The 115,343-nt window shown below is 41.3% G+C and carries 96 protein-coding genes, 3 tRNA genes and 1 pseudogene (2 of these 100 cut by a window edge); 56 read left to right on the top strand and 44 right to left on the bottom strand.

The features are described from left to right. On the bottom strand, positions 1-460 hold the 5' portion of the coding sequence (locus tag OQ279_RS03085) for a DUF1853 family protein (protein WP_266068324.1). It extends 365 nt beyond the left edge of the window; the window shows 460 of its 825 coding nt (coding positions 1-460); it begins with the start codon at positions 458-460; the stop codon falls past the left edge of the window. Then, positions 461-1,540 carry an AI-2E family transporter gene (locus tag OQ279_RS03080; RefSeq protein ID WP_266068323.1) on the bottom strand — a complete coding sequence of 360 codons (1,080 nt, stop codon included), beginning with the start codon at positions 1,538-1,540 and terminating at the stop codon, positions 461-463. 125 nt (positions 1,541-1,665) lie between these two features. Here OQ279_RS03080 and OQ279_RS03075 point away from each other — a divergent pair, with 125 nt between their 5' ends. Next, on the top strand, positions 1,666-2,451 hold the full coding sequence (locus OQ279_RS03075) for a tRNA pseudouridine synthase A (protein ID WP_266068322.1): 786 nt from the start codon (positions 1,666-1,668) through the stop codon (positions 2,449-2,451). A gap of 130 nt (positions 2,452-2,581) precedes the next feature. On the opposite strand, the gene recQ is transcribed toward OQ279_RS03075, so the two are convergent. Further along, positions 2,582-4,684, bottom strand: a complete 2,103-nt coding sequence (gene recQ / locus OQ279_RS03070) for a DNA helicase RecQ (protein WP_266068327.1) — start codon at positions 4,682-4,684, stop codon at positions 2,582-2,584. Positions 4,685-4,799: 115 nt separating this feature from the next. Here recQ and corA point away from each other — a divergent pair, with 115 nt between their 5' ends. Beyond that, positions 4,800-5,882 carry a magnesium/cobalt transporter CorA gene (gene corA, locus OQ279_RS03065; RefSeq protein ID WP_266068321.1) on the top strand — a complete coding sequence of 361 codons (1,083 nt, stop codon included), beginning with the start codon at positions 4,800-4,802 and terminating at the stop codon, positions 5,880-5,882. Between the two features lie 11 nt (positions 5,883-5,893). On the opposite strand, the gene OQ279_RS03060 is transcribed toward corA, so the two are convergent. After that, on the bottom strand, positions 5,894-6,361 hold the full coding sequence (locus OQ279_RS03060) for a hemerythrin domain-containing protein (protein ID WP_266068320.1): 468 nt from the start codon (positions 6,359-6,361) through the stop codon (positions 5,894-5,896). 192 nt (positions 6,362-6,553) lie between these two features. On the opposite strand from OQ279_RS03060, the gene OQ279_RS03055 reads away from it, so the two are divergent. From OQ279_RS03055 to OQ279_RS03020, 8 genes are read left to right on the top strand one after another with little or no spacing between them, the layout of a single operon-like run. After that, positions 6,554-7,519 (top strand): TIGR03885 family FMN-dependent LLM class oxidoreductase, encoded by a 966-nt coding sequence (locus OQ279_RS03055; protein ID WP_266068319.1) that lies wholly within the window; start codon positions 6,554-6,556, stop codon positions 7,517-7,519. Between the two features lie 8 nt (positions 7,520-7,527). Next, entirely contained in the window at positions 7,528-9,168 is a 1,641-nt protein-coding gene (locus tag OQ279_RS03050; protein ID WP_266068318.1) for an alpha-amylase family protein, read from the top strand. Next, on the top strand, positions 9,165-10,760 hold the full coding sequence (locus tag OQ279_RS03045; protein ID WP_266068317.1) for an alpha-amylase family glycosyl hydrolase: 1,596 nt from the start codon (positions 9,165-9,167) through the stop codon (positions 10,758-10,760). The genes OQ279_RS03050 and OQ279_RS03045 overlap by 4 nt, the downstream gene beginning before the upstream one ends. 1 nt (position 10,761) lies before the next feature. Further along, positions 10,762-11,133: a sensory rhodopsin transducer gene (locus tag OQ279_RS03040; protein WP_266068316.1), complete on the top strand. Its 372-nt coding sequence runs from the start codon at positions 10,762-10,764 to the stop codon at positions 11,131-11,133. Further along, a complete protein-coding gene (locus tag OQ279_RS03035; RefSeq protein ID WP_266068314.1) occupies positions 11,134-12,318 on the top strand; it encodes a D-arabinono-1,4-lactone oxidase in 1,185 nt (394 codons plus the stop codon). Next, positions 12,318-12,698 (top strand): sensory rhodopsin transducer, encoded by a 381-nt coding sequence (locus OQ279_RS03030; RefSeq protein ID WP_266068313.1) that lies wholly within the window; start codon positions 12,318-12,320, stop codon positions 12,696-12,698. Before OQ279_RS03035 ends, OQ279_RS03030 begins: the two co-directional genes overlap by 1 nt. A gap of 4 nt (positions 12,699-12,702) precedes the next feature. Next, positions 12,703-13,569, top strand: coding sequence for an EamA family transporter (locus OQ279_RS03025; RefSeq protein WP_266068312.1), 867 nt, complete (start codon positions 12,703-12,705; stop codon positions 13,567-13,569). Positions 13,570-13,619: 50 nt separating this feature from the next. After that, on the top strand, positions 13,620-14,792 hold the full coding sequence (locus OQ279_RS03020) for a lactonase family protein (protein ID WP_266068311.1): 1,173 nt from the start codon (positions 13,620-13,622) through the stop codon (positions 14,790-14,792). Positions 14,793-14,864: 72 nt separating this feature from the next. On the opposite strand, the gene OQ279_RS03015 is transcribed toward OQ279_RS03020, so the two are convergent. From OQ279_RS03015 to OQ279_RS03000, 3 genes are all read right to left on the bottom strand, one after another. Then, a complete protein-coding gene (locus tag OQ279_RS03015) occupies positions 14,865-15,761 on the bottom strand; it encodes a M14 family metallopeptidase (RefSeq protein WP_266068310.1) in 897 nt (298 codons plus the stop codon). Positions 15,762-15,775: 14 nt separating this feature from the next. After that, complete coding sequence (locus OQ279_RS03010; RefSeq protein WP_266068309.1) at positions 15,776-16,825, bottom strand: glutathione synthetase; 1,050 nt, start codon at positions 16,823-16,825, stop codon at positions 15,776-15,778. 281 nt (positions 16,826-17,106) lie between these two features. Further along, the gene (locus tag OQ279_RS03000) at positions 17,107-18,993 is read right to left on the bottom strand and encodes a peptidase MATCAP family protein (protein WP_266068307.1); all 1,887 of its coding nucleotides are present in this window, start codon (positions 18,991-18,993) and stop codon (positions 17,107-17,109) included. A 343-nt stretch (positions 18,994-19,336) separates the two neighbouring features. Here OQ279_RS03000 and OQ279_RS02995 point away from each other — a divergent pair. After that, positions 19,337-19,410 (top strand) — tRNA-Arg (locus OQ279_RS02995). Positions 19,411-19,592: 182 nt separating this feature from the next. After that, positions 19,593-20,225, top strand: a complete 633-nt coding sequence (locus tag OQ279_RS02990; protein WP_266068306.1) for a CatA-like O-acetyltransferase — start codon at positions 19,593-19,595, stop codon at positions 20,223-20,225. Between the two features lie 327 nt (positions 20,226-20,552). Here the strand turns inward: OQ279_RS02990 and OQ279_RS02985 are convergent, their stop codons facing one another. Genes OQ279_RS02985 through OQ279_RS02980 form a run of 3 tightly spaced genes read right to left on the bottom strand, consistent with a single transcriptional unit; the run spans position 20,553 to position 22,145 of the window. Then, positions 20,553-21,410: an alpha/beta hydrolase gene (locus OQ279_RS02985; RefSeq protein ID WP_266068305.1), complete on the bottom strand. Its 858-nt coding sequence runs from the start codon at positions 21,408-21,410 to the stop codon at positions 20,553-20,555. Between the two features lie 58 nt (positions 21,411-21,468). Next, complete coding sequence (locus OQ279_RS17925; RefSeq protein WP_370866490.1) at positions 21,469-21,618, bottom strand: hypothetical protein; 150 nt, start codon at positions 21,616-21,618, stop codon at positions 21,469-21,471. 29 nt (positions 21,619-21,647) lie between these two features. Next, the gene (locus tag OQ279_RS02980; protein ID WP_266068304.1) at positions 21,648-22,145 is read right to left on the bottom strand and encodes a nuclear transport factor 2 family protein; all 498 of its coding nucleotides are present in this window, start codon (positions 22,143-22,145) and stop codon (positions 21,648-21,650) included. Positions 22,146-22,514: 369 nt separating this feature from the next. Between OQ279_RS02980 and OQ279_RS02975 the strand changes: the two are divergent. The 3 genes and pseudogenes from OQ279_RS02975 to OQ279_RS02965 all read left to right on the top strand — a co-directional run. Continuing rightward, positions 22,515-22,802, top strand: a pseudogene (locus OQ279_RS02975) (GIY-YIG nuclease family protein); the annotation flags it as partial. A gap of 209 nt (positions 22,803-23,011) precedes the next feature. After that, complete coding sequence (locus tag OQ279_RS02970; protein ID WP_266068303.1) at positions 23,012-23,845, top strand: SDR family NAD(P)-dependent oxidoreductase; 834 nt, start codon at positions 23,012-23,014, stop codon at positions 23,843-23,845. 45 nt (positions 23,846-23,890) lie between these two features. Then, positions 23,891-24,784, top strand: coding sequence for a helix-turn-helix domain-containing protein (locus OQ279_RS02965; protein WP_266068302.1), 894 nt, complete (start codon positions 23,891-23,893; stop codon positions 24,782-24,784). A gap of 291 nt (positions 24,785-25,075) precedes the next feature. Here OQ279_RS02965 and OQ279_RS02960 read toward each other — a convergent pair whose 3' ends face one another. The 4 genes from OQ279_RS02960 to OQ279_RS02945 form a co-directional block, all read right to left on the bottom strand. Beyond that, a complete protein-coding gene (locus tag OQ279_RS02960) occupies positions 25,076-27,718 on the bottom strand; it encodes a peptidase associated/transthyretin-like domain-containing protein (RefSeq protein WP_266068301.1) in 2,643 nt (880 codons plus the stop codon). A gap of 32 nt (positions 27,719-27,750) precedes the next feature. Continuing rightward, positions 27,751-28,578 (bottom strand): GLPGLI family protein, encoded by an 828-nt coding sequence (locus OQ279_RS02955; protein WP_266068300.1) that lies wholly within the window; start codon positions 28,576-28,578, stop codon positions 27,751-27,753. Between the two features lie 459 nt (positions 28,579-29,037). Further along, a tRNA-Pro gene (locus tag OQ279_RS02950) sits at positions 29,038-29,112 on the bottom strand. 40 nt (positions 29,113-29,152) lie between these two features. Then, positions 29,153-29,237: transfer RNA gene (locus OQ279_RS02945), tRNA-Ser, on the bottom strand. 310 nt (positions 29,238-29,547) lie between these two features. Between OQ279_RS02945 and OQ279_RS02940 the strand changes: the two genes are divergently transcribed. Together OQ279_RS02940 and OQ279_RS02935 are read left to right on the top strand one after the other, a co-directional pair. Continuing rightward, complete coding sequence (locus tag OQ279_RS02940) at positions 29,548-31,194, top strand: ABC1 kinase family protein (RefSeq protein ID WP_266068299.1); 1,647 nt, start codon at positions 29,548-29,550, stop codon at positions 31,192-31,194. Positions 31,195-31,508: 314 nt separating this feature from the next. Continuing rightward, a complete protein-coding gene (locus OQ279_RS02935) occupies positions 31,509-32,330 on the top strand; it encodes a glycosyltransferase family 2 protein (protein ID WP_266068298.1) in 822 nt (273 codons plus the stop codon). 9 nt (positions 32,331-32,339) lie between these two features. Here OQ279_RS02935 and OQ279_RS02930 read toward each other — a convergent pair whose 3' ends face one another. From OQ279_RS02930 to tsaD, 6 genes are all read right to left on the bottom strand, one after another. Beyond that, positions 32,340-33,443: a THUMP-like domain-containing protein gene (locus tag OQ279_RS02930; RefSeq protein ID WP_266068297.1), complete on the bottom strand. Its 1,104-nt coding sequence runs from the start codon at positions 33,441-33,443 to the stop codon at positions 32,340-32,342. A 72-nt stretch (positions 33,444-33,515) separates the two neighbouring features. Beyond that, entirely contained in the window at positions 33,516-34,604 is a 1,089-nt protein-coding gene (locus OQ279_RS02925) for an AI-2E family transporter (RefSeq protein WP_266068296.1), read from the bottom strand. A gap of 19 nt (positions 34,605-34,623) precedes the next feature. Then, positions 34,624-35,136: a TrmH family RNA methyltransferase gene (locus OQ279_RS02920; RefSeq protein ID WP_266068295.1), complete on the bottom strand. Its 513-nt coding sequence runs from the start codon at positions 35,134-35,136 to the stop codon at positions 34,624-34,626. Further along, positions 35,136-35,780, bottom strand: coding sequence for a DUF4159 domain-containing protein (locus OQ279_RS02915; RefSeq protein ID WP_266068294.1), 645 nt, complete (start codon positions 35,778-35,780; stop codon positions 35,136-35,138). Before OQ279_RS02915 ends, OQ279_RS02920 begins: the two co-directional genes overlap by 1 nt. A 25-nt stretch (positions 35,781-35,805) precedes the next feature. After that, on the bottom strand, positions 35,806-36,519 hold the full coding sequence (locus OQ279_RS02910; protein ID WP_266068293.1) for a 16S rRNA (uracil(1498)-N(3))-methyltransferase: 714 nt from the start codon (positions 36,517-36,519) through the stop codon (positions 35,806-35,808). A 3-nt stretch (positions 36,520-36,522) separates the two neighbouring features. Next, a complete protein-coding gene (gene tsaD, locus OQ279_RS02905) occupies positions 36,523-37,545 on the bottom strand; it encodes a tRNA (adenosine(37)-N6)-threonylcarbamoyltransferase complex transferase subunit TsaD (protein WP_266068292.1) in 1,023 nt (340 codons plus the stop codon). A gap of 126 nt (positions 37,546-37,671) precedes the next feature. On the opposite strand from tsaD, the gene OQ279_RS02900 reads away from it, so the two are divergent. Next, a complete protein-coding gene (locus tag OQ279_RS02900) occupies positions 37,672-42,051 on the top strand; it encodes a translocation/assembly module TamB domain-containing protein (protein WP_266068291.1) in 4,380 nt (1,459 codons plus the stop codon). Between the two features lie 62 nt (positions 42,052-42,113). On the opposite strand, the gene OQ279_RS02895 is transcribed toward OQ279_RS02900, so the two are convergent. Both OQ279_RS02895 and OQ279_RS02890 read right to left on the bottom strand, forming a co-directional pair. Beyond that, entirely contained in the window at positions 42,114-42,494 is a 381-nt protein-coding gene (locus OQ279_RS02895) for a Rid family detoxifying hydrolase (protein WP_266068290.1), read from the bottom strand. A 17-nt stretch (positions 42,495-42,511) separates the two neighbouring features. Then, the gene (locus OQ279_RS02890; protein WP_266068289.1) at positions 42,512-45,214 is read right to left on the bottom strand and encodes a putative LPS assembly protein LptD; all 2,703 of its coding nucleotides are present in this window, start codon (positions 45,212-45,214) and stop codon (positions 42,512-42,514) included. A 125-nt stretch (positions 45,215-45,339) separates the two neighbouring features. Between OQ279_RS02890 and OQ279_RS02885 the strand changes: the two genes are divergently transcribed. From OQ279_RS02885 to OQ279_RS02870, 4 genes are read left to right on the top strand one after another with little or no spacing between them, the layout of a single operon-like run. Further along, the gene (locus tag OQ279_RS02885) at positions 45,340-46,458 is read left to right on the top strand and encodes an N-acetylmuramoyl-L-alanine amidase family protein (protein WP_266068288.1); all 1,119 of its coding nucleotides are present in this window, start codon (positions 45,340-45,342) and stop codon (positions 46,456-46,458) included. Positions 46,459-46,513: 55 nt separating this feature from the next. Further along, positions 46,514-47,464 carry an MlaD family protein gene (locus OQ279_RS02880; RefSeq protein ID WP_266068287.1) on the top strand — a complete coding sequence of 317 codons (951 nt, stop codon included), beginning with the start codon at positions 46,514-46,516 and terminating at the stop codon, positions 47,462-47,464. Between the two features lie 6 nt (positions 47,465-47,470). Then, positions 47,471-48,820, top strand: a complete 1,350-nt coding sequence (locus OQ279_RS02875; protein WP_266068286.1) for a 4Fe-4S dicluster domain-containing protein — start codon at positions 47,471-47,473, stop codon at positions 48,818-48,820. Between the two features lie 42 nt (positions 48,821-48,862). Further along, positions 48,863-49,654 (top strand): (Fe-S)-binding protein, encoded by a 792-nt coding sequence (locus OQ279_RS02870; protein WP_266068285.1) that lies wholly within the window; start codon positions 48,863-48,865, stop codon positions 49,652-49,654. Positions 49,655-49,711: 57 nt separating this feature from the next. Here OQ279_RS02870 and OQ279_RS02865 read toward each other — a convergent pair whose 3' ends face one another. After that, positions 49,712-50,245, bottom strand: coding sequence for a hypothetical protein (locus OQ279_RS02865; protein ID WP_266068283.1), 534 nt, complete (start codon positions 50,243-50,245; stop codon positions 49,712-49,714). A 180-nt stretch (positions 50,246-50,425) separates the two neighbouring features. On the opposite strand from OQ279_RS02865, the gene OQ279_RS02860 reads away from it, so the two are divergent. From OQ279_RS02860 to bshA, 3 genes are read left to right on the top strand one after another with little or no spacing between them, the layout of a single operon-like run. Next, positions 50,426-50,911: an ABC transporter ATPase gene (locus tag OQ279_RS02860; RefSeq protein ID WP_266068282.1), complete on the top strand. Its 486-nt coding sequence runs from the start codon at positions 50,426-50,428 to the stop codon at positions 50,909-50,911. Further along, the gene (locus tag OQ279_RS02855) at positions 50,911-53,838 is read left to right on the top strand and encodes a serine hydrolase domain-containing protein (protein ID WP_266068281.1); all 2,928 of its coding nucleotides are present in this window, start codon (positions 50,911-50,913) and stop codon (positions 53,836-53,838) included. Before OQ279_RS02860 ends, OQ279_RS02855 begins: the two co-directional genes overlap by 1 nt. Before the next feature lie 3 nt (positions 53,839-53,841). After that, positions 53,842-54,993 (top strand): N-acetyl-alpha-D-glucosaminyl L-malate synthase BshA, encoded by a 1,152-nt coding sequence (gene bshA / locus OQ279_RS02850; protein ID WP_266068280.1) that lies wholly within the window; start codon positions 53,842-53,844, stop codon positions 54,991-54,993. Positions 54,994-55,026: 33 nt separating this feature from the next. Here the strand turns inward: bshA and OQ279_RS02845 are convergent, their stop codons facing one another. Then, positions 55,027-55,494: a hypothetical protein gene (locus tag OQ279_RS02845; RefSeq protein WP_266068279.1), complete on the bottom strand. Its 468-nt coding sequence runs from the start codon at positions 55,492-55,494 to the stop codon at positions 55,027-55,029. 132 nt (positions 55,495-55,626) lie between these two features. Between OQ279_RS02845 and OQ279_RS02840 the strand changes: the two genes are divergently transcribed. The 4 genes from OQ279_RS02840 (at position 55,627) to OQ279_RS02825 (ending at position 62,261) form a co-directional block, all read left to right on the top strand. Beyond that, positions 55,627-58,536 (top strand): FAD-binding and (Fe-S)-binding domain-containing protein, encoded by a 2,910-nt coding sequence (locus OQ279_RS02840; protein ID WP_266068278.1) that lies wholly within the window; start codon positions 55,627-55,629, stop codon positions 58,534-58,536. A 51-nt stretch (positions 58,537-58,587) separates the two neighbouring features. Then, positions 58,588-59,652 (top strand): chorismate synthase, encoded by a 1,065-nt coding sequence (gene aroC / locus OQ279_RS02835; RefSeq protein WP_266068276.1) that lies wholly within the window; start codon positions 58,588-58,590, stop codon positions 59,650-59,652. An 18-nt stretch (positions 59,653-59,670) separates the two neighbouring features. Next, entirely contained in the window at positions 59,671-60,996 is a 1,326-nt protein-coding gene (locus OQ279_RS02830; protein WP_266068275.1) for a dicarboxylate/amino acid:cation symporter, read from the top strand. A 110-nt stretch (positions 60,997-61,106) separates the two neighbouring features. Further along, positions 61,107-62,261 carry a peptidase MATCAP family protein gene (locus OQ279_RS02825; RefSeq protein ID WP_266068274.1) on the top strand — a complete coding sequence of 385 codons (1,155 nt, stop codon included), beginning with the start codon at positions 61,107-61,109 and terminating at the stop codon, positions 62,259-62,261. Between the two features lie 172 nt (positions 62,262-62,433). Here the strand turns inward: OQ279_RS02825 and OQ279_RS02820 are convergent, their stop codons facing one another. Both OQ279_RS02820 and OQ279_RS02815 read right to left on the bottom strand, forming a co-directional pair. After that, positions 62,434-62,847, bottom strand: coding sequence for a thiol-disulfide oxidoreductase DCC family protein (locus tag OQ279_RS02820; protein WP_266068273.1), 414 nt, complete (start codon positions 62,845-62,847; stop codon positions 62,434-62,436). A 13-nt stretch (positions 62,848-62,860) separates the two neighbouring features. Further along, positions 62,861-65,032 carry an endonuclease MutS2 gene (locus tag OQ279_RS02815; RefSeq protein WP_266068272.1) on the bottom strand — a complete coding sequence of 724 codons (2,172 nt, stop codon included), beginning with the start codon at positions 65,030-65,032 and terminating at the stop codon, positions 62,861-62,863. Positions 65,033-65,076: 44 nt separating this feature from the next. Here OQ279_RS02815 and OQ279_RS02810 point away from each other — a divergent pair, with 44 nt between their 5' ends. Then, positions 65,077-65,742, top strand: coding sequence for a uracil-DNA glycosylase (locus OQ279_RS02810; protein ID WP_266068271.1), 666 nt, complete (start codon positions 65,077-65,079; stop codon positions 65,740-65,742). On the opposite strand, the gene OQ279_RS02805 is transcribed toward OQ279_RS02810, so the two are convergent. The 7 genes from OQ279_RS02805 to OQ279_RS02775 all read right to left on the bottom strand — a co-directional run bounded on the left by OQ279_RS02805 (position 65,743) and on the right by OQ279_RS02775 (position 72,485). Then, positions 65,743-66,387: a hypothetical protein gene (locus tag OQ279_RS02805; protein WP_266068270.1), complete on the bottom strand. Its 645-nt coding sequence runs from the start codon at positions 66,385-66,387 to the stop codon at positions 65,743-65,745. 5 nt (positions 66,388-66,392) lie between these two features. After that, on the bottom strand, positions 66,393-67,241 hold the full coding sequence (locus OQ279_RS02800; RefSeq protein WP_266068269.1) for a substrate-binding domain-containing protein: 849 nt from the start codon (positions 67,239-67,241) through the stop codon (positions 66,393-66,395). Next, complete coding sequence (gene ppk1, locus OQ279_RS02795) at positions 67,238-69,289, bottom strand: polyphosphate kinase 1 (protein WP_266068268.1); 2,052 nt, start codon at positions 69,287-69,289, stop codon at positions 67,238-67,240. The genes OQ279_RS02800 and ppk1 overlap by 4 nt, the downstream gene beginning before the upstream one ends. Before the next feature lie 66 nt (positions 69,290-69,355). After that, a complete protein-coding gene (locus tag OQ279_RS02790; protein WP_266068267.1) occupies positions 69,356-70,231 on the bottom strand; it encodes a nucleoside phosphorylase in 876 nt (291 codons plus the stop codon). Between the two features lies 1 nt (position 70,232). Then, on the bottom strand, positions 70,233-71,168 hold the full coding sequence (locus tag OQ279_RS02785) for a DUF1835 domain-containing protein (RefSeq protein ID WP_266068266.1): 936 nt from the start codon (positions 71,166-71,168) through the stop codon (positions 70,233-70,235). A gap of 9 nt (positions 71,169-71,177) precedes the next feature. After that, positions 71,178-71,531: a translation initiation factor gene (locus OQ279_RS02780; protein ID WP_266068265.1), complete on the bottom strand. Its 354-nt coding sequence runs from the start codon at positions 71,529-71,531 to the stop codon at positions 71,178-71,180. Positions 71,532-71,537: 6 nt separating this feature from the next. Then, positions 71,538-72,485, bottom strand: a complete 948-nt coding sequence (locus tag OQ279_RS02775; RefSeq protein ID WP_266068264.1) for an isopenicillin N synthase family dioxygenase — start codon at positions 72,483-72,485, stop codon at positions 71,538-71,540. A gap of 127 nt (positions 72,486-72,612) precedes the next feature. Between OQ279_RS02775 and OQ279_RS02770 the strand changes: the two genes are divergently transcribed. The 14 genes from OQ279_RS02770 (at position 72,613) to OQ279_RS02705 (ending at position 85,876) form a co-directional block, all read left to right on the top strand. Further along, positions 72,613-74,622, top strand: coding sequence for an alpha-ketoacid dehydrogenase subunit alpha/beta (locus OQ279_RS02770; protein WP_266068263.1), 2,010 nt, complete (start codon positions 72,613-72,615; stop codon positions 74,620-74,622). A gap of 130 nt (positions 74,623-74,752) precedes the next feature. Continuing rightward, positions 74,753-74,914, top strand: coding sequence for a DUF1328 family protein (locus tag OQ279_RS02765; protein WP_029033028.1), 162 nt, complete (start codon positions 74,753-74,755; stop codon positions 74,912-74,914). A gap of 80 nt (positions 74,915-74,994) precedes the next feature. Beyond that, complete coding sequence (locus tag OQ279_RS02760) at positions 74,995-75,471, top strand: lipocalin family protein (RefSeq protein ID WP_266068262.1); 477 nt, start codon at positions 74,995-74,997, stop codon at positions 75,469-75,471. An 11-nt stretch (positions 75,472-75,482) separates the two neighbouring features. Beyond that, the gene (locus OQ279_RS02755) at positions 75,483-76,178 is read left to right on the top strand and encodes a YiaD family glycine zipper/OmpA-like lipoprotein (protein WP_266068261.1); all 696 of its coding nucleotides are present in this window, start codon (positions 75,483-75,485) and stop codon (positions 76,176-76,178) included. Between the two features lie 68 nt (positions 76,179-76,246). Continuing rightward, the gene (locus tag OQ279_RS02750; RefSeq protein ID WP_266068260.1) at positions 76,247-77,362 is read left to right on the top strand and encodes an NAD(P)/FAD-dependent oxidoreductase; all 1,116 of its coding nucleotides are present in this window, start codon (positions 76,247-76,249) and stop codon (positions 77,360-77,362) included. Beyond that, the gene (locus tag OQ279_RS02745; RefSeq protein WP_266068259.1) at positions 77,362-78,069 is read left to right on the top strand and encodes a methyltransferase domain-containing protein; all 708 of its coding nucleotides are present in this window, start codon (positions 77,362-77,364) and stop codon (positions 78,067-78,069) included. Before OQ279_RS02750 ends, OQ279_RS02745 begins: the two co-directional genes overlap by 1 nt. 9 nt (positions 78,070-78,078) lie before the next feature. Beyond that, entirely contained in the window at positions 78,079-79,131 is a 1,053-nt protein-coding gene (locus OQ279_RS02740) for a type III polyketide synthase (RefSeq protein ID WP_266068258.1), read from the top strand. Beyond that, complete coding sequence (locus OQ279_RS02735) at positions 79,125-79,919, top strand: enoyl-ACP reductase FabI (RefSeq protein ID WP_266068257.1); 795 nt, start codon at positions 79,125-79,127, stop codon at positions 79,917-79,919. The genes OQ279_RS02740 and OQ279_RS02735 overlap by 7 nt, the downstream gene beginning before the upstream one ends. A 110-nt stretch (positions 79,920-80,029) precedes the next feature. Continuing rightward, positions 80,030-80,464, top strand: coding sequence for a 3-hydroxyacyl-ACP dehydratase FabZ family protein (locus OQ279_RS02730; RefSeq protein ID WP_266068256.1), 435 nt, complete (start codon positions 80,030-80,032; stop codon positions 80,462-80,464). Beyond that, positions 80,461-81,732, top strand: a complete 1,272-nt coding sequence (locus OQ279_RS02725) for a beta-ketoacyl-[acyl-carrier-protein] synthase family protein (RefSeq protein ID WP_266068255.1) — start codon at positions 80,461-80,463, stop codon at positions 81,730-81,732. Before OQ279_RS02730 ends, OQ279_RS02725 begins: the two co-directional genes overlap by 4 nt. Positions 81,733-81,912: 180 nt before the next feature. Then, the gene (locus OQ279_RS02720; RefSeq protein WP_266068254.1) at positions 81,913-82,167 is read left to right on the top strand and encodes an acyl carrier protein; all 255 of its coding nucleotides are present in this window, start codon (positions 81,913-81,915) and stop codon (positions 82,165-82,167) included. Beyond that, positions 82,164-82,766 (top strand): 4'-phosphopantetheinyl transferase family protein, encoded by a 603-nt coding sequence (locus OQ279_RS02715; protein WP_266068253.1) that lies wholly within the window; start codon positions 82,164-82,166, stop codon positions 82,764-82,766. The genes OQ279_RS02720 and OQ279_RS02715 overlap by 4 nt, the downstream gene beginning before the upstream one ends. A 60-nt stretch (positions 82,767-82,826) precedes the next feature. Continuing rightward, positions 82,827-83,558 carry a hypothetical protein gene (locus tag OQ279_RS02710; protein ID WP_266068252.1) on the top strand — a complete coding sequence of 244 codons (732 nt, stop codon included), beginning with the start codon at positions 82,827-82,829 and terminating at the stop codon, positions 83,556-83,558. Positions 83,559-83,845: 287 nt separating this feature from the next. Beyond that, entirely contained in the window at positions 83,846-85,876 is a 2,031-nt protein-coding gene (locus tag OQ279_RS02705) for an aconitate hydratase (protein WP_266068251.1), read from the top strand. A 54-nt stretch (positions 85,877-85,930) separates the two neighbouring features. On the opposite strand, the gene OQ279_RS02700 is transcribed toward OQ279_RS02705, so the two are convergent. Continuing rightward, positions 85,931-86,497, bottom strand: coding sequence for a 3-hydroxyacyl-CoA dehydrogenase NAD-binding domain-containing protein (locus OQ279_RS02700; protein WP_266068250.1), 567 nt, complete (start codon positions 86,495-86,497; stop codon positions 85,931-85,933). Between the two features lie 201 nt (positions 86,498-86,698). Between OQ279_RS02700 and OQ279_RS02695 the strand changes: the two genes are divergently transcribed. Beyond that, positions 86,699-87,193, top strand: a complete 495-nt coding sequence (locus OQ279_RS02695) for a DUF4251 domain-containing protein (protein WP_266068249.1) — start codon at positions 86,699-86,701, stop codon at positions 87,191-87,193. 255 nt (positions 87,194-87,448) lie between these two features. Here OQ279_RS02695 and OQ279_RS02690 read toward each other — a convergent pair whose 3' ends face one another. Continuing rightward, positions 87,449-87,889 carry a DUF6265 family protein gene (locus OQ279_RS02690; protein ID WP_503167753.1) on the bottom strand — a complete coding sequence of 147 codons (441 nt, stop codon included), beginning with the start codon at positions 87,887-87,889 and terminating at the stop codon, positions 87,449-87,451. Positions 87,890-87,959: 70 nt separating this feature from the next. Next, positions 87,960-90,092, bottom strand: coding sequence for a LytS/YhcK type 5TM receptor domain-containing protein (locus tag OQ279_RS02685; RefSeq protein ID WP_266068246.1), 2,133 nt, complete (start codon positions 90,090-90,092; stop codon positions 87,960-87,962). 455 nt (positions 90,093-90,547) lie between these two features. Between OQ279_RS02685 and OQ279_RS02680 the strand changes: the two genes are divergently transcribed. Continuing rightward, positions 90,548-92,824, top strand: coding sequence for a S9 family peptidase (locus OQ279_RS02680; RefSeq protein ID WP_266068245.1), 2,277 nt, complete (start codon positions 90,548-90,550; stop codon positions 92,822-92,824). Between the two features lie 86 nt (positions 92,825-92,910). Here the strand turns inward: OQ279_RS02680 and OQ279_RS02675 are convergent, their stop codons facing one another. Both OQ279_RS02675 and OQ279_RS02670 read right to left on the bottom strand, forming a co-directional pair. Continuing rightward, a complete protein-coding gene (locus tag OQ279_RS02675; protein WP_266068244.1) occupies positions 92,911-93,384 on the bottom strand; it encodes a DUF1569 domain-containing protein in 474 nt (157 codons plus the stop codon). A gap of 241 nt (positions 93,385-93,625) precedes the next feature. Next, positions 93,626-95,740 (bottom strand): elongation factor G, encoded by a 2,115-nt coding sequence (locus tag OQ279_RS02670; RefSeq protein ID WP_266068243.1) that lies wholly within the window; start codon positions 95,738-95,740, stop codon positions 93,626-93,628. Positions 95,741-96,041: 301 nt separating this feature from the next. On the opposite strand from OQ279_RS02670, the gene OQ279_RS02665 reads away from it, so the two are divergent. Next, the gene (locus OQ279_RS02665) at positions 96,042-97,910 is read left to right on the top strand and encodes a M61 family metallopeptidase (protein WP_266068242.1); all 1,869 of its coding nucleotides are present in this window, start codon (positions 96,042-96,044) and stop codon (positions 97,908-97,910) included. A gap of 64 nt (positions 97,911-97,974) precedes the next feature. Here the strand turns inward: OQ279_RS02665 and OQ279_RS02660 are convergent, their stop codons facing one another. Together OQ279_RS02660 and OQ279_RS02655 are read right to left on the bottom strand one after the other, a co-directional pair. After that, positions 97,975-98,418, bottom strand: coding sequence for a cold-shock protein (locus OQ279_RS02660; protein ID WP_266068241.1), 444 nt, complete (start codon positions 98,416-98,418; stop codon positions 97,975-97,977). A 177-nt stretch (positions 98,419-98,595) separates the two neighbouring features. Next, on the bottom strand, positions 98,596-99,063 hold the full coding sequence (locus OQ279_RS02655) for a universal stress protein (RefSeq protein ID WP_266068240.1): 468 nt from the start codon (positions 99,061-99,063) through the stop codon (positions 98,596-98,598). Positions 99,064-99,252: 189 nt separating this feature from the next. Here OQ279_RS02655 and OQ279_RS02650 point away from each other — a divergent pair, with 189 nt between their 5' ends. Then, positions 99,253-100,494: an APC family permease gene (locus tag OQ279_RS02650; RefSeq protein ID WP_266068239.1), complete on the top strand. Its 1,242-nt coding sequence runs from the start codon at positions 99,253-99,255 to the stop codon at positions 100,492-100,494. A 6-nt stretch (positions 100,495-100,500) separates the two neighbouring features. Here OQ279_RS02650 and OQ279_RS02645 read toward each other — a convergent pair whose 3' ends face one another. Beyond that, positions 100,501-101,166, bottom strand: coding sequence for a hypothetical protein (locus OQ279_RS02645; protein ID WP_266068238.1), 666 nt, complete (start codon positions 101,164-101,166; stop codon positions 100,501-100,503). Positions 101,167-101,324: 158 nt separating this feature from the next. Between OQ279_RS02645 and OQ279_RS02640 the strand changes: the two genes are divergently transcribed. After that, the gene (locus OQ279_RS02640) at positions 101,325-101,708 is read left to right on the top strand and encodes a hypothetical protein (RefSeq protein WP_266068237.1); all 384 of its coding nucleotides are present in this window, start codon (positions 101,325-101,327) and stop codon (positions 101,706-101,708) included. Positions 101,709-101,845: 137 nt separating this feature from the next. Here OQ279_RS02640 and OQ279_RS02635 read toward each other — a convergent pair whose 3' ends face one another. Further along, on the bottom strand, positions 101,846-102,235 hold the full coding sequence (locus OQ279_RS02635; protein ID WP_266068236.1) for a nuclear transport factor 2 family protein: 390 nt from the start codon (positions 102,233-102,235) through the stop codon (positions 101,846-101,848). A 252-nt stretch (positions 102,236-102,487) separates the two neighbouring features. Between OQ279_RS02635 and upp the strand changes: the two genes are divergently transcribed. Further along, positions 102,488-103,147: a uracil phosphoribosyltransferase gene (upp, locus tag OQ279_RS02630; RefSeq protein ID WP_266068326.1), complete on the top strand. Its 660-nt coding sequence runs from the start codon at positions 102,488-102,490 to the stop codon at positions 103,145-103,147. Here upp and tamL read toward each other — a convergent pair. Both tamL and OQ279_RS02620 read right to left on the bottom strand, forming a co-directional pair. Continuing rightward, on the bottom strand, positions 103,144-105,456 hold the full coding sequence (tamL, locus tag OQ279_RS02625) for a translocation and assembly module lipoprotein TamL (RefSeq protein ID WP_266068235.1): 2,313 nt from the start codon (positions 105,454-105,456) through the stop codon (positions 103,144-103,146). The two genes, upp and tamL, sit on opposite strands and share 4 nt — an antisense overlap. A gap of 56 nt (positions 105,457-105,512) precedes the next feature. After that, on the bottom strand, positions 105,513-110,558 hold the full coding sequence (locus tag OQ279_RS02620; RefSeq protein WP_266068234.1) for a translocation/assembly module TamB domain-containing protein: 5,046 nt from the start codon (positions 110,556-110,558) through the stop codon (positions 105,513-105,515). Positions 110,559-110,881: 323 nt separating this feature from the next. Between OQ279_RS02620 and OQ279_RS02615 the strand changes: the two genes are divergently transcribed. The 6 genes from OQ279_RS02615 to OQ279_RS02590 form a co-directional block, all read left to right on the top strand. Next, positions 110,882-111,742, top strand: coding sequence for an OmpA/MotB family protein (locus tag OQ279_RS02615; RefSeq protein WP_266068233.1), 861 nt, complete (start codon positions 110,882-110,884; stop codon positions 111,740-111,742). A gap of 569 nt (positions 111,743-112,311) precedes the next feature. Then, positions 112,312-112,809 (top strand): DUF4402 domain-containing protein, encoded by a 498-nt coding sequence (locus OQ279_RS02610; protein ID WP_266068232.1) that lies wholly within the window; start codon positions 112,312-112,314, stop codon positions 112,807-112,809. 207 nt (positions 112,810-113,016) lie between these two features. Next, on the top strand, positions 113,017-113,202 hold the full coding sequence (locus OQ279_RS02605) for a hypothetical protein (protein ID WP_266068231.1): 186 nt from the start codon (positions 113,017-113,019) through the stop codon (positions 113,200-113,202). A 284-nt stretch (positions 113,203-113,486) separates the two neighbouring features. Beyond that, positions 113,487-113,978: a DUF4402 domain-containing protein gene (locus tag OQ279_RS02600; RefSeq protein WP_266068230.1), complete on the top strand. Its 492-nt coding sequence runs from the start codon at positions 113,487-113,489 to the stop codon at positions 113,976-113,978. Between the two features lie 101 nt (positions 113,979-114,079). Next, positions 114,080-114,574 carry a DUF4402 domain-containing protein gene (locus OQ279_RS02595; RefSeq protein ID WP_266068229.1) on the top strand — a complete coding sequence of 165 codons (495 nt, stop codon included), beginning with the start codon at positions 114,080-114,082 and terminating at the stop codon, positions 114,572-114,574. An 80-nt stretch (positions 114,575-114,654) separates the two neighbouring features. Further along, on the top strand, positions 114,655-115,343 hold the 5' portion of the coding sequence (locus OQ279_RS02590; protein WP_266068228.1) for a fimbrial biogenesis chaperone. 127 nt of this gene lie beyond the right edge of the window; the window shows 689 of its 816 coding nt (coding positions 1-689); it begins with the start codon at positions 114,655-114,657; its stop codon lies beyond the right edge, outside the window.

The following is a 115,343-nucleotide window of genomic DNA, read 5'->3' as shown; positions in this document are numbered from 1 at the left end:
TAGCTTCCTTAAACAGCAACGGGAATTGCCTTTTTTGAAGCCTTTCCAGCTTTCGGTTAAGGCTGTCGCGCTTATTAGGGCCTATTAAATGGTCTTTTTCTGAAAAACCAGTGTCGGGATCGTAGATATAGAACTTAAAGATTAGTTCTACGTGAAAAATTTCTTCTGAAGTAGTTTCCTTCAGCAAAAAATCTATTTCTCCAAGCGTTTCTTTCTCCTGAATGATCTGCTGATTTTGAAGTACAACATCTTCCGAAGTAAAATGAGCAACATAACAGGCAAAAAAGTGCTCCATCCGCTTTCCCAGTACTGTTGCCGTGGGTGCAGGGACAGCAGGAAGATTTTTGCCCGCAGTAAAACCGGTGGTGCGGTAGAGCGGGTAGTCAAAAATGGCATTTTCAGTAAAGATTTCAGAAGTACTTAAAAATCCTTCAAATTGTTGGGCTGTAGTGAATTCCATTTAATCTTTATCATCGTCTTTACTCAGCAGGAAACCAAAGGGTTTTAGAGGAGAAATACTACTAAACACCACATTAATGATAGCGAGTATGGGTATAGATAACACCATACCCGGGATGCCCCACACCATACTGCCAATGATTACTGCCAGTATAACAAAGAAAGGGTGAAGATCTACCTGGTCGCCTACCACATAAGGCTCCAAAATGTAACTTTCTACAAATTGTGCCACTGCAAATGTGATCATAATCCCAATAAGAACGCCTGTTTCTCCAGATACAAGATACCCAAAGATCAGGGCCAACCCAAACCCTACAATGTTACCAATGTAAGGAAGAAGGCTAAGCACAGCCGCCAGGATACTAATTAGAATAAAATTATTAACGCCCGAAATTCCGAGGCCTACGGCGTATAAAACTGCTAAAAATCCGATGAGAATAAGTTTCCCCACGAGATATTTTCGGGTGACTTTGGCCGAATTTTCAATAATATCTTTTACCTCATGCCTTCGGGAGTCGGGGAAGAGTAGTAACAAAAAACGCTTAAACCGGTGCCTGTAGTTTAGCAGAAAGAAGATATATATAAAGGTGATAAGATAGTCACCAAAAAAACTGATGGTATTATTGAGAAAAGAAGCAGCTTTTTTACCTGCATTGGAGGTTTCGCTCATATAAGGAACGGGGCTGCCTTTTTCAGAACTTTCAATATCCTGCTGCTCCAGCGGGGTGTGCTCCAGTAAAAAAGCCTTCACCTGTTCGATTTTTGGGGCCATTGTTTCCTTGATCTTTGGCCAGTCGTCTACCACCGTTTTCACCTGCATTGATATAATGGCGAAAAAACCTACGGAAGCCAGGAAAATAATGAAAGTGCTTACCAGGGAAGAGGACATCCGATTCATAAATGATTTTTCCATCTTCCTACACAGCGGTATCATGAGAAGAGAAAGAATCACGGCTGTGGTCAACGGAATGAGAAAACCACTTGCATCTGCAAGCCCCTGAAACAGGAAGTATAAAGCGAGTATGGTTAATGTTCCATAAAGAAGTATTTGTTTCCCCTTAGAGTTGCGTAATTGTTCCATAAAAGTGAAGGTACAAAATCAGCAGCCCAATCTATTCTAAGTAAAAGTTAAAGACTTTTGGAACAAAGCTTTTGTTCATGGGGCTCATGCGGAGTTTTTGCTTTAAATTCGTACAAACAAAAATTGTGAAGCAACAGCGTTACTACTACCTAATTAAAATACAGTATTTGGGGTACAGGCTGCATGGGTGGCAAAGACAGCCGGGTTTAAAAACTGTGGAAGGCCTCGTTAAAAAGACCCTCAAATTTGTTTTGGGGGAGCTCCACTTCAAAATCCTGGGCTCTAGCCGAACCGATGCCATGGTCTCTGCACATGAGTCGGCTTTTGAATTATTCATAGACCACGAACCTTTAGAGAATATGGCCGATTTCCTGGTGCTTTTCAATCAAAATCTGCCTCCGGATATTCGGGCATTAAGTATTAAAGAAGTTGATGCCGCTTTCAATATCATCCAACACCCAAAGAAAAAGGAATACCTGTACCTGTTTTCCTTCGGAAGAAAGAGCCATCCTTTTGCAGCACCTTTTATGGCCACTTTTCCTGAAAATCTCGATGTTGACCTCATGATGCAGGGAGCCCGTCTTTTTGAAGGGAAACATTCGTTTCATAATTACTGCACCAAACCCACCCCGCATACTGTAGTAGAACGTGAGATTGATACCTGCGAAATTTTGCTGAACACAAAGATCACCGCCAATTTCTTTCCCGATAAATCTTACCTGCTAAAAGTTACCGGAACGGGATTTTTGCGCAACCAGATAAGGTTAATAATGGGAGCCATGGTACAATTGGGAAGAGGGGAATTTTCGATTACCGACATAGAAAGAAGCCTGACACCTGAAGTAAAAATGCCCATGAACTACATCGCCCCCGGCAGCGGACTCATCTTAAACAAAGTGGATTTTGAATGAAGTTGCGGGTTGCGGGTTGCGGGTTGCGAAATTGGGTTGCAGGTTGCGAGTTGTAAAATTTGGGTTACGAGTTGCGGGTTACGCGGTATAATTCTTCTAATTTCGCACTTCTAACTTCGTACTTTTAAGTTCAGTTTTCTTTATTCAATATTGTCAATGCTACCCGAATAGTTCCGTAGTCCATTTCTTCTTTAAAATGTTCGAAGTAGGGTTTTAGGGCATCAGGATCATCAAGCTCTTTTTGTGCCTTGCGAACTGCTTCAAGATCTGCTTCTGAAATATATTTTTTGAGATCTACATCCTCACCGCTTTCATAAAGTTTAGAAAGGTGGGAAAAAATGGTGGTGGCAGCCAGGTTTCTTGCCTGCGCCATTTCTTCAATACTCATTCCTTCCTGGTACAACCTGAGTGTTTCTTTGTAAGTATTGCCTTTTTTGCGGGTTTTCTTCTCCCGTTTTTCTTTGCTGTGGGCAATGATCTCCTTGATGAACCGGTACCCGTAATTCTGCATTTTTTGGCGACCTACCCCACTTATCTGCATAAAATCTTCATCGGTCATTGGGCGTTCTTTCTCCATTTCCTTTAGGGTGGCATCATTGAATATGAGGTATGCCGGGATGTCTTCTTCCCTGGATAGCTCGAGCCTCAGCTTTCTTAACCTCTCAAAAAGGGTATTTTCTGAAGTCTTTTCGGCAACAACGGGTTGTTTCTTGAGTTCGGCCTGGGTGACATCGGCCAGGGAAACTTTTTCCTGCTCAAAAAGCACATTTTTGGCAAGGCTTGTGAGCCTGATCTTGTTCTGATCGTGAAATGCAATCTCCAGGTAACCCTGATTGATCAATTGGATAATATATTGCTGCCAGTCTCGCCAGGACACATCGCTGGCGATGCCATAAGTTGAGAGGCCCTGATAACCTTTTTCGAGCACCTGTGCGTTTTGGGCTCCCCGCAGCACATCTATGACCATAGAAATTGGCTCCTGTTCTTTCAGCCGGTAAACTGTAGAAAGGGCTTTTTGGGCAAGTATGGTACCGTCAAAGAATTCGGGCGGATTCTTACACACGTCGCAGTTGCCACAATCTTCAGAAATAATTTCTCCAAAGTAGCTTAACAAAATCCTTCGGCGGCAACTAAGAGCTTCAGAATATTGTTTCATGCGTTCCAGTTTCGCCAACTGGATCTCGGCATTCCCCGATCCTTCAGCAAACTTCTGTAGCTGCACCACATCGGCATAACTGTGGAAGAGCAGGGTAGAAGAAGGTAATCCGTCACGCCCGGCACGACCAATCTCCTGATAGTAACCTTCAAGGTTCTTTGGCATATTATAATGTATCACCCAGCGCACGTTAGACTTGTCTATACCCATCCCAAAAGCGATGGTAGCGCAAATGATGTCATTGCTGTCATTGATGAAATCTTCCTGAATCTGTATCCTCTCATTATGTGATAATCCTGCGTGGTAAGCTTCGGCCTTGTAACCTTTTTCTTGGAGTTTGGTTGCGAGTTCTTCAGTATTTTTCCGGCTTAAGCAGTAAATGATACCACTTTCAGATTTTCTACCTTTCAAAAATGCCAGAATCTGCTCAAATTTTTTGGTGCCGGGACGCACTTCCAGGCTCAGGTTTTTTCTGTCAAAAGAAGAGAGGTGATGCGTGGCGTGCGGGATATTGAGTTGATCGCAAATATCCTGGCGCGTGGCTTTATCGGCTGTGGCAGTGAGAGCGATCACAGGAGTTTCTGGATGGCGGTTTTTAAGATATCCCAACTGAGTATATGCCGGCCTGAAATCGTGCCCCCAACTGGAGATACAATGGGCTTCATCAATAGCAATAAGGCTGATATTGCCCGCAGAAAAAACAGCGTCTACATATTGAAGACTTTCGGGTGCTACATAAAGAAGTTTGATCTCATTTTTCTCAATCTTCCGGAAGATCTCCTGCTGCTCCTGTTCTTTCTGACTGCTATTGAGGAATGCTGCTGAAATTCCATTAGCGGTAAGCCCATCTACCTGATCTTTCATAAGGGCGATAAGCGGAGAGATCACAATAGTAATACCCGGAAGCAAAATGGCAGGAAGCTGAAAACAAATAGATTTTCCGCCACCTGTGGGCATGATCACCAGGTTATCACGACCTTCAAAAACAGCCTTGATGATTTCCCGTTGCTGTGGCCTGAAACTGTCATAACCAAAATATTCCTTTAATGTGCCTATTAATTTTGCCTCTTCAACCATGATGCAAATAAAATGAAAGCAAGCCAATGCCCAATGACTTGAACTTGTTAAATACAACATTTTTTCAAAGCCTACAGGTACGCGGAAATTCTTACATTTAAAAAAATATTCTTCTATGGTTAAAAGAACCCGCTACCTTTCTAAAAGGCCAAAATCGAACCAGGCACTTCACCAGGCCCCCGGGACCGTTACTTATGTGGGGCGTAAAGAGCAGGTGGAGACGTTACTCGAAGTAATAGATTACAATGCCGACAATTATGAAAGGTTTACTTCAAAAAACCCCGAAGATGCTTTTCAATTTGAGGAAGAAGACCGTACTACCTGGATCAATATCGACGGACTAAGCAATACAAAAGAGATTGAAAAGATTGGTAAGTATTACGACTTGCATCCTTTGATCATTGAAGATATTGTGAATACCAACCAGCGCCCTAAAATAGATGAATACAAAGATTACTTCTTCATAGTAGCAAAAATGCTATACTTTCGGGAAGATGGGCGGCTGGAAAACGAACATATAAGCATGGTTCTGGGAAAGAATTATGTGCTCACTTTCCAGGAAGCCGGGGGAGATGTATTTAATGGGGTGCGGGAGAGACTTTCTCAGGCGAAAGGCCGTATAAGGAGCAGGGGTGCAGACTATCTTGTTTTTGCCCTTTTAGACGCTATTGTAGACCACTATTTTATAGTTGTAGACGATATGAGCGATAAAATAGAAGCCATGGAAGAACGGGTTTTTGATGCACAACCTAAAGATGACACCATACTTGAGATCCAGGAATTAAAACGCACCATGTTAAGGATAAGGCGTGCCGTAAACCCTTTGCGGGAGGTGGTAAGCCGTATTGAAAAAGTAGATCATGACCTTATACAGGAGCAAACCCTCAATTACATACGCGATCTATATGATCACATGCTGCAGGTCTCAGAAAATATTGAGATCTATCGGGAAATGACCTGGGGCCTCATGGATATGTATATGACCACCATAAGCAATAAAATGAACGAAGTCATGAAAGTGCTTACCATTATGGCTTCTATCTTTATTCCCCTTACTTTTCTTGCCGGGATCTATGGGATGAACTTCGAATACATGCCCGAACTCGGATACAAATACAGTTATCCTGTTTTATTGATTGCGATGTTCTTTTTAATAATAGGGATGCTCTTTTATTTTAGACGAAAGCGGTGGCTTTAAGATTTTAAAATTTACTGCCAAAACTTATCGCTCCAGTCATCGGGATCGGGGGTGATGATTTCTTCCTCTTTATTTGCTATTTTCTGAAGCTTTTCTTCAGAAACGGTTTCCTGCAACTCCCTGAACAGCTCCCGCTCTTCAAACCTGATGTGCCGGTTCAGTTCTTTTTCTATGGAATGGAACATCTCTTCACTGGCTTCCTCTTTAAACAAAAATTCCAGCCGGGAGTGCTCATTAATAGCTCTTGTGCCCATAGAATGACCATCTCCTAAAAGAGGAAATATTTCCGATTCTTCAAACCTAAAGTGCGGCCTTAGTTGAGAAGTAAAGAAAAAGTCAGTATACTTTTTTATCCGGTCTAATTCGATCTTTCTCTTTAATCCTTCTCTAATCTTCCAGCACAACAACAATCCGTGGTGATGGTCTCTGCTAAGCGGTTTTAAAGCATCGTGCCTCTTAATTGGTGTTGGTTTGTCCATGATCTTTAGAATTAGGATGCAAAGCTAACCTTATGATACCCGGAAGAGTATGACCAAAGTCATATTCTTTTAGATGATGTTAATGAAAGATGACATTTTATCTTTTTTTTAATAACTAAATTCCTGTTTATCCTGTAAACCTTTATAATTTAGGAGGAAGCAGTAATTCTTTTTTAAATAAACCCTGATTTTATGAAAATTGGTTTTCACGCTTCCCACGAACAATTTACACCCCGACACTTACTCAAGCTCGTACAAAAAGCTGAAGATGCAGGCTTTAAAGCAGTATTGTCTTCAGATCATTTTCATCCGTGGAGTGATACCCAGGGCGAAAGCGGCTTTGCCTGGAGCTGGCTGGGAGCAGCTATGCAATCTACCAGTCTTGAATTCGGAATTGTAAATGCTCCCGGCCAAAGATACCATCCCGCTATTATTGCCCAGGCCGTGGCAACCCTCGATCAAATGTTTCCGGGTAGGTTCTTCCTGTGTTCAGGGAGCGGGCAGTTGCTCAATGAGAATATTACTGGTGAAAAATGGCCTGCAAAAAGAGACAGGAACCAAAGGCTTCGCGAATCGGTAGAGGTAATGCAGCGCCTGTGGCAGGAGGATGATTACCTCAATCACAAAGGCATGTTCACCGTTGAACGGGCTAAACTATTTACAAAACCTACTCAAATTCCCACAGTTTTTGGTGCCGCCATAACCGAGAAAACTGCCGCCTGGCTTTCTTCGTGGGCAGACGGTATGATTACAATCTCTAAACCTAAAGAGGAACTTAAAAAAATGATAGCAGCTTTTAGAGGCACAGGAGGTGAAAATAAACCTATGGCTTTAAAGGTGCAAATCTCCTATGCCGCCACCCGTGAGGAAGCACTTGATGGTGCCTGGCAACAATGGAAGAACAATATTTACCCCAGCAAGGTCATTGCGGATATAGACAGCCCCGAAAAATTTGATGCCATGGGGCAGAATACGAGGAAAGAAGATGTGGAGAAACATGTGATTGTAGGGAATGATGCAGATACTTTTATCGAGAAGATCAGGGAGTATGAAGCACTGGAGTTCGAAAAGATCGTGATTCACAACGTCAATACCCAACAGGAAGATTATATCGACTTTTTCAAGAAAGAAGTACTCCCTAATTTTCAACAGCAATAGTCTTAACTATGAATAAATTCTGGTATAAAAATGCGGTGATCTATTCTCTGGATGTTGAAACATTTAAAGATTCTAATGGAGATGGGACCGGAGATTTTGAAGGCTTAAAGAATTCCCTTCCTTATCTGTCAAGTCTTGGGGTGACCTGCCTTTGGCTCCTGCCAATTTTTGATACGCCAAACCGCGACAATGGTTATGATGTCAAAGATTACTACAAGATAGATCCGCGCCTGGGTGACCTCGGTCATTTTGCTCAGTTGATTGATGCCGCTGAAGAAGTTGGCATTAGGGTATTGATAGATCTGGCTGTAAACCACACTTCAAGTGAGCATTTCTGGTTTCAGGAATCCCGTAAAAGTAAAAGTTCAAAATACCGGGACTACTACATTTGGGTAGATGAAAAGCCCGAAGATCCTGCGCCCAATATGATGGCCGAAGAGGGTGAAAAGAGCACGAGCTGGAAGTACGACCGCACTGCAAAAGCTTATTATTTCCATTCCTTCTATCCGCATCAGCCAGACCTCAATATTGCTAATCCGCAGGTACAAAAAGAGATTTTCAGGATCATGCACTTCTGGTTAAAAATGGGAGTTTCGGGCTTCAGGATTGACGCTGCACCTCACATGTTCAAGGAAAAGGGCAGGATGGATTTTGAAGGAGATCCGCACGAGATCTTCCGTAACTTCAGGGAATTTGTAGAAACCCAGAAACCTGATGCCATTTTACTGGCTGAAGTTGACCTTGATCCAAACCAGTACAATAAATATCTGGGGAACGAAGACCAGATGCATATGCTCTTCAATTTTTATGTCAACAACTTCACGTACCTGGCTTTTGCCCGGGAAGAGGCAACACCGCTTGCCAGGGCCTTACAACGCATGCCGAAGGAAATTACAGAAAAAGAGCAGCTGGCCACTTTTCTTCGGAATCATGATGAACTCAATCTTGACAAGCTAAGCAGGAACGAAAGAGAAGAAGTATTTAAAGCTTTTGCGCCCCAGGAGAACATGCGGATCTTTGGCCGCGGAATTAGAAGGAGATTAGCTCCAATATTGGATAACAATCGTCAAAAAATGGAGCTGGCGCACAGCCTTCTCTTCACATTACCCGGCACTCCGGTATTGCGATATGGCGAAGAGATAGGAATGGGAGAGGACCTTTCTATGGAAGGCCGCTCAAGCGTTCGCACTGTAATGCAGTGGGCCAACGAGCAAAACGGCGGGTTCTCTAATGCACCTACAGAAAACCTTATTAGAAATGTCATTTCTGGAGGGGAATTCGGGTACGAAAAAGTTAATGTTAGTGATCAATTAAGAGATCCCGATTCCTTTCTTACCTGGATCTCTAAAGCTATAGATTATCGGAAGGAATTTCCTGAATTTGGTTGGGGTCGCAGTCATATTATTGATACCGGAGATCCTCACGTGCTGGGATATTATTCAAAGTCTGATAAAGGAATGGGGATAGCATTTCATAATTTTTCAGGAAAAGAAATAACAATAAAACTTGAGGTAGACGAAGAAGAATTTAAAAATGTTGTTGATGTCTTCGGAAATATTAGATATGAAAAATTTGATCCAAAAAATCAGAAGGTGAAGTTAACACCTTACGGGTACAGATGGATGCACAAGAAACATAACTACTTATGAAATACAACGATTATTTGTGGTGGCATAAAGGAGTAATTTATCAGGTATATCCGCGATCTTATAAAGATAGCGACCAGGATGGGGTAGGAGACCTGCGCGGAATCATAGAGAAGCTCGATTACCTGAAAGAGCTTGGAGTTGATGGGGTATGGGTTTCTCCTATTTATCCTTCTCCCATGGCCGATTTTGGTTATGATGTAAGCGATTACACCGGGATTCACCCGCTCTTCGGAAATATGGGAGATTTTGATGATCTTTTAAAGGAAGTCCATGAACGGGAAATGAAACTTATCCTTGACCTGGTTCCCAATCATTCCTCCAATGAACATCCATGGTTCAGGGAATCCAGAAGTTCAAAAGATAACCCGAAACGGGACTGGTATATCTGGAAAGACCCCGCTCCCGACGGTGGCCCTCCCAATAACTGGCTGAGTGTTTTTGGCGGCCCGGGCTGGGAATATGATGAAGCTACGGGGCAATACTACTACCACGCCTTTCTAAAGGAACAGCCCGATCTTAACTGGCGCAATCCTGAAGTACAAAAAGCCATGCTAGACGTGATGAGATTTTGGTTGGAAAAAGGTGTAGATGGTTTTAGAGTAGATGTGATGTGGCATATGGTAAAAGATGATCAGTTTAGAGATGATCCTCCTAACCCCGATTATAATGATAAGATGAACTCCTACAGCAGGAAAATTCCGGCTTTTTCAACAGATCAGGACGAGGTTCATGACATTGTACATAAGATGCGCAGGGTATTAGATGATTATGATGAAAGATTGCTAATTGGAGAAATTTACCTGCCCATTAGTAAGCTGGTTCGTTACTATGGCGAAGATAATCGCGGGGCACATTTGCCTTTCAATTTTCAGCTTTTGCAGTTGCCGTGGGATGCTGCAAAAATTGAAGCTGCGATAAGTGAATACGAAGGTGCGCTGCCCGAACATGGTTGGCCCAACTGGGTGTTGGGAAATCATGACAATTCCCGAATTGCAAGCCGGGTAGGGAAGGAGCAGGCGAGGGTTGCAGCCATGCTTTTATTGAGCCTTCGGGGAACGCCTACCATTTACTACGGAGATGAATTGGGAATGGAAGATGTTGAAATTCCGAAGGAAAAGATACAGGACCCGCAGGCACTTAATGAACCCGGAGTGGGACGCAGCCGTGATCCGGAACGCACGCCTATGCAGTGGGATGATTCTAAAAATGCAGGCTTTACAACAGGAGAGCCATGGCTTCCGCTTATGGAAAATTACCGGGAGCTAAATGTAGAAAAACAATGGAGCAAAGAGGGTTCTATGCTGCAGCTTCACAGGAAACTTCTTGAGCTGAGGGCAAAGGAACCGGCACTACACATCGGGAAATATAATCCGGTGCCTTCAAATGGAAATCTTTTGGCGTACCTCAGGGAATACGAACAGGAAAAATTTCTCATTGTGCTGAACCTTGGAGCTTCCGAAGAAATATTTGAGCCTGAGTTTCAATGCCAGGGCACAGTAAAGATTGCCACGCATACAGAACTTGAAGGAGAAAAATTGAAACAAAAAATAACCATAGCCGCAAACCAGGGGCTTTTAATAAAATTAGATTAAGATGATAACACTGGGAAAAAAGACGTGGGTTATTGCCGAAGGTTATATCCCCGAATATGGTACAGGTAAGGAACCGGAATTCACAAGCCATGAAACAGCCTGTATCTTAAATACTTCTAATGAAAATGCAGAGGTTGAGCTCACTATCTTCTTTGCTGATAAAGATCCTATAGGGCCTTATAAAGTGACTGTAGAAGCTCAGCGCACCAAACATTTACGGTTTAATGATCTCAAAGAACCTGAACCCGTACCCCTGGGGACAGATTATGCTTGTGTGATCGAATCTTCAATTCCTGTTGTGGTACAGCACACCAGGCTCGATTCAAGACAGGCCGAAAATGCTCTTTTGACGACAATTGCATATTCAGAATAAATGGAAATCTTTAAGAACTGGAGTGGAAGTATGGTTTTTAGCCCGGGAGAAATTATTACTCCCGAGAGTGAAGAACAGGTTTGCAAACTGGTCAAAAAAACAACTTCGGAAGGGAAAAAAGTGAGAGTTGTAGGTGCCGGCCACTCTTCATCACCCCTGGTGCAGACAGAAGATTACCTGCTTTCGCTGAAGCACTTTAGAGGCGTTGAAGACCCCGATATGAAAACCCACCGGGCCACTGTACCGGGGGGTATGACGGTAAAGGAAGCCGGCAAAGACCTTTTTAGATACGGGCTGGCCATGCACAATACCGGGGATGTAGATGTGCAAACCCTTGCCGGGGCTATAGGCACTGGCACTCACGGCACAGGGAAAGAACTTCCCAACCTTTCGGCAATGCTTTACGGTGTGAGAATGGTTAATGGCGAGGGAGAGATTGTGGAAGTAAATCGCGATACCGATGCCGGGACCATGCGGGCACTGCAGGTTTCAATGGGGTCCTGCGGAATATTCCTTAAAATGAGACTTCAGCTGGAGCCCGCTTACCAGCTTTACAGGAAAGAATATTGTGTCTCTTTTAAAGATTGCATGAACAATTTTGAGGAGCTCAAAAAAAACAGGAATTTCGACTTTTACTGGTACCCCAGAACAGATCTCTGTAAAATCAGGATCATGAATACCGAAAAAGAAAAGATGCCGGAAATCTCCTATGGCAGCCTGGAGCTGGAGAGAGAAGGGCCCAGCCATGAGATCCTGCCACGGGCGCGCCACCTGAAATTCGATGAAATGGAATATGTACTTCCGCAGGAAAAAGCGATGGAGTGTTTTATTGAAGTGAGAAAGCAGGTAAAAGAAAAATGGAGACGTACTGTCGCCTGGAGGCTCCTTATTCGCACCATAAAAAAGGATGACGCACTTATAAGCCCCATGAGTGAGAGGGAATCTGTTACTATTTCGCTTCATCACAATGCCGGCCTCAGGTTTTGGGAATATTTTCAGGCTATAGAACCCATTTTTCTGAAGTACGGCGGGCGCCCACACTGGGGCAAGAAGCACACTTTAAAGGCAGAGCAGCTTAAGGAGCTTTATCCTCACTGGAATCGATTTCAGGAAACCAGGAAAAAATTTGATCCTGAAAGCACCTTTTTGACACCTTATATGAATAAACTCTTTAACTTTGAATAATGAGGAAAATCGGGAAACTTAACTGGGCTTTTTCCGGCGGAAGAATTCCGTTTGATTCTACGGGAGAAGAACCTGTGTTCAATAGCCATGATAAAATTTCGGTACTTAATACTTCCGAAGAAGAAGCAAATATTGAGATCTTTATATTTTACGGCAATCAGGCGCCTGTGGGCACTTATGAAGTAAAAATAAAGCCGCAACGCCTTCGAAAGATCAGGATCAACGACCTAATAGACCCCGAAGCAGTGGCGCTGGAGAGAAATTATGGCTGCTATGTTCGTTCAAACATCCCTGTGGTAGTGCAATTCAGCAGAATAGACACCGGCCAAAACGCAAATGCGATCATGGGAACTATGGCTTTCCCGGCCGACAAAAAATGACAGCATGCTAGGATTTTTACTGGCTTTTGGAACTGCTATTTCTGAAGCTTTAAAGGATATTACCAGTAAGCACAACCTTCATCACATTGATGAATACACGGCGGCTTTTTCTATGCACCTGGTACAAAGCCTTCTTTTGATCCCGGTGGTTTTTTACTTCGGGTTTGAATCTATTTCCACACGCTATTTGTGGGCGCTACTTGGCTGTTCTTTGCTGCAGCTAATGGTGATTTTACTGTATTTTAAAGCTATCAAGAGGTCCGAAATTTCGGTGACGCTTCCGCTTATTACTTTAACGCCGCTGTTCATGCTCATCACTTCTCCCATAATGGTGGGCGAATTTCCTAATGCATTGGGATTGATAGGGATTCTTCTCATTGTGGTGGGGACTTATATTTCCAATTTGAGTGAGGATCCAAAAAAGGTATTTGCGCCCTTCGTTTCCCTGCTGAAGAATCAGGGAGCAAGATATATGTTTGGCGTAGCTTTCATCTGGAGTATTACGGCCAACTTGGATAAAATAGGAGTGGAGGAGACTTCGCCTGTTTTCTGGGCGTTCACGAAAGATTTTACGATCCTGATGTACCTGGTTCCCATTTTGTTGTGGAAGTCAAAGAAGCCCTGGCTACAAATCAGGAACCGCAAAGGTCCGCTGTTTATGGTCGGTTTTTTCAGGACCACCAGTGTGCTGGCCCACATGTTTGCACTTCAGCTTATCCTGGTGTCCTACGTGGTTACGATTAAAAGGTCGAGCGCCGTTTTTATTATTCTCTATGCCTTTTTCTTTCTGAATGAAAAGAAGAACTTCAGGAACAGGATAATAGGGATTAGCATTATTCTTACCGGACTTTTCATTATTGCCATTTCCTAAATAATCCCGAAGATTCTCACAAAAAGTTTTACTTTTAAACAAACCTTATTATGAGAATTTCAACCATCAAATTTCTGGCAGCTGGTCTTGTTGCTAGCCTCGCCTCCTGCAACCAGGGGAAAAACCAATCCCAAAATGACTTTACTCCCGACGATCCAAAAGCTGAAACTATGAATACAATCTTTGTGGGTTCATACACTAAAAAAGAGGGCCATGTAGACGGTAAGGCCAAAGGTATTTATACGCTTTACCAAAACAGCCAGACAGGCGAACTCAACGAGGGTGAAACCGTTGCTGAAGTGATAAATCCTTCATTTGTAAAGGCTTCAAAAGATGGAAAACTGCTATTTGCAGTGAGCGAATTAGGCCCCGGAGATGCTGAATCGGGTTTTATTTATTCCTACAAGATCAATGAAAACGACTCTTTAGAAGAACTCTCCAAACTTTCTACGGAAAGCTTTGCACCGGCTCATGTGACGACTGATGAATCTGGTAAATATGTTTTTGTAGCGAATTATTCTGGGGGTGTAGTAATGCTGTTCAAAGTGGATGAAAATGGCATTCTGAAGAAACAACAGAGAATAGATCTTGAAAATCCGGAAGGATCTCATGCTCATTCGGTCACTGTTTCGGCTGATAATAAGCACGCATACGTTGCCGATTTGGGCAATAATAAAATCTGGATCTATGATTTTGATGAAAACGAAGGCAAATTAGTCCCGGGAGAGCAGGCTTTTGTAGCCCTGGATGAAGGTGCGGGCCCCAGGCATTTTACACTTTCCAAAAATGGCAGTTTTGCTTATTCAATTAATGAACTCAACAGCAGTGTAAGCGCTTTTAAGGTGCTGGAAAATGGCGGACTTGAACTTATTCAGAATATTTCTTCCCTTCCCGAAGATTTTTCAGAAAACAATTCGGGTGCTGATATTCATTTGCATCCTTCAGGGAAATTCCTTTACGCTTCTAATCGCGGGCACAACAGCATTGTTTCTTATGAGGTAGATGCTGCTTCAGGAGCACTGAGCAATCCAAATTTCACCTCTACACTCGGTAAAACCCCCCGAAATTTTGCCATTTCCCCTGATGGAGCCTTTTTATATGCCGCCAATCAGGATTCAGGAGATATTTCAGTATTTAAAATTGAAGAGGATGGATCTTTAGAACAAAAAGGAGAGCCTGTAGCTTCAAAAACCCCGGTTTCATTAGAATTTTTGATCCGCTAAAGGCTTTTATTCCTTAAATATTTAATCTTTTTAATCCCCTGTCAAAAATGGCATTTTTGACAGGGAATTTTTTTATACTTCTTCAATAATAAAGAATCCGTCGTTGCCCTGAGATTGATACAGGGGCATAAAGATGTAGGCGTCCCACTCGCTCTTTATCTCGCCGCCATTACTTGTGGCGAGCAATTGTCCTTTCTTAATCTTCTGAAAATTCTTGAATCCGGGTTCCATTTTAAAGCTGTCGCCTTTTTTGATCTCGTGCCGGTAAACAATTTCAAAGGTTTTTTGTGAAGGAGCATTCTTTTCGGTGAATCGCTCTACACATTCGGGATAGCAGGAAACCTGTTCCACATCAAGTCCGTTAGCATGTTTTAGAGCCAGCCAGATCATTCCCTCGTGATTTTCTACGGAAGCTTCATTCGTGTGCTGCCCGGCTTCAAAGACAAAGCCTGTTAAGCCGGTGCGGCTCATATAATGATCTATAGCGCCATAAACGATATCGCTGAAGCCTTTCACGATGTAAGTGGGAAACTTTTGAGACCACTTAACATTGTCATGCACATCCTGTACCGATATGTAGGGCAGGCTGTCTGATGACGTAGTGTGACAGTCAAGGAAATAGCGTTTGGAGTACTGACTTTCGGGGTGGCCCTCCAAAACGTTGATGATCTCGTGCATTTCCCGCTGTTCCTGGGTTTCGGGATCCTGGTTTGTCACATTGTCTTCGGTCCAGGTGCGGTTAAGGTCTTCATCGATGTATCGCTGGTCTTTTTCAAGCGCTGCTTTATTACCCATAACGCCAACAATTGTTCCTTTAATTTGAGGTTTTGTTTTTTCAAGTTCAGAAAATACCTTTTTTAAAGCCTTTACTCCACTGGGTTCATTACCATGAACCCCGGCAGTTACAAACAGCAAAGGTCCTTCTTTATTACTGGTGTATTCTCCTATGATTCGGGTTTTCTCTTTCATTTTTTGCATTTTTATTACGCCATTGTTGCCAATACCTGATTGGATATCTGACCCTTATACATTTTTTTGTATTCTACTTTCTTTTCGATCGCATCTATGACCACATCAGAAAAATCGGGAAGACCAATTTCTTCAAAATGATCCATTCCTCCTGGACTAAGCACATTGATCTCGATGAGCTTATCTTTAACAATATCAAGGCCTACAAAGAATAATCCGTCCCTAATCAATTTAGGAGCAGTAATCTCAATAATGCGCTTCATTTCGTCTGTAAGCGGACTTTTATCACCTGTACCCCCCTGATTAAAGTTACTACGGAATTCTCCTTCTCCGGTGACCCTTTTGATGATTCCGTATTTTCCATCCTTTTCCATGACCCGGCCATTCAGAAGTAAAACTCTCACGTCACCTTCTTTTGCTGCGGGCAGGTATTCCTGTGCGATGATGTAGCCCTGGTTAGAGAGGTTTTCTATGATTTGATTCAGGTTCTTTTCGTTCTTATCGATCAAATACACATCTCTTCCTCCCGAGCCTTCTAAAGGTTTGAGCACCATTTTTTTCTTGTGGTTCTCAAAAAACTCCAATACATCTTCTTTTTTCCGGGTGATGATAGAGTAGGGTTTGATGCTTGCCGGAAGCTCCTCAAAATATAATTTATCAATAAAAGCATTAGACAGGGCATAGGCATCATTGAGTACCAGTACGCCTTCCTGTTGTACCATGCGGCCAAAAGCAACCCCGGCCTGCTCGGCCCATTGACGGGAAGAACCTTCTTCGGTAGGATTGTTCCTTATAAAAAGCACATCAAGATCTGTAGCTGTGATTCTCTCTTTTTTGGCTTTATCGCTTTGCAACAGTTCAAGGTATTCTTTAGGAGTTTTTGCTTCAATCTTTTTGGGCAGGTAAGTAGATTCTATACAAAGTTCTTTGTCCTGTTCGAAGAAAAAATCTCCCACGCCCATGGCATAAACATCATGTTTACGTTTTCGGGCTTCCTGCATAAGGTACACTGTGGTACCACAGGTCTCAGTCTCAACACTATTGATTACAAAACATATTTTCATTAATGATTTCTTTTAGGGGATCGCTCCCGGTTAAATTGATAAATTTTTAAAATATTCTATTCCATTGTTGCAAGTTCGCGGTTGGAAATTCCGGTGCCATAATGCTTCTTATATTCAATTTTTCTCTCGATGGACTCAATGATGACATCCGAGAAATTTTCAACCTCAATTTTGTACTCCCATTAAGTAAACGTCATGATTCCTTTTCCAGGCTTCATGCATCATGTAAACCGTGGTGCCGGCACCTTCAGATTCCACACTATTTACTACAAAACATATTTTCATGCGTTGATCAATTGTGAAAGAGGAATCCCCTTTCTAATTTGCTGAAGTTTCTCTTTAGTCTCTTCTGAATGTAAATAACGTGGAGTAAGCTTTTGAGGAGACAGCACTCTTCTATCCTGCAATTCTTTGATTATCTGCATGTGCTCAAGCGAAAATTTTCCTGTAAGAAGAGGGCTTAATTCGCCACCTTCTTCAAGATGTTTCTTGAGTTGTACCAGCCCCTTGAGGTAGGAAATATCTTTTGTAAAGCCACCTCCCTGCATAATTCGTGAGGTGATATTAAATGCCCTTTGCGCTGTAAAATTATAATCGTTATAAAGCAGACGGAATATCTCCTGAAAATCGGCCCCGTGCATTCTTGCTGAAGCAGCCACAACCCGGCCAGCTAAAGTTCTCATCCTGTTAGCAGTTAACCCGCCTACGAGGTACTCAGATAACACTGCCAGGCCTTCCTGAAGCGTGTCATAGTCGGTAAGGCCAATTGAAAGTAGTCTTAGGGGCTGTTTATTTCCGTTGTAGTAAGTAAGCACATGTGTGCCTATTTCGTGCTGTATCAAAGCTTTAGTTTCATTTGCATTGAGCTTGTAATCACTTGGTAAATAAAGTTCTCCACGAGAGACCATAAGAATATTGACATCATCGCGTACATGTACTTTACTGGAAAAATTCTCATCCTGACCCCGGAAGTACTCAAACTCCTTGTGAGCAAGAACCTCAAAATCTTCAGCTTTAAGTATACTCTCAAAATCCTGTTGTTCCTGTTCGGGAACTTCTTTTAGAATTGTCTCGGCCTCCCTTTGAAGTTCTCTACTAATTTTTCCATAGAGCATCATACTGTTATAGAAAAAACTATCAAGACCTCTTTCGGTAAGCATGCTTATCTGGAGATCGAGTTCTTCTCGTTTTTCCCGAAAAATGTAAGAAAGTGCAGGGTCATCTACTTCCTCGATCTTTAAGTTATAAAGTTTTCTTTTGAGAACATCGGGGTCAAATGGTAAAAGCCTGTAGTGATAGTTAAGAACCTTTTCATAGTTACTTTTGAAAAAAGTCTCTTTTATAGTTCGAATATTGGCAGGGGAAACCAACCATAGAAATTGGTAGGAAGATTCAATTTCGGCCAACTCCCGGTCAATTTCCAATACCTTTTCCTGAAGGTTCTTTTGCCCCAGGGCTCTGTAACTCTTCACTCCGCTGGAAGTTTGAATCCTTATAAAGTCGTAAATCGTCTTATGTAGGGCAACCACAAAATTATCTTTGAAGCTTCTAAAGAAAACGGGGTATTCTTCTCCATCCTGGCTGCGGTAAACGGGTGGTACCTGAAGGCCAATGAGTAGACATCCGGCGTCTTTTAATTGTTCCAGGCTTAAAAGAGGTGGTTGTCCCGGGGGTTGACGTTCCAGGGAATCCTCTATTTCGGTATCAGTAAAATTTAAGGCGCTGTAGCCGGCATTCATCTCATCCAGTTCCTCCTTAAACACATTAATTGTAGTTGAGAGCTTTTGTGCAGGCCCCTTGATCTTAAATCCGCGGCTGCCTGACTCTCCTGCAAAAACTTCGAGCAGAAGAAATGATTTAAATTTTGAAGACATGGCTTCACTCAGGCTGAACATAAGCCGCTGGTAGCCTTCAAAATCTTTATCTCCAATAATTAGAAAAGAGGCTTCACTTAAAATAAGGCGTACAGTTGCCCGGTCTTTTTCTTCATCCTCCTTATCTTTAAGATCTCTGTAGATCACTAAATAAGGAAGTTCATCGCTCATATGCAGATAGCCACCTCCCGGCAGGTGCTTCTCTATTTCGCACTTTTCCTGAAGTTCCTCTATAAGTTTTTGAATGGAGTTTTCATCAAATGGTTGTGTTTCTTTAGATGTGCTTACTTCCATAATAGGTTTTGCTTTTTTTGGGAGGATGAAATTAGTTTTAGCTTGTGCTCCCAGTAAAAATGCCTTACAGGTAAATTTAACCGATTCGTAAGTTTTTGAAGAATAAACACCCCTGTATTAGCTGAAGTTTAGCAAAGATTTAGTAGTACTTTTAGATATTCTGAGAAGGAGCTACAGGGTTAAAACAGATACTTTCAAAAGAATAATGGGCGAAGTGCTGAAGAAATGAAAATACCTGCATGAATAAGATGCTGAAGCTCTTTTACTTAAATAAAAAGGAAGAATTAAATAATATTTTTGCTTGTGTTTTTTAAAAAGCTCATTATATTTGCACCACTTTAATGGTCGCGTAGCTCAGTTGGATAGAGCATCTGCCTTCTAAGCAGACGGTCAGAGGTTCGAATCCTCTCGCGATCACAACTTGAAACCCCTAGTTTTACTAGGGGTTTCGTTGTTTTAAGACTCTTCTGAAAAAAACCGAATTTATTTAAGATCGACAGCTATTGAAACACGGTAAGCAGGCTTTCTACTCAAAGAATAGACCTGAACCCGATCCCGGATTAATGACCTAACTTAGCAGCTCCAAATTAAAGTAGAGAGTGAGAGTTATTGACATCGACAAATGGAACAGGAGGGAACATTATGAATTCTTCTCAAAAATGGCCAATCCAATGTTTGGCATAGTAACAGAGGTTGAATGTACCGGGGCTTATAAATTTTCAGTAGATGCCGGTATTTCCTTCTTCGCCTATTATCTACATAAATCAATGATTGCGGTAAATTCAGTAACCGAGCTAAAATATCGGATAATCAATGAAGAGGTAGTAGCTTTTGATACTATACATGCAGGAACCACAATTGGCAGAGAAGATGGCACCTTTGGTTTTGCATTTATACCTTTCAGCGAAAGCTTTGAGATATTTAATGAAGACCTGCAAAAGGAAATAGCAGCTGTTAAATCTACAACAGGATTGAGGCTGAACAATGATGATATCACGAAAGACCTTATCCGTCATTCTACCTTTCCCTGGCATTCTTTCACAGGACTTTTGCATCCGAGTAACCATGACAAAAAAGAATCTGTGCCTAAAATCACTTTCGGAAAATTTGCTGTTCGTGATAACAAAAAATATCTTCCTGTATCAATAGAGGCTCATCATGGGCTTGTTGATGGGCTGCATTTGGGAAAGTATCTGGAAAATTTTCAGGAACAACTTAATAAAAAAGCATAGGTGCCTATTGCCCAAAAAGGACCGATAGGAGCTGGTCACCAGACCACCATAGAAAAAATCAAATCTGAAACCTCCAGGGGAATTAAGACGAACAAAATTATCGAAGTGGCTACCGGCGCTAAAAAAAATTTAAAAATTAAGCCTCCATCGGCCAGTCCCTGTACTGTTCCTCTTAGTGTTTAATAATTTCCTTCAGTAAAAATTCCAGTGCCAAAAATGGTACTTTGCTGCGTAATTCTTTTTGATCGCTAACCGAATGGCGGCTCTGGCGTCTTCTTTCTTGGTCTAGTCGAGCTGGAGGTTTTTCTTCCCAAACCTTAAACCAGCCTAACGCAGAAATCCGGTTGAAACGAAAGGCAGGGCACGATAAAGCGCAGAATGCCAGTATTCCCAGTCATGGCCGCCATCTCTTACCCTTAGTTCGGAAGGGATCTCAGCCTTCTGCATCGCGCGGTAATAATCGAGGTTGATTGAAAGTAAGAAGTCATCGTCCCCACAATCTATAAACCACCTGATATCCTTTAGTTCTTTCTGTGTTTCTGCATCAGCATTGGAGACAAATTCTACCGCATGGTTTTCGAGGACGGTCCTGTTCAATTCTTTGCCTTTTTCATCTGCATCCTGGATTCCGCCGCCGGGTTCGATTCCTAGCCAGGCGCTCATGGCATAGACCGAGGAGAACATATCCGGGTGTTTCTGTGCGTAAACGACAGATCCACCGCCGCCCATGGAGAGTCCGGCAATCGCGCGGTGCTTTTTATCGGGAATTGTTCTGTAGGTCTTTTCTATATGTGGGATCAACTCCTTAAAGAAGTAATCTTCATAGGCCCACCCATTCATGTTGAAATAACCATACCAGTCTGTTCCTGCATCTGGCATTACTATGATCATTTCTACCGCTTCTTCAGCATTGATGAGCCGGTTGGCTACGTCCTTTACATGTCCTCGTTCTACCCAGTCTGTGTTGCTGCCGTACAAGCCGTGCAGGAGGTAGAGGACAGGATATTTTCTTTCTGTATCTGTGCTATAGCTTTTGGGAAGGTAGATCGAATAACTTCTTTCGGTATTGAGGATCTTGCTGCTCATGGTCTTAAATTCCGACACGCCCTGCGGCGGATTATAATTTTGAGAGTAGCCGACAAAAGTGCTGCCGATCAACAGGAATAATGTAAAAATTCTTTTCATGAGTTTAGGTATAGTGGTATTATATGACGTTTTTTCAATCTTATGTAATTGTTTAATTTTAAGCCTCCATCGGCCAGTCCCTGTAATGCCTCTCTGCCTGCTCAATTACTTCCCTCAGTAAATTATCGAGTTCAGAAAATTGCACTTTGCCACGTAATTCTTTTTTTACTGCTAACCGAATGGCGGCGCGGGCGTCTTCTTTTTGGATCCAGTTGAGCTGGAATATTCTGAGAAAATTTAGGTGGCATCCTCTTCCAGAGATTGCATTTTTTGAAGGTAGCGGGAGAGCATCTTACTGGATTCCTGTTGGACCTTAAGTTTCATCGATTTGGTCCATCCTAACAAAAAACCTTTAAAACCAAGAGCCTGCCGGGACCAATGCCAAAGGTCAAAATGATCTGTATGTTGCAGGATCTTCCCGTTCTGAATGTAAAATGTTCCAATCCCTTTATTTGTCACCTTGCGTTTTTGCGGCCCGAAATAATAGCTGGCGCTCCATTTGGCACTTGCGTAATGATCATTGGTCTGTATATCGCTAAAGCTTACCTTTAGATCACCCCTGCTTTTTTCCAGAAGCATATACCACATGGCTCTCACCCGGTCTCCCTTTATATGTCCAAAAGCAGGATCATAAAAGACTATGTATTTATGGTAACAGGCGTTCATAGCTTTTGGATCCCCGTTTTGGAAGGCCTGGTAAAAATCCATAATAAGCTTTTCATTTGGATGCTGCATAGCCTAAAGATACTTTAAAAGTGCTGAATATAAGATGTACATAATTTTGAACTTGAGATTGCCTCATAGTAGTTTGTTATATTACGCCCTTTTTGTGAATATGGCCTCATTTAAGGGATGGGGAATTTTTAATTTCTGTCTTCTACACGTCAGTTCGAGTGATTTTCACCGGGCATGAGCGAGGGGGAAATAGTATCGAGAACAGAGGCCTACCCATATTCCCTTGTTCTCGATACAAAATTGAACTTGCTATCGCCGTTCAATTTCACTCGAACTGACGGGTATTCAAGTGATTTTTTCTCGAACGCAAGTGAGAGGAAAAATTGTATCGAGAACAGGGGCAATGAATTAAATATGTAAATTTCTCTAATGAAACTTAGCTATGTTTACATCCTGCTTTGTGCAGATGACATCTATTACACCGGCGTCACCTCAAACCTTGATAAGCGTTTAACAAAACATCTCTCTGCAAAATATCCCGAAAGTTACACGGCGAAACGTCTTCCGGTTGACCTGATGTTCTATACTGAGTTCACAGATATTAATTTTGCAATTGCCACAGAAAAACAAATCAAGAACTGGTCGAGAGCAAAAAAGGAAGCTATAATCGCAGGTGAATTCGAAGCCTTACCTAATCTGGCGAAAAAGAAGTTTAAGAAGTTCGCCGTCAGTTCGAGTGATTTTTTCTTGCTGAAAAGCCATCCTGAAACAGGAGAAATTCCGTGGTAGTTTAAAGGTAGGTAACACACAGAAGTTTCCGGCGCAATTTGAAGTAATCAGTAATCGCACTACAACCCTCAGTAATACGGATACTATTCAGTAGCAAATCATTTTCAACTTTGTATTCAGAAATAAAACATAATCTTATGAATACAGAAAATCAAAAAGTATGGCTCATTACAGGAACATCTAAAGGAATAGGTCTTGATCTAACAAAACTAGTACTCTCATTAGGGCATACAGTAATAGCAGCCAGTAGAAACATCAATGCTCTTGAAAAAGAAATTAACCAAAATAAGGAAAACCTGTATCCGGTACAATTAGATATCACTTCCGATAAAGAGGTGAAAATGACAATTGACAGACTTGTTAAAAAACTGGGTAAAATTGACGTTGTGGTGAACAATGCCGGTTACAGCCTTGTGGGAAGTATGGAAGAAATGACCGATGAAGAATTTAGGGCTACCATGGATGTCAATCTCTTTGGAGCGGTGAATATCATTCGAAATGTGATGCCATATCTCCGCAAACAAAAAAGTGGTCATATTATTAATATTTCATCTAATGCCGGTTATGTTGGTTTTGAAAAAGCCGCAAGTTATAATGCGGCCAAGTTTGGAATGATCGGTATTTCAGAAGCTTTGGCGCAGGAAGTAAATAACTTTGGTATTAAAGTGACGGTGGTAGCACCAGGGCAATTTAGAACCCAATTTATGGATTCCATCAATTATGTGAAAAATAGAATAGACGTATATGGAGTAGATGAAGCAGAAAAAATGTGGAGCAAGCATAGCGGCCAACAACCGGGAGATCCGGAAAAACTGGTGAAGATTTTGGTGAAAATTTCAGAGATGCCCAAACCACCGCTTCATTTACTGTTAGGACCAGATACTTACAAACTGGTGACACAAAAGAGAAAAGAAGAAGATGCCGAATTTGAAACCTGGAAATCACTTACCTTATCGACAGATTTTGATTAAATTGTTATTGGCTTTTCAATTTCCTAATCAATAAATTTGACAGCGATGAAACCCTATACCATTCGCTCTATCCATGAGCTTCACCAACTTTTGGAATTGCCAAAGCCAAAGCATCCGTTGATTAGCTTAATCGATTTTTCGAAGATTAAATGCTACGATGATAAAAAACTGGAAGCCGTGACTTATGGCTTTTATTGCATTGCCATCAAAAAGAATTTTAAAGGTAAAATGCGGTATGGGCAACAACATTTTGATTTTGATGAAGGCATTATGACCTTTTATGCCCCCAACCAGGTAATCATCACCGAAATTAGGGATGACTGGGAACTGGAAGGCTATTGGCTAACAATACATCCAGATTTTTTACAGGGATTTTCGTTGAGCAGGGAAATTCAAGAATATGGTTTTTTCTCCTACAATCTTAACGAAGCTTTACATTTATCTATAGAAGAAGAAAACACCATCAACCAATTGTTACTTGATATTTCTAAAGAAAGTCAATTTTCTATCGACACATTTTCGCACTCCATCATCATCAAACAAATTGAATTGCTGCTTACTTATTCCAATAGATTTTATAAACGTCAATTCCTTACCCGTAAGCAGGCAAATAGCTCCTTACTTTCAAATTTCGAAACACTTTTAAATTCCTATTTTGAAGAATCAGAAGGAATTCCCAGTGTGGGGTATTTTGCCGAAAGAATGAATATATCCAGGAATTATCTAAGCGATATGCTTCGCAGTACCACCGGTCAAAGTGCTCAACAACACATCCAACAAAAATTAATAGAAAAGGCCAAAATCTTACTCAGCACTTCTAACCTGAATGTTTCGGAAATTGCCTTTAAGTTAGGTTTTGAATACCCACAATCCTTTCATAAACTTTTTAAAAGTAAGACAGATTTATCTCCTTTAGAGTATAGAGCGAGTATTGGGTGAGAAACGCAATTACACTCTTTATTAATCTCACAAAAGATGAATCGGAAGGGACTTCAACCGGCCGATTTAATATTGATTTTGATGAAAAAATGCAGGAAGAATATATTGAATTGCAACCAGTTTAAAGCAGTTAAAGGCAGCAAAAAATATTGTAATGTGACTTGTGAAACTCACCATTCTTATTTAAGGACGGAACTTGTAAAACAAAATATTAATAAATTTTAATGTAATTGATCTTAAAAGTTTAACCCTGCTAATCCGATAGGACAATTTTTGGTGAAATTAATCATTTTATAGGGTAAATTTTAAGGTGGCTAACACCTGCGATGGCCGTAACCTATAACTACTTTCTACGTAATAATACTGATTATTATAAGCATTAATAAATTCATCGATATTCAAAACATTTCGCCAACTAATATTCAAATCCATTTTAGATTTTGGAAAAGTAAACTGATAGTCCAGGTTCACGAAATAATTATCACCCTTTTCAGATAATGAATTGTCGTAATATTCGCCACTGACACTTATATATTGATTATCCTTAGGATAAAAATATAGATCGAGCATATGTTGCTGGTTTTCTATTTGTTGGAAATTGTTAGCCTCAAAACCCGAAGTGTACGTTGAAAAATTACCTGAATAACTCGCAATTAGCCAACTCAAAATTTCGGCTTCCACACTTCCTCGTAGGTTAAAACTTTGCGTATTCACCTCGGCCAGCGTGTTATTTAAAAGCTGTTGCCGCTTTGATAAATTATATGAAGCATTCAACTTAAGTGTTGTTTTTAGTTTCCTAAAGTATTTACTTCCGCCGGCTCTAAAGCTATGATTATCGAAACTATTATTGCGAGCCACAGCTTCTAAAATTGTCGTTCCGTTTTCCCCAATATTAGAACTGTACAACAAGTTATTTTCAGAATACGCATACGAGTAAGAGGCATTTAAAAACAATTGCTTTAACGGATTCCGATAGTTAAGGCCTCCGCTATAATTTTGCTGTATTTCTTCGGAAATTGGGGCGTTGTACCGATTTAAATTTCGATAGCCATAGAGTAAAAAACCATAATATAATTGCTGAAGTTCTCCAAAATTATAACGCAATCCTGCTGAAGCATTTGCCTCCCAAAAGGCTGAGATTTTCTTTTTTACAAAAAAATTAGGTTCAAAAACCAAACGATCCAGATTTCTGCTATCCTCAAAATTATCATCTTCAAGGTGAAAACTTTTAAATTCAAGCGGTGTACTCAAACGCAAATTCCAGGTTTCATCCTTACTTTTAAATCTGAAAGAGTTTTTCAAATACACCGAAGTTTGTACAAATTCGTTTCTGTTTTTAAAATCGGCTTCTAAAACCTCTTCTCCTTCTATCAAGATATCGGTATCTAATTGCTGATTCTGGATCGAAAATCCAAATTTTGGCGACATGGTAAATTTGCCGAGTGCTTTGGTGAATCCCGCCGAATTATCGGTATATATTTTTCTTGAAGAAACCAGTTGCTGAATTTTCCCGTATGGATCACCCTCATTAAAAATAGCTTCAAATTGTCCTGGCTGTACCAGTAGATCCTGATTATTTTCGGTAAATCCTGTATTTGAATTAAAAGTAATTAGCTGTTTTCCTAAAGTCCGAAGCAGGCGTAGATCGTTTTTAATTCCGAAGAAAGGATTTTCCAGCTGCTGCTTTATTTGTGTATCGGTACGATCGATCAAACCGCGATTGGCATTCCAGGACCCATTAAATTCTAATTGATTTTTCAGGTAATTTTTATTGGCATTGTTCTCTAAGGTGAGTAGTCCCTCTAACTTGCTTAAAAAAATATCATTATTGGTGTTTTCTACCACGTCAATCGTATCTGTAGGTGTAAAATATCGAGTTTGCGTAACTCCATCCTGCTGTTGGTAATCATTGAGATAAGAAATATTCAGCTTTAGATCGATATCTTCCTTAATACGATGTAAAATGTTTGCTGAACCTAGATGTACATTATTATCCAGCCAGCGTTCCGTAGAAAATGGAGGCGCTGAAACATTCTCGATCGAAAGCCAATCATTATTATCGATATCAAAGTTTTCCCCGGCATATTTGATCGAAAAATTGCGAATTTCGCCCGAGACGTCGCTCCCGGTATTATTACTTTGATAGGTAACGATCGCCTGTTGTTTTTTGGTGAAGATCATCGGCGTTACCTTTGTTTGCCACAGCAAAGGCGCTGCACCAATCCCGGCGGTGGCTGTTCCGCTAAAAGTAACATCTTTTTTAAGCTTGATATTTAGCGAAGCACGCTCGGAAAACACCAAACTATCCAACACTTTAACCGGCTGATGATTTTCCAGGATCTCGACTCTGGAAACCGCCTCGGCAGAAAGGTTATTATTCGCCACATTATAACGCCCTTCTAATAGATCTAAACCTTCAATATAATATTTCTGGATAGGCTCATCCTGGTAAAAGATCTGTCCGTTTGGCCGAATATCGATACCCGGTAATTTTCTCAAAACATCAGCGATTACCCGGTCATTTTTACCTTTATAGGCAGCTATTGAAAAACTAAGCGTATCGCCATGTTGCCGCAAAATTTCAGATTTCACGATCACCTCTTTTAAAGATTCTGAAGAAGGTGAAAGCTTAACTTCCAGTGTCTGGGCTTTATTCTGAATTGTTTTTTTAAAAGTGCCAAAACCCATGTGCGAGACCTTTAAAAATAAGGAATTACTCCCATTTTTGACGGCTATTTTGAATTTTCCATTCGCATCTGAAATACCATAAGCTAAGATTGAAGAAACAGAATCTTTACTGACCATTACCATTGCCCCACTAAGTTTTTCATCCTGATCGCCAAAAACCTGTCCCGAAATTTCAGTTTGAGAACAGCTTATAGAAGTGATGAATATTGATATCAGGAAAAAGAAAATCTTTCTAAAATGATCCAATCGCTTGATTGTTTTTGATTGATGATAATTTATTATGGCTGCAGCTCGATTGGATTATTGCGCTTTTTATATTTTTCGCTTAGTGCTTTCCTTGTTTTAGCTTCATCCTCTTTGTTTCTAAAACCGAATCTGACTCCTACATTTTTGTATGCGGCAAGTGGGTCACGGTTATGATCATCTCGAAATTGATCTAGTTCTTCTTGAGATAGAACTTTATAACTATTCAGATCCAATATTTTATCTACCGGATTTGCCAATTCCTCAAATCCCGTTAAGCTAAAATGATAATGATTTTCCAGGTCTGAAATCTCTAAAATTAGTCCCGACAAACCGCTGAATTTATAGGGCCCGTCTGAAAATGGTAATTGTGGCGCAAACCATGCGACGTAGTTTCTACCGGCAAAAGAGCCTGTAGCCCTTTGAACGCTAAACCCTAAAATGTCTTTATTCTCTGGCTGAATTTTCCAATCGATCGTATTTAGGTCCTGTATATATTTATATCTCCATTTATCTACCGTTATAATTTCAGCTAAAATAAGTTCATTATCCTGAAAATTTTTAAAGATCTTGTAGTGAAATTCCGTTTCTGGAGCTTGGTTTAAAATTTCAAAGGATTCGGAACTACTTATATTCGAAGCTTCTATATATGCTTCTAAAGAATCTTTTACTGCCTTACCCAGGCTGGAATATCGCGAGTGGCCTTTTCCTAAATAAAGCACAACGGTTTCAGATTTTATAGAACTTTGATCAGTGGAATCTTCCTGATATTCTAAATTGTAAGTAGCTTTATAAGAATAGGATTTTTGCGCCTGTAAATTTCCTAAATTAAGGAAAAACAAAGCGATCAAAAGTTTTCTCATTTCTGTAATTTCTATAGGTTTATTCTTTTGTCAATTCTGCTCGATATTTTCTTAGATAATTTAAGATCAAAATTATGAAGTTATTAACAATATATAATATTTTATCCTAATAACTATACAGAAGCACAAAAGACTATTCAACAGTTTTTAAACGATGTGGTGCAGGTTTTATTAAAGCTTGTAGAGATAGAAATTATCAGTTGCTTTGGCTTTCAATATCAGGGAAAATATAAAGCACAATTTACTTGTAGCCATTTAATGTAAAGAAGTATTCACCGAATCATTCAACAAACAGAGTGAATTCATTTGATATTAAAAAAACACTGAAAATCAATAGATTGAAAGTGTGTTATATCTGCTTTTTATGTTCGTCGGGAATGGCATTCCTATAAGTATCGGGGGACCCTGCGGTGATTCCATAAAAAAACCCGCACTTTCGTGCAGGTTTTTTTAACTAAGTCGGGGTGGCAGGATTCGAACCTGCGGCCTCCTGCTCCCAAAGCAGGCGCGATAACCGGGCTACGCTACACCCCGAAAAATTCAATTTTCAATTAAGAATCTTGAATTCTTACAGCGGAGAGTGTGAGATTCGAACTCACGCGACAATTGCTCGTCGACAGTTTAGCAAACTGCTCCATTAACCACTCTGGCAACTCTCCTAATTTTGTATATGAACTTGCAAATATTTTGCGGTTGCAAATGTATGTTTTCAGATACTTGTGTGCAAACCTTTTTTTACTTTTTTACTCGCTTTAAAAAGGAAATTTCTTAATTGATTTTCTGCCAGCCTGTTGTGATCCCATAAAAATTCACCCTCCTCAACTTTTTTTCAAATCTTTCCACCATCTTACTTACACAGGGGGCTGTCACAGTTAAAATATTATAAAAGCCTCCTTAAGCGATTTTTAATATCCTATTTTTAGGAAGAATTAAATTAATCACCATAGTTTTTGTAATTAATTCGCTTTTATGTCTATTCTCCCCGAAAATCTTGAGCGTTATCAAAAGTTTTTAAGCTTCATGTTGAAGTATTGGAACAGCGATCTTTTAAATGAGACTGCTTCAAACGCAATGGAAGAAGAAACGGCCCGCACTTTTAAAGATTATGAGCAATCTCCCGAAGAGCTGGTCGAGGATCTTAAACAAATGGGACCAACCTACGTTAAGTTTGGGCAGTTGCTCTCTACACGTCCCGATCTTTTGCCCGACAGGTATTTAGAAGCTCTTGCTTCCCTCCAGGATGATCTTCCCACTATTCCTTTTGAAGAGGTTAGGGAAATTGTAGAAGGGGAGCTGGGTAACAAGATTTCAAAAGCCTTTAATTTTTTCGAGGAAGAGCCGCTGGCAAGCGCTTCCATAGGTCAGGTGCATAGGGCTGAACTCAGGTCGGGGAAAACCGTCGCTGTGAAAGTCCAGAGGCCCGGGATCAGGAAAAAGTTCATGGAAGACCTCAATACGCTCGAAGAAATGGCAGGTTTGGCTGTAAAGCATACCGAGGTGGGCAAAAAATACGGTTTTAGTGATGTCCTGGGAGAATTGAGACGTATCATGCTGCATGAACTCGATTATTTGAGAGAAGCAAACAACCTGGTTACCCTCGGCATAAATCTCAAAGAGTACAGAAGGTTAATAGTACCTCAGCCTATTCCCGATTATACCACCTCTCGTGTTCTCACAATGGAGTACGTGAAAGGGAAGAAGATCACCAGCATTTCTCCCCTTAAAAAAACTGAAAACGATTATACGGCCCTGGTCGACGAATTTATTGAAGCTTACCTAAAGCAAATAGTGTCAGACGGCTTTGTACATGCAGATCCTCACCCCGGCAATGTGCATCTTTTGGAAAATGAAAAGATCGCCCTAATAGATCTGGGCATGGTGGCGCAGTTCAGTAAGAAGATGAAAGATTACCTGCTTCGGCTGCTCCTGGGCCTCAGTAAGAATGACGGGGAAGAGATTGCCGATAATCTTCTTAACATGAGTGAAATTACCGAGCATGCCACACAAAAAGAATTCAGGAGGCACATAAGCATCATGGTGCAGGAAAGTAGTCATAGCACTGCACAGGATATGCAAACCGGGAAATTGTTGATCCAAATGAACCGAAGCGCTGCCATGAATGGCATTCATCTTCCGGTAGAGGTCAATATCCTCGGAAAGATCCTCCTCAACATGGATCAGATTATCGCATTTTTGGCACCCGAGTATGACCTCAGAGAGGCAGTAAGGCGTTATATGAATAAGCTGCTTCAGGATAAAATGCTCAACGAGCTTAAGCCTGAAGAAATCTTTTCGGTCTTGCTCGATTCTAAAAAGCTGGTAGAAAATCTGCCCGATCGGTTTGATAAAATTACTGATAACCTGGCCAAAAATGAATTCCGCATCAAGATCGATGCGATTGATGAAAAGCGACTGACCGATGGCTTCCAAAAAGTGGCAAATAGGATCACTCTGGGGCTTATTATTGCAGCAATGATTGTAGGCGCCGCAATGTTAATGCAGGTGCCGTCATCTTTTATGATCTTTGGGTATCCGGGATTTGCCATCCTGTTCTTCCTGCTGGCCGCAATTGTGGGAATCTATCTCAGCTATACCATTCTGTTCAAAGATGAGTGAGTGCTGCTAATAATTGCTTATAAAGCCTCAACCTCAGCCGTTTTACAATTTTATTAATGTTATTTCCGTAGATTAATGCTGAAATAAAAAATAACTAAAGTTCTCTGCCTGAAAAATTTCGGTTTAAGATATTTTCAACAGCAGCCGAAGGAAATATTACCTCTCAAAAATGCCGTTTTTGAAGGGCGATAGAGGGTTTCCGAAGTTTTCCAGGAAGCTAGTTTTTAATACAGTAAAACCCGCAGGTTTTGCTATTTTTGCCCCCCTGTAAAATACAGTCTTTAAGTTTTTTAACTTTGTAACAAACTCATTTTTTGATCAATCCGCCTTTATACCAATCCAGATTTGATACGCTTCAGTGTTGCGTGCTCATACCCACGTACAACAACCACAAAACCCTGCAAAGGGTAATTAATGACGTGCACACATACACCAATAATATCATCGTGATCAATGATGGCTCTACCGACGGTACTTCTCAAATCTTGGAGAATTTTACTTTTCTCAGGGTGGTTCATGTTCCGGTGAATAAAGGCAAGGGGAACGCCCTTAAAAAGGGTTTTAAAGAGGCTTCCCGGCTTGGCTATGAATACGCTATTTCCATGGATTCAGACGGGCAGCATTTCCCAAATGATCTTCATGTTTTTCTTGATGCCCTGGAAGAACACCTCCCTAAAAAACCGGAGCTGCTGGTTATTGGTTCCCGTAAGATGGATGATCCCTCGGTGCCCGATAAAAGCAGCATTGGTAACCGTTTTTCCAGCTTTTGGTATTGGGTTGAGACGGGTATAAAATTGACAGATACACAGTGCGGTTACAGGTTGTACCCTCTTAAAGCCGTCAATTCCCTAAGCCTTTACACTTCCCGTTTTGAACTGGAAATAGAAGTCATTGTAAAAGCTGCCTGGGATGGTGTGAAGGTGATCAATTTGCCGGTAAAAGTGCTTTATGATCCTAATGAGCGTGTGACTCACTTTAGGCCATGGCAGGACGTGGCACGAATAACCCTCCTGAATATTGGTTTCGTGTTTATGAAGATTTTTTATATTGCCCCGCGCAATTTTCTACGGAAGTTGAAATCAAAAAAAGTCCAGAGTTCTAAAGGAGCAGTTTCCAACAAGATGCCCCTGGAATAGCCGAAGTTTTTAGCTTTTTTGACACACCAGCACCACCTTTTCTTCGTTTTGCAGCGTGGTAAAGAACAAATAAGCATCTCCGCCTTCCTTTATTTTTAAGATCTTCCGAAGTTCTGCAACACTTTCAGGAAAATTACGGGTAGTGATATTCGCTTTTTTTAACTGAAGATCCTTTTTCAACTGTTTCTTCCTGAAAGGCAATATTTGTGTAATCTTAAATCGTCTTCCGGGGAAATCTACAGGTTCTTTAGAGGTGTAGAGTTGGGTGTTGGGATGAAGTTTTTCGAGCCTTAGCGCATTTCCCAGGGCCCCAAAAAGGCCACTTTTCATGATCGCTGCATTGGGCTCATAAAGATAAGCTTCGGGCATGCTGTAAACTTCAGGCAGGTCATTGTCAAAAGTACTGGTAAATACCTGTTTCTCTTTCTTCTGAAAATTCACAGTTTTGATCGTGATGCTTTCCGAAGTATTCTGCTTCAGGATCCAGAGCAGCTCTTTTACGTCATTTTCTACCGCTACAATATGAATTTCCTGGACATTTTGGAGTTCATTGAGCCCTGCCTGCAAATCGAGCAGGGGAGAGGTCTTAATGAGTATACTTCCGGCTCTTTCCTGAAGTAATTCGAGGTTTTCGGGCACGTTGGGTAAACAATCGGATAGAAAAAATACTCTTCCGCCAGCTTCATCCCGTCGGGAAGGATCAATGTAGAGCCAGTCGAATTTTTCCGAAGTATTTTTCAGGAAATCCAGAGAATCACGGGCTTCAGAAATGACATTTTTGGCACCTAATATTTCAAAGTTATGTGCAGCGATTTTCTGAAGTTCAAGATTCAGCTCAAAATGCCGCACTTTATCTATTTTTTCTGAAAAGTAATAACTGTCTATCCCAAAACCGCCGGTAAGATCGGCCAGACTCGTTCCTGCCACCAGGGAAGCTTTATGTTGTGCTGTAACTTCAGAAGATGTCTGCTCTAAATTGAGATTTGGAGGGTAAATGATGCCGCGGGTTTTGAACCACAGCGGTAATTTTTTCTCAGCTCTTTTCTTGCCCGAAAGTTGCACCAGCAGCTCCTGAGTGGAAATGCCTTCAAAAGGGCTGCCCCGAAATGCCATTTTTGACACCTCAGTCTTGTATTGCTCTTCAAGAAACTCCTGAACCTCGCTATTTAGAAGCGCCCGATTCAATTAAAGATCTCGCGTTAGCCGTTTTACGATCTTGTACTCGCTTAAAGATTCTTTGGCAATAACCTTAATAGCGGTGTAAAATGGTACTGCGACCACCATTCCCAGAATCCCGGAAGTAAGCCCCGCAATGAGGATCACCAAAAATATTTCAAGAGGATGGGAACGCACGCTGGCACCAAATATAAGCGGCTGATTGATAAAATTGTCTATTAACTGGCACACCATATAACCCGACATCACGTAAATGAGCTGTGGCAGGATGATGGTTTGAAAATCGGCTCCCAGGTTGCTTGAAATCACAAATAATGAAACTAAAATTCCGGCAATAATGGGCCCCAGGTAAGGTACTATATTTAAAAAAGCACAAATGAATGCTATGGCGATTGGGTTGTTGATCTCAAACAGTGAGAGCAGGATGCTGTATAAAATAAACAGCACGGTAATTTGCATGGTGAGCCCAACAAAATAGCGGGATAATAATACTTTGATCTTGTTAAAGACCCTTTGGAATTTGTCTTCATGCCCTCTGTTGGCAAACACCAAAATACTGTTGAGCATAAGCCGACTGTCTTTCAGGAAAAAGAAGGATATAAAAATGATGGAAAAGACAGCAATAATACCGGCTCCCAATATTCCGAAGAAACTATTGAGATAACGAGGAATGGTAGCCAGGTCAAAATTCCTTACAAATTCTGTTTGTTTAATACCTTCAATGATATTGATCTCTTCTACGCCAAAATAATTATTGATCTGGTTGTTGAGTTCGTTCAAATCACGGGTAAAGGCATCCATATCTATTTGCCCCAGGTTCTTACTTTGCTCTACCACAATAGGAATAAAGATGGTAATCAAGCCAATAAAACTCAGTAGCACCAAAAGTAGAACAATGACCACGGCGAGCTTGTTGGGCAGCTTGAGATGGTTTTTAAGGAACAGCACCACCGGCCGTCCTACAAGCGAGATGACACCCGCAATAGCGATATATACCAGTACCGATTGTATGAGGTACAGGAAATAAAGTAGAAAAGCCACTCCCAAAATAATGGCAATGGCACGAAGTATACCGTAGGAAAGCTCTTTTTCGTTCACGTGGTAAATATATTATTTCTCATGGAACTGGCTGCAGCCTTTTTGTGATTTCAAAAAGTGCAATGGCACCGGCATGGGTCACGTTCATGCTGCTGTTCTCGCCAAACATGTCAATATGCAAGATGGTATCGGCCAAATCAAGGATCTCTTTTCTAACTCCCAAACGTTCATTTCCCAGCACCAGTGCAATTTTATCTTCGGCTTCAAAATGGCATTTTTGGAGGGCAATACTTCTTGATGTTACTTCAATAGCCACAATTTTATATCCTGCTTCTTTTAATTGTTTGCAAGCTGCTTCAGAATCTTCCTGTTCCTCAAAATCTACATTTTTAACTGTGGCTCTTGCGGTTCTTTTCAACCTGTTGCTTTGAAGATCTACCGTGCTCTCGCAAATGAGAAGTTTCTCAATACCAAAAGCGTCGGCTAACCTGAAAAAGCTGCCAATGTTCGCCGGACTTGATATTCCGTCCAGCACAAGGATCACCGGAAATTGTTTTTTCTTAAAAGGAGTGGAGTGGTGGGTTGCCTGCATTAATATGAAAAAGCGAATTTAACAATATTGGCGCCCATTTGGAGTGCCTTTAGCCGCACTTCCTGCGGATCGTTATGTACTTGTTGATCTTCCCAGCCATCGCCCAGGTCGCTTTCAAAGGTGAAAATGCAAAGCAGCCGGTCGTTTTCAAAAATTCCGAAAGCCTGTGGGCGGAGTCCGTCGTGTTCATGGATCTTTGGCAAGCCGTTGGGGAAGTCGAATGCTGTAGAAAATATAGGATGAGAAGCCGGGAGTTCTTCCAGTTCTTTGTCGGGAAATACCTTTTTAAGTTCCCTGCGAACAAATTCATTCATGCCGTAGTTGTCGTCAATGTGCAAAAACCCTCCTCCCAGGAGATATTTCCGAAGGTTCTGCGCATCTTCGGGAGTAAAGTACACATTGCCATGCCCTGTCATGTGAATAAACGGATACTGAAAGATATCTGTACTTCCGGGTTCTACGGGCTGTGGCGCAGACTCAATGGAAGTATTGATGTTTTGATTGCAAAACTCAATGAGATTGGGAAGCGCTGTGGGATTTCCGTACCAGTCACCCCCGCCGCCGTATTTTAAAACTGCCACCTGTTGCGCTTGCAGCACATGGCCGGTGGTAAAAAGCATAAAAAATAGCAGCAGTTTCTTCATGTCTCTAAAGTAGCAAAAAAGAAGCTTATTCTTCTTCGTTGATCAAAGCAGCAGTGTGGCAGGCAACTACTGCGGCAGTTTCGGTTCTCAACCTGTTGTTGCCAAGGCTTACAGGCTGCCATCCGACTTTTAATGCGCTGCTGATCTCTTCTTCTGAAAAATCTCCTTCGGGCCCAATAAGAATCGTTGCTGAAATGCCATTTTTGAGACTTTTAGAGAGTAACTTCCTGGGTTGTGAGTCTTCGCAATGCGCTATGAACTTTGCGCCTGAATGTTCTTTTTCTAAAAACTCTTTAAAACTCATGGGTTCATGCAGCACAGGGAACCTGGTGTGTAAAGACTGTTTTAAGGCACTCTGTATCACTCTTTGATAGCGTTCATGTTTTACAACTTTTCGCTCACTGTGGTCACATATTACAGGAGTGATCTCCTGGATACCAATTTCTGTTGCCTTTTCTAAAAACCACTCGTACCTATCGTTCATCTTGGTAGGGGCAACGGCAAGGTGCAAATGATAGGCAGGCGGGGCTTCTTTTTCACTTTGTAAAATGCGGGCAGAACAATTGTTTGCTTCTGCGAGTGTAATTTCGGTTTCAAAGATCCAGCCTTTGCCATTGGTGAGGTGCAGGCGATCTCCTTCGCGCTTTCGCAGCACCTTTATAATATGCCGGCTCTCCTCTTTGGAAAAGCGAACTTCCTTATCATTTTCTGATACTTCGGGCTGAAAAAATAGCTGCATGGTTTACATTTTTATTCTTGCTTTAGCGGTAATCCCCATGTGGGCAAAATCTTCAGAAATAAATTTATAATGCCCCGCAATGGCGATCATCGCTGCATTGTCTGTGGTATATTCAAACTTCGGAATATAAGTTTTCCAGCCATATTTTGCCTGCGCCTCATGAAGGGTCTTTCTTATGCCGCTGTTTGCTGAAACTCCTCCGGCAATGGCGATTTCTTTTATTCCTGTCTGTTTTACGGCTTTCTTGAGCTTGTCCATTAAAATACCGATGATGGTATGCTGAATGGAAGCACAAATATCTTCAAGATTTTTCTCAATGAACTGTGGATCTTCTTTGAGTTGTTTCTGAATAAAATACAAGATAGATGTTTTTAAACCACTGAAGCTGAAGTTTAACCCATCAACTTTTGGTTTAGGGAAAGGGAAAGCTTTTGGGTTACCCATTTGTGCCTTTTTATCTACCAGTGGCCCGCCGGGATAGGGGAGGCCAAGGATCTTAGCGCTCTTGTCAAAGGCTTCACCCACTGCATCGTCTAAAGTTTCTCCAATCACTTCCATTTCAAAATAATCGCTCACTTTCACAATTTGAGTATGGCCTCCACTTATAGTCAAGGCCAGAAAAGGAAACTGTGGCTTTTGGAATTCTTCCTCATCGATAAAATGGGCAAGAATGTGCGCCTGCATATGGTTAACATCAAGAAGCGGAATGCCCAGCCCCAGTGATAAGGACTTTGCAAAGGAGGTGCCCACCAGGAGGGAGCCCATCAAACCGGGACCACGGGTAAAGGCAACAGCCGATAGGTCTTCTTTGGTAACACCGGCCCTCGAAAGGGCTTCGTGAATAACCGGAACAATGTTTTGCTGGTGGGCACGTGAAGCAAGTTCTGGCACCACGCCGCCGTATTTTTGATGAACTTCCTGGGTGGCTACAACATTGGAAAGGATTTTTCCGTTGTGTAATACGGCCGCAGCAGTGTCGTCACAGGAAGATTCAATGCCGAGTATATAAATATTTTGTGTTGTCATCCTTAGCATTTAGGCCCGAAAATTGTTAATATTGCTCGCAAAGTTATAACTAAAAATCCTATCAGAAAATTCTGGAAAATACTGGGTAAAACGCTGCTCTCGCTGCTGCTGCTTTTCATCATTTTGTTGATCGTATTTTCTATTCCCTCGGTACAAACTTTTGTTGCCCGTAAGATCACAACTTCCCTCAAGGAGTCTAAAGATGTGGATATTAGCATAGGTCGGGTGGGGATTACCTACAGCGGTAAGCTTAAGTTGCAGGATGTGCTTATTCTTGACCATCACCAGGACACACTCATTTATTCTGAAAAAATAAAAACTTCGGCAACCAGCCTAAGAAGTATTTACAACAACAATCCTACTCTGGGAGCTACCATGGCTAATGAACTGGTGATGGATATGAAAGTCTATGAAGGGGAAGAGCGGGATAACCTGAATATTTTTCTGAAAAAGCTTAAAAGTCAGAAAAAGAAGAAAAGCTCTCCCTTTGTACTGGCAATCAATCAGCTTGAAGTTGTTGACGGAAGATTCAGCTACATCAATGAAAACCTGAATTATCCTGAAGTAATAGAAATTGACCAACTAAATATTTTAGCCAGCGATCTCCTGGTTGAAAATTCTGATGTTTATGTAGAGATCGAGCGGCTTTCAGGGATTGAAAACCGCGGAATTCGCATTGATCATTTAAGCACAAACTTCAGCTATACTTCCGAAGAAATGGCCCTTGAGGCCCTGCATATAGAGACTCCGTATTCAGAAATTGATTCAGATATTCGTTTTGATATTACCAATGGTTTTGCGGGTTTTATAAATAAGGTTCCGGTTAAGGCTGTGTTTAGACCATCAACAATATCTACAAATGACCTTCAGCCTTTTTACGATAAGTTTGGCAGCGATCAAAAAATCAATTTCTCTACCGTTCTTGATGGTATCTTAAACGATTTTATCCTCTCGGACCTTAAAATGACCGGACTCGACCGAACCAGGCTTGAGGGGGAACTGGAAATAAGAAATTCATTATCGGCTAAAGAAAATGAGTTTTCCCTTGACGGGGAGTTGACCAATCTTTCTACCAATTATTACGATCTTATTCATCTTTTGCCCGGCCTATTGCAGGATAAATTGCCTGTAGCACTGCGGGAATTAGGCAATGTACAGCTGGAGGGGGATATATTTGTTTCTGAAGACGCTTTAACTACAAAAGCAAATTTGTTCTCGCAGTTAGGTACAGCTGTTGTAGATCTTGAAATGAGGGGTTTCCAGGATGCGGGGCTTATTTCTTATGAGGGGCAGCTAATTGCTAAGAGATTTGACGTTGGGCGCCTGGCCAATTTAAAAGACCTTGGAACCACCTCTCTAAATGTCACTTTTGACGGGCGGGGTTTTACCACCGAAACACTTAATACGCAGATTCAGGGCAGTATTTCCAGACTTGTCTACAAGGGTTACACCTATAAAGACCTCAAGCTTAGAGGGACATTAAAAGCACCGCTGTTTAACGGAAATCTCATTTCGCGAGATCCCAATCTTCTAATGGAGTTTAACGGGCTGGCAGATTTCTCGGCCGGGACTAACATCTATGACTTTGAAGCTTCTGTTGGTTATGCCAACCTTGCAGCCATGAACCTGGTGAAAAGAGACAGTGTTTCGGTTTTTAAAGGAGATGTGATCATGAACATGGAAGGAACAAACCTCAATAATTTTGAGGGGGAGATCTATCTTCTTAATACTTCCTACCGAAATGAGAATGACACCTACATGTTTAAAGATTTAAACATTGCTTCGAGTTTTGACGGGCCGGTAAGGACGATTGAAATACATTCTCCCGATGTGATCAATGGAACCATAGAAGGTATTTTTGATGTCACCGAAGTACCGGCAATGGTAGAAAATGCGGTGGGTAGCCTTTATACCAATTATCGCCCTAACAAGATCACCACCAATCAATACCTCAATTTCGACTTTGATATTTATAACAAGATAGTAGAGGTTTTTTATCCTGAAATTACTTTAGCTCCCAATACTTTCATCCGTGGAAGTGTGGAGTCTGATGAATCTGAATTTCGTTTAGCGTTTCGCTCTCCCAGGATTGAAGCTTTTGATAACCTTTTTGACAAGGTGAATGTGCAGGTAGACAATTCCAACCCGCTTTTCAATACATTTATTGAGGTAGATAGCGTCGCTACCAGTTTTTACAACATCAAGGATTTTAACCTTATTAATGTTACGCTAAATGATACGCTGTATATGCGATCTGAATTTAAAGGCGGGCCAAGGAGCAATGATGAGTTTAATATCAACCTGTATCACACCATCAATGAGAATAATAATTCGGTGGTTGGGCTGCAGCGCTCTGATGTTAAGTTTAAGGAAAGCGTGTGGCATCTCAACGAAGAGGGAAATAAATCTAACAGGGTCATCTTTTCTAACGGTTTTAATAATGTGAGGATAGATTCTTTGGTGCTAAGCCATGAAAATGAAGAAATTCGGCTTTCCGGTCAAATGCGGGATACTACGTACAAAGATTTTCAGCTGGAGTTTGATCAGGTAGATCTCCATAAGATCACCCCCGAAATCAATAATCTGGAAATGGGAGGGATCGTCAACGGTTCTTTGAACGTATTGCAGCAGGATGGAGCGTATTATCCTAATACTTCCCTTACCATTAAAGACCTTTCAATAAATGATCAAATGCTGGGCGTGCTCAACCTTGACGTTATGGGGAACAGGGATTTGAGTTTTTACAACATCAATACCACGCTACGTAATGAGGGGCTGGAATCTTTATCGGCTATTGGGGAGATTGTGGTAGAAGGAAATTCCCCTGAAATTGACCTGGAAGTAGCTCTAAAGAATTTCGACCTGGCAGCTTTTAGTCCTTTAGGGAAAGATGTGATAAGTAATATTAGAGGTAAGGTGTCGGGAGATGCCGATGTGACCGGAAGTTATAAGAATCCGGATATTGATGGTAGGTTATACCTCAATCAAGCCGGGCTGTCAATTCCTTACCTGGAGGTAGACTATGCTTTTGAAGAAGGTGCTGTTGTAAACCTGAGCGAGCAACAATTCGATTTTGATGAGATAACCATTACCGATACCAGGTTTGATACCAAAGGTGTTCTTGACGGCACCATCTCTCATACCAACTTTAGCAACTGGATCTTGGGGCTGAATATTTCTACAGACCGTCTTTTGGTACTCGATACCGAATATGATGAAGAAGCCCTTTATTACGGTACAGGATTCATTGGTGGCAATGCATCTATTTACGGCCCAACTTCAGAGCTTACCATTGATGTGGTGGGGGCTACACGTAGAGGAACAGTCTTTAAAATCCCCATAAGTGATTCAGAAAGCACTGGCGACAATTCTTTTATACACTTTTTAAGTCCCGAGGAAAAAGCGGCAAGATTGGCAGGGGAAGAGCTCGAATTTCAGGAAGTGAAAGGGCTGGAACTCAATTTTGATCTCGATGTTACCAATGATGCCCTGGTAGAACTCGATATCGACGGAAGTATCTTGCGTGGAAGAGGAGCCGGAACTTTGCTGATAGAGATCAATACCCTCGGAAAATTCAATATGTGGGGTGACTTTATTGCCAATACGGGGGAATATATCTTTAACTACGGGGCGCTTCAGAAAAGGTTCCAGGTGCGGCCGGGGGGAAGCATTAACTGGAACGGCAACCCTGCTCTGGCCGATCTTAATATCAGTGCAGTTTATGAAGCCCACGCCAACCCTGCAATTGTTCTGGATAATCCAGGTATAAGCCGAAGGATTCCTGTAGATGTGGTGATCAATCTTGAAGGGGAGCTTTTACAACCAGACATCTCCTTTGATCTTGAATATCCAAACGTGGCTTCGGCAGTGCGCTCAGAGCTTGAATATAAAATCGAAACCAGTACCAATACCGAAATTCAGGCGTTTTCATTAATCACGCTCGGACAGTTTTATACTGAAAATGTTCTTGCCGGGAGTCCGGGAAGCCTTTGGGCAGGAAACCTTTTTGAGAGCGCTTCCGGTTTCTTCAACAATTTGCTTTCTGATGAATCAGGAACTTTCCAGGTAGGCCTTAACTACGAGCAGGGCGTTCGCACCCCCGAACAATCTATGGCCGACAGGTTTGGGGTGACACTTTCAACCCAAATTAGTGAAAGAGTGCTTATCAATGGGCAGGTTGGGGTGCCGGTAGGCGGCGTTACAGAGACCGTTATTGTTGGAAACCTGGAGATAGAATTCCTTCTAAATGAAGAAGGAAACCTGCGGGCAAAGATCTTTAACCGGGAAAACAACATTCAGTACCTGGGAGAAGAACTTGGTTTTACCCAGGGAGTAGGGCTGTCTTACCAGGTAGATTTTGATACTTTTAAAGAATTGCTTCGGAAAATAGTAGATACCGAATTATCAACTTCCGGACTCAAGGAAGAAGAGGTGGAAGGGCCTGTAGAGGAACAAAAAAGTCTGGCGCCCGATTACATCAAATTCCCGGGAGCCGATGACCTCTAAAAAAACAGGCGTCAAAAATGTCATTTTTGACGCCTGTTTTTTGAGTTGTTACAACTGTTGTTCTACTTTGTTGCGATCATACTAATTTCTACATTCACAAACTTCGGAAGGTTCGCAACCTCTACAGTTTCGCGGGCCGGGGCTGTTTCTTCATTAAAATATTTGGTGTAAACGGCATTGATGCGGCCAAAGTTATTCATGTCACTTATAAAGATCGAGCTCTTTAATACATTCTCAAAATCCATTTCGGCTGCAGTCAGGATGGCTTTAAGGTTGCGCATTACCTGTTCTGTTTCCTCTTCAATAGTCTCCTGCTGTAGTTCACCGTTTACAGGGTTTATTGCAATTTGGCCCGATATGTACAGCGTATTTCCGCTTAAAACGGCCTGGTTGTAAGCTCCAATGGGTGCGGGAGCATCTTTGGTCTTGATAATTGTTTTCATAAGTTAAAGATAAGAAATTATAATCTTCTGTCTCTTTCCCTTCTCTTTTCGTACTTGATATCTCTCAACAGAGAAGACTTGATTCCGATGAAAAAGTTCCACTGCTTGTAGACCCCGAAAGGTGTCCAGCTAAAGGTCATTCTCCAGCTCTCCAGGTCCCTCGCAAATCTCAACTGCGTATGCGTGAAGCCGGTGTTTACAAAATCATAACCCGAGGAGGCTCCTACCGTCCATTTAGGGGAAAGTTCAACGTCTCCCGAGAACATGAGGGAATGAGAAGAAATATCATTCTGCCTGGCACTGTTACTGTAATTAAGGGTATAAGCAAGGCGCAGGTCCCAGGGAATATTGAAATTGTACCAGCTGTTCTCACTTTCTACTTCCTCTTCTTCTTCAGCCATATCGGCTTCATGTTCGTCGTAAAAAGAACCATCTATGTCCATATCCTTTCCAAAAAGGTCATCTGGACGCCCGCCATTTCTGAAGGTCTGATTTTCGAGTCGGTTTACGTTCTCTTTTCCTCCTGAAAAATCGCGGCTGGAGAAGGAATATCCGAAGCTCATATTAGCATTGGTAAGCCTGAAGAGACTTCCGCCGTTTTGAATGTTCAGCTTATCAATACGCCGGTTCTCATTATTCAGCGCATAAACATCCAGGTTCGCTCCAAAGTTTATGTCCAGTTTGTTTTGAATCACCGGAAGACTTCCGCGTACGCTAATAGGAGAGAGTTTTAGTGAATCTCCTGCTAAATTATATGAAGTGCTAATGTTCAGGTTATTAAGCAGCTTTACTTTTCTGGGTTCGGCATCGGCCGAATCTTTTACCTTCGCCTCGAAAGTGTTGCTCAAAGAGAAGCCAATAGAGCTGGAAAACAGTTTTCCCGGAGGGCCGTATAAAGAACCCTGGAACCTTGAATATTCTACCACACGTTCTTCCCGGCCTTCAGATTCCGGAATGATATATTCGTCGTAATAATGCTCAAACCCAGGATTTATATTATAGCTTATCGAAGGGCGCATAACGTGCCGAATTGCCTGATATTTCCCCTTTCCGCTAAAATTCTTTGTTCCGTAGATCGTGGTACCTATACTGGTGTTGAAGTTATAGGTGCGAAATGAATCAAAGCCCCTCACGGTATCAACAATTTCTCTTCGGGCTTCTTCATCATATGAACGGTCATATGTTCTGAAAACCCATGATTCAGTATAATTTGTTCCGGCACTAACACTTAAATAGTTGAACAATTTAAAGTTTGTGGTAAGCGGAATGGAATGCTGGGCCCCTAAAATGGCATCTTCGAACATCTCTGGTTTGAAGAAAAGGGAATCGGTGGTTTGAAACCTGTTTTCTCCTCTAAAGTTATACTGAAAATTTATGTTCTCAATAATGCCTTTTTTGGCACCTACCTTTGGCTCGAAAGGGTAGACCCGGGCCATGCTCGCCTGCACTGTTGGCAGGGTCATGTTTATTTTTTCAGTATTGGTGTTCTGGCTGTGCGTGGCGGCAATACTCAGGTTGATTTGTGGCTGAATATTAAAGGTCTTTGAATAGGAGACCGAAGAACTCAGGGTATTGGTTAGCCTGTTTCCCGTGTTCATTTGATTGGTTGAAGCCTGGTAGTAATCGCTGCTTCCAAGGTTTACAGATGCCGAGAACCTCGAAGAAGGATTAGCCTTTGAATCCTGGGAGTGGTTCCACCGAAGGTTGTAAATGGTTGATTCAGAAAAATCGGGGAAGCCTCTTTCACTGTTTATCAGCTTTTCATATCTAAAGCTAAGGTTTCCTCTAAACCTGTATCGCACGGCATAAGAAGACTCCATTCTTAACCCGTAACTCCCGTTGGTATAGTAATCACCCAGCACGGTTAGATCGACGTAATCGCTTATGGCAAAGTAATACCCACCATTTTGCAGGTAAAATCCGCGGTTGTTATCGTCCCCGAAAGATGGTATTATAAATCCGGAAGTCTGCTCGTCGGTCATAGGGAAATACCCAAAAGGTAAACCAAGTGGTGTGGGTACATCTGCGATGTACATGTTCACAAGTCCCGAAACGATTTTTTTATCAGGAACTAACTTTATCCTTCTGGCGTAGAAATAGTAATCGGGATTTTCTTCATTAGGGGAGGTGGTGAATTTTACATTTTTCATGTAGTACACCGAGTCATTCTCCCGTTTTGTGATCTCTCCCAGCACTTTAAATTCTCCCTGTTCGGTTCGGGAATTAAAGACGAGAGCTTTTTCCGAATCAAAGTTGAACCTGATAGAATCTGGTCGCACTACGCTCTGTGCCTGGGTAAATACCGGTTTTTGCGTGTAAACTCCTGCGGTATCAATTATTCCGTAGGCATAGACCTCGTTGGTCTCATTGTCGAGTACAATCCTTCCGGCGGTTATATTGATGTCGCCATAAGTTATTTCGGCATTATTATATAGGTATATCCTGTTTTCCCTCGGGCTAAGGCGCATGTAATCTTCGGCAGTGTAAGTCACTCTGTCTGCCAGGATTTCTTTTTTAGGTTTAATGCTGTCCTTAGGGGTAAGCGTGATGACGGGAACAGGTGCTTCAATCCTCACAGAATCCATTATAGGCTGCACAGGTTCACGTTCAGCGGGAATGCGGATACCTTCATTCGTCTTGATTTCCTGTGCTGCAGATTTCGTGGCTAAAGAAAGCGTGAAAATACAGCAGGAAAGTATGTAAAGTATCTTTGTTCGCAATGGTACTTATGCTATTTTTGTATGGTGTGGCTCGTTTTTTGAAGTCTCAAAATTACATATATTTTTTAAGGTACCTTTTGAGTTCTCGAAAAATAATAACCATCCCAATGAACCGTTATTTCCATATGAAAACGAATTTCTTTATCATTTTAATATTTCTTAGTGTCATTAATCCTGTTTTAGCTGCTTCGGAAGAAGTTGATCCTCCGCGGGAAAAGTTTGTGGTGGTTATAGATGCAGGCCATGGGGGTCATGATCCCGGTAACTCCTGGAATGGCTTCAAAGAAAAAGGGATTGCTTTGAATATAGCACTTAAAGTGGGTGCTGAACTTGAAAAAATACCCGATATCAAAGTGATCTACACCCGAAAATCGGATGTTTTTGTGACTCTTGCCGGAAGGGCACAGATAGCAAATAAAGCTGAAGCCGACCTATTTATCTCTATACATATGAATGGTCACAAATCTCAGGCCCAGGGTACCGAGACTTTTGTGCTTGGGCTTCACCGTAACCAGGATAACCTTGAAGTGGCCATGAGAGAGAACCAGGTAATCTTCCTGGAAGAAGATTACGAAATGACCTATGATGGCTTCAACCCTAATTCTCCCGAGTCTTATATTGGCCTTACCTTAATGCAGGAAGAATATCTGGACCAAAGTATTCTTCTGGCCGATTTGGTACAAAAGAATTTCACCAACATCAATAAGAGGGTGAACAGAGGTGTAAAACAGGCAGGTTTCCTTGTGTTAAGGGAGACCTATATGCCAAGCGTTCTTATTGAAGCAGGTTTCCTGAGTAATAAAAGTGAGGGTACTTACCTAAATAGCGCTTCGGGCCAGGCAGCTATTGCCGAATCTATTGTGCGTGCGGTAAAAGATTATAAGAGCTCCATGAATCTCGAAATGCTGGACCATCTGGAAGCTAACCCTCCCGTAGAACTTACCCAGGAACCCGAAAAAGCGCCCTCAGATGTTTTTGATGGTATTACCTTTCGCGTACAACTGGCAGCTACCGGTAAAAAGCTGGATCCCAGCCCCAGAAACTTCAAAGGTTTGGTAGAGATCTTGAGAAACAAAGAAGGGAAATTGTTTAAATATTATTATGGAGGCACGTCAAGTTATTCACAGGTACAGGACCTGCATGCGAAGGCTAAACGCGCGGGATATCCAGATAGTTATATAGTTGCCTTTCGGGGAGATGAAAAGATCAGCGTTAATGAGGCGTTAAAAACAAAAATGAAATAGACCTTCTTTACTATATAAATTTTATATTTGTCTCTCATCAAATAGGACAATCTTTGTGAAATATACTAAAGAGGTAAAAACCGCTCTTTTGGCTATTGTAGCCATTCTTCTATTCATTTTTGGGTATAGTTTTTTAAAAGGCAAAAACTGGTTTGATTCCAGCAGGACTTTTTATGCTGTATACAACGACGTAGAGGGACTTTCGCCTTCATCTCCTGTAACCATCAATGGGCTTAAAGTAGGAAATGTGACCAATATTGGTTTCCTGGATACTTCAGGTAAACTTGTAGTTACTTTTCTGGTAGATAATTCTTTTCCTTTTTCAGAAAACAGTGTAGCCGAAATTTATGGGGGAGGACTCATAGGAGGTAAGTCTTTGGCCATTATCCCAAAATATGAAGAAGGTGAAATGGCGCAATCTGGTGACACGTTGCAAAGTGCGATAGAAGAAGGTCTACTGGAATTGGTAAATGAAAGGCTCACGCCGCTTCAGGAAAAGATTGAAAAGGTAATTGTGAGCACAGATTCTTTAGTGAATTCTTTTAATGAAGTCATGAATCCCACAACCCGGGAAAATCTAAAGAACAGTATCACAAACCTTAATGCTACTATTGCTTCGCTTAATAATTCGGCCCAGAGTGTAGAAGGTATCTTAAATACCAACTCTCCCAAGTTAGATCGCACCTTCACGAACTTAGACCATATGTCTACAAACCTGAGTAATTTTTCTGATACTCTTGTGGCATTTGACTTTAATAAAGTAACAGATGATATTGAATCTGCCGTGAGTAATTTCGAAACTGTTACCCATAAATTGAATTCGGGTGAAGGTACTGCCGGGAAGTTAATTAATGATCCTGCGGTCTTTAATAATCTTGAAAGAGCGACCAACCAATTAGATGAATTGATACAAGACGTGAAATTGAATCCTAAACGTTACGTACATTTTTCTATCTTTGGTAAAAACCCCGGTCCTTATTCGCCGCCGGAAGACTCATTAAAATAACTAACCATGCAGATCCTTGCACAAGTCGCCTTTATCCTTGCTCTGGCAATAGGGATAGGTATTTTTATTCGCAATATCCGGAGGATGATTCGGAATATCAAAGTAGGTCGGGAGATCGACAGGACAGATAACCCTTCCAAAAGGTGGGGGAAAATGGCCAAAATTGCCCTGGGGCAATACAAAATGGTGCGCAGGCCGGTGTCGGGGATCGTTCACGTGATCGTGTATGTAGGTTTTATTATTATCAATATCGAAGTCCTTGAAATTATCATTGACGGGATCTTCGGGACTCACAGGATCTTTTCTTTTGCTGGTACGCCGTACAGGTTTCTTATAGGAGCTTTTGAAATTCTTGCCTTACTGGTACTGGTAGGGGTGATTATTTTCTGGATAAGAAGAAATGTCCTGAATATCTACAGGTTCAAAGCTAGGGAGCTTACTAAATGGCCAAAGAATGACGCTAACTACATTCTCTATTTTGAAATGGTACTCATGTCGCTCTTTCTGATCATGAATGCGGCCGATTATCAATTGCAGTTAAATCTGGCGCCTCATTACGCTATGGCAAACGGGGAGATTGCAGGGGCATTTCCCGTTAGTGGCTTTTTACTGCCGCTCCTTGATGGTTTTAGTGATTCCACCCTTGTTTTGATCGAGAGAACAGCCTGGTGGTTGCATATACTTGGTATTCTTTTCTTCCTTAATTACTTATACTACTCTAAGCACCTTCATATTTTATTGGCTTTTCCAAACGTCTACTATTCTAAAATTAAGCCGAAAGCTGAATTTGACAATATAGATGCGGTTACTAAAGAAGTGCAACTTATGATGGATCCTGATGCCGATCCTTTTGCTGCACCCGCAGAACCGGAAGGGGAAGAAGCAGGAGAACCCGAAAAATTTGGAGCATCAGATGTTTTTGACCTTAACAGGGTACAATTGCTGAATGCCTATACCTGTACCGAATGCGGCCGATGTACAGATCAATGTCCCGCTAATAATACAGGTAAATTGCTTTCTCCAAGAAAGATTATGATGGATACCCGCGATCGTTTGGAAGCAGTAGGGGAGAACATCAATAAGAATGGAAAATTTGTAGATGACGGGAAACAGCTTCTTGACGATCATATTCAAAGGGAAGAGATCTGGGCCTGTACTACGTGCCAAATGTGTATAGAGGCCTGCCCCGTAGGGATTGATCCACTTTCTATCATTGTTGAAATGAGAAGGTACCTTATGATGGAACAGAGTGCCGGACCTGCAGATTTAAATAATGCCCTTGGAAACATTGAAAATAACGGAGCGCCCTGGCCTTACAACCAAATGGACCGCTTAAACTGGGCAACAGAAAATTAAGTAATAAAATGGCCTTTTTTTGAGGCTGTAACAAAAAATATAATGGCAGAAAATATCAAAGTGCCAACCATGGCAGAGTATATGGCCGAAGGAAAACAACCCGAAGTCCTTTTTTGGGTAGGTTGCTCCGGAAGCTTCGATGATAGAGCTAAGAAAATCACCAAAGCTTTTGTAAGACTTCTGAATAAAGCAAATGTAGATTTTGCTGTTTTAGGAACTGAAGAAAGTTGTACTGGAGACCCTGCGAAACGTGCCGGAAATGAATTCCTTTACCAAATGCAGGCTGCCGGAAATATTGAAGTTTTGAACGGGTATGAGATCAAGAAGATCGTAACCACCTGTCCTCACTGCTTCAATATTATAAAAAACGAATATCCCGGCCTTGGCGGTAATTATGAAGTAATGCACCATACCACCTTTTTAAAGTCTTTGCTTGAAGAAGGACGGCTAACTGTTGAAGGTGGGAAATTTAAAGGCAAAAGAATCACTTTTCACGACCCGTGTTACCTGGGGCGTGGAAATGACATCTACGAAGCCCCGAGAGATTTATTGAGAAAGCTTGAGGTGGAGCTGGTAGAGATGAAAAGATGTAAAAAAGACGCCATGTGCTGTGGTGCCGGGGGTGCACAAATGTTTAAGGAGCCCGAACCCGGTAAGGAAGATGTGAATGTAGCCCGTACCGAGCAGGCCATAGATGTAAAACCCGAAGTTATTGCTGCAGGATGTCCTTTCTGTAATACAATGATGACCGACGGCGTTAAGGCCAAGAATAGGGAGGATAATATCGCAGTTATGGATATTGCTGAAATGATTGCCTCTGCAGAAGATCTGTAGGGCAACGAAGTTTTAAAAATAAGGTGCTAAAAATGTCATTTTTAGCACCTTATTTTTTTATATATCTTTTTCAAGGCGCAGCTGTATTTCCTCAGGGCGCATATTCTTCACTAGAATGAGAATGTCATCTTCCGTTAATCCTTCTTCAATATAATCACCCTGTTTGCCCTGTAAATAAGCGTATTTTTCAAGATTGGTCCGGTATTTTGGGGTAGGAAGTTGCTTGTCCTTGTCTCCGTAGCCTTTTAGATAGGCAATCACCGCCTCGTCATCAGGTATTTTTACATCTTTTTGAAGGTTGTATTGCTGCAAAAGAGAGACAGCTTCAGTGAGTCCTCTAAAAAGCATTTCGTCGTATGTTTTTCCTCCCGATGTATAGATTGGTTGCGTGTAGTAGATATCTATAGGGGCAGTAATGGTAAAGACATAAGATTCAACACAGTTAGTAAGCTCATCCCAAATGGCACCAACTTCCACATGTATTTGCTTTTCTTCGCGAAGCCATGCTGCCAGCTCGTGAAGCTGATATGCTTCCGAAGAAAACCCCAGGGTTCTGGCTACCGTAAAAAGTTCTTTCTCCCTTATTTCCATCTTACAAAATTAAGAGAGTAAGCATGTAGAAATTATGATTAAAATCAGCTCACCACCTTAGAGTTAGTTCGTTGCGAAATGATTCCTTTAAATACCTGGTAATAGGAGAATTTTAACCTTCTCAAATTGGATTCCCCACTCCAAATCTCTTATTTTTGTTTCTCTAAAAATTTCCAAATAATGTTTGTCCCATTTGATACCCTACCTGAAAGTTCCCGAGTTTGGATCTATCAGGCAAATCGCTCTTTTACAGAGGAAGAGCAAGCTGAAATTAAAGAAAAGCTTCAACAATTTATAGAGCAGTGGACTGCCCACGGTGCCAACCTGCAAGCTTCTTTTGAAATGCGTTACAGGCGATTCATCATCCTGGCGCTCGATCAAAAAATGAATGCAGCGACCGGATGCTCCATAGATGATTCGGTACGGTTCATTCAGCAGCTGGAGAAAGATTACAATGTAGATCTTCTTGACAAGATGAATGTCTCTTATAAGCAGGGAGATTTCGTGGCTTATAAAACTTTGACCGATTTCAGGAAAATGGCAAAAGACAAAGCTGTTTCTCCAAAAACGATCGTTTTTAATAACCTGGTAAATAACAAAGCCGAATACCTTTCAGATTGGGAAGTGCCTGCATCTGAGAGCTGGCACAAGCGCTTTCTTAATTAATGAGTTTTTGCAAGCCCAAACTTTCAGGCCTGTTTTTGGCCTTTATCCTTATTACCCAAATTTCCTATTCTCAAAGCCGGCCTTTAATTGCTGAAGATGTAGAGCAGCAGCGGCAATGGGTAGACAGCATTTATGATGCAATGTCGCTACAGGAAAAAGTGGGGCAGCTTTTCATGATCGATGTTTTTTCTTCAGACCCTGCATCAAAAATTGAAAAAGCAAAAGAACTGGTGGCCCAGCAGCATGTGGGTGGGGTAATCTTTTCAAAAGGAGGTCCAAAAACGCAGGTAAAGGTTCACAATGAACTTCAGGAGCTTTCCAAAATTCCGCTGCTTATAGGTATGGACGCCGAGTGGGGCCTGGCAATGCGTCTTGATTCTACCTATGCCTTTCCGTGGAATATGACTTTGGGAGCAATAAGAGATGAAAATTTAATTACCGAAGTGGGTGCGAGTATTGCAAAACACTCCAAAAGACTGGGCGTACATATGAATTTTGCCCCGGTAGTGGATATTAATACCAACCCCAATAATCCTATTATTGGCAACAGGTCTTTTGGGGAAAATAAAAATAATGTTGCCAGTAAATCCATTGCTTTCATTAAAGGCATGCAAAGGGAAGGGGTGCTTGGCAGCGCCAAACATTTCCCCGGACATGGAGATACAGAACGGGATTCTCATAAAACTTTACCCACCATTGATTTTTCCCGAGACAGGATATTCAGGGAGGAACTGTTTCCTTATAGAAAGATGATTTCTGAAGGGCTTGGAAGTATCATGGTTGCTCACCTTAATGTTCCCAGCCTGGAAGAACGCGCTCAATTTCCTTCCAGTTTATCGCACAAAATAGTCACGGGAATTCTAAAAGAGGAACTGGATTTTAACGGACTCATTATTACTGATGCGCTCAATATGAAAGGAGTTGCCGATTTTGATGAACCCGGTGAGATAGAACTGGCGGCTTTTTTAGCAGGAAACGATATTTTACTTTTTTCTGAAGATGTACCTAAAGCTTCAGAAATGATTATAGAAGCTTTTAATAAAGGATTAATTACCGAAGAGCGCCTGAAGCATTCGGTAAGGAAGATCCTTTTTGCCAAATACAATGTTGGCCTTGATCACTATGAACCTGTAGATCCCACTTATATAGTGGAAGAGCTTAACAGTATTCGCAACGAGGTGCTTGCACATAAGCTGTACGAGAATGCAATGACGGTCATTAAAAATGACCGGTCTCTCATCCCGTTACAAGATCTGGAAACCAGCAAAATTGCCTATGTTCATTTTGGAGAAGACCCCGGAAATGCCTTTTTTGAGCAGTTAAATCACTACGCACAGGTAGATTCGGTTTCCGCAGAAAACCTGAATGAATTGCTAGACAAGCTGGAGTCGTACAATCAGGTGATTATTGGTTATCATCAGTCTTCGGCTTCCCCCTGGAGCGGATTTAAAATGAACGAGCAGCAGCAGACCTGGTTGTATGAAGTTGCGAGAAAGAACCGGGTGATTCTCAATGTGTTCACAAGTCCGTATGCTTTGCTTGATTTGCGAACTACGGGTAATTTTGAAGCCATACAGGTGGCATATCAAAATACGGAACTCGCTCAACAAAAAGCGGCACAGGTGATCTTTGGAGCTATAGAGGCTAAAGGGAAACTGCCGGTAAGTGCCGGAAATAATTTCCCTGTTGGCACCGGCTATAAAACAGGTACCCTTAATCGCCTTTCTTACGGTCTGCCCGAGCAGGTAGGAATGAATTCATATAAGCTAAGAAAGATTGACGAACTTATAGAAAAGGCGATAGATGAAAAAATGACCCCGGGCTTACAGGTGCTTGTGGCGAGAAAAGGTAAAGTCATCTATGAAAGAAATGCGGGATATCATACTTACGATAAAGAAATACCGGTGAAAGCTTCAGACGTTTACGATCTTGCTTCCCTTACCAAGATACTTGCTACGCTTCCGCTTCTCATGGAGCTTGTAGACAAGGATGAGATTGATCTCAATACAACACTGGGTGAAATGTTGCCATACTTCCGCGGAAGCAATAAACAAAACATCACCATTCTCGATATGTTATCGCATTATGCCAGGCTCAAGAGTTGGATTCCTTTTCATCGAATGACCATAGATCAAAAGACGAAAAGGCCCGATGTGAAATTTATTCGCACTGAACAGGATAGGGGCTTCGGCATACAAATAGCCGAAAACATGTATGTGAGGAATGACATTAGAGATTCGGTGCTTAAAACTATTAAGGATAGTCCGCTCGAGAGGCGAAAGGCTTATAAATACAGTGATCTCCCATTTTATTTGCTGAAGTTCTATATGGAAGATATCTATGGCACCTCCCTGGAGTATCTTACTCAAGATCATTTTTACAGGTCTTTGGGAGCTCATAACACTACCTATTTACCTCTTCAAAAGCTTCCAAAAGAGCGAATTGTTCCCACCGAAAATGACAGGTCGTGGAGAAATCAGCTCTTGCAGGGATACGTTCACGATGAAGGCGCTGCACTTTTGGGCGGAATTGGAGGGCAGGCAGGACTGTATTCTAATGCTAATGATGTTGCCAAGATCATGCAGATGTACCTTAACGGTGGCCAGTATGGAGGAATAAATTATTTTGACCAAAAAACGGTAGACAAGTTCAATACCTGCTATTACTGTGATGACGATGTGCGACGGGGAGTTGGTTTTGACAAGCCCCAGTTAGGCAATTATGGCCCTACCTGTGGCTGTGTTTCAATGACCAGCTTTGGGCATAGCGGTTTTACAGGAACTTTTACCTGGGCAGACCCCGATGAAGAAATAGTTTACGTATTTTTAGCAAATCGAATTCATCCCTCTGTCCAGAACAATAAGTTGACAAGGGAGAGTATAAGATCAAATATTCAGGAACTTATTTACGAAGCCATAGATCGTTAATACATGAAAATAGGCATTGTTTGTTACCCTACTTTTGGGGGAAGTGGTGTGGTAGCTACCGAATTGGGGATGGCACTCTCCCGCAGAGGGCACGAGATCCATTTTATTACTTATAAGCAGCCGGTAAGGCTTGAACAGCTTTCTCATAATATACATTTTCATGAAGTTAATGTACCCGAATACCCTCTGTTTCACTATCAGCCTTACGAGCTTGCCTTAAGCAGCAAGCTGGTAGATATGGTGAAATTGCATAAAATTGAGGTGCTGCACGTACATTATGCCATTCCTCATGCCTATGCAGGTTACATGGCAAAAAAAATGCTCGAGGAAGAAGGAATCTACCTGCCTATGGTAACCACCCTTCATGGAACCGATATTACGCTGGTGGGCAACCACCCTTTCTATAAACCGGCAGTTACTTTTAGTATTAATAGCAGCGATGTTGTTACTTCGGTATCTCAAAGTCTTAAGGCAGATACCCTGCGTCTTTTTAACGTAAAGCGCGAGATTGATGTAGTGCCCAATTTTATAGACACCACAAAATATACCCAGTCTATTAGCAACTGCCAAAGAAGTATGCTGGCTCAAAGTGATGAGAGGATCATTACCCACGTAAGTAATCTTAGAAAGGTAAAGCGGGTAAGGGATGTAATTATGATCTTTTATGAAATTCAGAAAAACCTGAAATCGAAGCTTATCATGGTAGGGCAGGGACCTGAAAGAGAAATGGCCGAAGAACTGGTGCAAGAGTTAGTTCTGGAAGATAAGGTGTTATTCCTGGGGGAATCTCATGAGATTGACCAGGTATTGAGCTATTCCGATCTTTTTCTTTTGCCTTCAGAAAAAGAGAGCTTTGGGCTTGCCGCCCTTGAGGCTATGGTGAATGGGGTGCCGGTAATTTCAACAAATACCGGAGGTCTGCCCGAAGTTAACAAGCAGGGCTTTTCGGGGTATTTAAGTGATGTGGGAGAGGTGTCAGAGATGGCAGCCAATGCAATTCATATACTTCAAGATGATGCCACCCTTAAAAGGTTCAAAGAAAATGCCCGTAAACAGGCATTTATTTTTGATGTATACTCGGTTGTTCCTCTCTACGAAAACCTCTATTTAAAAGCTTTAGATATTACCCAAAAAGAAAAGGCTCCCAAAAATTAATTCCGGGAGCCTTTTTTATGATAATTGTTATGTCTAGAACTGGTATCTAATCCCCAGCGCTATATCAAATCCAAGATCATCATTGTAATCACTGAATCCAATTTCAGGTCTAAAGTCAAGAGATAGGAGTAGGGGGAAATCGAAATCATATTCAATACCCACATCCCCGGCGATTAGAACAAAAAAGTCACTGTCATCACCAGTATCAACAGAGCCTAATCCACCACCGGCACCGGCGTACCAGTTAAATCCGCCTTCAAGGTTCCAAACCCACTGGTAAATTCCTGTTAGTCTAAAGGCATCAAGGTCATTTCTGCTTCTCCAACCCAAATCCAGTTCAAGTCGGTTGTTTTCTGACAATCCGTGTTGATAAGAAATTTCTGTTCCAAATCCATCATTGTCTCCCAAACGTAAACCCAGAGCATGATCTGCAATATTTTGTGCTTGTGAAGAAAGGCTAAAACCAAAAATACATAAGGTTAGTAAAACGATTTTTTTCATATCTTTTCATTTAATTTGTTCCTACAAAATTAGACTATCTGATATATCGATTACCCCTTATCTCCGCTAATTAAATGTTAATGTTAATAATGGCCTGTTAATCAGGCTGCCATAACCTGTTACTGCTCCCCTATGAATCAAAATCTTCAAAAACTCGACCAAGACCTGCAAGGTGAACTCTTCTATGACGCCCTATGGAGAAGGATTTTCGCAACAGATGCTTCTGTTTATCGCACTATTCCTCTCGCTGTAGCCTATCCAAAAAATCTGGAAGACATAAAGCAGCTTATTTCTTTTGCCAATAAAAATAATACGTCGCTCATTCCGCGTACAGCCGGTACTTCCCTTGCAGGGCAGTGTGTAGGGGAAGGTATTGTAGTTGATGTCTCAAAATATTTCACTTCCATTCTTGAACTTGATACAGAAAAGAAAACAGTTAAAGTTCAGCCGGGAGTAATTCGCGATGACCTTAACAGGTACCTGCAAGCCCACAAGCTGTTCTTTGGGCCCAATACTTCTACCTCAAATCGTTGTATGATAGGTGGAATGGTTGGCAATAATTCCAGTGGAACCACTTCTATCAAATATGGCACCACGCGCGAAAAGGTTGTGGAAATGAAAGTGCTGCTCAGTGATGGTTCAGAGGCTGTTTTTTCTGAAATTTCTTCGGAAGAATTCCGCAAAAAAATGGAGCTGGATTCCATGGAAGGTGAGATCTACCGGAAACTTTATGAAGAGCTTAAGCCTGAAGCAGTGCGTGACCAAATTACAGCAGGCTTTCCAAAACCGGAGATCCACCGCCGCAACACAGGGTATGCAGTAGATGAACTGCTGCCGGCTGAAGTTCTGGGAGGAAGTGAAGATAAGATCAACATTTGTAAACTGTTGTCTGGTAGCGAAGGTACTTTGGCTTTTACTACCGAAATTACTCTGCAGCTCGATGCACTGCCACCGGAAAATGCTGTAATGATCGCTGCACATTTTGAGTCATTGGAAAAATGCCTGCAGGCGGTTGTTCCGGCAATGCAGCATTCCCTGTTCACCTGCGAGATGATGGATAAGGTGATTCTGGACTGTACCCGGAATAGTCTAAAATACCGGGAAAATCGTTTCTTTATAGAAGGTGACCCGGCAGCTATCCTCATGCTAGAAATAAGAGCATCTTCAGAAGAAGAATTGACTAACCGTACTGCCGAACTCCTAAAAACCCTTACAGATTCAGGACTTGCCTATGCACTTCCGGTACTTCAGAATGAAACCATAGATCTTGCGCTGGAATTAAGAAAAGCAGGACTGGGGCTTCTCGGGAATATTGTTGGCGACCGTAAAGCCGTGGCTTGTATAGAAGATACAGCTGTGGCGGTAGAAGATCTTGCTGCATATATTTCAGAATTTTCCCAGTTAATGCTCAACTACGGGCAGGATGCTGTATATTATGCTCATGCCGGCGCAGGGGAACTGCACTTGAGGCCCATACTCAATCTCAAAAAAGAGGATGATGTGGTGCTCTTCAGAAAAATTACAGAAGAAGTGGCTGCTCTCGTGAAGAAATACGGTGGCTCTATGAGTGGGGAACACGGTGATGGCAGGGTACGGGCCGAGTTTATACAGCTCATGATAGGAGAAGAGAATTACAACCTCTTAAAAAGGGTAAAAAACATCTTCGATCCAAATAATATTTTTAACCCGGGGAAAATTATTGACGCTCCTCCAATGGACGAGAGCCTAAGGTACGTGCCGGGCCGAAAAGAGCCCGAAATCGAAACGATTATGGATTTCTCCGATTCTCTTGGGATTCTAAGAGGGGCCGAAAATTGTAATGGTAGTGGCGACTGCCGCAAGCCTGCCGAAGCAGGTGGCGTAATGTGCCCTAGTTACCGTGCCACCCGCAATGAAAAAGATACCACAAGGGCCCGTGCCAATGCTTTGAGGGAATTTTTGACAAATTCTGATAAACAAAATAAGTTTGATCATGAAGAGTTAAAGGAAGTACTTGACCTGTGCATTAGCTGTAAAGGCTGTAAAAGTGAATGTCCTTCTAATGTTGATATGGCCGCTTATAAAGCAGAGTTTCAGTATCAATACAACAGTACCAACGGCAGTTCGCTGCGTTCAAAAGCTTTTGCCTTCAACGCTGCGCTCAACAAAAAGACCTGGCGATTTTCCCCTTTTTCGAATCTTATGTTTTCAAATGCTCTTACGGGTGGTCTTATAAAGAAATCAATGGGTATCGCGCCACAGCGACGTTTACCTGCTCTATCCAGCCAAACTCTTTCTTCTTATTATAAAAAGAATGAGAGAAAGCTTACTACGCCTATTAAAACGGTTTACCTCTTTAACGATGAATTTACCAATTACCTTGATTCTGAAGTGGGTGTGGCTGCAATAAAGCTGCTTGAAGGGCTCAACTATGAGGTGAAAATTGTAAAACATCCTGAAAGTGGGCGTGGATTTATTTCAAAAGGCTTTTTAAAGGAAGCCAAAGAAGTAGCCAATAAAAACGTTTCAATTTTCAAGGATATTATTTCTGAAGAGCGTCCGTTGCTCGGGCTGGAACCTTCAGCAATATTGAGCTTTAGGGATGAATATTTGAGACTTGCCGATGATAAGGCGGCTGCCATGAAAGTATCCAAAAATGCCTTTTTACTGGAAGAGTTTTTTAAGAAAGAAGTCATCGCCGGAAATATTACTGCCGATTCCTTTTCTTCGGAAAAGAAACGCATCAAATTACATGGCCATTGCCACCAGAAAGCTTTGGCGGGCGTAGAGAATACTTTTGTGATGCTCAACCTTCCGAAGAATTTTGAAGTAACCGTGATCCCTTCAGGTTGTTGTGGTATGGCAGGTTCTTTTGGGTACGAAAAAGAGCATTATGAGGTAAGTATGCAGATTGGCGAACAAACGCTGTTCCCTGCAGTGCGAAAAGCTTCCGCAGAGACAGTTATTGCTGCTCCCGGAACCAGCTGCCGTCATCAAATTTATGACGGAACCGGTAAAAAGGCCCTTCATCCTGTAGTGATAATGGCTGCGGCTCTTAAATAAACATTTTTAAATCTTGGCTTAAAAAATTACATTTGCTCAAAATCACCTTCAATGGCCGGAAATTCCTTTGGAAATCTATTTAAACTTGTCACTTTTGGGGAATCACATGGCCAGGCTATCGGCGGAGTGATTGACGGATGTCCCGCCGGACTCCCTATTGACACCGAAAAGGTACAGCAGGAGTTGGCCAGGCGTAGACCCGGGCAATCTTCTATCGTAACCCAGCGCAAAGAACCCGATACGGTAAAATTCCTTTCGGGTATCTTTGAGGGGAAGACAACAGGTACGCCTATTGGCTTTATCATAGAAAATGCCAACCAAAAGTCAAATGACTATTCACATATTAAAGATGTGTACCGCCCTTCTCATGCTGATTATACTTACGATCAAAAATATGGCAACAGGGATTACAGGGGTGGAGGTAGATCATCGGCCCGTGAGACTGCCTGTAGGGTAGCGGCCGGAGCCATCGCAAAACAATTGTTGAAAGACGTTACATTCACCGCCTATACTTCTGCGGTAGGAGATATTAAGCTTCAGAAGAAATTTGAGGAGCTGGATCTTTCTGAAATAGAAAAGAATCCGGTACGATGTCCCGATCCTGCAACTGCCAAAGAAATGGAAACTTTCATTAAGCAAATCCGGTCGCAGGGAGATACTGTGGGGGGAGTAGTGGAGTGCGTGATTTCTAATGTTCCCGTTGGGCTTGGTGAACCTGTCTTTGATAAACTTCATGCCGCTTTGGGGGGTGCCATGCTTTCCATAAATGCCGTTAAAGGATTTGAATATGGAAGCGGCTTTGCAGGTGCGTCTATGAAAGGCAGTGAGCACAATGACCATTTTCGAACCGATGGCTCTACGATTACCAACTTTAGCGGAGGAATCCAGGGAGGTATTTCTAACGGTATGGATATTACTTTTAGGGTTGCCTTTAAACCCGTAGCTACCCTTATGCAAAAACAAAAGACCATAAATGCTGAAGGGCAAGAGGTAGAAATGCAGGGCAAGGGCAGGCATGACCCATGTGTGGTGCCGCGGGCAATTCCTATTGTAGAAGCAATGGCGGCTCTGGTTCTCGCCGATTTTTATTTGTTGAACAAAACATCAAAAATATAATTTCAGAGATACTTTAGTATGAAAAAATTAGCGCTGCACTGGCAGATCTTACTGGGAATGGCCGCTGGGGTGATTTTCGCCCTTCTAATGACCAATTTTTCCTGGGGAGCCGAATTTATTAGTGATTGGATCAAACCTTTCGGAAATATTTTCATCAATGCCTTAAAATTAATTGCAGTGCCTCTTATTTTGGCGTCCCTGATAAAAGGTATCTCCGATTTAAAAGATATCTCGAAGTTGTCGCAAATGGGAACCCGTACAATTCTCATTTATGTTGCAACTACGGTGATCGCAGTAACAATTGGTCTGGTGATGGTCAACGTCATTGAGCCGGGTGCTGCAATTGCCGAAGACACCCGAAACGACCTTATTACGAGTTATGAAGGTGATGCCAATGTGCGTATTGCCGATGCACAGCGGCAAAAAGAAGCCGGGCCGTTGCAGGCCCTGGAAGACCTTGTTCCCGGGAACATATTTGCGGCAGCCAGTGATAACGGGAATATGTTACAGGTAATCTTTTTTGCAATCTTCTTTGGCATTGGTCTCATCTTAATACCCGAAGAAACAGCGAAGCCCGTAAAAGCCTTTTTTGACGGGTTTAACGAAGTTATTCTCAAATTAATTGACCTTATCATGCTGGCTGCGCCGTATGGGGTTTTTGCTCTTCTGGCTGCTCTGGTGGTAGAGTCTCCCAGTTCCGATCTTTTTGCAGCGCTTGCAATGTACGCCGTAACGGTGCTTGTAGGGCTTGCTCTAATGATTGGGGTTTATATGATGTTGGTCTGGATCTTTACGGGGCGTACCCCGTCTTTCTTTGAAAACGGAATTGCCCCCGCACAGCTCTTAGCTTTTTCTACCAGTTCAAGTGCGGCGACCCTCCCTGTAACTATGGAAAGGACCGAAGAACACCTGGGCGTGCACGAAGAGGTGACCAGTTTTGTTCTGCCAATAGGAGCTACAATAAATATGGATGGTACCAGTTTATACCAGGCCGTGGCAGCAGTTTTTATAGCCCAGGCTTTTGGTATGGATCTCTCTATTGGTGCGCAACTGGGAATTATTGCCACAGCCACCCTGGCGTCTATTGGTTCGGCGGCAGTACCGGGTGCAGGAATGGTGATGCTGGTTATTGTACTTGCCCAGGCCGGGATCCCCGAAGCGGGTCTTGCTCTCATTTTTGCTGTAGACAGGCCTTTAGATATGTGCCGTACTATGGTGAATGTTACAGGAGATGCTGCTGTTTCTATGATGGTAGCAAAATCTGTAGATAAACTGGGAGAACCACATGAAAGAAAGTGGGATGATAACCTTCCAAAAAAGGAAAAGATCTCCAAAGAAAAATAGGGATTTTTTATCCTGTAGTTCGTCAATTTTTTCACACATAAAGCTTGCGAGGCTTACAGGAATTTCTTGTATTTGCGCGGGATTAATTTTTAACCTGAATTTGTTCAGTAATGACCGATAAAACCCGCAGCTACTACAAAACGCTTCTGCAAATCGACCAGAATCTCGACCGTCTTGTTCGGGAGATCGATGTACTCAATTATTTGAATCCGCTGAATATTGAGCAGGAAAAAAAGCGCTTTTTTGGTTCCAAATTTTCAGAAGATCCGGTTTTCAAATACAGGAAGCTAAAGTTTGATCCCTATACGCTACAGCGGCAATTATTCAGCCAGAGGCTGGAAGACATTCCCGATGAAGATATTTATAAATTGTACCACGATGCCGTTTATGAATACTCCGGATTGGTGCAGTGCGTTGCTACCGTGGGTAAAGAAAAAAAGTTCTTTTACAACTCGCTTCGGGTATTTGGAACCCCCACAGAGAAGGATGTCAAAAATGCCAAATTCATACTTCATTTTCACAAAGAGGAAGACGCCGAAGAAATGGTGCCCCGTTATAATGCCGATCAGGCACAGGCTTATTTTCAGGCTTTTGGGGAAAGATATCCTTTTAAATTCCGAATAAGACAGAGTAATAGCATCACCGGAGCAGCCATGGCATTAAATTCGGGGGAACTTGTGGTCAAGAAGAACAGGAAATTCAGTGACAATGACCTGAAAGTTCTTTCAAATCACGAGATCTTTGTAAACATGCTCACTACCTTTAACGGATTAGACCAAACCCTGAGGATCTTTTCACACGGCTTCGCCAATAATCATCCTACCCAGGCCGGACTCGGAATTTTTAGCGAATATATGAGCGACAGCCTAAGTCTAAAAAGGGTAAAGGAACTGGCTTACCGGGTACTTGCTGCCGATAGCCTCATAAAAGGCTACAGCTTTAGTGATACCTTTGATCTCTTGTACAGCCAGTACAAGCTTGACCGCGAAACTTCCTGGTTGATTTCCCTAAGAGCACACCGCGGTGGCGGATTTACCAAAGATTATCAATACCTGCCCGGCCTTAAAAAGGTCTATGACTATTATGCTTCTGAAAAGGACATGGGGCTACTGCTTACCGGTAAGGTGGCTCTTGAAGATGCCGAACTCATCGAAAAGCTTCAGCAAAAAGAACTGGCTAAAAAGAACACCCACTTTCCTCATTCTTTTCAGGAGAACAGGAACACCAATGACAAGCTCAAATTCCTACTAAGCAACCTTAAATAAGTGATCACTGGTCAGTACTCGGTGATCAGTTGACTTGCCTGAATATGGTTACATTTTTCAGGCTAATGATCATTTCCGGATTTTGTACTGCAATAAATTATAGTACTCAACGCTTCGGCCCAAGTCCATTATTCAGCTTTGAACGTGGAACTTTACCTTGAATCTTTAAAGTCTATTTCAGGAATAAAGCCTGTAGCTCTGGGGTGGGCACCATACAAGTGTCCTTCTTTCCAAACCAGCTGTACCTGTTATTGGCAACAAAGCTATATACGCCATCTCTAAGACCTTCGGGTAGAGACTTAAAATACTTTAGCCAGGAATATCCTTTTAAATGTCGGGCGATCTCGATTGCGGCGGTCGATTTGTGATAATATGCTACACCGGGTTCGATAAGGATCACCGAATCCAGGTTTTCTGTATCTATTCCTTTTTCATTAATGATTTGACGGCCCACATCACTTTGGAGGGGTGCAAATCGAAATACGTCATTTACATCATTCTTAATGATCGTTTGTACCGTTTTGTTGCAAAGATTACAAACACCATCAAAAAGGATGATCTTCTTGTTTTCAGGGAAATTTACCATAATTTTTCTTTTTCTATTTTTTTCGTTGCACAAGCTCCAACTGGTCTACAGAAACCGAAGTAGTGAAAATGCCATAGTTCACTTTAGCATTTCCTTTTTCAATACTGTCAATGCTTCCAACGGCTTTCCCGTCTTGCATACGCACTCTGTCACCTACTTTTAAAACCGGTTTTGGCTTTGCAATTTCTTCTTTAATATCTTTTTCCTGCTTTTCTTTTTTCTTTTTTCTAATTTCTTCGACCTTCTTTTCAGCTTCCTGCATCACCTTCTTTTCCTTCGCTTTTTCCACCTTTTTTTCTTTAGGTGAAACTTTTTTTCGCTTGGAATTCTCTACTTCTATGATCTTCAGGAATTCGGCAATAAGCTCTTTTTTCTTTTTATTCTGAAAATATTTTTCACCCAGTTCATTGATCTTGTTACCTAAATAAATTAACCGCTGATTGCTGTCGTATAACTCCTGAAAATTCTCCAGTTTCTGCTGAATTCGGGCGTTTGTTTCTTCCAGCTTTTTCTTTTCAGATTCTGTTTTTTGTTCTTTGGTCTTTAAAGCTGTTGTTGTCTTCGAAAGTTTTGACCGTTCCTTCTGAAGGTCGGCGATACTTTTATCAAACCTAATTTTTCCCCGTTCTACCTTCTTTTTTGACCGGTTGATAAGGCTGTAGGGAATTCCGTTCTTTTGGGCTACCTCAAAGGTGAAGGAGCTTCCGGCTTCTCCCATATGCAGCTTGTAAAGCGGTTCCAGGGTTCTTGCATCAAACAACATGTTTGCATTGATAACATGCGGCAGCTCATTGGCCAGCATCTTTAAGTTGGCATAATGGGTAGTGAGAATTCCAAAAGCTTCTTTTTCATAGAAGACCTCCAGGAAAGTTTCAGCCAAAGCCCCTCCCAGTTCCGGGTCACTTCCTGTACCAAATTCATCTATCAGGAAAAGTGTTTTATCATCTACTTTCTTCAGAAAGTAATTCATGTTCTTTAAGCGGTAGCTATATGTGCTCAGGTGGTTTTCAATACTTTGATTATCGCCAATATCTGTAAGTATCCTGTCAAAAAAGCACATCCTGCTGTATTCGTGTACCGGAATAAGCAAACCACTTTGCACCATGAGCTGTAAAAGCCCCATGGTTTTGAGCGTAATACTTTTCCCACCGGCATTAGGACCTGAAATTACGATAATGCGTTTATCACTGCTCAACTCAATGGTCTGCGGATAGGTCTTTTTATTCTGCTTCCTGTTGGTAAGCAAAAGCAGCGGATGATAAGCATCTATTAATTCTATTTCACGATCCCGGGAGATCTTGGGCATTACAGCATTCATGTCCATCCCGTACTTTGCCTTGGCAGCAATAACATCTATGTTGCTCAGAAATTCCTGGTAGTCTATCAGTAAACTGCGATAAGGCCTTACAAAGCTTGTTAGCTCCTTCAGGATCTTCTTTATTTCTTCCTTTTCTTCATACTCCAGGTTGTTCAGTTCGCGGGTGTAGTTATAGGTGGTTTCGGGCTGAATGTATACAATGCTTCCTGTTTTAGAATTCCCTAAAATTCCGCCTTTAACCTTTCGCCGGTGCATGGCAGAGACTGCAAGCACTCTTATATTATCTACTACGGTCTCGCGTATGTCATCAAGATAACCAAGGTTGTTGTAGTGGGTAAGAGCACTCCCAAAGCTGGAGTTAATTTGCCCTTTTACATGCCCAATCTTTCTGCGTGTTTCCTGAAGCAGGGGAGAAGCGTCATCTTTTACCTCTCCAAATCGATCAATTACCTGATTGATTCTCTCAATGATGAGCGGAGTATACTCTACTTCTGAAGCAGTTTCGTGAAGACAGGGATACAGCTGCTCAAATTTCTGAAAAAACCGAATGAGAGTATTTGAGGTTTCTGAAATTGATCCTATCTTCCTGAAACTCGATGCTTCCAGGCGGGTCTCTTCAATGCCCAGGAATTTTATTTCCTGGTCTATAGCATCAAAGCCATGATTGGGAATACGACTTTCCTGCTGGTACGAAGACACATATTCATTTGTTTTTCGAAGTGCAAAAATGGTTTCTTTGTAACTTGAAAAAGGAGCTATTTCGAGAGCTTTATTCTTACCGGGACCTGTGACCGTATACCTACTAACCTGCTGGCAAATTGTTGGAAATTCAAGGTCCTGAAGAGTCTTGGCTGTAATTTTAATCATAGAAAATTTCCCTATTTTTGGGAAGCTGCAATTTAACCAATAATATGACCTTTGACATCACACCAGATTGGAAAAAAAAGTTAAATCACGAGCTTGAAAAACCTTATTTTAAGGAACTGCTTGAATTTGTATCTGCCGAATATGAGGCGAATGACTGTTTTCCTCATCCCGATAACATATTCAAGGCCTTTGAACTTTCCTCTTTTGAGGAAACCAAAGTGGTAATTATAGGGCAAGATCCATACCACGGTTACGGGCAGGCTCATGGTTTGTGTTTTTCTGTGCAGCCCGAAACCAAAGTTCCACCTTCTTTAGTAAATATTTTTAAAGAAATTAGCGATGATTTAGGGACACCTTTGCCCGGACATGGAAACCTAAAGCACTGGGCAGAGCAGGGGGTATTAATGCTAAATGCCACGTTAACTGTGCGGGCAGGGCAGGCAGGTTCTCACCAGGGAAAAGGTTGGGAAAAATTCACAGATGCCGTGATCTCCACTTTGTCAGATGAGCGGGAAAACCTGGTATTTCTCCTGTGGGGTGGCCCTGCACAAAAGAAAGGCCGTAAAATTGATTCTAATAAACATTTGGTGCTTACCAGCGGGCATCCTTCTCCATTAGCCGCGAATAGAGGCTATTGGTTTGGTAACAAGCATTTTAGTAAGACAAATGAATTCCTTCGTTCTATAGGAAAAGAACCCATTGCGTGGTAACTAGAACCTGTAGCCTACGTTAACCGTGGGGAGCAGGACGATATCGGGAGAATTTTTATCAAAGAGGTTTCTGCCTATTCCAAAAGATAGATCAACAAGAAAGCCCTGTTTGGCAACAAATTTTCCGCCTACACCTATTCCAATGGCAATATCGGTATATTCAATAAATACTTCCTTTTCTTCTAACTCTCCAGTTTCGGAATTTGGAAATTTTCTTTTCACTTCATTATCTCCGTTGGAAAACATCCCAAAGGCTTCAGCATAATAACCCCAGGCGGTGTTTTCTTCCTGTAGGAAATATTTAAATTTTCCGGTAATAGAGAAATCCTTGGTGTAAATTTTTGAAAGATCTACGTCCTCTCCTTCGTTCTTATTAAAGACCTTGGAGAAAATTTCTACGCCGGCTGAGGCGTGATCGTTAATTATTCGCTCGTATCCAACATCAAGGGCACCAAATACCAATAAGTTGAGTACGTTTAAATGCACTTCGCTATAGGTACTATCTCTCTTGAAAATGTTTTCCTCCTGAATTGCAGAATCTATTTCAATATCGCCTGATGCTTGTGAAAACGCTCCTTGCTGGGCAACAACAGGTGTAGCCAAAAGCAGGAGTGTCAAAAATGTCAAAATATTTGTCTTTTTCATATCGTTTAATGGGGTAAAAAGTAGTGACTGTCTTGAGCTTCTGGGATAAGATCTAGCTCCAGGAGCTGCTCCTGTACCTTCTGGATCTCAAACACAGAGATTTGTTTTTGGCTCCAGGTGGTGATCTTTAGCCACTGCTCAATATCTTCCACCTTTTGCTCATATTTATTGGCCAGTGCCAGTTCTACTTTTGGAATTTGCTTGAATTTTTTAGTGACCTCATTTAGCGTCTTGAGCATGGTGAGAATTCCGGCCTGATCATTCTCTAACACATCTTTTCTAACAGCAATTACAAAGCAGGACCAGGGGGTGGGACAATCTCCTATTCTGCGGAAAATGCCTTCATCTACCAGAGGTTTTGTGGTAAAATGCTCCCACATAAAGTAACCGGCGCTGCCATACTGTAAAGCTTTAATAGCTCCGTTAATATCTCCCACTACTTCAAATTGAAGTTTTGAGGTATCCCAACCCAAATTCCGGGCGTTTACATAGGCCATCAGGTGTGAACCCGACCCATACCGGCTAATAGCCACTTTTTGATTTTTCAGGTCTTCCACCGACTCAAAGTTTGATTCAGCAGCTACGTGTATTCCCCAAATTAGTGGAGAAGCAATGTATTCCTGTACAATAAGTGCCTCATTTCCGTGTAAAATATCTTTGATAATGCCTTCAGTAAGAATAACGGCAACATCAATCTCTTTATTTCTTAAGGCCTTACACATAGCCCCCGTACCGTCGGGAAAATCGCGCCAGCTAAGATCGAGACCGTTGTTATTAAAAGTTCCGTCATCAATACAAAGGTGCCATGGCAGGTTGAAATGTTCTGGCACTCCTCCAACTTTTATATTTCTCATGAGGCATGTTTTTCTTTGAGGTACTTGTATATTTCGTACTGTGATCTTATTTCTTTTTCTCCCGGTTTGGGCGCTACAAAATTATTCTTTTCTGTGGGATCCTGAATTCTGGCCTTTACATTATCCTTGAATTGTATTTCTAGAATATCTTTAAATTCCTTTGCGATATCTTCATCATAAATGGGTGCGATCACTTCTATCCTGCGGTCCAGGTTTCGTGTCATCCAGTCGGCACTACCAAAAAAGAGCTCTTCCTTTCCGTCATTTCCGAAGATGTAAATGCGGCCGTGTTCTAAAAAGCGGTCAATTATGCTGGTCATGTAAATGTTGCTGCTAAGGTTCTCAACCCCTGGCACCAGGCATGTAAAGCCCCTAACCAGCAGTCTTATATCTACACCTGCCTCACTGGCGTCATATAAAAGGTCGATGATCTCCTTATCTTCAAGGCTGTTCATTTTAGCTTTGATTTCAGCCTTTTTGCCAAGTTTTTTATTCTGAATTTCCCGGTTGATCATGTCTGCAAAAGACTTTCTGGTCGAAAATGGCGAAATGAGAAGGTGTTTTGCCCGCGGGATAATTAATTCCCCTTCAAGCACCAGGAAAACCCGTGAGAGTTCGCTTGTTAGCTTCTCATATGCGGTAAATATTGCATGGTCACAGTAAATTTTTGAGGTTTTGCTGTTAAAATTACCTGTACCAATATAAGCGTAGTCTTTTAATTCTCCATTCTCTTCCCTGGAAACCAGTAGGATCTTGGAATGGACCTTAATTTTGGGGTAACTATAGATAACTTTAGCTCCCTCTTCTTCAAACTTCCTGCCCCAGTCGATATTATTCTTCTCGTCAAACCTTGCTTTAGCTTCAATAAAGACAGTGAGTTTTTTGCCATTTTTGAGTGCCGAGAGAAGGGCAGAAGTAACAACAGATTCATCGGCAATCCTGTAAATGGAAATCTTTATTTCCTTTACCTGTGGGTCGTGTGCGGCTTGCTGTATGAAGCGTTCTACATATTCAAAAGACATGTAAGGAAAATGAACCGACTGGTCTTTTTTTGCAATGACCTCAAAATAATTTTCGGTAGTTTCCAAAACAGAATGTTTTACCGTGGGCCATTCTTCGAAATGTAAGGCCGGATTATTCGTGGGATCCGGGAAAGAAAAATAGTCACTGAAATTGTGATATCTGCCACCCGGCATCATGTCAATTTTTCCAAGTTTAAGCCGCTTCCGCAGTATTTTTTGATCTTCTTCCGGCATATGGGAGTCGTAAAGCAATCTCGTGGGTTGGCCATCGGTGCGTTGTTGGAGAGATTCGTAGATCTTCTCGGCCAGCAATCCGTCTACTTCATCATCTATATACAGCTCGGCATCCCGGGAAAGCTTGATCTCGTAAATTCCGGTAATTTCTTTATCAGGAAATAACTTCGGTACGTTTACTTTTACGATATCATCTAAAAATGATATTTTAAACTCCTCTGTTTCCGAAGAAAAAGTGATGAACCTTTCGCATTCATCTGTCGGAATATTTACAATTCCAAACTCCGATTTATCCCCGAAACACACCATAAAGTAGAGGCTGTTATTCTCCAAAAAAAGCTCTTCGCCACCAAAAGCGCTTGTGGTAGTAGCATTGATGCACTTTCGTATTTTCTTAAAATACCTGTGTGCAAATTCTTCCTGGTGCGCATTGTAATCTTCCCTGTGTACCAGGTGTATGCCTGCAGTCTCCAGTTCGGGGATGATCTCTTCTCTATAGATCTTACCGAACTTTTCCTGTTGCTCCCTTACTTCCTTAAGTATTTCCTTTACCGTCTTATTAGGTTTTAAGGCGAGCTTTTTCCTGATGCTTTTCTCTACCCGTTTCATTTGCCTTAGCTGGGAAACGCGAACCCGAAAATATTCATCGAGGTTCATGGAGAAAATAGCCAGGAACTTTAGCCGCTCGTAAAGAGGTGTGGTCTTATCCTGTGCTTCCTGCAGCACTCTCTCATTAAAACTTAACCAATTTAAATCGCGGTGCCTTTTAATTTTCTCTTCAGGCTTTAACATACGGAGGGGTTTCGTCAAAAATACGAATATGAGGTACGAGGGCTTTTAATATTCTGTTAAATGAAATTAGGCTGATACTATCCTGTCCAGAGCATATTTTATGGTATTCTCTACTGCCTGTGCACCATCTTTGGTAAAGTTTCCGGTTGCGCGGTTCGCGATGATGGCATTAAGAGATAAAGCTTTATGGCCCAACATTGCTGAAAGCCCGAAAATCGCTGAAGTTTCCATCTCCAGGTTGGTGATCTTTTTTCCTTTAAAGCTAAAGGTTGCCAGTTTATCTTTCATGTTGTCATCTCTCAAAGGAAGTCGGAGAACACGGCCCTGCGGGGCATAAAACCCGGAATTTGAACCCGTAAAACCTGCAAATACCTGCTCGCTCATAAATTGCTCTACCAGGGAAGCATTGGCCGGCACCACATAAGGTTTACTGTTTCTTTCATAAGTGCCAAGATGCGCTTCTATGGCCTCATTGAAATCCTGAAGCTGTACTTCATCGCTTTGGTAAAAGTGAAGAAGGTTATCAAAACCAACGGCCATCTCGCTTACTACTATAGAGTCTACCGGTATATCTTTTTGAATAGACCCCGAAGTTCCAACTCTAATGATATTAAGGCTGGTTTTTTCGGCTTTCATATCGCGGGTCTCAAAGTCGATATTGACAAGTGCATCAAGTTCATTGAGTACAATATCAATATTGTCTGTACCAATTCCCGTGGAGATCACCGATATTCTTTTGCCCTTGTAAATTCCGGTTTGGGTGTGGAACTCTCTTTTCTTAACGGCTACTTCTACTTTATCAAAGTGCTTCGTGATCTTATCTACCCGGTTTTGGTCTCCCACCAAAATAACGGTATCGGCAAGATGTTCGGGTTTTAGATTGAGGTGATATATGCTGTTGTCTTTGTTCAGAATTAATTCTGATGCTGCTAAATGATTCATGTTATAATTTTAGTAGATCGTGTGAAACGGGGTCATAAAGAAAGTCGTACTTTCTTACACCGCCGTAGCATTCGTCATCTTTTAGGTTCTGGTAATAATTTTTTGTGCCTTTTAATGCTTTAAGGCCATCTTCATTCAGTTTCAGTTTTTCTGCTGAAGTTTCATAGAAAGGGTTAAGCTTTTCAAGGATCCGCTGCATCTGTACATCTACATAGCCGTAATAACCCTGATATTGAAGGGCATAGCCTAAAAGATGATGCTGCGATTTAATATCGTGTTCTTCTATGAGTTTTAAGACGTTAATTTCCAGGGAATTCAATCCCGTATTTATATTAGGAAAGCGCTCAATATGGGCTCTAATAGAACTTGACAAATATTCAAAGTTTGTGGTCTTCTTGATTTCCGACATAAGCCGTTTTGGGTTTTTACTGCAGTACAGCTCCCAAATTAATTGTGCGGTTTGAATATCGGCCTTTTCAAGTGGAATCCTATATTTATAATGTTCGTTAAGATTTTTATCTGAAAGCTGCGAAAGGGCAGTCATTTCTGCTTCGCCTTTTAGTTTACGGCTACACACTAAAGAGAAAGGTCCATTTTTCTTATTCTGAAGCAGGAAGCTAATAAGGGCAAGCATGTTCATGTGTGAAAAGAGGTCGAACTCAAACCATAACACTATTTCATCATAATTATTGATGGCTGCCAGTTTTACCAGTTCACTAAGAAACTCCTCCTGGTACTGCTCTTCAGAAATATTGTACTTCTCAAGAAGAAAAGTTTTTCTGCGCAACACAAAGTCTTCGTCTCCCACATCAAAAGTTGTAGGGCCTTCACATAGCATTTCCCTCCAGGTGATTACATCTCCGGGAATTGAAAGATTGGTAATTTGTTCAGAAAGATCGTCCCCGTTGGTAATATGTAGTATTTTCTTTTCCTCCATAAAATATCTTTAACCCCCAATGCGCTTTACTTTGTAACCAAGCTCTCTAAGGTAAGACATTACTTTATCTCTAACATCTCCCTGAATTATAATTTCACCATCTTTAACAGAGCCTCCCACACCGCATTTCTTTTTCAGGTCTTTGCCCAGGGCATCGAGATCTTCTTGCGGGCCAACATACCCCTTTACCACAGTCACTTTCTTTCCTGCCCGCCCTTTGGAGCTATAATGGGCTTCCAGAAGTTGATCTTGTGGAGCTAAACTTTCTTCCTGCTCTTCATTGTGGCTTTCAGGAGTAAAATCTTTATCTGTAGAGAAAACAAATCCTCCCAGGTCTTCCAGCCCCATCTTTTTCTTAGCCATAAAAAACTATTTTTTGAGTCCTATTTCTACCAGTCTTTGATGAAGGAATTCTCCGGCAGTAATATCGGGGTAAGCTTTTGGGTGTTCATCATCTATACACTCTTCAAGACAATTTAGTGGCATTTCACTGCGAGGGTGCATAAAGAACGGAATGGAATAACGCGGATTGCTCCATTGCTCTTTTGGAGGATTCACCACCCGGTGTATCGTACTTCTCAGTTTGTTATTGGTATGCCGCTCCAGCATATCTCCTACGTTGATCACGAGCTCATCTTCCTGCGGAATAGCATCTATCCATTCCCCGTCTTTTCTTAACACCTGGAGCCCTCCGGTAGAAGCCCCCATTAAAAGCGTGATAAGGTTGATGTCTCCGTGAGCTCCGGCTCTTACGGCACCTTTAGGCTCTTCGGTGATAGGAGGGTAGTGAATGGGCCTCAAAATGCTGTTCCCGTTACTGGCCCAGTGGTCAAAATAGAACTCGTCCAGGCCAATGTATAGTGCAAGAGCCCTTAACACATAGATCCCTGTTTTTTCCAGCATTCTGTATGCTTCCATCCCGGTGTGGTTAAAATCGGGGAGCTCTTCTACCTGCACGTTTTCAGGATATTCTTCAGTAAGATTTGCATCTTTTGAAGGCTCCTGTCCAAAATGCCAGAATTCTTTAAGATCTCCCTCTTTCTTGCCTTTAGCGTGCTCTTTTCCGAAGGAAATATATCCGCGTTGCCCTGCAAGCCCCTCAATTTCATACTTCTGTTTGGTTTCAAGTGGAAGGGCAAAGAAATTCTTCACTTCTTTATATAGCTCATCCACAAGATTGTCGCTCAAAAAATGGTTTTTTAAAGCAACAAAACCTATTTCTTCGTAAGCCTTACCAATCTCATTTACAAATTTTTGCTTTCTCTTTGGGTCATCAGACAGGAAGTCGGCCAGGTTAACACTGGGTATATTGTTCATCTCCATAGGATCATTTTTTAGATACCACACAAAGTTAAATAAAATAAGAAGAGTGTCGTGGGCTTTAAATTTTTCTTAATAACAACGAATCCTATTTTAAGTACATTTGAGGAACCAATGCTTAATTATGAAAATTAAAGAAACTTCATTTCAACCTGATATAGAATTCGACAGAACAGATTTTAATGACGGGCAGCTCCTCGCTTTTTACAGGGAATTGCTTAAGCCCAGGCTCATCGAAGAGAAAATGCTGGTGCTTTTACGCCAGGGTAAAATATCAAAATGGTTTAGCGGGATTGGCCAGGAGGCTATATCTATTGGTGTCACGCTTTCTCTTCAAAAAGACGAATACATCCTGCCCATGCACCGTAACCTGGGGGTTTTTACGGCCAGAGAAATCCCGTTGTACAGGTTATTTAGCCAATGGCAGGGAAAAGCTTCGGGTTTTACCAAAGGCCGGGATCGCAGTTTTCACTTTGGTACGCAGGAATATAAAATTGTGGGAATGATCTCCCATTTGGGGCCTCAATTGGGGGTTGCCGATGGTATCGCTCTTGCTCACAGGCTTCAAAAAGAGCAAAAAATCACTGCAGTTTTTACAGGCGAAGGCGGCACGAGTGAAGGGGATTTTCACGAAGCCCTAAATATTGCTTCGGTATGGCAGCTGCCGGTGATGTTTTGTGTAGAAAATAACGGCTATGGGCTTTCTACTCCCACTTCGCAGCAGTATAATTGCGAGAATATAGCCGATCGTGCTGTGGGTTATGGTATGGAATCTCATATTATTGACGGAAATAACATTTTAGAGGTCTACGGAAAGGTTTCCAGGTTGGCAGAAAGTATGCGAAAAGATCCGCGCCCCGTTTTACTGGAGTTCAAGACCTTTAGAATGAGGGGTCATGAAGAAGCCAGCGGAACAAAATATGTTCCTAATGACCTGATGCAGCAGTGGGCAATTAAAGATCCTGTAGATAACTTCCGGGAATTTTTATTAGCTGAAAAAATGCTTTCTGAAAATCTTGACAACCAATACAAAGCGGAAATCAAGCAGGAAATAGATGAAGATCTAAAAAAGGCAAATGCCGAAGCCGGTATAGATTTCAATGAAACTGAAGAGTTAAATGATGTGTATCAAGAGTTTCATTATGAAGAATTTACTCATTCCGAAGAAACAGAAGAGCTTAGGTTTATAGATGCTGTATCTCAGGGATTAAGGCAATCAATGCAGCGGCATGAAAACCTCGTGCTCATGGGGCAGGATATAGCTGAATATGGCGGTGTCTTTAAAATAACCGAAAATTTCGTTGAAGAATTTGGAACCCAACGGGTGCGCAATACTCCCATTTGTGAGTCGGGGATTGTGGAAACTGCAATGGGGCTTTCTATCAAAGCAATGAAAGCGATGGTGGAGATGCAGTTCGCCGATTTTGTGAGTTCCGGGTTCAATCCTGTAGTGAATTACCTTGCAAAAGTGCATTACCGCTGGAACCAGCAGGCCGATGTGGTGATTAGGATGCCTTGTGGTGCAGGTGTAGGAGCCGGCCCTTTCCACAGTCAGACGAACGAGGCCTGGTTTACCAAGACTCCAGGCTTAAAAGTGGTGTATCCGGCGTTCCCTTATGATGCCAAAGGATTATTGAACACAGCTTTTAACGATCCCAATCCTGTACTTTTCTTTGAACACAAGGCGCTGTATCGCAGTATACGCCAGCAAGTACCTAAAGATTACTATACCTTACCCTTTGGAAAAGCAGCTTTGCTGCGTGAAGGCAGGGATGTAACAGTGATAAGCTTTGGCGCAGCGGTGCATTGGGCGCTGGAGACTCTCGACGCTCACCCCGAAATAGATGCCGATCTTCTTGACTTAAGGAGCCTGCAGCCGCTGGATACTGAAGCCATATTTTCTTCAGTAAAGAAAACAGGGAAAGTAATTATCCTTCAGGAAGATAGTGTCTTCGGCGGAATAGGATCTGACATTTCAGCCATGATCGCCCAGGAGTGTTTTGAAGCTCTCGATGCGCCGGTAATGCGGGTAGGAAGCCTTGAAACCCCAATACCATTCTCAAAAGCTCTCGAAGAAGGCTACCTTCCAAAAAAGAGATTTGAGGAGAAAATTCTGGAGTTATTGAAGTATTAAGAAAGAATTGGCGGTAAGTTGATTTTGTTAGGATTTCTTTACAAAAAACTTGTTAAATAAGTAATAATCTTTTGTCTGCCGCAAGGTCTCAACGTAATTTAGAGATAACTAATCACTAAAACTTTAAATTATGATACGATTAATCGTTATCTTTTTAATCATTGCAATTATTGCCGCCATCTTTGGATTTGGAGGAATTGCTGAAGGAGCTGCCGATATTGCGCAGATCATCTTTTACATTTTCCTTGTTCTACTTGTAATCGCATTGATAAGTAGACTTTTTAGAAGATAATTGTAAACAGCATCATCCAATGTCATTAAGGCTTTTTAGCCCTGGCATTGGATTTTTTTTGACTCAGTAAAAACAGAAGCATGAAAAAGATTGTTTTTTTAATTTTAAGTGTGGTTTTTCTTGTCTCCTGCGGTTCCAGCAAGGTGGCAAATGAAGCCAGGGCAACCATGAATGGCGATTGGCAGTTAACCAGTATTACTTACCCCGGGAACAGCCAGAATGTACAGGTTTCCCTTTTAAACGATGTCCCTGCCAGGTGTCTGGAAGGTAGTACATGGAACTTTATTTCGAATAATAACACAGGTTCTTATGTGGTTTCAGGACTTAATTGTCCTTCAGAAACCGAATTCTTTATCTGGTCAATTGACGGGTCTAACGCCGCAATGGGTAATTATGACCTTATGTTTAAGCCTACCAATTCCGATCATAAATCGGTTACCGGTAATACGGGGTACAGGATCAACCTTACCCATCTTTCGGGCAGTCAAATGACCTGGGAACAAACAGTGTCTTTTGAAGGCAAACCGTTTACAATTAAAATGAACTTTAATAAATAATTGAGAATACTATGAAAATGAGACAAAACAGATTATTTGCTTTTTTATTTGCTGCCCTTATCATGTTCGTGGGTTGTGATGCTACAAGAAATGCCAATAACAAACAAAAAGGAACCGTTATAGGTGCCACAGGTGGTGCCGTGCTTGGCGGGGTTGTGGGTAATAATGTAGGAGACGGTAATACCGCACTGGGCGCCATTATTGGTGGTGTTGTAGGTGGTGCTGCCGGAGCTTATATTGGTAACCGAATGGATAAACAAGCTCAGGAAATTGAACAGGAGATCCCCGGAGCTGAAGTTGAAAGAGTTGGTGAAGGTATTAACGTGACCTTTGATGAAACCAGCGGTATTTATTTTGCTACAGAAAAATATGCCATTGAGGGGCAGTCTCGTGAGGCACTTCAAAAACTTGCCAACATTCTGCAGGAATACCCCGATACAAACATTTTAGTTGAAGGGCACACAGACAGTACCGGTAGTGATGCTTACAACCTAACGCTTTCTAAGAACAGGGCACAGGCTGTAACAAACTTCCTTACCAGCCAGGGAATTTCTGGCGGAAGGATCGACACCAAATGGTATGGCGAGTCTCAACCTAAGTACGACAATTCTACTGTAGAAGGACGTTCTAAGAACCGTAGAGTTGAGCTTGCAATTGTTGCCAACGAAGAGCTTAAAGAAGAAGCAAGAAGACAGGCCGGTAATTAAGAATCCGGTTCAAAGTAAAAAAAACCCGGTTTTTCCGGGTTTTTTTATACCAAAATTTATCTGGAAAAATGACCAACCGAATCATCATCGCAGGGGGCGGACTCGCAGGTTTAACAGCCGCCATTCACCTGGCTCAAAAAGGGCAAAAAATTACGCTTTTTGAGAAGGATGCTTTTCCGCGGCATAAAGTGTGTGGGGAATATCTGTCCCGCGAGGTCATTCCTTATTTTGATGAGCTAAAAATCCCGTGGAGGAACTTAAATCCGAAAAAAATAGACAGGTTGCGTTACAGCACGCCTTCCGGAAAGGCTATTGACGTTGATTTACCTATGGGAGCCCTTGGCGTGAGCCGCTACGCCCTTGATAACCTGCTTTTTGAAACAGCTAAAGCCAACGGTGTGGAAATTCTCCAGGAAAAGGTGCTGGAAATGACATTTTTGGAAGGTAAGTTTAAGGTAATTTCTTCAAAAACTGAATATACTGCAGATTATGTTTTTGGCAGCTTCGGAAAAAGATCGGTACTTGATAAGAACCTGGAACGGAATTTTTTTAAAGAATCCGCACCTTGGGTCGCAGTCAAAAATCACTATCGGCTGAAGGATTTTCCTGATGACCTGGTAGGTTTGCACAACTTTAAAGGTGGGTACTGCGGACTCTCCCGAACCGAGAATGGAAATATCAATATGTGTTATCTCGCCACCTATGAGAGCTTTAAAGATTACAAAGACCCGGATAAATTCAATGAAAAAGTACTTCGAAAAAACCCATTTTTGGACAGGTTTTTAGCTGAAGCTGTTCCGGTATTTGAGAAACCGCTCACTATCGCACAGATCTCCTTCAGCAAAAAAGAAGCAGTGAAAGATCACGTACTTATGCTGGGAGATGCCGCCGGACTCATACATCCGTTATGCGGTAATGGAATGGCCATAGCGATTCACAGCGCCAAAATAGCTTCCGAAGAATTTATAAAACATATTGAAACCGGAAGCCATCGGCAGGAAATGGAAACTGCTTACAAACAGCGGTGGGAAAAGATATTCAGCAGGAGATTTAAAACAGCATCGCTGCTTCAAAAGGTGCTGTTACGAGAAAACCTGGCAGAAATTTCTCAGGCTTTAATTTCTAGAGTTCCGTTCCTTTTGCCCAAAATCATAAAACAAACCCATGGAGAACCTATAGCCTAATGGTGAACACCAAAGAAAGATCCAGCCAAAAAGAGATCATGGACGATCTTGAGATGCAGGGGGAAGAACTGGAAAAGACCCTGCAAGACCTCGACACAGTGAACCAGTGGTTAGGCGGTAATAAAATTACGGTAGATGGGGTGGAGAAACTTCTTGAAAGTTCCTCTTACACAAAATCAGTAAAGATCATTGATGTGGGCTGTGGTAACGGCAGTGTTCTTAAAGAAGTAGCCAAATACGGCCGCAAGACCGGGCAAAAATTTGAACTGCTGGGAATTGATGCGAATAAGAACGCTATGGAGATTGCAGAGAAAAATTTAGCTGCTTATCCTGAAGTTTCTTTTAAAGGAATGGATGTTTTTTCGGAAGAATTTGCGCGGCAGGAAGCAGACATAATTTTGTGTACCTTGACACTGCATCATTTTTCAGATGATGAAATAAGGGAATTAATGAAGCTTTTTTCTCAAAAAGTTGGGCTGGGAATAGTTATTAATGATCTTAAAAGAAGCAGAAGAGCATATTACCTTTTTCAGGCGTTTTGTGCGGCTTTTGGAATAAGGGAGATCAACCGCAAAGATGGGCTCACCTCTATTTTGAGAAGTTTCAAAAAAGAAGAGCTGCAGGCATTTGCAAAAGACCTGGCGGTAAGTAGGCAGGAGATCAACGAAAAATGGGCTTTTAGATATCAATGGATCTTATATAAATAATCATAAAGAATGAGTGTTAGAATAGCGACAGTAGCAAAACAACTTCCACCTTACTCACGTGAGACCACAGAGGTAATTCCCTTTGTGGAGACGTGGCTTGATGGGCAGGAGGAAAGATACAGGAGAAAAGTGATCAAGATCTTTGAAGGAGCTGCTGTAGACAAGCGATATTCTATAATGGAGCCGTCGGAGGTTTTTACAGCGACTTCTTTTGAAGATAAGAACCGTATTTACAGCAGGGAGGTAAAAAAGCTGGGATCTGCTGTGCTAAAAAAGGGGCTGGAACAAGCCGGTTGGGAAGCCGATTCCGTCGACTTTATTATCACCGTGAGTTGTACCGGGATCATGATCCCTTCTTTAGACGCTTTTCTTATCAACGAACTGCAAATGAAGCAGGACATTACGAGGTTACCAGTGACCGAAATGGGATGTGCCGCCGGGATTTCGGGAATGATCTACGCTAACAATTTTTTGAAAGCAAATCCGGGGAAAAGAGCTGCAGTTATTGCAGTGGAAAGTCCTACGGCTACTTTTCAGCTTGAAGATTTCTCGATGGCAAATATGGTGAGCGCCGCGATCTTTGGTGACGGCGCTGCCTGCGTGTTAATGTCTTCGGAAGAAGATGCGAAAGGTCCCAGGATAGTAGGGGAAGACATGTACCATTTCTTTGATGCTACTCACCTGATGGGTTTTGACCTCACCGATCCCGGACTCAAGATGGTCCTCGATCCCGCAGTGCCTCAAACAATCGCCGATCATTTTCCTGCAATCATTCATCCTTTTCTTGAAAAGCACAATTCTTCCATTGAAAAAATAGATCACCTCATTTTTCATCCCGGTGGAAAAAAAATTGTGCAGACGGTTGAAGAACTTTTTGGTAAATTAGGTAAGAATATAGACGATACCAAGGAAGTGTTGCGGCTGTACGGCAATATGAGCAGCGCAACTGTTTTATATGTCCTGGAAAGATTTTTAAACCGGCCGACAGAAAAAGGGGAGCAGGGGCTTATGCTAAGCTTTGGCCCCGGATTTTCGGCTCAAAAAATACTTTTAGAATGGTAAAGGAATTTGAAGGAAAGAATTATTGGGCACTCGTACTTGGTGGAAGCAGCGGTCTTGGCTTTGCTTCGGCCAAAAAGCTGGCCCGGCATGGTATGAACATTCTGGTGGTGCACCGGGATAGAAAGGACGATCTGCCCGAGATAAAATCGGCTTTTGATGAGATCCGGGAGCTGGGGGTACAGCTGCATTCTTTTAATCGCGATGCCACTCGAAAAGACCGAAGGGAAGAGATTAAACAGGAAATGCAGGAAATTCTTGGGGAATCTGGGAAAGTCCGCACCATGTTGCACAGCATTTCTAAAGGAAACCTGAGGTCTATGCTAGGGAAAGAACCAACGTTGCGCAACGACGATTTTCAACAGACCATAGACGCCATGGCCATTAGCCTGTACGACTGGACGAGGCTTATTTATGATGCCGGTTTGTTTGCAAAAGATGCAAGAATACTATCTTTTACCAGTGAAGGGAACATTAAGGCCTGGAAAGATTATGCGGCAGTGTCGGCGGCTAAAGTGGCTTTGGAGGCTATAACCCGCAGTATCGCCCTCGAATTTGCACCGGAAGGTATTCGCGCAAACTGTATACAGGCGGGTGTTACGGTTACGCGTTCCCTGGAGTTGATTCCCGGTTATGAAACCCTGCGGCAACATGCGCTAAAAAGGAATCCCTTCAAACGGCTTACCACTCCGGGAGACGTAGCAAATGCCGTTTATTTGTTGAGTAAAGATGAAGCGAGCTGGATCACCGGTACCGTGATTCCTGTTAACGGAGGAGAACACTTGAAGTAGTTAAGAGTTATGAGTTATGAGTTCGGAGTTTGTAGTCTTGGCTCTTGATTTTTGATTCTTTTTTCCATTTTCATTAGAAAATATTCAATAATAACTATTCAATAAAAATCTTGACACATTCCAAAATCATAGAGTTGCTTCCTTATTCTGAACCTTTTCTGTTTGTTGATGAACTAAAAGAAGTGTCTGAAAATGGCATATTTGGCACCTATACTTTTAAGGAAGAAGCTGATTTTTACAGGGGGCATTTTAAAGATCTTCCGGTGACTCCGGGAGTAATCCTTACAGAATGTATGGCGCAAATTGGAGTGGTGAGCCTGGGTATATTTCTGCTGAAGGATGACGACCTTCACAATTCCGGGGTTGCATTGACAAACACAGCAGTTGACTTTTACCTACCGGTGTTTCCGGGAGAAAAGGTGAAGGTAGTTTCAGAAAAAATCTATTTCAGGTTTAATAAGTTGAAGTGTAAAGTACAAATGTTTAATGCTGAAGAAAAGCTCGTATGCAGAGGGGAAATTTCAGGAATGATAAAAGCTGAATGAACAGAAGAGTAGTAATTACAGGTATGGGCGTGGCTGCGCCAAATGGAGTGGGCTTAGCCGCATTTTCTGAAGCTCTCAAAAAGGGCAAAAGCGGAATAAGATTTCAGCCAGAACTGGAGCGCCTGAAGTTCAGGTGCCAGATTGCCGGGCAGCCTGAAATTCCGGAGGAAATGCTGCAGGAATATTTCACCAAGCTGGAGCTGCGGGGGCTTAACAGCAGCGGGATCGTCTACGGAGTGATCTCGGGTGTTGTTGCCTGGAAAGATGCCGGTTTACCGGTAGGCCCCGAAGCTGAAACAGATTGGGATAACGGGATCATTTTTGGAACCGGGATCCTGGGAGTTGATAAATTCCGCGAAGCGATTCATTTAATTGACGATAAAAATACCCGCAGGCTTGGCAGTACAAGTGTCATACAAACCATGGCCAGCGGGATTAGTGCCTATCTCAACAACAAGCTGGCTTGCGGTAACCAGGTAACCACCAATTCCTCGGCCTGTACCACAGGTACAGAAGCTATTTTGATGGCTGCCGATAGAATCAGGTCAGGAAAAGCTAAGAGAATACTGGCAGGCAGTTGTAGTGACAGCGGCCCTTACGTGTGGGGTGGTTTTGACGCCATGAGGATCCTGCCACACCAGTACAATGATGATCCTGAAGCCGGATCGAGACCCATGAGCGAATCGGCCGCGGGTTTCGTTCCGGGGAGTGGTGCAGGTGCTTTGGTTGTTGAAGACCTGGAATCGGCGCTTGAAAGAGGCGCTAAGATCTATGCTGAAGTTCTTGGCGGACACATTAACAGCGGCGGACAAAGGAATAAAGGTTCTATGACCGCCCCGAATTCTGAAGGCGTAAAAAGATGTATTAAAAATGCCATTTTTGACGCCGGAGTAAGAGGCGACGAACTTGATGTTATTAACGGTCACCTTACCGCGACCTCCATGGATGCTACAGAAATTAGAAATTGGAGCGAAGCCCTGGAGTTGAAAGCAAAAGATTTCCCGTATATCAATAGTTTAAAAAGCCTGACAGGACATTGCCTTAGCGCTGCCGGAAGTGTAGAAAGTGTAGCGAGTATTCTCCAGATCTCTGAAGGTTTCATCTTCGGAAATCAAAACTCTGAAGACCTGCATCCGGAAATCGAAGAGATCGCCAGCCGGGAAAAAGTTCCGGAAAAATCCTTTTTTAGAGAGGTAAATCTCGTGGCGAAGGCAAGTTTCGGGTTTGGAGATGTGAATGCCGTGGCAATTTTTAGTAAATTCAGATAATTTAAAAATTCAAATTACAAGCACCAAATTCCAAAGGGGCTCAGGAAAGAATAATTAAAGACCTCACAGGTTTTAAAACCTTTGAGGTCTGGATCAAAATTACAAGCACCAAATTCCAAGAATAGAAGAAAGTGGTCAGAAAACTTTGAACATTAAACTTTAAACTTTGAACCATAAGAAATGGAAACAAAAGAAATAATTTACTGTCTTAAAAAGATTGTGAAACCTTATGTACAGAATGATTTGGCGTTTCAGGATTTTGGGCGGGATACAGATTTTATTAAAGACCTGGAGATCAATTCGGCTAATCTTGTAGATATAGTGCTTGATGTGGAAGATGAATTCAATATCGCCATTGACAATGATTCTATGGACAATATGCTCACAGTGAATGATGCTGTAGAGATCATCAAAACCAAACAGCGGGAACAGTGATAGGGAATGATGTGGTAGACCTGGAACTGGCGCCGCGGCAAAGTAACTGGCGCCGGAAAGGGTTTTTGAACAAGGCCTTTTCAGCAGCAGAGCAGGAGCTTATTCACACCTCAGTAAATCCCGATACAATGGTGTGGCTTTTATGGAGCATGAAAGAAGCGGCGTATAAAGCTCATCAACGGGAGCATGATTTACCGCGCCGCCTTAACTGGCTGGCCCAAAAATGTAAAGTTAGTGTCCTCACTTTAGAAACTGCTTCAGGCGAAGTGGAAATTGAAAACCATACTTACCACACTACTTCAGAAATAACTTCAGATTACATCCTAACTTCCGCAGAAAAAAATAGAGGTTCAGGTGTCAAAGATGGCATTTTTGAGGCCTCTTCTTCCGAAGTAAAAGAGCAGCTTAAAAAAAGGGTTTCAGAAGAGTTTGCCCTCCAAAATTGGGAAATTCAGCTAGAAAAAGACCGCTTTGGAATGCCTTTTTTGACAGGTAATGACGGTTTCTTCTTTAACCGGTTTTCATTGAGCGGGCACGGCAGATTCTACGCTTACAGCCTGTCGTTAATTAACTGTGAAACCACAGTTAAACACTCTTAAGGGCTTTGGACGATTATGGGTGCAGTTGTATCTTTAATTGAATCCAAAAACCAGAACTAAATGAAGAGTGTAGATAAGAAGGAAGTTATTAGCAGCCAGTCGGCCGAATTTATTCAACAAGCTGAAGCGGGAAAATTTCATAAAATGATTCCCGACACTTTTATTATTAAAATGGAAAATGGTGCCCAGGGGTACGCTATAAGGCATTTGAACAGGCAGGATATGCTCCTTATAGATACTACGGCGCAGGGAGCCAAAGAAGGGATCAGGCACCTGGTAGAAGAAGGTTATAAAATCAAAGGAATCCTTGTGACCCATAAAGATGCGCTGCAAAAAACTTACGCGCCGCTTAAAGAAATTTCTGAAGATGCAGGGGGTGCACCTATTTTTAGCCATCCGGTTAATAATGCAAACCTCGATTTCAATGTGCGCGATATCAACTCCAAAAATGACATTTTTAAGCACTTTTCGATAAACCTCACAGATTTCCCTTCAAAAACGGGGGAAACAGCGGTGATCTATTCTGAAATTAATGAAGGAATGATCTTCGCCGGAAATACTGTTGAAGCTACTCCTTATGACGCCGAAGGTGATGAAATCAAGAGAGCCGATACAGGTAGTGAGAACAAGAATCGTGGCATGGGCGAGACCTGGAGGACTTACATGAAAGAATTTAGATACTTCTTTCCTTACAAAGGAAAACCAAAATTCAATCTTTCTGAAGGGCAGCAAAAAGACCTGATAGTGAAATTAGGAAATACCGGGGAAGGCGGAAATAATCCAAATCTCTAGGAAACAACACATAATAAAATAGTTGCCGCCACGGGTCTTTTGCAAAAGTCTTGTGGCGGTTTTTGATTGCAGGACGGGACTATTCCCTGAAGTATTTTCGCGTTGGCTTCAATTTTTAGGATCTAATGAGCCTTAAAAGTTCCGGCAAACGTATATGGAAGATGCTTTTCGGGTAGTCCTTTTCTATTTTAAAATAAAGGTTAAGAACCTGAACTATAAGATATTGTTAAACCACCCACCATTCCGTAGGAAATTTGATAATTTAAAAGGAATAAAATCTTCGAAAAATGTCTAAGCTTAACGTTACTCAAAAACTAATTAAAGAACATCTTCTGAAGGGCGAAATGTCGCCGGGAAAGGAGATAGGAATCAAAATAGACCAGGCTTTGCTGCAGGATGCTACAGGAACCCTGGTGCAACTGGAACTGGAGGCCATGGGACTGGATCGCGCAAAGACTGAAGTCGCCGTGCAGTACGTGGATCACAACCTGTTACAAACCGACTTTAAAAATGCCGATGATCACGCTTTCTTGCTATCGGCGTCGCAAAAATTCGGCATCTGGTACAGCAGGCCGGGAAATGGCGTGAGCCACCCTGTACATATGGAACGTTTTGGAAAACCCGGAAAGACCATGGTAGGATCAGATTCCCACACGCCCGCAGCCGGGTCTTTGGGAATGCTTGCTATAGGAACAGGCGGCCTTGATGTGGCTGCAGCAATTGCGGGCCAACCATATTTTGTAAAAATGCCACAGGTAATGGGAGTGAAGCTCACCGGAAAAATGCCCGACTGGGTAAGTGCTAAAGATGTGATCCTGGAGATGCTTCGCCGGTATGATGTGAAAGGCGGAGTAGGGAAGGTGATAGAATATTATGGTCCCGGCCTGGCAGAATTGAGCGCTATGGACAGACATGTCATCGCTAATATGGGTGCCGAATTGGGTGCAACAACCACAGTCTTCCCTAGTGATGAGATGACCAGGAAATTTCTGAAAAGTCAGGGCAGGGAAGAAGACTGGATCGAACTGGTAGCCGATGAAGGTTGTAGTTATGATTTGGAAGATGAAATTATACTTGATGATCTAATTCCGCTTATAGCCAAACCAACCAGCCCCGGGAACGTTGTTCCTGTAAGAGAGGTAGAAGGTATGGAAATTGGCCAGGTGGTGATAGGATCATCGGCGAATCCCGGGGTTCGGGATTTTTGGGTGGCAGGAGCCATTGTAGACGGTAAAGCTACAAAGGAAGAAGTATCTTTTGATGTTAACCCGACTTCCCGGCAGGTAATACAGAATTTAATTGCCAATAAAGGTTTTGAAAAACTCATTGCAGCAGGAGCGAGGTTCCATCAATCGGGTTGTATGGGATGTATAGGTATGGGGCAGGCACCGGCGTCAGATACCATTAGTTTACGAACAATGCCGCGGAATTTCCCGAGCCGGTCGGGAACTGAAGATGACCAGGTATATCTGTGTAGTCCAGAAACTGCAGCGGCTTCAGCTTTAACCGGAAAGATCACAGATCCGCGTGACCTTGAGAAGCTTTACGATATGAAGTATCCCAAATATGAATATCCCGAAAAAGAGCTTATCAATACTATGATGCTGGTTGCACCGGCTGAGGATGGATCGCAGGTAGAGCTTAAAAAAGGCCCTAACATTAAGTCTTTACCATATATTGAGCCGTTAAGAGAGGCCTGTGATGTACCTGTTTTGCTAAAAATGGGCGATAACATCTCTACCGATGAGATCTTAAGAGCAGGTGCAGAAGTACTTCCTTTTAGAAGTAATCTACCCGAAATAAGCAAGTTCTCGTACTCGGTAATTGATGATACTTTTTACGACAGGGCGCAAAAAGCAAAAGAAAGTCATGGCGGACATATAGTGGTTGCCAAGGACAATTACGCACAGGGGTCGAGCCGGGAACATGCGGCACTTGCACCAAAATATCTTGGGCAAATCGCGGTGATTGCTAATTCTTATGCCCGAATTGCCTGGCAAAACCTGGTGAACTTCGGAATATTGCCATTAGAATTCATTGATATTGCCGACTACGACAAGATTGAGCAGGGCGATGAAGTAAGCCTTTTAAATTTGCGTGAAGATGTGAAGAACAGGAACAATATTCAGGTGGTGATCAATAAGAAAAATGGCCAGAATATTGAAATTGAGACCAGGCACAGCATGAGTGACAGGCAAATCCAGGTGCTGCTTAAAGGTGGAATCATTAATGAGTTTAAGGAACAACTCAAAAACCGGGAGGTGAACGCTGTAAAAGAAAATACAGTTACCGATAATCCCAGAAAGCAGGTAAAGTAAAAAAAAGAAATTGCAGAATTAAAAAGCCCGGTTTTTGACCGGGCTTCTTATATTTTAATCCTGTTGTTCAAGATGCCGGACATGCACTTCCATACCAATATCCTCAGAGAATTGTACTACAGAGTTTAAGACGTCTTTGCGTGTGTTGGGTAAGCTAATAACTTCTATGGATAAAATTTCTTTTAAATTTCCGGTGAAGTGGAGGGTTAGGAATTTATTTGGCCGGCCGGAAATCCTGGCCAGTATTTCGGGATCTAAACCTTTAGAAGTAGTCACAAAAATGCCATTTTTGGGAGCTGTTTTTTGAAGTTCCCTGTAAAAGTTCTTTTTGGCTGCAAGATCTTCAGCAACAGCCTCTATGATTAAATGGGCGTTACCAGCCGCCTCTGTAATATCCATAGAATAGGCAATATTGGCCAGTGCAGCTTCTACATTTTCTTTTGAGGCCTCGAAGTTTTGCTCATAATAATCGGCAAATTCCCGAAACCGGGTTCGGGCTTCTTCCAATAGTCCATAATCTTGGTCATATACAGTTACATCAACGTTTTGGTAGGCAATGTGGAAAGCTAACCGTGCTCCAAACTTTCCGGCCCCAAATACAGTTACTTTTTCAATCTTCATAGCAGTTCGATTTGTCCTCTAAAGGCCCCGTTTACAGACCTTAATGTCCTGTTTATATTTCATAAATGCTGTCAAGAGAATATTAATTTCAACATATTTGAGAAGACTTTAACTTTACAACAAAAAGATTAGAAGGAATACGAAAAATTGGCTATGAACCTTTAAAATTTTGTATTTTAATATTAAAAAATAAATATAATTATGAAAAGACGGTTTTTATTGCTATTTCTTGCTTTAATATTTGTTGCCTGTGGTAGCTCGAACAGGACTAGTGAAGCTTCGGCTGAATACAGGCAAATGTTGGAGAAGGTGCAAAATCTTGATTTTAAGATCGAAAATGATTGGGCAGATCCTGCTAAATACAGTAGAGTCAATCTTATTGGAAACCCAAACCACATTACCTTTGAAGAAGACAATGTAGAAGTATTTTTACCTTTCTTTGGAGAAAGGCAGTTTGGGGGCGGTTATGGTTCTTCAGGAGCAATTGAATACGAAGGGCCTCTAAAAGATCTGGAAATCGAGGAGAAACCAGGAAAGAATCAGGTTCGGATCTTTTTCCGCGGAAATAATGAAAGTGAGAACATGGATTTTAGAATAATTGTTTTTGCGAATGGGAATACGAACACATCGGTAACATCTTCACAAAGGGATCAGATAAGTTACGATGGCCAAATTGTAAAGAAAGATCCTGAATGATTTTTATTTATGTCGGTAAGACTATAATAAAGAAATTTAAAGGCATAACACTGCACACAATTAAAATTAATAGAAACGGGAGGAATAGGGAAAAGAGGTGAAATAATATATTTCTTAAATATTCTATTTTACATAATATAAATTATAGTGCAGAAGTAAATTTAATATTAACACGCACAGAAGTGATTAATAACCAAGGTAGTCGCTATAAAAGTCATTGTTCTCAATAACCTTTATCCTTCTTTAAATTGAGTATCATTTCTGAATTCTTTCAAATTCAAACGGAATTTCCATTTCTCCACCAGAGATGCGGGCCTTTAAAATTTCATCCTCGAAATCATATTTGATAAGTTTTGGAGACTCATTGTTGGGATTTTCACTGGTGAATTGTTCTTTTTCAATATTTGTGACTTTGAAGATAGTTGGCTTTAATTCACCTTTTCCTGTAATTTCTAAGTTCCAGGTATTGTTCAATTTAACTAATTTCATAGTTTCTTTCCAGATGGTATCCCGGTCCTGTAATGTATATCCAATTCCACTATACTCAGAGTTAGTCATTTTTGCCCAGGATTCAAAGGTTGACCTGCCCTCCTGTTCATTCAGTCTTTTCCAGTCGCCTAAAAGCCAGTCAAAGTTTGCTTGCTGCTCTGTAACAGTTGAATAAGATTCGGCATCCTTGCAGGAAAAAAGGATCAACGGGAAGAAAAAGAAGATGATTGTTTTTATTTAAATCAAATCTAATTAACTGTTTGTATCAAAACTGTAATTACTGCGTAGAATTGAGATGCTTGTGCAAGAGCTTTGTTAAGTCATCTTTGTCAATGGGTTTGGGGATATAATCACTACACCCAATCTCAATAAATTTATTCCTGTCGGCAGGCATGGCGAATGCAGTTTGGGCAATAATGGGAATAGTAGAATTAAAGATCCTTATTTTTTGCGTTGCTTCTTCGCCGCTCATTTCCGGCATTTTTATATCCATGAGCACCAAAGAGATTTCAGGATCATTCTTAACCATTTCAACTGCTTCGACACCATTTTGTGCATGTAGAATGTTGGTTATACCCATATTTTCAACGATCTTTTTCAGAATTAAGTAATTCAATTTATCATCTTCAGCAATTAAAATCTTATGGTTTGGTAATGGGGCTATTTTATTTTCCACCTTGCCTTCATTGGGTATTGTATGCTTGACTTCATCTTTGGGAATGCTAAAAAAGAAGGTGCTGCCCTTCCCTTCTTCAGATTCCACCCAGATATTCCCTCCCAACATTTCGGCATAAGCTTTGGCTATTGATAGCCCTAAACCAGAGCCTTCATGTGGCCGACTTAAACTGGAATCTGCCTGCACAAATCGGTCGAAAATGACATCAAGTCGATTTTCCGGAATCCCTATGCCGTTATCTTTTATATAAAAAACAATGTTTCCATGCTCATCAAAACTTCCCATTTCAATAATGCCGTCTGTGGTAAATTTATTGGCATTACTCATTAAATTGATAATAATACCATTCAGCATATTTTTATCGGTATGCAGGATGGTGTTTGTATGAAGATATTTGCTGGTACATATTATCTTATTATTCTTTTTACCGGCTATTGGGGTCGCAACATTTACGTGATTCGTTAATACTTCAGAAAGGTTAAAGTCAGATTTATTGACCTTTATTTGCTGAGTTTCTACCTGGGAAATATCTATTAGATCATTGACAGTAGAAAGCAGTCTGTTACCACTTAATCGTAATACTTCATAATACTTTTCCCTCATCTCTTTCCCTACCGAAGATTCTTTTAAGAGGCTGATAGCGCCCATGATTGCATTAATGGGAGTACGAATTTCGTGACTCACATTTTGTAGAAAAACACTTTTTAGGCGATTGCTTTCTTCTGCTTTTTCCTTTGTTTCTTTCAGATTTTCTAGTGTGGCTTTTTTTTCTGTAATATTCTCGCCCAAACTGGCTATACCCTTTATTTTTCCATAATCATCAGTAATAACCGAGTTATACCAGGAGACATAAAGTTCTCTATTGTCTTTTGTAAGTATCTTACTCTCAAAATGATGCAAATCTCTGTTCTTTTCAAATAATTCTCTAAGACCTTTTTCTGTATTTTCTTTTTCATCTACAGGTACAAAAATATCAACAGAGTTTTTGCCAATAAGCTCTTCCTCGGTATACCCGGTAATGGAAAGTAAATACTCATTGCAAAAAATGATCTTGCTGTTGATATCAATATTTATAAAGATCATATTGATGTCGAGCATCATTTTAGTAAATCGCTGCTCAGATTCATATAACCTCTCCTTGGCTTTTCGGTTTCTCCAGTTTTCCAACTGAGCGTTCATCAAATGTCCAAGGAGTACTGTGATTACAGGATATATTGTCAATATGGGGATAGCCATAAATTTCACGAGGGTATCAGATCCTTCCCTTGGAAATATAATAGGTAAGAGCAACATAAACACATGCACTATTACTCCCAAAACATATAAGGACAAAATATTGTTTTTACCTCCTCGTCTCTGTTGAAGTTTTCTCCACGCTATACCTGTCAAACCAGAAATAAGAACAAGACACACTCCAAGGAAGACATTATCGCCCCCAAGAAACATACGGTAAGCAACTGTAATTATAATAGCTATAATTGTAGGGATAGCCCCAAGGTATAAGCCAGAAATGGCCAGTAATATCGTTCTAAGATCAAAATAATGCCCCGGCTGATACGTCCATGGGGTAAACATGAGAAGAATGCCAATACCACCAACAATAAAACCAGCAAAAATATTGGGCCATAGTTTTTTAGAATGGGTAGAATCTATCCACCGGGTGGCATATAAAAAACTGAAAACCAGTAGCAGTGCAACGTTTTGTATTAATCCAGAAAAATAAGAGTAATCCATATTTTAAGGGGAATTATAGGGGAAATCTGTTTTAGGGCTGAAAACCTTATCAACTTGATGGTATATTAGGTGATATGGATTAAGATTACAGGATTTTTCGATTTACTGTTTTAGTTGGGTATCATTGATTTATATACTACGAAATATAAGAATTAATTGGTAAATAGATATTTTATGTTTTCCTATTCCCATTGCTTATGATTCCTGCTGAATTTTTCAAAATAAGTGATGAAATTGTTCTTAAATCTATATATAAAGAGCTCTATTTCTGAAGTCAAAAAAAATGTTGTATTATTTCTTCTGAAAAGGAATTCTATAGTAGAAAACATATAAATATATTTCATATAAAGTGCACAAAAATAAAATAAAAGTCTAATTTTAAAAGAATTAGAGCATGAATTAACCAACCAACCTAAACCAAAATGAAACATATATTTTTTAAATTTTCAATTTTTATGATTTTACTATTTAGTAGTACCCTCACGAAGGCTCAGGAGATCACCGGAACCTGGGAAGGGAAATTAAATGTTCAGGGTAATGAACTGCCCCTGAAATTTGACATTACAAAAGAAAACGACTCTCTATCGGGCACTATGGATAGCCCTTTACAAGGTGCTTTTGGTTTACCTCTCGATAAGGTTGAGCTCGAAAAAAATCAGGTACTCCTCTCCTATTCAAAAATTGGCGCTACTTATACCGGTACTCTTGAGGGCGAAACTATCAATGGAACCTTTAAGCAGGCGGGACAGGAATTTCCACTGGTGCTAAATAAGGTGGAGAAAACTGTTCCCGGGGATCCTACGCTGCCTTCCTCAGAAAAAGAACTGGAGCAACTGTCGGCTTACGACCAGGGAAACTACAAATATGATGTGAAAGATTACTTTGCCAAACCAAAGGCGAGTTCTTTCCAATTTTCGCCCGATGGTAAATTTATGTCGTACCGGGAAAAGGATGAAAATGCTAAAAACCATGTCTTTGTGAAGAACCTGGAAACTAATGAGATCACCCGGGCAATTGTTGAGAAGGATGAATTGGTTCGTGGCTATGGCTGGGCTAATGAAGACAGGTTACTTTATGTGATGGATAAAGGCGGAAACGAGAATTATCATTTGTATGCCGCAGATGTGGATGGCTCCAATACGATAGATCTTACACCTTTTGAAGGAGTTCAAACCCAGATCCTGGATCTTTTAAAAGATGATAAAAATTTCGTTATCGTCTCCATGAACAAAGAAAATGCCCAGGTTTTTGAGCCTTATAAAGTAAATATAGAAACAGGTGATCTTGAAAAGCTTTACAGCAATGACGATATAGCAAATCCTATCATGAACTACCTTTTTGATAAAGATGGTACATTGAGAGGCTTTGTACGTCTACGTGAAGGTGTTAATATGGATCTTTACAACAATAAAGACGTAGATAGTAAGGAGTTTGAAATAGTTAAACAGATCAACTGGAAAGACACTTTTAATCCGACTCTAAATTATGCCACAGATTATCCACATGATGCTTACGTGGTTTCAAACCTTGAAACCGACAAAAACACGGTTTACCTGTACGACCTGAAGGAAGATAAGGTGATCAAAAAGTTGTTTACCAACGACAATTATGATATTTCGGGAGTTTCCCTTTCACGTCATCGTGATTATGAACTTGATTACTACACTTTTGAAGGGGAAAAGCGGGAAATTGTACCTATTAGCGACTACTATAAAAAACTGCATAACCGAATCACCAGTGAATTTCCCGATAAGCAGTACTCAATAGCCGATAAAACCGATGACGAATCAAAATACCTGGTTTTTCTACAAAGTGATAAATTGTATGGCGAATACTGGTCTTATGATGTAGCGCAAGATAAATTTGAACTGCTGTACAACCTTATGCCCCAGCTCAAGGCAGAAGATATGGCCGAAATGAGACCAATTACTTTTACCAGCCGGGATGGAAAAACCATACATGGTTATATTACCCTTCCTAAGGCCGCTGTGGAGGGGCAAAAGGTGCCTGTAATCGTTAATCCGCATGGTGGTCCGCAGGGAATAAGAGATTCCTGGGGCTTTAATCCCGAGGCGCAATTGTTTGCCAGCCGCGGCTACGCAACCCTGCAGGTGAACTTCAGAATTTCGGGTGGTTACGGTCGTGAATTTATGGAGTCAGGATTTAAACAAATCGGAAGAAAAGCCATGGATGACGTGGAAGACGGATTAAAATACGTCATTGCACAGGGCTGGGTAGATCCCGATAAAGCAGCTATTTATGGTGGTAGCCATGGTGGGTATGCTGTGTTAAGAGGCCTTACAAAGACTCCGGATCTCTACGCTGCGGGTGTGGATTATGTTGGGGTTTCTAACCTTTTCACTTTTATGGAAACAATTCCGCCTTACTGGAAGCCTTATGAGAAGATCCTGAGGGAAATCTGGTATGACGAAAATGTTCCTGAAGAAAAAGCAATTATGGATGAAGTATCACCGGTGTTCCACATAGAGAAGATCAAGAAGCCTTTGTTCGTGGTACAGGGTGCGAATGATCCCCGCGTGAATATTGATGAATCTGATCAAATTGTGAGAGCGCTACGGGCTAAAGGCGTAGACGTTCCATACATGGTGAAATACGACGAAGGCCACGGCTTCGGAAAAGAAGAAAACCGTATTGACCTTTATGAAGCTATGATGGGCTTTTATGCCAAGCATCTAAAAGATGAAGAACTGCAACCACAATTCAGGGATTAAGTACGATTTATTCCCAAAGCAGCCTCTCAAAAATGCCATTTTTGAGAGGCTGCTTTTTTGTTCACATACCTCTTACATCGGGAAAATTATTTTGTCTTGCTGCCAACCACATCCCGAATGATCTTAAGATGATGTTCAGTATGGATTACAAGGAACTTTGCCGTTTCATCCCTTTTGATGTGCCCAAAATATGGATGCTCAAAAAAGGCTTTTTTAGGCAGCTTTGAAATCCCGGTGATCTTACGGCTGACTTTGAATATTTGATCCCGCAGCTCTTCTTCGGAAATATTATCTTCCGGAATTACCTTTTTTGGGGCCCGGGCTTTCCCCCTGGGAATTTTTCCTGTGAGATAAACCAGTTCCTTTTTCCAGCTGAAGGTCTTTCTATATTGAGCAGGATCTGATATATCAAGAGAACTAAGAATAGAATGTATCACTTTTAAACTATGTGCGAGGTGCCAGCCTACCGGTGCTTTAGAAATTTCAGGATTTTTCTGAGTCTTAAACGCTATGTAGGTTTTCATTTCTTCTAATTGCCCCTGTAATTCTTCTGCTTTCATTAATTGTACATTATATTTTTTAAAAGTAAGTAAAATTACCGAGGCTCTTAATAAGCCCTCATTTTCAATAGAATATCAACCTTAATTATTCCCTTTTCTTCTGAAAATAAGGTTTGTATATTTTTCAGAAAGCCACATAAAACCATGGGGTAGTTGCCTGTTATTCAGGTGAATTAAATATAAAAGTTGAAAAGAAATTGTTTTTAGAATTTAATACTTCACCTCTTAATTTTTTAAACTGTTATTGTACCAGTTCCTTAGTGGTCAATTGATCCTGAATGTTAGCAGGAACGGGCTGATATCCGTTAAAACTGGTACTAAAGGTGGCTCTTCCTTTTGTAAGGGATCTAAGTTCGGTTGAGAATCCAAATAATTCAGTTTCGGGCGCCACGCATTTTAAAACCTGGTAATGGTCTGCACTTTCTATTCCCTGAATAATGGAACGCCTGCTTTGTAACTCGGTCATAACATTGCCCACCATTTCTTCGGGCACCTTCAGTGTGAGATCAAGAGCAGGTTCCAGTAGTTTGGGATCTGCATCCAAAAATGCCTTTTTAAAGGCATGAGCCCCAGCAATTTTAAAAGAAATATCATTGGAATCTACACTGTGCATTTTTCCGTCATAGACCATAGCACGTACATCCCTGATGTATGAACCTGTTAAAGGCCCTTCTTCCATTACTTCAATGATCCCTTTCATTACCGATGGAAGGTAGCGTTGATCTATCACCCCCCCAACAATGCAGTTATAGAACACCAGTTTTCCACCCCACGGAAGATCGATCTCTTCTTTTCCTCTGATGTTAAAACCTTCAGGTTCGGGCATATTCTCCTCCCAGGGTTCGATCTTTAGATGTACTTCTGCAAACTGCCCAGAACCACCAGATTGTTTCTTGTGCCTGTAGTTTGAAGCCGAAGAACGCTGAATGGTCTCTCTAAAAGCAATTTTCGGTTTTTCAAAACTGGCTTCCACACCATAAATATTTTTAAGCAGCCAGTCTATAGTAGCTAGATGAAGTTCGCCCTGGCAGGATAGTATCAACTGTCTGGATTCATTGGAAAAAGAAATATCTACGGTGGGATCCTGACTGTGTATCTTTTTTAATGCCTCGCTCAGCTTTTCCTCATCTTTTGTATTTACTGCCGCTACAGCCCTCTTTATCCGTGGTTGCGGATAATTTATCGGCTTTATCGTAATTCCTTCTTCCGAAGCAGCAAGAGTGTCATTTGTTTCGGTATGCTTCAGTTTTAAAGTGGCTCCTATATCGCCTACCACCAGCTTTTGAATAGGATTTCTTTCTTTACCATCCATAATAAAAAGCTGGTTGAGAACTTCTGTTTCTCCGTTTCTGGAGTTCACCAGCTTATCATTTACTTTCACTTCCCCCCTTTTTACTTTAAAAAAGGTTACCTGGCCCAGGTTTGGTTGATGTACTGTTTTAAAAACAAAAAGCACAGGGGAATCTGCCCTTTTTGGAGAGATTTCTTTTCCTTCTACACTTATTTCGGGTTTAAGATCTATTGCTGCGGGGGCCACATTATCAATAAAGCCCATGAGTCTTCCACTTCCCATATCATTTAATGCAGAGGTGCAGAAGACCGGGAAAAGGTCATAATTAAGCATACCGGCCCTTATTCCTTTTCGCATTTCATCTTCGTTAAGTGTGCCCTTTTCAAAGAATAATTCCATTAATTCCTCGTCATTTTCAGCTGCTTTTTCTACTAATTCATTGTGCAGGGCAAGAGCTGTGGATTGTTGATCTTCAGGAATAGGAAATTTTTCGGGTTTTCCTCCTTCCGAAGAAAATTTATACATTTTCATCTTGAGCACGTCAATAATACATTGAGCCCCGTCTTTTATCAACGGATACTGGATTTTAACTGCCCCATTACCCACCAGGCTTTTTACGCTGTTAAAGCTACTCTCAAAATTAAGCCCCGGATGGTCAATCTGATTGATTACAAACACAGTTGGCTTGTGGTAGCCCTTAATGTAGTTCCAGATAATCTCTGTGCCAACTTCTACACCATACTGGCCGTTAAGAACAGTAACTATGGTATCTGCCACTCTAATGGAAGAAATGATCTCCCCAATATAATCATCAAGTCCCGGAGTATCTATGATGTTGATCTTGTAGTTACGCCATTCGGTATGTAGGGGGGTAGCAAAGATCGAATTTTCTTTTTCGTGTTCAATGTCATGATAATCTGATACTGTATTTTTAGCTTCTACAGTACCCCGCCTGTTTATTAAGCCGGCTTCAAATAACATAGTCTCTGCCAAAGTAGTCTTACCGCTGTTATGAGCGCCAAAAAGGACTACATTTTTGATGTGTTTTTCATCGTAAATTTTCATCTTTTAAGATTTTAATGAAACAAGAAGGAAAGAGAATGAGAGAATTCCGGTGAAAATTTTGGAGAAGAGCATGACGATTACACATTTGTCCCGGATTTCGATACTAAAATTTACTCCTTTAAATTTATTGTTTTCCTATCTTATTTTTTCAGAAAAAATGAGTTTTTTAGCTTTTACATGATAAATATCATAAATAATGGTCTTTAATAAGCCTGAACCTATAATTGAGTAGTTTTAGCAATTCCTTCTTCTTTGTAACGTTTCACTAAATGACAGGTCTTATTTATAAATTAAAAACTTAATGAAAAAAATAATCTATGCGCTGGCGATATCAGCTTTCGCCCTGGGATGCAAAACTTCACAATCTACAATTTCTGAAAAGGAACCTGTTCTTGCCACTTTAGACCTGGTTAATGTAAAAGATGACAAGGTCATGGTGACTGTAGACCCCGGCAAAATAAATACCGAAACCATAATTTTCTACATTCCTAAAATGGTGCCCGGCACCTACTCTACTTCCAATTATGGCGCCTATGCCGAAGATCTCAAGGCTTATGATCACAAAGGAAATGAATTGCCTGTAACGGTTTATGACGAGAACAGCTGGGGCATTTCAAACGCCACCAGGCTTGATAAAGTAACCTACTGGATGAATGATACTTTTGACGTTTCAGGGGAAGGTGGCATATATTCTATGGCCGGAACAAACATCAATGAAGGAAAAAACTTTCTTCTGAATCTTCACGGCTTTGTAGGGTACTTTAATGATCTTACCGAAGAACCTTATCAACTGGAGATCATTAGAGCAAACGATCTTTATGCAGGAAGTGCTTTTGATCTTGCTCAATCTTCAGAAATTAAGCCGGGAGTAACGAAGGATATCTTTCGTGCCAGCCGGTATTTTGCAGTGACCGATAACCCTATCATGTACGCGGCACCAGATACTGTGAGCTTTAAAGTAGATCAAATGGATGTGCTGTTGCACGTGTACTCGCCTACAAAGAAGTTCAATGCACAGGATTTTAAACCTGGAATGGAAAAAATGATCACGGCACAAAAAGATTTTCTGGGCGAGATTGATGATACCAACAAGTATGCGATTCTCCTTTACCTTTCAGCCACCCCTGGTGATGGCGATGCTGCCAAGTTTGGAGCGCTTGAACACCACACCTCTACTGTTGTGGTTATGCCTGAAGAAATGGAAAAAGAAAGCCTTGACGAGTCTCTTAAAGATATAGTTTCTCATGAATTCTTCCATATTTTGACCCCGCTGGGAGTACATTCTAAAGAAGTTCATTATTTTGATTACAACGATCCGCAAATGTCAAGGCATCTGTGGCTTTACGAAGGGGTTACCGAATATTTTGCAAACCTTTTCCAGGTAAAGCAGAAGCTTATTTCAAACCAGGATTTCTACGACAGGATACAGGAAAAGATAGCGGTATCTCAAAGGTTTGACGACAGTATGTCTTTTACTGAGATGAGTCGTAATATCCTGGAAGATGAATATAAAGACAGCTATTATAACGTTTATCAAAAAGGAGCTCTTATTGGAATGGCCCTGGATATAAGGTTGCGCGAATTGAGCAATGGAGAAATGGGGCTGCTTGATCTTATGAAGCAACTTACCACAATGTATGGTAAGGATAAACCTTTTGAAGATGAAGAACTATTCCCGGTTATTACTGAACTTACTTATCCCGAAATTGGAGAATTCCTGAACACTTATGTGAGCGGCACAACGCCTATTCCCTATGATCAATTCTTTACAAGAGTAGGCCTGGAAATGCGGCAGGGACAGGTTGCTGTAGATTATTTCTTAAAAGATCCTTCTACCCCATTTATTACAGTAAATGAAAATGGAGAGATTGTACTACGTGATGATGTGGAATTAAGCACCTTTTTTGAAGAATTGGATCTTATGGGCGGAGATGTGATAAAATCTGTCAACGGGAAGACCTATAATGTTCAAAACGTATATGATCTTATTGGAGATGCTGCAAAATGGTCTGTTGGTGATGCTATAGAATTTGTTGTGGAACGAGGTGGTGAAGAACTGAAAATCGAAGGCAAAGTAGTGGAACCCATGTCTACAGGTAAACGCCTTGTAGAGATCATGAACCCTAACGGGGAACAAATGGAGTTACGCCACAGCTGGTTAAAATCATAGAAACAGAAAGAGCGACAGTAAATATTTACTGCCGCTCTTTTATACCTTGCAAAAAGGGATTTTTTTAGATCTTTTTTACTCTTACAGCATTCATTCCTCTTGGTCCTTTTTCCAGTTCAAAAGTTACTTTGTCATTTTCGTCGATCTCATCTATAAGACCGGTAACGTGTACAAAATATTTTTCCTGGGTGGTGCTGTCAAGAATAAAACCAAAGCCTTTGGAGTGATCAAAGAAAGAAACTTTCCCTTCTTTACTAAAATCGTTTTCTTCGTCTGAATCTTCTTTCTTCGGAATTCCAATTTCAATGCTTTCAGCGTCAACTTCGATTTTTTGAGAAGGATCTGGCGGGGTCTCGGTTAGATTTCCAAATTCATCTACATACGCAAATTCAGAGACAGAATCTCCACTTGCTTTTCTCTCTTCCTTCTTTTTCTTTTTCTCTTCGCGCTTTTTCAAGCGTTTCTTTTCTTTTTCGATCTTGTTGTACGTCTGTTGTGATTTTGCCATTAGCGGTTTAATTGGATTTTAAAATTGAATATAAAATTTTTAGGTGAAGTTTAAAAACAAAATTGGAAAAATTGGAGAAGAAGATTACCAGTATTTTTCAAAACTCGCACTAGGACACAAAGTTATCATTTCTTTTTGTTTTTTAAGCATAAGAAATAATTCAAAGTCTTAGATTTCTCAATTAGCTTTGTCCTTTACCGGTACCAGATAAACCGGTATCTCTGTTTTCTCCAGTATCTTTTCGGCTACTGTGCCCAGAAAAAGTTTTTCGAGAACCGAATGGCTGTGGGTGCCCATAACCAGTAAACTAGCTCCCCACTCTTCGGCGTAACTAAGAATAGTTTTAGCCGTGGGACCTTCGGCTATATGGGTTTTTACCTGCCGGTCGTTTAAATGCTTCTTCGCACTATTCATAAATTCTTCTGCTATGTTCTTCATTTCCATCGCTACATCAAGGTCAGGCCCCATGCCTGAATAGCCGTCGTACCCCATAAAAGTAGGATACTGTGTTCCGTAGAAACCTACATCATCAAGTACATGTAATAAACATACTTCGGCATTGAGATTTTGTGCCAGTTCATATCCTTTTTGTGCTACTTTCTCTGAGACGGGATTATAATCTATCGCAATAAGAACTTTTTTCATAGTAATTGATTTTCTCTCTAATTTACAAAAAATACTATTCATTTCGTTCCTTATTTCCTTGTAATAGCCTGTATTATTGCTGCTTCAGCTTAAAGTTTGTTAGGTTTTTGTTTAGTTCGTGTTAAACCTGAAGGCCGGTTTAAATGAAAATTTATATTAGTTACTACCTGAAAAATTTTAAATAACACAATGGCAGAAAAAGAACTAAAAAGAAGTCTAGGATTTTGGGATGTGCTCATGTTTGGCGTGGGCGGAATTGTAGGTGCAGGTATCTATGCGATTATAGGTAAAGCTGCCGGTCTTAGTGGCAATATGTTGTGGCTGAGTTTTGTAATAGCAGCCACAGTGGCGCTGCTCACAGGACTTTCATACGCCGAATTTGTAAGTAGATATCCCGATTCTGGTGGAAGTTTTGAATACATGAAACAGGGACTGGGGAAAAAAACGGCTTTTTCGATGTCTATTTTTATAGTGTTTACAGGAATCGTAGCTGCTGCAGCCATAGCCATAAGTTTTGCAGATTACTTAAGCCGACTTGTAGATGTTCCTAATTGGATCCTGATAATTGGCATTATACTCTTAATGGGATTTTTCAACATTATTGGTGCAAAGTACAGTTCCTATTTTAATGCATTTGCCACAATAGTGACATTAATAGGATTGGCAGCAGTGGTCGTGGTGAGTATTCCTGAATTTGGCACTACTCCTCTCCTGGAAACTAACAGCGGCGGGTGGACCAGCCTTTTTGCCGGTGGCGCCCTCATCTTTTTTAGTTATATAGGTTTTGAAGACCTTGTGAAAATGGCCGAAGAGACAAAGAACCCAAAAGAGAATATGCCAAAGGCTGTGATCATGAGCGGCCTTATTGTACTCCTGGTTTACGTGTTGATCGCAATTAGCTCTGTAAGTGTGCTCGACTGGAAGCAGTTATCAAATTCTAACGGACCTTTGGCCGCAGTTATTGAAGCAAAACTGGGAGCATGGGCCGCAACATCTCTGGTGATCATAGCGCTCTTTGCTACCAGTAAAACTATTTTGAGTAATATATTGGGCACGTCAAGGCTGCTTTACGATGTGGCCAGAGACAGTGATAAATCCTGGCTCAAAAAGTTCACCACTATTTCGGGAATTGGGAATGCCCCAAATTATGCAATTATAGCCATCAGTTTAGTGGCTATAGGATTTGGATTGATTGGAAACCTCAAGGTGGTTGCCAGCATTAGTAACATCTTTATTTTTATTGTTTTCGCAATGGTGAATCTTGCCTTACTGAATCTAAGGCATAAAAAACGAAAAGAGAAAGATCAAAAACCTCCCTTCTATATAAAATTCAACGTAAAAAATATTCCTATCCCCACAGTCTTAGCCCTTATTTCTATCCTGGTACTGTTTGGTTTCAATATTTACAACCTATTCCAGGGAAATCTTTAGAAAGCCCTATTGCTTTACAACCACCAGGTTTGCTTTGGAACCTGTAAGAAGGTTCCATTCCTTTCTTATCACTTCCTTCCCCTGATCGTCGTAGACGCGGAGTTCGGCGGTGTTTGGACCACTTGTACCCTGATTAAGAGCTTCAAATTCAATATTGTTGAGACCGCTGTCCAGTTTCACCATTATTGGAGTGTAGGTTGCGCCAAGAGACATATTCCTGTTAATCACTACCCCGTTCACAGAGATCTTTACCTTGTCGCCGTCTACATATTCATGGTCACGGCAGTATAATTCCACAAAAACTCCTGTAGTTTTAAAATCTCCCAGATATTGATCTCTTCGGAATTCTTCAAGAGCCTCTTTATCTTTAGTAAACGCTTTGGGAGTAAAGTCTTTGCCTTTAAAGGTCATGAGTCCATTTTGATCTGTTCTCATGCTGAAAGATTTTTCTTCTTTTTTTCCCAGTTTCATGGCTTCACTTTCGGTTGCCAAAATTCCCTTTTTTGAGCTAAGGCTGTGATTCCCTGAAGATCTTTTTAAAGATGATGATTCACTTCCGGTTTTGGGAGCCATAAGTTCTCCCGGAGCTTTTGTGGGAGCTGTAGGATTATCAATTTGAGCCTGACTCACATGAAAGGCCAGACAGAAAACAAGTAATAATAGTTTTTTCATCTCCGGTATATTCTTCAGCATTCAAATATCAAAAACTTAACCAAAAATAGAAGTATATCAACTTTCTATAATTGTGCCCACTAAAATTTAACGGCATTTTAACCGCCAAAGATGGGGTAAAAATAAGATTATCTGTAATTTAAAATAAAATTATAATTATGACAAAGAAAGAAGAACAACCTAAAAATAACCGGGAAGATATGACCCGCGATAAAGGAAGTAATTATAACCCGGACATTACCCCCGAAGATAAAAATGTGCTTAACAACCAGAGCCAGGATCAAAAAAAGGGAGATTACTTTAAAGACAGGGAAGAGCCAATAGACTATGCGGGCGAAGATCTCGACGTTCCTGGTGAGGATGACCGAAAATTCAACCCCACAACAAATAAACCACAGGACGTGGAACAGGAAAGAAAGCCTAAGGATTCGGCCAACTCAAATGACAATATAGCATCACAAACCGATACCGTGTACAAAGGAGAAAAAGCCGAGAAGTACCAGGATCCTTCAAAAAAAACCAGGAACGAATCAGATAAATAAAGTTGAAAGGCTGTTTAAAAAGTTCTTGTTCCATGCTTCGGAAGACATTTCAGGATCTGTTATTTTCTTTTGAAATACAGAAACACCTGAAATAATTTCAGCTTTATGAGTATAGCTTTTTAGACAGCCTCTTTCTATTAACAGTTCTCTTTATACTGGATATGCCGGCTTATATCTATCACATAAGAGGTAATGCCCGAAAGACGAAGTTTTTCCCCACCTTCAGCAAATTTATAAATATCACAAAATCCGTAGTGTTTCTTCTGGCCCAGCCTGTTCCTACTCACTACCACTCCCCTAACAATTCCGTGTAGGTTGTCTAAAAAGACATTTTGAACATCGATTTCTACAGGAGGCATTTCTTTCATACGATCAAGCACTTCCTTAAATTCAGCTTTACCCGAAATATCTTTCTCCCCTACAATTTCCCAATAGATATCGTCAGTAATACGCTCCATAAAAAATTGTTCATCCCAATTCTCGTAGGCGTTGTTCACCTCCCTTAAAAATTTTTCTTTTTCAGTCATTTTAAACACGATTAAATTAAAAATGATTGTAAATCAATGGAATATGAATCTAAATATACAATAAAAAACCTTTGTTTGAATCAGGTAACCACGCAGTAACCTGTAGAAGGCACAATGGCTTATTAAAAAAGACTTTAGAGAAAATGCCGCAGAAAAATCCTGTCTCAAAATCCCCTTTTTGAAACCTATAAAATGAAAGGATTTGGTGTAAAAATTTATAACTTTGGCTTCCTTCATACAGATACCAATTTTATGCACGTTCATCATCTACTCGAAAAGAATTCTATCGCCAATACATTTGTTGCTCAACTTCGGAATGTAAATATTCAAACCGACAGGCTTCGCTTCAGAAGGAATATTGAAAGATTAGGAGAGATCCTTGGATATGAACTTAGTAAGAACCTGAAGTTTCAGGAAGAGGAAATTCAAACGCCTCTGGGAACAGCCAATGTGCCCCTGCACAAGGAAGAGCTGGTAATTTGCTCCATTCTTAGAGCTGGCCTGCCACTTCATACCGGCCTTCTCAACTATTTTGATGCTGCAGATAATTCCTTTATTTCAGCTTATCGCCATCATCCTAATGATGATGAAGAATTTGAGATCCTGGTAGAATATCTTGCCTCCCCTTCACTTGAAGGAAAAACGTTGATCCTGGCCGACCCAATGCTGGCTACCGGCCGATCTTTTGTCAATGTCTTGCAGGCACTTGAAAAAATGGGAAAACCGAAGCAAATCCACCTGGTATCTGTCATAGCTGCAAGGGAAGGAATTGAATATTTAGAAAAAAGTTTTCCCGAAAATTCTCATCTATGGGTAGCTACTATTGACGAAAATCTAGATGAAAAAGGATACATAGTTCCCGGACTTGGTGATGCGGGAGATTTGTGCTTTGGATCTAAGAAACAACATTAGAAAGGATATCCCACCGCAAAGTTGAATACGGGTTCACTGATTTTAAAGTCCCAGCGTTCTCCTTCTGCAAGCCATGGGGTATGTAACGGTGCGGCAAGGTCAAACCTGATCACAAAATTCTGAATATCTATTCTCAATCCTATCCCCGTACCTATCCCCAGTTCGCTGATAAAATCTTTCCCGAAAACGCCTTTTTCAAGAAGTAAGGTTTGCTGTTCTGTGGGTTTTTCATCTAACTCAACATAGTTTTCTTCAGTATTCCAAACGTTTCCGGCGTCAACAAACACAGCTCCTTTGAGGAATTGGTAAACAGGAAAACGATACTCTACATTCGCTTCCAACCGCAGGTTTCCCATCCTGTCATAATAGGGAACTCCATCCCCTTCGGGGTCATAAGAACCGGGACCGAGGCCTCTAATCTGGAAAGCCCTCACACTGTAAGGCCCACCTGAATAGAACTGCCGGCTGAAGGGCATGACCTCCGAATTTCCGTAGGGAATACCAATTCCGCCATACAACCTTGCTGCAAGTGTCTGCTGCGGGGCGAAATTAAAATGATATCTAAAATCGGCATCAATACGAGAAAACTGGGCAAACTCCATACCCAGGAACTTTCTTGGGGTGGCTCCACTGCTAAGTAAATCAAGGAGGTTTCCTGCTACTTCAAGATTAGAATTGAGATAGAACTGATGCGTCTCCAGCTCATCGATCATTCCGTTGTAAGTAAAAGAATAAGTGAGTCCCGCAATGAATTGTTGATCAAAACTACTCTTCAAAAAGGGGTTTTCACCGAGTATGTCGTCGAAAGCTTTAGTGGTATTGCTTAGATTGGAATAATTTACAGATAAGGGATTGAGCTCATGAGTAATAAACCGGTTGGCCTTCCAGACATATCCAAAGTTCCCGGTCACCGAAAACAGGCTGAAAAGCTGACTGCGGTTTAGATATTCAAACCCAAAGGCAAGTTTGGTCTTTGGGATAGAGTAATCAAACCAGTTACTCCTGATATTAATAAAAGGGAATAACATCCTGGGGCTAATTAAGGCTGTTTCCAGGCCTAAAACGGTACTGCTGTTCCCAATATCGTTTTGTTTTGAAAGCTGCCACTCATAACCTCCTTTTGCGGTGACATTCAATATTTCCCCTCCTTTAAAAAGATTCCTGTTGGTGTAAGTAACAGTAAGATGCGGGCCTGCAAAATTATTTGATTTGGTCACTGCCTGTAACTCGGCCCGTATAGCCCTTTTGTTCATAGGCGAGAGGTAAATATTTGCAGTTAAATATCCTACACTGTCTGTAGCGATAGAATCTATTTCATCGTATTGAATATTTACAAATTTATAGGTGCCTAAAGAAGTAAGCCTCCTGCTTGTTTTACCCGAAAGTTCGGGAGAATAGAGTTCTCCTTCGTGAAGGAGTATAAAAGGATCCAGCTTTTCGGGTTTAAAGAAAACCTTATCCTGTATGTAACTTCTTTCATTAAATCTTGTAGTGTCACGTTCCAGGGAATCTGTTCCTATAACGTAATTGGGGTATACATTTACATCTTTGATGATGTAGGGTTTTGTTCCTGCAGGTGGGACTTCTTCCTTGAGCCTTAAGAAAAGATCGAATTTTTTGCGGTCATACTGATTTGTATCGGCTTCAAAAATGAGAAAATTTGAGCTGAAATTGTAATAGCCCTGGCGCTTTAGAGCGGCGTCAATACGTTCTCGTTCGGCTTTTAAGAGCGAAAGATTAAATTTCTCACCCGACTGTAGAAGAGATTCTGATAAGGTGTTTTCAATCTCCCTGTAAATTTTGAGGCTATCCGTATCCATCTGATAATTTTCCAGGATGTAAGGGTTCTCCGGCAGGACGGCAGTATATTTTATGTGAACTAATTTGTCTTCTTCATTTTCGTTGACAGAATGATTTACACGGCTGTAAAAATACCCCCTGTTCTCCAGCCTGTTCTTTAAAAGTTTTTCTGTTTGAAACGGGTCAACATCTGAAAGGTATACTGGTTCCTGTCCTAACTTTTTGCTTAAAAACCTGTTGATGAAACCCGGATTTTCCTTCTGTCCCTTATAGTAGAAGTACAGACCTATGCGCGAGCCCAGGATCTTTGAGTTAGGATCTGGGCTTATCAATGCCTGAAGCTGGTTCTTTAGATCCTTTTTCTGCTCAATAGGATCGTCAGACTGTAACTCCAGATCGGCACCGGTATATAAGAGTTTATCTTCCGGAATAAATTTTTTCACACTACACCCTTGCAGGAATAGCAGAATTGAAAGAGTGACGATAATGGTTTCTATCCTATACTTCATTTTTTATTCCTGAGGTTGAGTTTCTTCAGATTTTCCATCTCCCGAATGTTCTTCTTCTAATTTCCCTTTCCGGGTTTTTCTTCTACTGCTTGGTCTTTACCGGATTTTTCTTTTGCCTTTTTATCGCTTTTGGCCACTTCATTCCACAATTCCCTGAACTTGTTGAATTCCTGAGTAAAGATCAAAGCAAGTCCGCTTACAATCAATTGCCCGTCGATGACATTCTCATAGCTGCTCCTCCTAAAGGCCATTAACCTGAATTGTCCTTCGGGGGTAAGCAGGTATTCCAGGCTCACGTTGCCAATGAGCGGCGTACTTTCTTCAACCGGGCTGCTGCCCTGCACATCTACTTCACTTCCCACGCTTACTACCAGCCTGTCATCCATAAAACTCTTTTGGGCTGTGATATCCAGCTGGGTCCTTTCTTGCGGATTTTCTCCCTGGTAGTCGGTGAAGGTGTCAAGTCCAAAATTGAGGTCAACACCCGTTTCTCCCAGCAGGCGGTCAGAGAATATGTTGAGTTGATCAGAAAGGGCTTCATTGAGATTATCGCGGGCAAAGGAAAGAGTACCTCCTCCAGAGCCGTCACTACCGGTTGTAGGAAAGAACCTGTTGAGTACCAGGAGTGAAAAAACCTGCTTATTGAGTTCGTTTTCCTGTTGATTTATTTGCTGTACCCTACCATATACCTGGCCTCCTAAAGATCCCTGTTCTCCTTCGGGCATATCGAGCCCAAAAGAAAGTTTTGGTGCAGAGATCTCCCCTCCTATTTTTAGATACACCAAAAAGTCCAGTTCCTGCCTGTATTGATCCTTGTCACTTAGATCGGCACCCTGCAGCTGTGAAGCCATAAGTCCGGCGGCTGCAGCTTCCACTTCATATACAGCGGTAATATTGAGATCGGCATCAAGCGGGTTTCCTGCCCACACTACGGTGCTCCCATCCATAATATCAAATCTTCGGGTTACCAGGTTATAGAGACTCATTTCATAATATCCATCATTTAACTCTACCCTACCTGTCATTGTAGTTCGGCCATTGGGAGAGATGTCGTAAAGAATATCCCCGTCTCCGGTTGCCTGAAAGTGGTCTCCGGTTTCTTCGTTGATCACAACACTAAAAGTAGCCCCTTCCTGAAGTGAAATATATGAATTGAGCGCGAAGCCCGAAAAGGCCACAATTTCATCATCTGTTGACCTGCGGGTGAGAATGCGGTCTGGATTCTCCCTATTTACAAACACAACCACGCCTTCTCTTTCTTCGAGTTCTACGCTGGCTTCAGGAATTACATAAGTAATATTTGTTTCCTCCAGTACTTCAAGATCAATTTCAACGTGAGGAAGCTCCATGTTTCCAGTGACAGAACCTGTGGCGTCAAACACAAATTTTCCGTAGAAAAGATCAAAATCTTCTTCGGTGGAACTCAAGGCAGTGAAATTATTTGTAGTAAAACTCAAGTCAAATTCAGGGTTTATAAGTGATTCGGTGAGTACAGCCCCATTCAATACAAAGGCATTATTATTCACATCCCTAATTTCAAAATTATCCATGTATACACCTGTAGTATCTATTCGCAGCCTTTCATCTCTTAGGGTAAAAGCTGCATCTAGCATAGACACCGTGAACTGTGCATCGTTAAAGTTAAGCGCACCGTCATAATTAGGTGCAAGAGGATCGCCGGTTACCGTGAATTCTCCAGATAAACTACCGCTAGAATTGTTGATCTCTTCCATTGAAAAACCTTCTACCACCTCCATAGGAATCCTTTCGAGGTCGAGGAACATATCAAGGTTTCCGCCTTGTTCATCGGCGAGGTATGAGCCGGTAAGTTCGAGGTTGGCATTGCCCGTCACGGCCATGTCTAAAGTATATTTATTAAAGCTAACGGCTTCGGCGTCAAGAGAAAGTTCGCCCAGAGGGACATCCATCACGCCAAAATCATTGATGGTAAGATCGGCAAGTAGTCCCGTATCTTCAAAGGGCTCTTCAATAATAAAGTCGCCATTAATATTTCCTGAGGCCAGTACGGCTTCGGGGTTGAGGTAGGAGAACAAGGCCGCCAGGTTAAAATTCTGAAATTGTATTGCGATATGCTCTTTTTGAACCTGTGCCAGATCATTGGTTACTTTTAACTCCTGATTATTTCTCGAAAGCCTGAAGTTGTTGAAATTATAGGCGCTGTCACCAATGAGAATTTCGTTTTCAGGGTCTATTTGCCAGCTCTTGGAATTAAGAATAAGACTATCTGGAGCTATACTCACCCTCACAATATCATTGTTCCTGGTTATAGAAGATTCAATTTTCATTAGGGGCTGGTCTTGATAAATGGAAAGAAAATCAAGGTTGAGTTCTTCATCTACCAACACCCCTTCAAGACTGGTCTTTTTAATAGCCAGCGGGCCTGCATCAAGACTTTGAAGTCCGAAGCTGAAAAAAAGTTCTTCCGGATTTGAATCCACAAAAAAATCAAGACTGTCAATCTCGCTTCCGAAGTAATTTAGGTAAGGAATTTCCACACTTCCCACCAGTGTCTTTTCCCGCTCATTAAAATCAACTTTCACGGCTATGGTATCAAAAGCTTCCAGCTGCGGAAGAAATACTTCCTCGAGAATTGGAGATGGAGCAACTGTAGCTGCCATATCAATATTTACAGGGTTCACAACTGTATCCAATACCTCTTCGTTGTTGAAGTAGCTGTCGTAATGGCGGCTTAGAGCACTTATAAAATCCTGCGGCCCGGCGTTAGAAAACAACTTGAGGTCAAGAATTCTATTTTCAATTTGCATGGAAGTAGTATCGGGGGTTACATGTGCAAGAAGATCAAGATCTCCTAAAAGGTAAGATTCATTGTCATACACAAAAACACCATTGCCTACTGTCGCAGTCACATCAAATTTATCGGTATTTCCTTCAAAAGTGCCTTTTAATTCCATGGCCGCATTCACAGGTTTTGCAGCAAGACCAAGCGCCTGTAGATCGGCACCAATAATATCAAGAGTCAGGTTTACTTCAGGCGCTATCGAATCGAGTAACACAAAGCTCTCCAGTTCCATGTTCAGATTTTGATCTTTGTAGGCCATTTTCGCAAAACCCTCGCCGTCTTCAAATTCAGCAAAAATATTAATATCGTTAAAGACGTATTGATTGTATTCAAAACGGCCGATGGTACCATCAACTACAGCGTCCAGCGAATTAATGTCTTCCCCGCTGCCCCTGGCTTGTATATCGAGACTAACCGCACCAAGTGACTTATTTTGTAGCAACTGGCCCACTTCCAGTTTGGTTACTTTAAGGTCTGTGCTAAATGCTATTTTTGGAGCGGTTACAAAACGTCCTTCTACACTTACCTTTCCTGCGGAAGAATTCAAAATGGCATCAATAGAAATATCTTCGGGACTACCGCTGAAGCTACCTGCCAGATTTAAAGTTTTTGGAAGCTCAATTCCCAGGTTCTGTTCCTCGATAAAAGCGTGAAGATCTGCTCGTGAAGACCGAAGCCTTAGCTGCGGAATATCAAACCTCAGGTTGTCAACATCGGTGGTGTTGTAAATTGTTCCGGTAGCCACAAGAGAAGTGTTGCCACCCCAGTCAATATTTGCCCGCTCAATTTTTACTTCGGAAAGTTCTCCTTCAGCAGAAAGACTTCCCGAAATGCCTTTTTTGGCAAGTGTAGCGAAGTAGGTGTTCTGCCGTAAATCGGGTTGGAATCTGTAGAGATCCTGTAGGTCAAGGTTAAACTGCGGAAGATTTAAATCTACCGTGGCGCCCTCCGGGTTATTTATAAAAGAATCGAGCGACCTGTAATTAACGAGTAAACTTCCTTCTATGAGGTTTCCATTCAGCCGAAGCAGAAGATCTTCCAGTAGTGCCCTCTCTTCATTGACCGAAAGTGCAAATTGGGTTTTATTAAGCAGGAGACCCGATGCTTCTTCAAAATTTAGAACTGCTACGCGAGCCTTTAAAGTTTCATTAGCCAGTACCAGTTCAGGAATTTCAAGGTTCAAATCACGAAGGCCTACTGCTTCAGGGTTAAAAATGCCTTTTTTGGGTGTGCTGTTTTTTACCCAATACCTGAAGTTATTATTCTTCAGATTTAGATTTTTAGCATTTACCGTCCATTGAGGCCATTCAAAAGGCTGATCTTCTTCAGCAATGGCAGTAGTATCTTCTGCGGCGGGTGTGGAAGAAGCTGTATTGTTTATGTAAATTCTGGAATTTTCGAGGGCAAATCTATCGACTACTACAGTATTATTTGCAAGATTGGCTTCTGGCAATTTCAGTAAGAGTTGAGATAGATCTATATTGGCAACCATTCCGCCGGGAACAGATGTATATGAACCGGCCACGTCTAAAATTTCCAGGTTCTCCACAGAAAGTCGGGGCATCGGGGTTTCATTTTCCTCTTCCGATTCGGGAGCTGGTTTAGTTTGGGCGTATTTAAAACGGGTATTTTCCAAAATAAGGTCACCCGCAGCAAATTCCATACTGTCCAGATTAAATTCCTGCATTTCCACTACCAGCCTTCCCAACCTGATTTTGGTATCAATACCTAAATATTGATCGTTGTAATTAAGTTTCAGGTTTTGAAGGTTGAGATCGCCCAGCTTAATTTCCATAGCCTGGGCAGTAGTATCGGCGGGCGTGGTAGTAGCAGTAGTATCGGCCGTGGCAAAAGCTTCAGTAAGAAACTGAAAGTTAAAACCTTCAATAGTATCTGTACGCTCAATATTGGCCACTCCCCCATTCCAATCCAGGCTGTTGAGATAAAAACCTTTCCCTTTAATAAGGGGTAACAGGGAAATGTCGGCTTCAAGTTCCCGCGAATATAAAAGGGTGTCACCTTTTTCATCTTCAAGAAATAGCCCCTCTACGCTAAGATCACCTCCAAAAGTAATGAAGAGCCTGTCTACCTCTACTGCAGTGTTTGTCTTGTTCTCAATATAATTTACAAGCTTATCTACAATAATGCCCTGGCCCCAGGGACTGCGGATGAAAAGTATGAGAAGGAAAATGAAAATGAAAATGCCAAGAATAATTTTAAAGAACAACTTAATCCCTGATCCCTTTGGTTTCTTTTCCTTTTTATTTTTGTCTGTTTCCAAGTATTGACGGTCTATTGCTCTAATTTATTCCTTTTAATGTAAATCTTAAAATTCCTGGAATTAAATCTCTGGAAAACAACACCTTCTAAAAATGGCATTTTCACGAGAGATTTTCTACGGAAAAATTACGCGAAAAAGATAAAAATTTCTCCTGAAGTGGCTATTTTCTTAGGAATAATTTAGCAACAACGACTGCTAACTAATAATCTTTCGTTAAAACAAGACACCTGAAAAAGCCTTTTATATAATTTCGGCAGCTATAACCCGTTTGAAGTTTCGAAGCTCTAAAAAGAACTTGAACTTTAAACAAAAAACCAGAAATTATGAAAAAAGCTCTTACCGTAACGGTACTTGCAGCGACAGTGCTGACTTCTTGTGTTTCAAAAAAGAAGTATGTAGCCCTTGAGGAAGATTATAACAACACCCGAAGTAATCTTCAGGAAACTCAGGTAGAAAAAGAAAGACTTGAAGAACGATTAAATGCCATAGAAGAAAGAGTGGCAGATTACAATTCAAAGATCAACTCACTCACAGAAGAGAATGACCAGAAACTGGAAATGAACCAGCTTACGGCAATGTCTAATGCCAATAAGCGTAAAATGCGGGAAACCTTAAGAAATGTTGATCCCGAAAAACTTGCCGGAGCCGAAACTTTAGAAGATTCTATTAACCTGGCCGTAGCTCATAACCTGGAAAGCCAGATAAGCAGTGGAAGCTCAGACGATGTTGACATTACTGTAGACAAAACTGTAGTGATGATCAATGTATCTGATAAATTACTTTTTAGAAGCGGGAGTCACAGAGTAAGCAGAGATGCATATCCCCTTTTAGAGAAGCTTGCTGAAGTAATTAAATCTGAACCAGCTATGGAAGTAATGGTAGAGGGTCACACAGATTCTCAAACAATGGTGGAAAATTCCTACATTCAGGATAACTGGGAATTGAGTGTAAGACGTGCTACTGCGATCGTGAGAGTATTGCAGGACCGTTTTAATGTAGAGCCCGAAAAGTTAATTGCTGCAGGCCGCAGTAGCTACAAACCGGTAGCCGGAAACGAGACCAAAGAAGACAGGGCATTAAATAGAAGAACAAGAATTGTTATCCTGCCAAACCTTGATAAATTCCTTGCACTTTTAGATTCAGAACAATCCCCTGCACAGCCGGTAGATTCTTCCAACAACTAAGAATAAAATCACTTTTAAAATTAAAAAGGGGCCACACGGCCTCTTTTTTTGTGCTTAAATTCGAAATACTTGCCAATAAAGAAGTTGCTGTATTCGCTATACCTCATTGTATATAGGAGAAAAACTGATCCAAATCTTACTTTAGAAGCTGGTCCGCCAAAAGCTGGAATAAAAGATTCTAAATCATGAAAAGTGATATGGAGCTTTGATGAAGATCCTGGTGCAGTACGTTTCTCCTCCAGAGCTTTTTCTTTCCTCAGGATTTAAGAGTAGATATTTCACTCTAAACTGTATCAATCCACGAAGTGACAAGCTATGCGTGGTGATTCCTTTTTATGGTCTCAGAAGTCATAACTAGAAGAATTTTTTAAAAATTCCCGGTATCTGAGATGAAAAAAATTGAAGATACCCAGAAACTAACATTTGTAAATTGAATATAAGCTGTATAAATAATTGTTTTACAGCGACATCGTTGTAGTTAATCTAATTGTGTATTTCATCGATATTTATGATCACTTAATCTGGTTGAATCAAAAAATTTTCTTAATATTGAAATAAGAAAAAAAGCGGTGAAAAGTTTATTTAGTTTCATATTATTTTCCCTTTTTGGGGCATTAGCATTTGGCCAGGCCAGTGCGTCTGCCTCATTTACTGCTTCGGCAACGATTATCCAGCCTATTGGAATCACTACTACATCACACATGAATTTTGCAAACCTTGATGCCGGTACCGGAGGAGAAGTAATCCTTACGCCCAATAGCACCAGGCTCACCTCTGGAAATGTTTCATTAGACAGTGAAGCCAATGTCTCTGCTGCTGCTTTTGAAGTGACAGGAGAAGACGGTTTTGCTTTTTCTCTCACCCTGCCTGAAGGTGAATATGTACTGGCCAACGGTACAGAAAGTATGATCATTAAAGACTTTACAAGTAGTTTAGCTCAAAATGGAAATTTTGATGGAGGAGCTAAGAGGATAACCGTGGGTGCTACCCTGGCTGTTAATCCTCATCAAACTCCGGGAGTTTACAACAGTAAGGCTCCTATGAACGTTACTGTAAACTACAATTAATCTTTTTTTTCTCGCCTGCTAACTAATGAAGGAGGAATTTTCCCAGGAATATTTTAGTTGCGTAGTTGAACGAGTATTCTATCCAACTACCGATTATTCTTTTATAGCTCTCCAATTTACTGCATCTTTGTATTGATCTATAGTTATTGTATATAGATCACAATCCCTACTTACATAATCCCTACACATAGATTGAGCCGGTTTGGCTTGATCAACTATGCTATTGCGTCAAAAGAAAAAGAGATTATTAAGTATATCTATCCAAAAGTGAAACATTTATCCAAACAATCGATCGGGAACATTGCCAGAACAGTTTTTTATACCATTATAATAGTAGTGACTGTAATTCTGGTCCAGGTGGTAATTGATGTGACCTACGCAAATCAACTTTAAACAGATTTGGGCTAAAACATCCAAATACAACTCATATATCAAATTTTGTGGAAAACACTTATTAATTTTCTGATTTTCAGAATAATAAAGTGTTTTAAGCCGCTAAACAGACGCTTTGAAGCTTTAAATCTTAAACATGATCAGGATCATATTAAGTGTATTTCAACGAGTTTCTGTCGCTGTCATCGAGTTTTTTTGTAGGAGCTTTCTTTAGGGTGTACGTTTGCATCGTTAAATAAATGAAACCCCAAATTAAATTTATAATACCCAAAAAAACCTACATCATGAAAAAAATTACTTTTATTTTATTCGCTCTTATTACTGGAACTACTTTCGCTCAAAATGCAGCTACTGATAGTGGAACTGCGACAGTTAATGCTGAGATAGTTAGTCCTATTTCCATCACTGATGGAACTGACTTAAATTTTGGACGAATTATTGGAAATACAGCTGGAGGTACAGTGACTGTTGCAGCAGATAATGAAAGAACAGCAAGTAATGATGAGCTTTTAGCTCCTAGTACAGATGTTCAGGCAGCTTCTTTTACAGTAAAAGCTGCAAATGGTTACAATTATAAAATCACCATTCCTTCAATTAAATTGACTGGAGCTGGAGATGAAATGCCAGTGGAATTCACTAGTAGCTTAGGTAACACTAATGTTCAGGGAAGCGGAGCAGATCAAACATTGAATGTTGGAGGTGAAATAACTGTAAATTCTAGCCAGGCTGAAGGAGATTATACTGGAACAGTTGAAGTTACCGTAGCTTACGAATAAGACAACAACATATATAGTTTATAAAAACGCCGCCCTTGTGGCGGCGTTTTTTCATTATAAGGATAAGGTTAATAACAAAGTATCTGCTTTTACAGACACAAATGAACAGAATAGTTTTTATATTATTTCTTTTACTGTTGTCTTCCCAGGCTTTTAGTCAGGCATCGGCTTCTGCGAAAGTCACGAGCAGGGCTACGGTTATTGATCCTATCCAAATCGACAAGACTGTAGATCTTGATTTTGGAAATGTAGTAAGCGCCTACACCCCCGGAAGTGTTGTTTTATCTCCCGATGGTTCAAGAACGGCTCAGGGAGTGCAGATATCGAGCAATTTTCCCGGTACTGTAAATCCGGCAGAGGCAGTGGTTACCCATGGTAATAACAATTACGCTATTACACTACCTGAATCTTTTATCTTATATAACAGCCAAAACCCCGATCAGCAACTCTCCATTAGCAACTTTGTGGTTCTACCTGATGAAGGCACAATTTCGGACGTTATAAAAATTGGAGCAACCTTGCATCTAGAGGCCAATCAGGCATCCGGTTTCTATACCAACTCCTCCGGGTTTAATGTAACGGTTTCCTATAATTAATTTTAGGGATTCCTTAACTTTCTTGTCTCCTTTTACTTACATTTGTTGCAGGTAAAATTTTTCAACAAAATTCCACCCGCATGAAGATAAAATTACATTCAACTTTACTCCTACTTTCTCTTTTTTTACTTCCTCAAAACTTTTTTGCACAGGGAGATCTAATGATCATGCCTAAAAGGCTGGTTTTTGACGGGTCTCAAAGATCTCAGGAGATCAATCTTGCGAATACGGGAAGTGATACTGCTGTTTATGCAGTTTCTTTCGTTAACTACAACATGACTGAAAGTGGTAGCTTTGAGCAGGTGGAAACACCTATGGAAGGTCAGCGTTTTGCTGAAGGTTTTCTCAGGTACTTTCCACGACAAATCACTTTAGCTCCCAACGAAGCCCAAACCATACGAGTGCAGCTCACCCGCACCGGAAACCTGGAACAGGGAGAATATCGTTCTCACATGTATTTTAGAGCTGTAGAAGAACAAACTGCCCTGGGAACAGAAGAAGATGCAGAAAGCGAAGGGATTTCCATTAATATCAAAACCGTCTTTGGAATTAGTATTCCTATTATAATTCAGCAGGGAGAATCTACCACTCAACTGGATATAACTAATATTCAATTCGAAAAAGACGCTGAAACTCCACAGCTATCATTGGTATTAAACCGCAGCGGAAATATGTCGGTTTACGGCAATATTAAAGTAGATCATGTTTCCTTAAAAGGAAAGGCTACAGAGATAGGAATGGTAAAAGGCGTCTCTGTCTATACGCCCAA

The organism is Salinimicrobium profundisediminis (assembly GCF_026241755.1).
Classification (GTDB): domain Bacteria; phylum Bacteroidota; class Bacteroidia; order Flavobacteriales; family Flavobacteriaceae; genus Salinimicrobium; species Salinimicrobium profundisediminis.
This window is presented reverse-complemented; position numbering and strand designations above follow the sequence as displayed.

Excerpts from the sequence above, each read along its gene's own strand:
- OQ279_RS02780 (WP_266068265.1), bottom strand. The coding sequence starts at position 71,531 with ATGGCTAAGAAAAAGATGGGGCTGGAAGACCTGGGAGGATTTGTTTTC.
- OQ279_RS02895 (WP_266068290.1), bottom strand. The coding sequence starts at position 42,494 with ATGAAAACAATTATCAAGACCAAAGATGCTCCCGCACCCATTGGAGCT.
- ppk1 (WP_266068268.1), bottom strand. The coding sequence starts at position 69,289 with ATGTTAAAGCCTGAAGAGAAAATTAAAAGGCACCGCGATTTAAATTGG.
- OQ279_RS02840 (WP_266068278.1), top strand. The coding sequence starts at position 55,627 with ATGAATCAAAATCTTCAAAAACTCGACCAAGACCTGCAAGGTGAACTC.
- OQ279_RS02845 (WP_266068279.1), bottom strand. The coding sequence starts at position 55,494 with ATGAAAAAAATCGTTTTACTAACCTTATGTATTTTTGGTTTTAGCCTT.
- OQ279_RS02800 (WP_266068269.1), bottom strand. The coding sequence starts at position 67,241 with ATGAGAAATATAAAAGTTGGAGGAGTGCCAGAACATTTCAACCTGCCA.
- OQ279_RS02645 (WP_266068238.1), bottom strand. The coding sequence starts at position 101,166 with ATGAAAAAACTATTATTACTTGTTTTCTGTCTGGCCTTTCATGTGAGT.
- OQ279_RS02940 (WP_266068299.1), top strand. The coding sequence starts at position 29,548 with ATGTCTATTCTCCCCGAAAATCTTGAGCGTTATCAAAAGTTTTTAAGC.
- OQ279_RS02805 (WP_266068270.1), bottom strand. The coding sequence starts at position 66,387 with ATGAAAAAGACAAATATTTTGACATTTTTGACACTCCTGCTTTTGGCT.
- OQ279_RS02675 (WP_266068244.1), bottom strand. The coding sequence starts at position 93,384 with ATGAAAGCAGAAGAATTACAGGGGCAATTAGAAGAAATGAAAACCTAC.
- OQ279_RS02765 (WP_029033028.1), top strand. The coding sequence starts at position 74,753 with ATGATACGATTAATCGTTATCTTTTTAATCATTGCAATTATTGCCGCC.
- OQ279_RS02865 (WP_266068283.1), bottom strand. The coding sequence starts at position 50,245 with ATGGAAATAAGGGAGAAAGAACTTTTTACGGTAGCCAGAACCCTGGGG.
- OQ279_RS03000 (WP_266068307.1), bottom strand. The coding sequence starts at position 18,993 with ATGGAAGTAAGCACATCTAAAGAAACACAACCATTTGATGAAAACTCC.
- OQ279_RS02700 (WP_266068250.1), bottom strand. The coding sequence starts at position 86,497 with ATGAAGATTGAAAAAGTAACTGTATTTGGGGCCGGAAAGTTTGGAGCA.
- upp (WP_266068326.1), top strand. The coding sequence starts at position 102,488 with ATGCACGTTCATCATCTACTCGAAAAGAATTCTATCGCCAATACATTT.
- OQ279_RS03025 (WP_266068312.1), top strand. The coding sequence starts at position 12,703 with ATGCTAGGATTTTTACTGGCTTTTGGAACTGCTATTTCTGAAGCTTTA.
- OQ279_RS02745 (WP_266068259.1), top strand. The coding sequence starts at position 77,362 with ATGGTGAACACCAAAGAAAGATCCAGCCAAAAAGAGATCATGGACGAT.
- tamL (WP_266068235.1), bottom strand. The coding sequence starts at position 105,456 with ATGAAGTATAGGATAGAAACCATTATCGTCACTCTTTCAATTCTGCTA.
- OQ279_RS02695 (WP_266068249.1), top strand. The coding sequence starts at position 86,699 with ATGAAAAGACGGTTTTTATTGCTATTTCTTGCTTTAATATTTGTTGCC.
- OQ279_RS02820 (WP_266068273.1), bottom strand. The coding sequence starts at position 62,847 with ATGGTAAATTTCCCTGAAAACAAGAAGATCATCCTTTTTGATGGTGTT.
- OQ279_RS02810 (WP_266068271.1), top strand. The coding sequence starts at position 65,077 with ATGACCTTTGACATCACACCAGATTGGAAAAAAAAGTTAAATCACGAG.
- OQ279_RS02740 (WP_266068258.1), top strand. The coding sequence starts at position 78,079 with ATGAGTGTTAGAATAGCGACAGTAGCAAAACAACTTCCACCTTACTCA.
- OQ279_RS02910 (WP_266068293.1), bottom strand. The coding sequence starts at position 36,519 with ATGCAGCTATTTTTTCAGCCCGAAGTATCAGAAAATGATAAGGAAGTT.
- OQ279_RS03055 (WP_266068319.1), top strand. The coding sequence starts at position 6,554 with ATGAAAATTGGTTTTCACGCTTCCCACGAACAATTTACACCCCGACAC.
- OQ279_RS02755 (WP_266068261.1), top strand. The coding sequence starts at position 75,483 with ATGAAAATGAGACAAAACAGATTATTTGCTTTTTTATTTGCTGCCCTT.
- OQ279_RS03010 (WP_266068309.1), bottom strand. The coding sequence starts at position 16,825 with ATGAAAATATGTTTTGTAATCAATAGTGTTGAGACTGAGACCTGTGGT.
- OQ279_RS03045 (WP_266068317.1), top strand. The coding sequence starts at position 9,165 with ATGAAATACAACGATTATTTGTGGTGGCATAAAGGAGTAATTTATCAG.
- OQ279_RS02825 (WP_266068274.1), top strand. The coding sequence starts at position 61,107 with ATGACCGATAAAACCCGCAGCTACTACAAAACGCTTCTGCAAATCGAC.
- OQ279_RS02600 (WP_266068230.1), top strand. The coding sequence starts at position 113,487 with ATGAAAAAAATTACTTTTATTTTATTCGCTCTTATTACTGGAACTACT.
- OQ279_RS02750 (WP_266068260.1), top strand. The coding sequence starts at position 76,247 with ATGACCAACCGAATCATCATCGCAGGGGGCGGACTCGCAGGTTTAACA.
- OQ279_RS02815 (WP_266068272.1), bottom strand. The coding sequence starts at position 65,032 with ATGATTAAAATTACAGCCAAGACTCTTCAGGACCTTGAATTTCCAACA.
- OQ279_RS03015 (WP_266068310.1), bottom strand. The coding sequence starts at position 15,761 with ATGAAAGAGAAAACCCGAATCATAGGAGAATACACCAGTAATAAAGAA.
- recQ (WP_266068327.1), bottom strand. The coding sequence starts at position 4,684 with ATGGTTGAAGAGGCAAAATTAATAGGCACATTAAAGGAATATTTTGGT.
- OQ279_RS02980 (WP_266068304.1), bottom strand. The coding sequence starts at position 22,145 with ATGCAGCATCCAAATGAAAAGCTTATTATGGATTTTTACCAGGCCTTC.
- OQ279_RS02955 (WP_266068300.1), bottom strand. The coding sequence starts at position 28,578 with ATGAGAAAACTTTTGATCGCTTTGTTTTTCCTTAATTTAGGAAATTTA.
- OQ279_RS03040 (WP_266068316.1), top strand. The coding sequence starts at position 10,762 with ATGATAACACTGGGAAAAAAGACGTGGGTTATTGCCGAAGGTTATATC.
- OQ279_RS02870 (WP_266068285.1), top strand. The coding sequence starts at position 48,863 with ATGGCAGAAAATATCAAAGTGCCAACCATGGCAGAGTATATGGCCGAA.
- OQ279_RS02875 (WP_266068286.1), top strand. The coding sequence starts at position 47,471 with ATGCAGATCCTTGCACAAGTCGCCTTTATCCTTGCTCTGGCAATAGGG.
- OQ279_RS02660 (WP_266068241.1), bottom strand. The coding sequence starts at position 98,418 with ATGGCAAAATCACAACAGACGTACAACAAGATCGAAAAAGAAAAGAAA.
- OQ279_RS02785 (WP_266068266.1), bottom strand. The coding sequence starts at position 71,168 with ATGGAGGAAAAGAAAATACTACATATTACCAACGGGGACGATCTTTCT.
- OQ279_RS02760 (WP_266068262.1), top strand. The coding sequence starts at position 74,995 with ATGAAAAAGATTGTTTTTTTAATTTTAAGTGTGGTTTTTCTTGTCTCC.
- OQ279_RS02680 (WP_266068245.1), top strand. The coding sequence starts at position 90,548 with ATGATTTTACTATTTAGTAGTACCCTCACGAAGGCTCAGGAGATCACC.
- OQ279_RS03080 (WP_266068323.1), bottom strand. The coding sequence starts at position 1,540 with ATGGAACAATTACGCAACTCTAAGGGGAAACAAATACTTCTTTATGGA.
- OQ279_RS02650 (WP_266068239.1), top strand. The coding sequence starts at position 99,253 with ATGGCAGAAAAAGAACTAAAAAGAAGTCTAGGATTTTGGGATGTGCTC.
- OQ279_RS02770 (WP_266068263.1), top strand. The coding sequence starts at position 72,613 with ATGAAAATTAAAGAAACTTCATTTCAACCTGATATAGAATTCGACAGA.
- OQ279_RS02860 (WP_266068282.1), top strand. The coding sequence starts at position 50,426 with ATGTTTGTCCCATTTGATACCCTACCTGAAAGTTCCCGAGTTTGGATC.
- bshA (WP_266068280.1), top strand. The coding sequence starts at position 53,842 with ATGAAAATAGGCATTGTTTGTTACCCTACTTTTGGGGGAAGTGGTGTG.
- OQ279_RS02855 (WP_266068281.1), top strand. The coding sequence starts at position 50,911 with ATGAGTTTTTGCAAGCCCAAACTTTCAGGCCTGTTTTTGGCCTTTATC.
- OQ279_RS03020 (WP_266068311.1), top strand. The coding sequence starts at position 13,620 with ATGAGAATTTCAACCATCAAATTTCTGGCAGCTGGTCTTGTTGCTAGC.
- OQ279_RS02830 (WP_266068275.1), top strand. The coding sequence starts at position 59,671 with ATGAAAAAATTAGCGCTGCACTGGCAGATCTTACTGGGAATGGCCGCT.
- OQ279_RS02670 (WP_266068243.1), bottom strand. The coding sequence starts at position 95,740 with ATGAAAATTTACGATGAAAAACACATCAAAAATGTAGTCCTTTTTGGC.
- OQ279_RS02705 (WP_266068251.1), top strand. The coding sequence starts at position 83,846 with ATGTCTAAGCTTAACGTTACTCAAAAACTAATTAAAGAACATCTTCTG.
- OQ279_RS02920 (WP_266068295.1), bottom strand. The coding sequence starts at position 35,136 with ATGCAGGCAACCCACCACTCCACTCCTTTTAAGAAAAAACAATTTCCG.
- OQ279_RS02685 (WP_266068246.1), bottom strand. The coding sequence starts at position 90,092 with ATGGATTACTCTTATTTTTCTGGATTAATACAAAACGTTGCACTGCTA.
- OQ279_RS02640 (WP_266068237.1), top strand. The coding sequence starts at position 101,325 with ATGACAAAGAAAGAAGAACAACCTAAAAATAACCGGGAAGATATGACC.
- OQ279_RS02655 (WP_266068240.1), bottom strand. The coding sequence starts at position 99,063 with ATGAAAAAAGTTCTTATTGCGATAGATTATAATCCCGTCTCAGAGAAA.
- OQ279_RS02965 (WP_266068302.1), top strand. The coding sequence starts at position 23,891 with ATGAAACCCTATACCATTCGCTCTATCCATGAGCTTCACCAACTTTTG.
- OQ279_RS02595 (WP_266068229.1), top strand. The coding sequence starts at position 114,080 with ATGAACAGAATAGTTTTTATATTATTTCTTTTACTGTTGTCTTCCCAG.
- OQ279_RS02790 (WP_266068267.1), bottom strand. The coding sequence starts at position 70,231 with ATGAATCATTTAGCAGCATCAGAATTAATTCTGAACAAAGACAACAGC.
- OQ279_RS03030 (WP_266068313.1), top strand. The coding sequence starts at position 12,318 with ATGAGGAAAATCGGGAAACTTAACTGGGCTTTTTCCGGCGGAAGAATT.
- OQ279_RS02635 (WP_266068236.1), bottom strand. The coding sequence starts at position 102,235 with ATGACTGAAAAAGAAAAATTTTTAAGGGAGGTGAACAACGCCTACGAG.
- OQ279_RS02775 (WP_266068264.1), bottom strand. The coding sequence starts at position 72,485 with ATGAACAATATACCCAGTGTTAACCTGGCCGACTTCCTGTCTGATGAC.
- corA (WP_266068321.1), top strand. The coding sequence starts at position 4,800 with ATGGTTAAAAGAACCCGCTACCTTTCTAAAAGGCCAAAATCGAACCAG.
- aroC (WP_266068276.1), top strand. The coding sequence starts at position 58,588 with ATGGCCGGAAATTCCTTTGGAAATCTATTTAAACTTGTCACTTTTGGG.
- tsaD (WP_266068292.1), bottom strand. The coding sequence starts at position 37,545 with ATGACAACACAAAATATTTATATACTCGGCATTGAATCTTCCTGTGAC.
- OQ279_RS03060 (WP_266068320.1), bottom strand. The coding sequence starts at position 6,361 with ATGGACAAACCAACACCAATTAAGAGGCACGATGCTTTAAAACCGCTT.
- OQ279_RS02970 (WP_266068303.1), top strand. The coding sequence starts at position 23,012 with ATGAATACAGAAAATCAAAAAGTATGGCTCATTACAGGAACATCTAAA.
- OQ279_RS02735 (WP_266068257.1), top strand. The coding sequence starts at position 79,125 with ATGGTAAAGGAATTTGAAGGAAAGAATTATTGGGCACTCGTACTTGGT.
- OQ279_RS02720 (WP_266068254.1), top strand. The coding sequence starts at position 81,913 with ATGGAAACAAAAGAAATAATTTACTGTCTTAAAAAGATTGTGAAACCT.
- OQ279_RS02885 (WP_266068288.1), top strand. The coding sequence starts at position 45,340 with ATGAAAACGAATTTCTTTATCATTTTAATATTTCTTAGTGTCATTAAT.
- OQ279_RS02615 (WP_266068233.1), top strand. The coding sequence starts at position 110,882 with ATGAAAAAAGCTCTTACCGTAACGGTACTTGCAGCGACAGTGCTGACT.
- OQ279_RS03050 (WP_266068318.1), top strand. The coding sequence starts at position 7,528 with ATGAATAAATTCTGGTATAAAAATGCGGTGATCTATTCTCTGGATGTT.
- OQ279_RS02930 (WP_266068297.1), bottom strand. The coding sequence starts at position 33,443 with ATGGCATTTCGGGGCAGCCCTTTTGAAGGCATTTCCACTCAGGAGCTG.
- OQ279_RS02725 (WP_266068255.1), top strand. The coding sequence starts at position 80,461 with ATGAACAGAAGAGTAGTAATTACAGGTATGGGCGTGGCTGCGCCAAAT.
- OQ279_RS02985 (WP_266068305.1), bottom strand. The coding sequence starts at position 21,410 with ATGAAAAGAATTTTTACATTATTCCTGTTGATCGGCAGCACTTTTGTC.
- OQ279_RS02915 (WP_266068294.1), bottom strand. The coding sequence starts at position 35,780 with ATGAAGAAACTGCTGCTATTTTTTATGCTTTTTACCACCGGCCATGTG.
- OQ279_RS02665 (WP_266068242.1), top strand. The coding sequence starts at position 96,042 with ATGAAAAAAATAATCTATGCGCTGGCGATATCAGCTTTCGCCCTGGGA.
- OQ279_RS03035 (WP_266068314.1), top strand. The coding sequence starts at position 11,134 with ATGGAAATCTTTAAGAACTGGAGTGGAAGTATGGTTTTTAGCCCGGGA.
- OQ279_RS02710 (WP_266068252.1), top strand. The coding sequence starts at position 82,827 with ATGAAGAGTGTAGATAAGAAGGAAGTTATTAGCAGCCAGTCGGCCGAA.